This window comes from Haladaptatus sp. DYSN1 (assembly GCF_029489995.1).
In the GTDB taxonomy this organism is placed as follows: Archaea; Halobacteriota; Halobacteria; order Halobacteriales; family Halococcaceae; genus QDMS2.
This window is the reverse complement of the sequence record NZ_CP120472.1, coordinates 460,275-575,617: the sequence shown is the minus strand read 5'-3', so window position 1 is coordinate 575,617 and position 115,343 is coordinate 460,275. Positions and strand designations below refer to the sequence as shown.

Genomic DNA, 115,343 nt, shown 5'->3' with positions numbered 1-115,343 from the left:
CTCGCGCTGGCCGACGAAGCGGCGTCGCTCATCGAGAGAGCACCGGATTTCGAACTGCTCTGTGACCCGACGCTCAACGCCGTCGTCTTTCGCTACCAACCCGATGCGGGCATGTCGGACGACATGGTGAGTCGGCTGAACGCTGCCGTGCGGGAGCGTTTGCTCGCGGACGGTCGAGCCATCGCCGCCCGCACTGAAGTCGATGGCGTCACCAGCCTGAAGTTCACGCTGTTGAACCCGACGGCCACGACGGCGGATGTGGCCGGAATGCTCGACGCCATCCGCGAGTGTGGACAGCGCGTCGCCGCAGAACAGGGGGCGCTCGCATGAGCCTCGAATCCCCACCCCGTCAGGGGTCTGCTATCGACCCCGAGACGCGAGCAGACGAGGCGACAGTTCACGCTTTTCTCAACTGCTACCTGCGGGAAACCGGCGGCTACGACGTGCTCACCCGTCCCGTTGCCGGCGTCGAACCCGGGAAAGCTGGACTCGTCAGAAAACGGCTGTCAGCACAGGGTATCGACCTGCTCGCGCCACTCGCCCACCGCTCGCCTACCGAGCGTCACCTGTTCGAGACGCCGGTTCACTACCGATTTACTGACGGGGCGGTCCATCCTGCCGATGCGACGACGCTCGCCGCGCTCGTGGTAAAGGACCTCGCGCTTTCGCGGGACGGCGAGGCGGTCCCCGACGAACTGCTCGAACGCGTCCTCAGGAGCAAGCGGAACGTGGCGTTGTTCGTCGAAGCACGGGCTGACGACGAAGCACGGCACACGGGCGAGCACGTCTCGTTTCGCGACGCAGAGCAGTCGCTCGTGTTCGGACACCATCGCCACCCGACGCCGAAGAGTCGGCAGGGAATCACCGCGAGAAATCGTGAGTCGTACGCGCCGGAACTTCGGGGGTCGCTCAGACTCCACTACTTCCGGGCGGACCCCGCGCTCGTCTGGTCGGATTCCGCACTCGACACGGCTGCAGAGACGTGGGTAAAAGACGCGCTTCGTGACGATTCATCGGTTTCCGAATCATTCCTCGAAGCACACGTCGAGCATGACGACGTGCTCCTGCCCGTCCATCCGTGGCAGGCGCGCTACCTCCTCGACCAGCCACACGTCCAGCGACATCTCGGAGACGGACTCTCCCACCTCGGCCCCGTGGGTCGGGAGTTCTACCCCACGACGTCGGTCCGGACGCTCTACAGTCCCGACGCGCCGTTCATGGTGAAATCCTCGTTGAACGTGAAGATAACCAACTCTGTTCGAGCGAACAAGCGGCCGGAACTCGAACGCGGCGTTGCGGTCACAGAACTCCTCGACACCGCGTTTGGCGACGAACTCGCGCGGGAATTCCCGAAGTTCGATATCGTCCGCGACCCCGCGTTCCTCGCTCTCGACGTTCGAGATGGTCGGGAAACGGGTCTCGAAACCGTCCTCCGGGAGAACCCCTTCCGCGGCGAATTTGCAGCGCAGTCCACTCCGGTTGTGGCGCTCTGTCAGGACGCCATCAGTGGCCACTCGCGGCTCGGACGCCTCGTCGCAGCAATCGCAGAGCGTGAGGGCCGGCCACGAGCGGCCGTGTGTGAAGACTGGTTTCAGCGATACCTCGAAGTCGCCATTCGTCCCGTGTTGTGGCTCTACCTCGTGCAGGGCGTCGGCGTCGAAGCCCACCAGCAAAACTCGGTGCTCACGCTCGACGACGCGGGCTATCCGAGCGAATTTCGCTACCGAGACAACCAGGGATTCTACTTCCCCGAATCGAAGTACCCTGAAGTTGCGTCGTACCTGCCGGGCGTCGGCGAGCGCGCAGACACCATCTGCGCGGATGCCATCGCGGACGAGCGACTCCGCTACTACGTCATCTTGAACAACACCTTCGACGTGGTGAACGCCTTCGGCTGTACTGGATTTATCGACGAACAGCCGCTGTTGGCGCTTTTGCGTGAGGAACTCGAACGCGCCCGAGAACGCTACGACCGGGCCAGTTCCGCGTTTCTTGACCCGCTGTTCGACTCGCCGACCGTCCCCTGCAAGGCGAACTTGCTGACCACCTTCCGCGGGTGGGACGAACTGGAGAACGACCTCGAGAATCAGTCCGTCTACACCGACGTGAAAAACCCGCTCGTCACCGACCTCGACCCATGATTCGACAATCCAAACTCGACGATTCACCGTACGACTTCCAGACGTTCGACGCGGGCATCGACCGGACAATTTCGCTCCGCCCGGTGACGCTCGCCCGAGACTTGCATCGTCTGCACGCCTGGCTCGGACGCGACCACGTCAAACCCTACTGGCAACTCGACCTGCCGCTCGCGGCGTTTCGAGACCGCCTCGCGGAGAAACTCGACGACACCCACCTCACCCCCTTCATCGGGTGTCTCGACCACGTTCCGATGAGTTACTGGGAGTGCTACTGGGCGGCCGACGACGACGTTGCGAACCACTACGACGCAGCCCCCACAGACCAGGGCGTCCACCTGCTCATCGGCCCCGAAGAATACCTCGGGAAGGGCTATTCGCTTTCGCTGCTGCGAGCAGTCGTCGCCATGCAGTTTCGCCACGCAGAGACCGACCGCGTCGTCGCCGAACCGGACGTTCGAAACGACCGCGTCATCCACGTCTTCGAGGAGTGCGGCTTCGAACCGCGTGAGGAGTTCCACTTCGCGGAGGCCGAAAAGGAGGCGCTCCTCATGGTCTGTGAGCGCGAGCGGTTCGAATCGACCGTACTCGCCGAGGCCCCCGTCTCGTTCGCGGAAGGTGATCGGGCGTGACAGACCAGCAGGTTCACGACGTGGTCGGGGTCGGCCTTGGCCCGTTCAACCTCGGTCTCGCCGCCCTGCTCGACGGGGCTTCCGCCGACGTGGACGCGGTGTTCCTGGAACGCGAACCCGAGTTCAACTGGCACGAGGGGATGCTCCTCGAAGGGACGACCCTCGAAGTGCCCTTCCTCGCCGACCTCGTGACGCTCGCAGACCCCACGAATCCACACAGCTACCTCAACTACCTGCGGGAGACGGGTCGAATTTACGAGTTTTACTTCTACGAGACGTTCCAGACGCCTCGTCGAGAGTACAACGACTACCTCCGGTGGGTCGTCGACTCGCTCGCTTCCTGTCGGTTCGACCGCGAAGTGACCACCGTCGAGTGGGACGAGAAATGCGAGTGCTTCGAAGTTGTGGCATGCCACCCGGCCACTGGCGAGCGGTTCGTCTATCGAAGCAGGCATCTCGCACTCGGTATCGGGAGCGGTCCGCAGATTCCGGACCACCTGCAGGGGCACCCCGAGACGGACGTGTTCCACACGGCGCGGTATCGCCACAACCGCGAGCGCGTGCTCCAGGCGGACTCCGTCACCGTCGTCGGGTCGGGACAGAGCGCAGCCGAGGTGTTTCAAGACCTCCTCGAACGGCAGGTGGCGAACGACTACCGACTCGATTGGCTCACCCGTTCGGCCGGTTTCTTCCCGATGGAGTACTCGAAACTCGGCCTCCAGCACTTCTCGCCCGAGTACGAACAGTACGTCTACGACCTGCCACAGGCGACCAAAGACGAACTCATTCCGAATCAGGACCTGCTCTACAAGGGCATCGACCCGGGAACGAGCGCCGAAATCTACGACCTGCTCTATCGGCGCTCCATCGGCGGCGACCGGCCCGACGTCGGCCTCTTCGCGATGACGGCGGTCTGCGACATCGAACCCGTGGGCGACGCCTACGCGCTCGACTGTCGCCAGTGGCAGGCCGACGAGACGTTCGTCCACGAAAGCGACGTGGTCGTCCTCGGGACAGGGTACGAACGGCAGGTTCCCGACTTCCTCGCCCCGCTCGCCGACGCCATCGCGTGGGACGAACAGGGGCGCTACGAGGTGACCCCAGACCACCGCCTCGACATCGACGTTCCCGGCGAGGTGTTCCTCCAGAACGCAAGCGTTCACACCCACGGCGTCGGCGTGCCGGACCTCGGTCTCGGCTGCTATCACAACACGAAGTTCGTCAACCGACTCGTTGGCGAGCAGGTGTATCCCGAGGATACGAACACTGTCTTCCAGGATTTCTCGCTCGAACAGTTTTGCGAACACGCACCGGGCGCGTCCCGTACCGGCGGACGTGAACCAATTCCAACACACACCCAGAACGACGACTCATGAATCCACACGACACGACGCGACAGAACGCACTGACCCCAGACATCTGGCAGACGGTCGAACGCCGACTGCTTGCGAAGATGCTCGCAGAATTCACCTACGAGGAGATCATCGAACCCCGAAAGGTGGACGCGCGCGGCGACCGTGCAGTCTATCGCTTCAGCTTCGGCGAGGCAGCGTATCGCTTCGAGGCGGCTCCACGCTTGATGGACAGTTTGCACGTCTACGAGGAGACAGTCGAGCGCCGTATTGACGACGAATGGACCGCCTTCACCGACCCACTCCGATTCTTGCGCGACCTTGGGTCGGCCAGTGACTTAGCGGGACTCACCGAAGGAAATCTCGTCCGCGAATACAAACGCACGCTGCTCGCCGACGCCCACATCGAGGCGCGAAAGCGTGATGAGACGGAGAAACACCTGCTCGAACTCGATTACGCACACCTCGAAGGCGAGATGGCGGGCCACCCGTGGATTACCTACAACAAGGGTCGCCTCGGGTGGGGTTACGACGCGTACCGGGCGTATGCTCCAGAGCGCAAACAGCCTGTAATCCTCTCGTGGCTCGCCGTTCGAAAAGACCGCGCGACGTTCGTCGGAACTGAAACCGTCGACCACGACTCTCTCGTTCAGAACGAACTCGGAAGCCATTACGACCTGTTCTGCGAACGCCTCGATTCCCGTGGTCTCGACCCGGATGACTTTTACTTCGTCCCCGTCCACGATTGGCAGTGGGACCACAGCATCGTCCCGCTGTTCGCAGACGACATCGCTGCGAACGATATCGTTCCACTCGGTGAGGGGCCGGATGAATACCTGCCCCAGCAGTCGGTTCGAACGTTCGTCAACGTAGACGACAGCGAGAAACACCACGTGAAGGTTCCGATGCGCATCCTCAACACGCTCGTCTGGCGGGGACTTCCGGGCGAGCGGACGGAACTCGCGCCGACGGTAACCGAGTACGTGAAAGACATCTACGAACGCGACGAGTTCTTACAGGAGCAGGGATTGATTCTTCCGGGTGAGATAGCCGGCATCAACTACGACCACGGGGACTTCACCGACATCAACGGGTCGCCCTACCAGTACCACGAACTGCTCGGGGCCGTCTGGCGCGAGTCGATTTACACGTTCCTCGACGACGGCGAGGAGGCTATCACGCTCTCTGCGCTGATGCACGTCGACGGCGACGGGGTGTCCTCCATCTCACGGTTGGTAGACCAGTCCGACCTCTCGCTCGACGAGTGGTTGGCGGAATTCATGGAGACGATTCTGTCACCGTTGCTTCACTTCCTCTACCGCTACGGGACGGTCTTCTCCCCGCACGGCCAGAACACGATTCTCGTCGTCGAGGACGGCGTCCCCACCCGACTTGCCGTCAAGGATTTCGTGGACGACGTGAACGTGAGCGACCAGCCACTGCCCGAACTCGACGCCCTGCCCGATGACCTCCACGAGATTCTCCGAAAAGAGCCGCCGGAGGGACTGTGCCAGTTCATCTTCTCGGGACTGTTCGTCTGCGTCTTCCGGTACGTCGCAGACGTTCTCGAAGAACACGAGGCCTATCCCGAGGAACGCTTCTGGGCACACGCCCGAAGCGCGATTCTCGACTATCAGGCTGCACACCCCGAACTCGAATCTCGTTTCGACCTGTTCGACCTCCTGCAACCGGAATACACGAAGCTCTGTCTCAATCGCAATCGCATCTTCGAGTACGGCTACGACGACGCGCCGGGACGGCCCCACGCCTCGGAACACGGAACGGTCAGCAACCCGCTCCAGGACGTCGCGGACGTGACGCTCAACGACCCCACACCCACCACGTCCACAGACGACTGAGGGCGGGTGGCCACCTTCCGTTCGTAAAACGAGGTCCGGTTCACATCCCAGTCGGTCGAACGCGCAGGGTCGGCTCCTGGGCCCGCAGCATGACCACGCCCACCCAGACGAACCAGACGATGAGGCCGAGGCCGAACACCGCGCCGAGGACTTCGAGTCCCGGAACGACCGTCAGTAGACCCGAGACGCCGATGAGTGCGCCGAGGTAGTTGAGCCCCCGGGAAAGTTCGCCCGCTCGGAGTGCGGCCAGACTGACCAACAGCACCCAGACGCCGCCGGCAATTTCGTTGCCTCCCCCGAGACCGTTCTCCACGGCTTGCAGGGCGAGCCACGTCGTTTCAGCCTGGGCCGCGTTCTGCCCGGCGAGTTCGACGACAGCGCCGATGCCGACGTTCGCGACCATCCCGCTCGCAATGACCAGCCCGGCCCAGATGAGTCCGAAGGCGGTCGCAACCTGAGAAAGCGCGGGTGCACCGTCTCTCAGCCGAGCGTACAGCGCGAGCGCCAGGACGACCAGTGCAATTCCGAACACGATGTAGATAGTCAGGTTCCAGACGTACATCGTGAGTTGGTTCGCGACCAGAAACTCGACGGACGCGCTCGGGTCGGTCAGTGACCCGTAGTTCGATGCGGCGATGAGCGTGAAGAAGAGGGCAAACCCCACCACGAACGTTGCCGCGTCGACTAACGCGGCGATGCCGCCCGCGCGCTGCAAACTGTATCGAATCGGTTCCCCTTCTGTCGCCGGTGAGATTTCGCTGACTTCTGTTGCCACGTTCCTCCCCTCCAGGTGTCCTCTGGCGACGGGAGATAGCTTAACTCAGTCGAAGCGGGGGATTTTGGCCCGCAAACCCGGCTCTGCGGTGTGGTCCGACGTTCGAACAGCGTTCCGGGTGTCACAATTCCGAACCACTCACTCGGCGAAGCTCGAAGCGGAGTGAAATTCCCCAGAGCTGACCGAATCTTGGCACCGATTCCTCACCGTGCCCGATAAAACTATTTACCCACACGAGCAACTCGAATCAGATGAAGCACCTCACGGACATCTCGGTCGAGGACCTGCAAAACGCGCTGGACGCCGTCGAGGGGAAGAAACCAACTCAACGCCTCCTCGCCGCGATTGCGTACAAAAACGGCATCACACAGACCGAACTCGCCGAGTGGTATGGCGTCGAGCGACGCACCATCTACAGCTGGCTCACCCGTCTCGAAAACCAGCCCCTCGAACAGGCCGTCTACGACGAACACCGACCCGGACGCCCGCGAAAACTCTCCGCAGACGAACAGGCAGCGTTCGAAGCGGCGCTTCACGAGTCGCCCGTGGACGTCGGGTACGAGGAGACGTCCTGGACGCCCGCTCTCGTCCGTGAGTTCCTGCTAGATACCTTCGAGGTGGAGTACTCTCGTCCAAGTTGTCGGCGCTTGATGAAAGAGGCTGGATTGGAGTATCGACCTCGAACGCAGGCGGGTGGTTCGAAGGGGAGTGAGGGCGCAGGTGGCTGGGTTGCTCCTGAGTGATTCGGCCTCGTTCGACTTTGTCAGAAATTGAGTGCTTTTTTATGAACGGTGATGCCGACGGTTCGCCATTAGCAGGTGTCTCCACCATGGCACCCCCATCAGTTGTGGGACAGAATCGGTGAGGAAATCGAGGACGAGCCGCAAGCGAAGGGCTACGACACTAGCAGGCGTACTGATACGCATGAATCTCGCGTTCAGTCGGAGGGGCTAATGGCGACGTCGCGGGCCTCCCGCCACCCGCTCGCAAACGTCTACGATTCGGCGTATGCAGGGGTGCCAAACTGGGATATCGGACGCCCACAGCGGGCGTTCGTCTTGCTCGAAGACGCCGGCCTCGTGCGTGGTCCGGTGCTCGATGTGGGGTGTGGGACAGGCGAGTTGGCGCTCTACCTCGCTCGGCAGGGCCACGACGTGCTGGGCATCGACCTCTCAGAGCTTGCGGTGAAACAGGCCCGGGAGAAGGCTCGCTGGCGTCGAATTGCCGCCCGTTTTCTCGTCTGGGATGCGCTGGATTTGCCCCGGTTGGGTGCGAGTGGGTACTCCTTCCTAACGGTGGTGGATTCGGCGATGTTCCACCAGCTCGGGGATGCAGAGCGCGACCGGTTTATCACCGGTCTCGACAGCGTCGTCAAACCGGGTGGACTCTACTGCGTGCTGGGCGATGCGAGAGACGACCCAGAATCAACCTACGGTATTACACCGGAAGAAATGCGCTCGCGATTTAGCGCAATCGACGATTGGGAGGTCGTGTTCTCCTACGAGACGGTCCTCGAACGCCGGTGGAGCAAGAATCCCGCCTACTTCGTCGGGGTCAGACGCCGGTGAGCGTTCGGTTGGATGTCCCGACCCGTCTGTTCATTCACGTGAACCGTTCACTGATGCTGTTCTTAGAGCCGTTTTCGTCACCTATCGACGTATCTATCAGTAGTATTAATCGCCAATATCTCTCTGATATTCTTGTTTGAAGAGAAAATTCTATCAATACCTGGCTGTGTTGGGTTGAAACGCAAGTAACCATGCCACAGATGGAAACGACGACCTTCGAAACCGACCTGAGCCTCTTCAAGTACGACAACTTGGAGCAACTCCCCCCGGACTACCGAACCCTCGACGAGGAAGCGCGCACTGCCCGTATCGAGCGGGCCAAAGCCGAACTCGGTGACGACCTCGTTATCCTCGGCCACAACTATCAGCAACGAGAAATCGTCGAGCACGCAGACTTCATCGGTGATTCCTACCAGTTGAGCAAGCAAGCCGCCGCGGCGGACGCGCCCTATGTCGTGTTTTGCGGGGTCACATTCATGGCTGAGTCCGCAGACATTCTCACTGGCGACGACCAGACGGTACTCCTCCCGAGTATGGAGGCATCCTGCCCCATGGCGGGGATGGCAGAAGCCTTGCAGGTAGATGCTGCGTGGGCCCAGATTACGGCCGCAACCGACGCCGATATCGTCCCGATTACGTACATGAATTCCTACGCGGACCTGAAGGCGTTCTGTGCCGAGCAGGGCGGTCTCGTCTGTACGTCGTCGAACGCACACCGAGCGTTCGAATGGGCGCTCGAACGCGGCGATAAGGTGCTGTTCCTCCCGGACAAGCACCTCGGCGAGAATACCGCCCACCGGCTCGGGATGGCAGCGGATACCGTCGAGTGGGACCCCTGGGACCCTGCCTCGAAGGATGCGAGCAAGGCTGTCGATCACGACATCATCCTGTGGAACGGCTACTGCCAGGTACACGACCGCTTTCGTGTCGAGCACATCGAACAGATCCATGAAACGCATCCCGACGCACGCGTCATCGTTCACCCGGAGTGTCGGCGAGCGGTCGTCGAAGCCGCAGACAAGGCTGGGAGTACGGCGGACATCTGTCGAACGATCGAGGGGGCCGCCCCGGGCGACACCTGGGCTATCGGCACTGAAATCCATCTCACGAACCACCTCCAGCGGTGGCACCCTGAAGTGAACGTCCTCCCGCTCTGTGGAGACGCGTGCATGGACTGTAACGCCATGCGGCAGATAGACCCGAACTACCTCTGCTGGGTGCTCGAGGAACTCGTCGCCGGCCGCGAGCGAAACGTCATCGAGGTAGCTGCCGCGGAGAAGGAACTCGCGAAACTCGCGCTCGACCGGATGCTGGAGGTCAATTGATGGCACCACACACGACCGACGTGCTCGTCGTCGGCTCGGGCATCGCGGGACTGTCGGCGGCCCTCGGTGCTGCCCGTCGCGGGGCCTCGGTAACCATCGCGACGAAAGCCACCGAGCCTGCGGACGCATCGACCTGGTGGGCACAAGGGGGCATCGCCGTCGCCCGGGACGACCCCGGAGGTTTCGCGGCGGACATCCAGCAAGCAGCGGGCGGCACAGCCGACAGCGATGCGATTTCGGTCCTCGTCGAGAACGCAAACGACGCGGTTCGCGACGTGTTCCTCGAGACGCTCGGGATCGAATTCGACACCGACGGCAGCAGATTCGACTTCACGCGAGAGGCGGCTCACTCGGACGACCGCATCCTCCACGTCGATGCATCGACCGGAAAGCACCTCCACGTCCCCCTCTTGAATCACCTCACCGACCACGACGCGGTGAATATCGACACCGACACTGCGGCGCTCGAACTGTGCTGGGACGAGGGACGTGTTTTCGGTGCGCTACTCGAATCCGGTGGCGAGGTAACCCCCACCTTCGCCGGCGCAACGATTCTCGCCACGGGAGGCATCGGGGCACTCTACTCGCAAACGACGAACCCGGCTGGTGCGACCGGCGACAGCATCGCCATGGCGGCGCTCGCGGGCGCTGCCGTCACCGACATGGAGTACGTCCAGTTTCACCCCACAGTGTACTGCGGAGCAAATCCGTTCCTTTTGAGTGAAGCCCTCCGAGGTGAGGGCGCACTGCTCAGAAACGGCGACGGTGAACGATTCATGCCCGCTGTCCACGAGGACGCAGAACTCGCTCCCAGAGATGTCGTCGCGCGGGCGGTGGACCGCGAACGCGAACGAACTGGCGACGTCTGGCTCGACGTTTCCCCGCTCGACTTCGGAGAGACGTTTCCGAATCTCGCCGCTCGGTGTCGGCAGCGAGCGGTGGACTGGACAGATGGGATTCCGGTCGCCCCGGCCGAACACTTTCTCTGTGGAGGGATTTCCGTGGACGACCGCGGTAGAACCACGCTCGACAATCTGTACGCGGTGGGCGAGTGCAGTCGAACGGGCGTCCACGGCGCGAACCGACTCGCGAGTACGAGCCTTCTCGAAGGACTCGTGTGGGGGTTACGGGCGGGTGAGGACGCCGCAGGGGGGTCGCCACAGGTCATCGAGACTCCGTCACGACCTGACCGCGACCCCGCGTTGCCGACGGCGTTCGTCCAGGCCAAGTTCGACAGATTGCGCCGGGTGATGGACGAATTGCTCGGGTTGGAACGCACGCACGCCGACCTCGATTGGGCCGTGGCGGTGCTTCGGCGATTGAAAGGTGAAGTGGACGCTTACACGCGAACCCGCACCTCCCGGTCGCTGTACGAACTGCGGAACGCGGCGATAACAGCACTGCTCATCGCTCGGGCAGCCAGCGAGAACCGCGAGTCTGTGGGAACACACTTTGTGGTCTCGGAGGAGCCGGAATGTGAGGTGCCTGCCAGCCGATGATTCAGACGAGCACGGTCGAACGGTGGCTCACAGAGGACCTCGGCCACCACGACGTAACCAACCAGATTCCCGGCGAAACGACCGGTCGGCTCGTCGCCAAAGAAGCTGGCGTCGTCGCTGGTATCGAAGCTGCGACCGCCGTCTTCGAGTATCTCGGCGTCGGCGTCGAACCCACGGCTGCGGTCGGCGACCGCATCGAGGCCGGTGACGTTGTGTTGCAGGTCTCCGGCCAGACTCGTGACGTGCTCCGAGGCGAACGGGTCGCCGTGAATCTCGTCGGTCATGCCGCCGGTATCGCGACGCTGACGCGGGATGCGGTGGATGCCGCTCGCGAGGTGAGCGACCACGTCCGAATCGCGGCGACTCGAAAGACGACGCCCGGACTCAGAGGCGTAGAGAAGCGTGCCGTGGTCGCTGGCGGGGGCGATACCCACCGCCTCGACCTCTCGCACATGGTGATGGTAAAGGACAATCACGTCGCGGAGTTGGGCTTGCGCGAGGCGATTGCGCACTTCCGCGAGCGAGTGTCCTTCGCCACTAAACTCGAAGTCGAGGTCGAACGACCTGCGGATGCGCGGGTTGCGGCGGAGGCGGGAGCCGACATCGTCCTGCTCGACAACATGGCACCCGCGCAAATCGAACCCGTAGTCACCACGCTCCCCGACGACGTGCTCGTCGAGGCGAGCGGGGGAATCACCGTCGATGAAGTCTCACGATACGCACAGACGGGACTCGACATCATCTCCATGGGACAACTCACGCACTCAGCGCCGTGTCTCGACCTCTCGTTTCGGACGGGAGCGGAAAACGGCTGAGGGTTACAGCTCTGCGAACTTCCGTTCGAGGAAGGTGACCAGGAGGTACGCGGCGAGTTGCTCTGTGTTCTCGGTCGGGTCGTATTTCGGCGCGACTTCCATCAGGTCGATGCCGCCAACCGCGTCCGTGCTGCCGAGAATTTCCATCACGCGAATCGCCTGCTGGGTCGTGAGCCCGCCGGGGACGGGCGTTCCCGTGCCGGGTGCGACGCTCGGGTCGACGCCGTCGATGTCGAACGTGACGTACACCGTGTCGGTGTCTTCGGCGGCGGCCGCGACGGCTTCTTCGACCACGGACGTGATGCCCTCTCGTTCGACGTCGCGCATCGTGTAGAGGTTCAAGCCCTCCGTTTCAACGAACTCAAAGAACTCCGGTGCTTCGTAACCCCGAATCGCGATTTGACTGATGTGCTCGTAGTCGCTGTATTCTGAATTCGCGATGTGGTGGGTGCTCGACCCGTGAAAGTCCTCGCCGAAGACGGCACTCTCCTCGTTGGTGTCAGTGTGGGCGTCGATTTGGACGAGACCGACGCTGTCTGCGTTGGTTCCCTCGGCGAAGCCACAAAACGCTGGGTACGTACAGTAGTGGTCACCGCCGAGGAGGACGGGAAACGCCTGGTCTGCAATCGTCGCGACGTGGGCGCGGATGCTCTCTGCAGTCGTGTCCACGTCCATCGGGAAGATGGGTGCGTCGCCACAATCGACGACGGAGAACTCGCTGAAGTCCACTTGCTTGCCGGTCTGCATGTTGGTCAACCCACCCTTGTAGCCCGAGAGATACGCCCACCAGTTGCTCGCCCGACGAATTGCGTCCGGGCCGTAACGCGTTCCCGGTCGGTTGCTCACCGCGCTGTCGTAGGGGGCACCGATGACACCGACGTCGGCCTCGCCGAGTTCGTCCACGGGTCGGTGGGGGCTTTCAGGAAGGTGTTGATTCCGGCGTAGGCGAGTTCGACCGACGACCCGGGGTGGGTTTCGCGAAACTGGTCAGCGCGAGTTCGGGGTTCCCCACTCATCGCTGGTCACGCTCGCCTGTTTCCCGACGGTTGCTGTACTGGACTGCCGATTCCTCACTCAATGGCTGTGACGGTACCTGCATGAATTTACCACACGACGGTGGCAATTGATTGCCACCATGTGTACTGTTCTCTCCCCCGTTGGTAAAACTGTTACGCGCATCGCCGTGTGCTCCGGTGCGTTTTCGACTGCTGACGAAGTGATATAAATAGCCGCCACGGTAGGTACAACGTGAAGGGTCACTCGTGATGGATATAGACCGGCGAACGTACGATTTGATGCGACTCATCCGCGAGAACGAACCGATTGGCAGCATTCGATTGGTCGATTTGATGAATCGCCACGGCTATTCGATAAAGAGCCGCACGATTCGACTCATCCTCTCCGAACTCGACGAGAAAGCGTTCACCGAGAAGGTTCCGGGGAAAGGGCGCAAGCTGACTGCCGCTGGCCGGGCGGAACTCGGTCGGGGGAACATCGCGGGCCGATTCGGTCACATTCGAGAGAAAATCGTGACGCTGACGAGTCAGGTAACTTACGACCCCGTCGAAGACGCGGGTGAAGTCGTCGCCGGGTCGGCTGTGGTCCCCCACGACTCGGTGGACGAAGCACTCTCGGTCCTCGATGACCTCGCCGATTCGTCGCTCGGGCCGGTGGTGACGGCCACCGACGCGGTGGACGAGGGAGTACGATTTCAGTTTCCGTCGAGCATCACGCTCGACGGCGTGTTGCTCTCGCGTGGCATCAACACCACGTTGAAAACGGCGGGCCTCGTCGAATATCGCTCGACCCCCGGGGAACCGACGACGCCGGGAGAAGTCGTCCGGTACATCGATGTCATCAACGGCGAGGGCTCGACGATGGACGTGGTGACCCTCCTCATCGAAGCCGGACGGACCGACGTGCTGGGCGCACTGGTGCGTGATACGGGCATTCTCATCGTGGACAACCGGGAATTTCCCATCACGCGGTTCGAAGAAGCGCGCGACCTCGCGATTACCACCACGACGCTGCTCGGCGGGGCGCTCGACGTCCGTCGCCCGCGTGAGCAGGGGCCGATTCCCTTTGAAAATCCTGGCTGGGAGTTCGCCTCGCTCACCTACGGGGCCATCGGCGAGCTGGCGATTGCGCTCCTCCACGAGTTGGAGCTGGTCAGCCAGTGGGAAACGCTCGACGGGCTCGTCCCCAGACGAGAGTTCGAGCCACTGCAAACGGCAGGGGTTTCTCTGACGGAGCGATAATGGCTGCCCGAAAAAATCGGAGTTTGGATTGATTAATCAGACGACGGATTCAAGTTCGACATCCAGCGACTGAGCTTTTCTTCTGCTGGCGGTCCAGTTACGAGGCTCACGCCGACGTAGACGATCGCACTTGCGACGAGGCCGTAGATAATCGGGAGATTCGACCCGAAGCCGTACATCCAGAGCGCAGAGACCACGACGACGCTGCTCACGCAAATCGAGGAGAGCGCGCCCTGCCAGGTCGCCCGCGACCAGAGGAACGCGCCGAATATCGGCATGAAGATTGCGCCCGTGAGGAGGTCGTAGGCGAGAATGAGCGCCTGGACGACGTTTCCGATTTGAATCGCGGCGAAGACCATGACCGCGCCGAGCCCGATGATGAACAGCCGGGAGACGCGCGTGTAGGTCTCGTCACTGGCGTCTGGATTGATGAAGCGTTTGTAAATGTCGTTGGTGAAGAGCGTGCTCGAAGCGAGCAGCGTGGAGTCTGCGGTAGACATCATCGCGGAGACGAATCCAGCAAGGATAAGTCCAGAGATGCCCGCTGGCGTAATCTCGAGAATGAGTCGCGGTAAGGCGAGTTCCGGGTCGCCGAGGTTCGGGAGCAACACGACCGCGAGCAGTCCAAGGAACGCCGTCGCGACACCGTACACGATGGCGTACGTGCCGGCGATGAGCGTTCCTTTGCGTGCGGTTTCGGCCGAGTCGGCGGTGAACACCCGCTGCCAGATGTCCTGGCCAATCATGATGCCAAGGACGTAGAGCAGGAAGTAGCTGACAATCGTATCGAGGCCGATTGCAGTCGGGTCGAAGTACGAGGCGTCGAGTGCTGCAGTCAGTTCGCCGACGCCGCCGACCGAGGAAAGCCCCATCGGAATCGCGAGCAGGAAGATACCGACCGTCATGATACACCACTGGACGAAGTCGGTTATCGTCACAGTCAGCATGCCGCCCATGGCGGTGTAGAGGATGATGATGATGCCAGCGGCGATAATCATCGTCTGCTGGTCGAATCCGAAGAGGACGCTGAACACCTTTCCGACGGCGATGGTTTGCGTGATGGCGATTGTGAGTGAATACACCCCCGCGATGACCGCGCCAATCGTTCCGGAATACCGGTCGTAGCGGCGTTCGAGAACCTCGCCGAGCGAGTAGGCTCTGAGATTCGCAAGGTTGGTCGAAATCAAAAGCCCGAGGGCGATGGTGCCAAAGCCGAGCATGACGACCAGCCACGCACCAGAGATGCCGTGTTGGTAGCCCAACCCGCCGCCGCCGATGGTGGACGCGCCGCCGAGAATGACCGCCGACATCACGGGTACGTACATCCAAATTGGGATGTTTCGACCCGCGACGAGGTAATCGTCCAACGTATTCGATTTCCGATAGCCCCAGTATCCGAGTGCGACCATCCCGAGCAGGTAGAGCACAACGACCCCGGCGTCTATGGCGACGATTGACATGGTCATGTATTGCCACAACCTCCTATATAAACTTGTATATACCATGAAAAATTACGCATCCCACCGAGGGTTCCAAAACCGACCGGCTGGCCCCTCGAACCGTGGTGGGAAAAATCGCTTCTCGGTTAGTCGTTGAGTTCCTGCTGGCGGAGGTGCCGACGCGCTTCGCTTTTCGACGGCAGTCCACCGGCCATCGCGAGCAAGCCTGCGCCGAGGACACACCACGCGAGGATGATGGCCCATTCGTATCCCACGAGCGCGGATGGCGACCCGGGGAGGTAGAGGCCGATGAAGAACACGGTCAATACGAGGGCGAGTGCGCCAACGGCGTAGCCGCCCGGTAGCTCGAAGGGACGGTCCATCTCGGGTTCACGGTAGCGCAGAACGAGGAAGGAGATGACGACGAGGAACCACGCCGTGACCAGTCCGAGTCCGCCTGCGTTCACGATCCAGATGAGCATCTGCTCGCCGAAAAACGGCGCGAGTGCGGCGAGGCCACCCACGAGGACGATTGCGGTCGAAGGGGTGTTGTGCTGGGGGTGGAGCGTCGCGAGCGAATCGGGGAGCATCTTCGAGTCGGCGAGCGCGTAAATCGCGCGGCTCGCACCGAGGACGAACCCGTTCCAACTGGTGAGGATGCCTGCGAGGCCAGCCAGCGCCATGATGCGCCCGATGGTCTGACTATTGAACGCGATTTCCATCGCCTTCGCGGCGGGGAGTGCACTCTCTACGAGCACGGCCCCCGTGGTGACCTGCCCGGCCGCCCAGATGACGGCGATGTAGAACGACGCTGCGCAGATGACTGATGCGCCGATGAGGCCGCCGAGCAGTTTCGGTGACACGTCCGCCTCACCGGCGGCCTGTGGGATGACGTCGAAACCGACGAACATGAACGGCGTCATGATGGCGACGGTGAACACGCCTGCGATGCCCGCCCCAGCGAACGGGTCACCGGATGGGGAACTTCCGTTGAACAATGCGCCGGCGAGCAGGGTGGCTCCGGCGAGCGTGATTACAAGTGCGAGAATTGCCTGGAACTGTGCGGCTGGCCGCACTCCGCGGTAGTTCAAGAACGTGATGACGATGGAGCCGATGACGCCCGTGGCAACCCACGAGGCGTAGACCGGTTGGCCGGCGACCGTCCAGAGCTCGAAGACGTTGAATCCGGGAACGATGTAGGCAAGCGCACTCGGCAGCGCGACGGCCTCGAAGGCGACGACGCTGACGTAGCCGAAGATTATCGCCCAGGTACACGCGAACGACCCGATTGGCCCGAGCGCCCGGAGGCTGTAACTGTGTTCACCGCCGACGAACGGCATCGCCGAGGCGAGTTCCCCGTAGATGAGCGAGACGACGCTCACCATGAACCCGCCGAGGACGAACGCGGCGATTGCTCCGGAGACACCGCTCTGGTCGATGAAGTAGCCCGTCTGCACGATCCAGCCCCAGCCGATCATCGCGCCGAACGCGAGCACGAAGATGTCGCGTCTGGAGAGGACACGAGAGAGTTCTCCTGACATGGTACTATGTAACGAACACAGAAACTGATTTCTCACCTTTATATTTTACTATCTCATAACTGTCCGATTGGATGAAATTAAGTGACCAAGAGTGATGGTTGGCTGAAAACCAATCAGCACCGTAGTTTTTTGTATTCCAAACGACTCAATGAGCGGTCGTCGATTCACGGCTCTGTTTGCGTTTGGTCGAGGTCGTAGGCTCCCGGGTGGTCTGGGTCCTTCCACCCCTGTTTGCCGCTCCACGATTCGACGTTGAGGCGGTAGACGGCCGTCCGGTCGATAGATTCGTCGGACATTGGTTGATAATCTTCACCGGGGGTAAGCTGTGGTGCGTACTTCGCCATGACCTTCTCGAGAACTGCCTGTTTTTCGTCGGCCGCCGAAAGAAGCGAGATACAGCCGTAGGCGACCACGCTGGAATATTCGACCGTAAAGTTCACCGGTTCGTCTGCGGGGATGTATCGCCCGTGCTCACTCGTCGTAAACGATGCCCGAGGTCGGTCGCCCTCGGCCACGAGGTCGTGTGCCCGACCGGCCCGTGCACCGTGGAGAAAGATTGCATGGGCTTCGTCGTCGTAGACGAAGAGCTGGGTGACGAGGTGGGGGGTGTCGTCGTCTACGAGTCCGAGGACACCCGTCTCCTGGCCCGTGAGAAACTCTCGAATCCACGATTCGTCTTCGACCGCTTTGCCCTGATACCGAATCGAGTCGGCGACGTTCTCGGGGGGGTTTTCGTTCATAATCACACAGAAGAGGGGAGACATATAGCGTTGTGTGCTAATTCAGTTACAGGAGACAGTCGCGTCCGTCACGTGTTGCCAGCGTTCCGGGTTTGAAGGCTAAAGTCGGTATTTGACCTTACACTAGACTATTATATTGACACATAATATCCCTGATGTATGCGAAGGATTGTCCTCCCCCTGACCGTCGCATTGTTGCTCGTGGCGGCCGGGTGCAGTGGTGCAGGATTCGATGGCGGGAACGGCGCGAATGCCGGTGGCAATGCGGGTAGCATCGGACTCGCTGCGGGCGGGGCGAACGACGCCACCGCCTTCCGAAACAACGTGAACGAAGGCTACGTCCCACAACCCACGGACATGACCGTGGAGGGGTTGTTCCACGATTACTACTTCGACACGGGGCAGGCCGAAGCGTGCGGAGAACTGTTCTGTCCCTCCTACTCGCGAGCGATGAGCGAAGACCCGTTCTCGAAGCAAACCGAGCGCTACCTCACCGTCGGATTGAATTCGGGACTCTCGAAGGCTGACTTCGAGCGCAAGAAACTGAATCTCGTCGTGGTCCTCGACACGTCGGGGTCGATGGAGTCACCGTTCTCGAAGTATTACTACGACGGCGGTGAGAAGCAGACTGTCGAAGACGAGCAGGCGAAAATGGCGGTCGCCCGTGAATCGGTCGTCGCGCTCACGGAGCATCTCGAAGCGGACGACCGCTTCGGACTGGTCACGTACGACGATTCTGCCCAGGTGATTCACCCGCTTGACCGGGTGGACGAGACGGACATGGACCACCTCAGGGACCGCATCCGGGGCCTGAACGCAGGCGGTGGCACGAACTTCGACGACGGTCTCCAAACGGCCACCTCGATGCTCGAACCCCACCGCGACGCGAACCAGAGCGAATACGAAACGCGCATCATCTTCGTCACCGACGCGATGCCGAACCTCGGCGACACCTCGGGCGAACGGCTTTCGGGGCGATTACAGGACAACGCGAACCACAACATCTACTCCACGTTCGTCGGTGTGGGTGTGGACTTCAACACGCGATTCGTCGAGACGATTAACGAGGTTCCGGGAGCCAACTACTACACCGTCAATTCGCCCGACCAGTTCCGCGACCGGATGGACGAGGGATTCGACTACATGGTGACGCCGCTCGTGTTCAACCTCTCCGTCTCGCTCGACTCGGACGCCTACGAAATCGCACAGGTGTACGGGTCGCCAACAGCCGAAGAAGCCACCGGCGAGGTCATGTCCGTCCAGACGCTGTTCCCCTCGCGACGCGAGGCAAACCGAACGGAGGGCGGCATCATCCTCGTGAAGCTCAGAGAGACTGGAGCAGGAGACAGCATTCGACTCAAGGCCAGTTTCGAGACGCGAACCGGAGAGCGACACGAATCGACCCGAGCCGTCGAATTTGGCAACCACGAGGCCCCGTATTACGACAACTCGGGGGTACGCAAGGCGGTCGTCCTCTCACGATACGCCAACCTGATGCGTAACTGGGCGGCCTACGAGCGAGTGCAGGCAGCCAATGGCGAAGCCGACCCGCCCGCGGACGGTATCGAATACCGAGAGGAACTCGGAGAGTGGGAGCAACAGTCCGTCCCCCTCGCCGTATCCCCGCCGTACGACCAGCGAATCGCAGCGTTCGAGCAATACTTCCAAAAGGAGATGACCGCACTCTCTGATTCGGATATGCAACAGGACGCAGCGATATTGGCGACGCTCCAGACGAACGCCTCTGCTGGGACTGCCACGAAGTCACCGACGGCGAACGCGACGGGTTAAGAACGGTGCCGTCTCAGGCGCAAGAGAAGCCGCCGTCGACGACGAGCGCCTCACCGGTTATCCAACTGGCCTCGTCGCTCGCGAGAAACAGCATGGCATTGGCCACGTCTTCTGGTTGCCCGAGTCGCCGGAGGGGATAGGCGTCGGCCATCCGTGAGGCGATTTCGTCCCACTCATCGTCTGCGTGGTCGGCTTTCGGCATGGGCGTCTCGGTGACGCCCGGACAAACCGCGTTCACGCGCACGCCGTCGGGTCCGACCTCTGCGGCGATAGCGCGAGTAACGTTCACCACCGCTCCCTTTGTCAGCGAGTAGCCCGCGTACTTCGGCGACCCGATGACACCCGCGAGCGACGCGGTGTTGACGATAGCCCCTGAACCCTGTCGTTTGAAGTGTGGGAGTGCCGCCGCACAGCCGTTCCAGACACCTTTGACGTTCACGTCGATGAGCCGGTCGAGTTCACCGTGGGCAAGGTCCTCCATCGGCGTCGCGTGGTGCATGATGCCCGCGTTGTTGAGCAGAATGTCGAGGCCGAATTCGGCTGCCGTCGCGTCGATTGCGTCCTCGAATGCAGTCGAATCACGCACGTCGAGTTCGTGAGCCACCGCCTCTCCGTCGAGTTCATGTACGAGTTCTTCGACACCTGACTCGTCCACGTCGGCGGCGATGACCGTCGCTCCTTCGGCGGCGAATCGCTCGGCGGCCGCTCGGCCGAGTCCCGACGCCGCGCCCGTGATGAATGCTGTTTTGTTAGCAAGACGCATGGGCTATCGACGGAGTCCGGACGGTTAAAACGAGTGCCCGCGGCGGTTATGGCGCGATGTTGCGGTTCACGCGGAACACGTTGTCCGGGTCGTATGACCGCTTGACCTCCACGAGGCGGTCGTAGTTCTCGCCGTACGTGGCCTGTAGGCGCTCTGGACCATCTTCTGCCGTCTGGAAATTGACGTACGAGGTGTCGGTCGAAAAGGGCTGTAACCGCGCCCAGGCGTCGCGAACCCACTGTTTGTACGCTTCCTCGTTCGGCTCGCCCGGCTCCCACATCCCAGATGCCCCGAAGACGAACTGCACATCGCGGTTCCCGATGGCCCCGTCGTCTGCGGGCCGTTCGTTGATTGCCCCACCCAGGTGGGCGGCGACGAGCTGTCCGCCCGGAATCGGACACTCCGCGGCCAGTTCGTCCATCGTCGCGTGTAACTCGGGCGTCAGGTCGGTGGCGAATCCGGTCTTCCAGTAGTAGTGCCACCCAGTCGGTTCCGTCTCGTCGAGCGAGGATTGCAATACCGTGTACGGCATCGGTTGAAGTAAATCGACGACCGGGTCGGGAAGTGCGCGAAGCGGAGCGAGCGCCTCCTCTGCGTCGTCGAGGTTGCCACTGTAGCAGACTGTCATCGCGCAGATGCGCTTCCCATGGGCTTCCTCGGGGACGAACGGCGCTGGCGGCGCTCGCATCAGAATCTGGAAGGCCGTCAATTCACGAGGTGCGGTTTCGGTGAGTTCCCGGTAGGCTGCGAGCACCGCGTCGGCGTGCACTGCAGGCCACGCGATGAGCCCGCCGTACACTAGGGGGCCAACGTCGTGGAGTCTGTAGGTGAAGGAAGTGACGACGCCGAAGTTGTGTCCGGCCCCGCGGAGCGCCCAGAAGAGGTCTGGATTTTCCTCGCGGCTGGCACGGCGGACCTGCCCGTCCGCGGTGACGATTTCGACCGACAGCAGGTTGTCGACCGCCCATCCAAAGCGGCGAGTAAGGTAGCCAAACCCACCTCCGAGGGTCAATCCAGCGATGCCGGTATCTGAGATGAACCCGAGCGGCGTGGCGAGGCCGTGGAGCTGCGTCTCCCTGTCTACGTCACCGAGTTCACACCCGGCCTGGGCCGTCACGGTTCGCGCGTCCGGGTCGACGATGACGCCGGTGAGGTTCGACATATCTATGGTCAGTCCTCCATCGGTGAGCGCCGTACCGCCGATGTTGTGACCCCCGCCTTTCACCGAGAGCAGGAGGTCGTTTTCGCGGGCGAAGTTCACCGCCTCGACGACGTCCGCCGTGCCCGTCGGCTGGACGACCAGGGCCGGTGTTTTTTCGACCATTCCGTTCCAGATACGGGTCGCCTCATCAAATCCCTCGTCGCCGGGCTCAAGCAGTGGGCCTCGGAGCGCCGCACGGAACGTTTCGACGCGGTCCGCGGAAAGTGTCGTCGTCGGTCCGTCTCGTGTTGTAACGTCCAACTGTGTCATGCTCGTTCACGACTAGATACGATAGATTCGAACATCTATCTGCCTCGTGAAACCTTTCACGCCGTGAAACTGAACCGTACCTGGTCGGTTTCGCGGTTAGAACGGTGCTTCCTCGAGCGGGCCTTCGAACTGCGCAGGTGAGACCGGTTTCGCCTCGTTGCGAACCTGTTCGTAGACGGAAATCGCCCACTTGCGGGCCGCTGGCGCGTCGGTGTCGATGATGGCCACGAGCGCCCCGGTGTCGAGATCGTGACAGCAGATGCCCACCCGGTCGTCGACGATTCCGAGACCACAGCGGTCACCGTCGGGAAGGTTATCGTGGACGAAAACGGCGCAGTTCTCACTCGTCGCGACTGCACGCACCCGGTCCGGGTTCCAGGCGTAGGTACCTTCGAGGGAGGTTGGCGAGAAGACGTATTCCAGTTCCATCCCGCCGAGAACGGCGTCGCACACCGCTTCGTTGTTGATGGACTTCTGGACGATGGTGTCGAATCCCCACATTCGCTCTGTATTCTCGATGAGATGAGTGAGGCGAGCGACGGGTTCGTACGGGTAGCCTGGTCCGGGCCGTGAGACGACGGCGTCGGCGAACAGCTCCACTGAAAATCCCGGCATCTCGCGAGGTAACCACTGCCAGACGTCGCGGAGTTTGTGTTCCGTCTCCATTGCGTCGCGGAGCGTGAGAAATTGCTCTGCGACGAACGCACCGAGCGAGGTTAGTTCGTAGGTCCGACCGGCCCGGTGAATCCAGTTGCGCTCCTCGAAATCGGCGATGATGCGACCCATCGTCGGCGAAGAAGCGCCGGTCACCTGTCGCAGGTCGCCTCGGTCGTGTGGTTCCGTCGTCAGCGCTTCGAGGACGCCGACCCGGTGGGCCGACCGGGCGAGAAACTCGATTTCTTCGACAGCCGAGTCCATACGCTAGATTCGAGAGCGCAGTAGATAGCCGTTCGTAGCGTTCTGGCGTGAATCGATTCGTGCGGCTGTCTCAATGGCGGATAGGAAAGCGAAAACGAGGGGTTACAACGGAAAAATGGTGTTACCGCGCCGTTTATAGCTGGTCTTTCCAGGGCCAGTCGCGCTCCTCGCCCCACGGCCAGGTTTGCGTGGCTTTCATTCCAGCGTCGAACCGTTGGGATTCTGCTGCATCTTTTATCGCTCCGGCGTCGACGTTGGGGACTTCGACGTCGGACTGGGCGAGGCGGGCGACGCCCGCGGCGCAGAGAATCGAGAGGTCGCGCAGGTCGCGGACGTCAAGTTTGTCGAGCGTGTCCCCGTGAGTATGACCCCACCCTCGGCTATTGTCCTTGCCCGTCGAACGCCCTTGCGCCCCGGCGACGCCGCGCTGGACGAACGGCCAGTGGTCCGAGTGCGGACGGAGACCCGTTTCGATTTTGATGGGCATCTCGTACTCATCTGAGACGGCTTCGTACGCCTCACCGATTTCGTCGAAGCCGTGAGTGTGGATTTCGAGGTTTCGCGAGTAGCCCGCGCCGTCCACGTTCACGATGCACTTTACGTTCTCCAGGTCGTGGGTGTGACTCCAGTAGTACGACCCGTAGAGGCCCGTCTCCTCTGCGCCGAAGACGACGAGGCGGACGCGCGTTTCTAAGTCGTCTGCCACCTGTGCGAGGATGCGCCCGACTTCGACGACCATCGCCGTTCCGAATCCGTTGTCGTTCGCCGCGGTTCCCACGTCGTGGCCGTCCACGTGCGCGGTGAACAGCACTTCTTCCTCGGTGTCGGGACCGACCACGGCCTCGATGTTTCGGGAGGTGGAACTCCCGTTTTCACACTCGACGGTGAGGTTGACCTCGACCGTGCCGTCTTCGCAGTAGCGCTTGAGTCGTGCGCCAACTTCCTTGCTCGCCCCGATGGCTGGGATGGGGCCGGGCCCGTTCGTGACGCCCACGTCACCCGTCGGTGGCAGTGCCCCCTCGATGTGGTTGTAGAAGACGAACCCGGACGCACCGTTTTCTGCGGCGTAGTGGTACTTCTCCGAGCGGTGGACCCAGCGGCCGTAATCCTCGGGAGTGACGCTTGACGCCATCACGATACAGCCGTCGAGGTCGACGTCTTCGAAGTCTTCGGGAAGCCCGTAGCCCATGTCCACGAGTTCGCCAGAGGCCGCTCCCTCAGGGGTGCCCGGAAGTTCGACGATTTCGTGAGACCGGCGGAAAGTGGAGGTTCGGTCGCCGTGTTCCACCGCGAGCGAGGCTTCGCCGCGCCACCACCCCGGAATTGGGAACTCATCGAAGGAGACGTCATCGAGTTCGACGTCCTCGAACGCGTCGTAAACGAGGTCTGCGGCGATTCGTTCGCCTTCTTGGCCCGGCATTCGATTGTTCAGGTCTTCGAGAGCGGAGAGCAGGTCCCAGCCGACGGTGCTGCGATACGTCGCGCCAACGACGGCGTCTGGTATTCGCGTCATTCATGTGCTCTGTGAGATACGGTGACAATAGTCTTGCGGTCCTGAAAAAACGTCTAAATTTTTATGTTAGATGGACATTATTTTCCACGTCCTTCTGATGCAAAGAGGTATATAGAGGGCATAATTGATATCATATCGTATGTCATCTGATAACGGGCCTCTGAATCGGAGGAGCTTTTTAAAAGCGGCCACCGCAGGTGGTGTGGCTGGGCTGACCACGCTCGCCGGCTGTACCGGCGGCGGTGACGGCGACGGCGAAGGTGACGGCGATGGGAACAACAACGCCGGACCCGGTGCTGGACTCCAAACGTACACGTACGTCAACAATTCCCAGAGCTACAACCCACCACGCCACGACGCCATCAACCTCATCGCGCGCCAGTTCAACGACCTCGGTCTTGATGTGAAGGTCGACGTGCTCGAATGGGGGACGCTCTACAACCGCGTGTCCGTGGAGTACAATTACAGCTTCTCGACGTGGCACACGTTCTTCACGGTCGACCCGGTGCTCGAACTCAGCAACACGATGCACTCCTCGAAGACGGGTTCGGGAGACGGCAACTACGCCGGCTACGAGAATCCCGACCTCGACGAACTGCTCGACAGTTACATGGCCGACCCCGACAAGAACTCGCGCGTTGAAACGATCCACGAGGTCCAGAAAACGCTGATGGATGACGTTCCGCAGATGCCGATTACGCACATGCCGGCCGCAGCCGTCTACAACAAACAGCAGACAGGCAACTGGCAGCCGGAGCTCTCCCAGGGCTTTAACTCCTACTGGACGATGGTCAACCTCGAGATGAAGGGTGGAGAAACCACCCTCAAGGGCTACTGGCCGGAGACCCTCTCGACGATGAACGTTCTCGGACACAACGACGAGAACAAACACACCTACCAGTTCGAGGTCATGTACGACACGCTCGTCCGCCTCGACAACACGGGGAACATCAACCACGACGTGAGTCTCGCGACCGAATCCAACCGGGTCGACGAGACCACCATCGAGTACACGATTCGGACCGACCACTCGTGGCACGACGGCGAGGACCTCACCGCAGAGGACGTCGCGTTCACCTACAACTACCTCGCTGAGAAGGAGATTCCGGTTTACTCCGTGCAGGCCGAGTACATTGAGGGCGCGGAAGTCGTGGACGACTCGACGGTTCGCATCAACATGGCGAAGCCACTCGGTCCGTTCAACACCCTCGTCGGCACGCAGATTCCCATCATCCCACAGCACAAGTGGGAGAGTCGAAACGAGCCGAGCCAGGCGAACGTCGAGCAACCGGTCGGCAGTGGGCCCCTTCAGTTCGATTACTGGAACAAGGGCAGCGAGTTCGGCCTGAAGAAGTTCGAATCGCACTTCGCGCCCGTCGCCTTCGAGAAGCGCTTCTGGCGGATTATCCCCGAAGCCTCGACGGTGTGGGAACTCCTCAAGAGCGGCGAACTCAACTACGAACCGTTCGGCCGTATCGACCGTTCGCTGAACGAGAATCAGGACCACGAAGCCATCGGCACGAAGTTCGAACCGGCCACCTCCTACTGGCACTTCACGCCGAACGAGCGCCAGACTGGTCTCGACGACCCCGTCCTGCGCCGGGCGCTGGTCAACGCCATCCCGCGGACGGCCATCGTCGACCAGATTCTGTTCGGCTTCCCGGACAAGGGCTCGAACGTCGTCTCGACGGCATTCGGCGAACTCCACACCGACGACGTGCCACAGTACGAGGAAGCGACAGAGAAGGCACGCAGTCGCCTCGAATCGGAGGGGTACAGCTGGAACGACAAGGATATGCTCGTCGGGCCGGACGCCTGAACGGGCCTGCCTGAATCGCATTTTCACCACATCATTCGAAAAGAGACAATACAATTATGGGAAAAGCCAGTTTCATACTCAGGCGGTCGTTGCAGCTCCTGGTTACGTTCTGGGCAGTAGGGACCGTGCTGTTCTTCCTGTTCAGGTTGATGCCGGGGAATCCAACCTCGTTCGTCATCTCCCCGCAGATGACCCCCGAGGCCCGCCAGAAAGTCATCGAAAGCTACGGCCTCGACGAGCCAATGCACGTCCAGTACGTGAAGTTCTTGGAGAACGTCGCGACGCTGGATTTCGGCCAGTCGTTTCACTCGAACGCCCCCGTTCAGGACGTCATCATGACGTACCTGCCGAACACGCTCGTGTTGATGTTGACGGCGTTCGTCATCGCCTACACCTTCGGTATCATCCTCGGCGTGCTCGCCGGCTGGTATCGTGGGTCGGTGTTCGAGCGCAGTACGGTCATCACCGCGCTGCTCGCCCGCAGCGTGCCGAGTTTCTGGGTGGGCCTCATCGTCCTCTGGATCTTTGGCACCTACCTGAACCTGATTCCGATGGAGGGGATGACCACTGCAGGAACCACCTACGACGGGTTCTTCGACATGATAACCTCCGTCGATTTCCTCACCCACCTCGCCGCACCGGCGCTCGTCCTCGCCTACTACTTCATGGGCTACCCGCTGCTCATCATGCGGTCGTCGATGCTCGAAGTGCTCTCTGAGGACTTCATCGACGTCTGTCGCGCGAAAGGGCTGAGAGAACGGACGATTATGTTCAAACACGCCGCCCGCAACGCGCTCCTGCCAATCGTCACGGCAGCGGCCATCGCCCTCGGCTACGCCGTCGGCGGCAGCGTGCTCATCGAGACAGTGTTCGCGTGGCCTGGTATCGGTCGGGAGATGGTACGAGCGGTGCTTCGCCGCGACTTCCCCGTCGCACAGGGGACGTTCATGGTGCTCGCCGCGACCATCATCATCCTGAACTTCGTCGCCGACCTCGCCTACGGCTACCTCGACCCACGGGTGACCTACGACTAACATGTCCCAGGACAATTCGACCCGGTCGATCTTCGACGACCTGGGCACGGGAAGCGATGCGGACGAAATCAACAAGTGGGAACGGACCGCACGCCTCTGGAAGGAGACTCTGCGAGAACACTGGTCGCTGCTGACCAAGGACCTCTCGGTGCGCCTCGCCATGCTGATGGTGGCGTTTTTCATCCTCGTGGCCGTCTTCGCGCCAGTCATCGCGCCGAACCCCCCACTCGAACGTCAGTACCAGAGTTCGGACGAGATTCTCATCCAGAAATGGGCAGAACCCTCGTTTTTAGGCGGTGAGGGCGGTTACATCCTCGGGACGACGGCAGAAGGCTTCGACATCTTCAGCCAACTCATCTACGGAACGCGCTCTGCGCTGCTCGTCGGCGTCATCGCCGCCGTGTTCACCGCGGGCATCGGGACGCTCGTCGGCCTCGTCGCCGGCTACTACGGCGGGACCGTAGACGACGCGCTGATGCGCCTCGTGGACTTCCTCTACGGGATGCCCCTGTTGCCGACGGTCATCATCCTCGTCGCGCTGCTCGGGCCGAGCCTCTGGAACATCATCCTCGCGGTGATTATCCTCCAGTGGCGGGCCACCGCCCGCGTCATCCGGTCGCAGGCACTCTCACTGCGCGAACGCCCGTTCGTCAAGGCGGCGAAGGTGGCCGGCGCGAGCGACTGGCACATCATCAGCAGGCATCTCGCGCCGAACGTGCTCCCGATGTCGTTCCTCTACGGGTCGTTCGCCATCGCGTGGGCGATTCTCACGGAAGCGGGCGTCTCGTTCATCGGCCTCGGCGACCCCAACTCGGTGTCGTGGGGGACGATGCTCCAGGCTTCGCGGGCCTACTCGGCACTCTCGTTCGGTGCCTGGTGGTGGTTCGTCCCGCCCGGAATCTGTATCGGACTGCTCGTAATTAGCGGCTTCCTGATTGGCCGTGGCTACGAAGAAATCACGAATCCCAAACTACAATGAGTCTACTCGAAGTCGACGGACTAGAAGTCTACTACGAAACCGAAGACGGCCCGGCCAAGGCCGTAGACGATGTCTCCTTTAGCTTAGAAGAAGGTGAGAACCTCGGCATCGTCGGCGAGTCGGGCTGTGGCAAGACGACGCTCGCGAAGGCCATCATCGGCATTCTCCCCGATGCTGGCTACGTCAACGATGGGAGCATCAATTTCAAGGGCGACGACCTGACCCAGCTGAACAGCGCTCAACGACGCCGCCTCAAGTGGGAAGAGATCTCCATGATTGCCCAGTCGGCGATGAACTCGCTGAACCCGGTGTACACCATCCGTGAGCAAATCGTCGAAGCCATCGAGACCCACCGCCCGGGAACGGGTCGCGTCGAATCGACGAACATCGTCACCGAGATGTTCGAACTCGTCGGGCTCGACCCCGACCGCGCCGACGACTACCCCCACCAGTTCTCCGGGGGGATGCGCCAGCGAGCCATGATTGCGATGGCGCTTGCGCTCGAACCGTCGCTCATCCTCGCAGACGAACCGACGACGGCGCTCGACGTCATCATGCAGGACCAGATTCTAAAACGCATCAGCGGGATTCAAGACGAGGTCAACTCCTCGATGCTGGTCATCACCCACGACGTGAGCGTGGTCGCAGAAACCTGCGATCGCGTCCTCGTGATGTACGCGGGCAAAGTCGCAGAAGAAGGGCCGGTCGAGGAGATATTCAACCAGCCGTATCACCCGTACACCATCGGCCTGAAACGGGCATTCCCGAACATCCGCAAGACCGACCAAGACCTGCTTTCCATCAAGGGCTATCCACCCGAACTCGTCGGCCCGCCCGAGGGCTGTCGGTTCGCAGAGCGGTGTCCCATGGCGACCGAGAAGTGTCGCCACGAGGAACCGGAGGCCCACTACATGAACGGCCTGCGGTCGTACTGCCACTACGCAGAAGACATCGACCAGGAACTCAGACCGGTCGCCGACGACGCGGCGACGTGGAATCAGACCGCCGCGGCCCAGAAAACCGGGGGTGACTGAAATGGCAAGTGCAAACGACGACACGCTGTTGCACGTCGAAAATCTGGAGAAACACTTCAAGGTGGACAGCGGCTGGATTGCGAGCATTCTCCAATCGGTGTCGGGGAGCGACCCCGATTACGTCCACGCCGTCGACGGCGTGACCTTCGACCTGAAACGCGGTGAGACGCTCGGCCTCGCGGGCGAATCTGGCTGCGGGAAGACGACGACTGGCATGTCCCTCGTCAAACTCCACGAACCGTCCGGCGGCGACATCACCTACAACGGGCAGGCGCTCTCGGAGGCGTCGGACGCCGAGTTGAAGGAGTTCCGCCAGAACGCCCAGATGATCTTCCAGGACCCTTTCGAGAGCCTGAACCCGCGGATGACGGTGTACGACACCGTGGCCGAACCGCTGCGAATTCACAACATCGGCAACGAGACGGCCCGCGTGGCGCGGGCGCTCGAATTCGCCGAGTTGCTCCCACCGGATCAGTACTTCGACCAGTACCCCCACGAACTGTCCGGGGGTCAGCGTCAGCGTGTCGCCATCGCCCGGGCGCTCGTCCTCGACCCGGACTTCATCGTGGCCGACGAACCCGTCTCCATGCTCGACGTGAGCCTTCGGGCGGGTGTCCTCTCGCTGCTCGAACGCATGACCGACGAGTACGGGCTTTCTGTGGTGTACATCAGTCACGATCTCTCGCTGTTGCGCCACATGTGCGACCGACTCGCCATCATGTACATGGGGAAAATTGTCGAAAAAGGGCCGACCGACCAGATTATCGAGAACCCACAACACCCCTACACGCAGGCGCTCATCAACGCCGTCCCGGTTCCCGAACCGAACGTGGGCCGCGAACGCGTCGAACTCCAAGGGGAGGTCGGCGACGTCATCGACATCCCCTCCGGGTGTCGGTTCAAGTCCCGCTGTCCAGACTACATCGGCGGCGTCTGTGACAAGGTGAACCCACCGCTCGAACAGAAAGAAGGTAAAGCGTGTGAAGTCGCCTGCCACCTCTACGAGAGTGCAGACGGCTTCGACCCGTACGCACACGTCGAGGGTGACGGCACACAGGGCGAAGCACCGTCGCAGTCGTCCGACTGAGACCTTCCCACTGCTTTTCATTTCATTCGAGACACAAAGTGTATACCCGGTGGCACGCTCGCTGTAGGCATGCCAGGCGCACGCGTCGCGAGCGGCGAGCGAGTCACGCTCCGGACAGCCGAAGCCGAAGACATTCCGTTTCTCCAGCGCGGAGCCGCCAACCCGGAAATTCGGTATCCGCTTGGCAACCCGGTGAAAAATCAGGGTCAATACGAGATTTCGGCGAGCCGAACCGGACCGGATACGTTCATCGTCTGTCTCGAGGTCGAAGAGGCAGAGGCGGAGGCCGAAACCATCACGCGAATCGGTCAGGTGAGCGTCATGGACGCCCACTACAAACGCCCGGAACTCGGCTACTGGCTCGTCCCGGAGGTTCACGGCGAGGGCTACGGAAAAGAGGCTGTTTCACTCGTCATCGACTATGCCTTCCGGTCGTACGATACGCCCGCGATTGGAGCAGAGGCGTTCGACTACAACGACGCCTCACGTGGACTGCTCGAATCGCTCGGCTTCACGGAAGAGGGGTGCAGACGCAAGTTCATGTTCGTCGATGGGGAACACCGCGACATGGTCCAATACGGCCTGCTCCGCGAGGAGTGGGAACTGGAAGAATAGGTTTCTGATTGGTTTCAACTGTAGGTTACGACGTTACGCAACGCGCTCGGAAGCCGTGCCGATTGCCACTCGCGTTCTCTTTCGTGGGCATCCACGTCCGCTGACTCGACGGCGGCGACCGCTTTGAGTGCGTAGTTCGGCGCGCCGATAGCGTGGCCGTCTACGTGTCCGGTGGCGACGGCGTGACCGGCGGCGCGTGCGGCCTCCCGTGCGGCGGTCCCTTCTGTCTCGCGAGCGGCGGCGTGCGCGGCCCGGCCGAGTTGGATGACCTCACCGACCGTCACTTCTCCATCAGCCCAGGCCCTCGCCGCCTCGATGGCGACCCGTGGTCGGGCGTCGTCTGGGCGTTCCGTCTCGAAATATGGGAGGACGCGTTCAGCGCAGTCGGCCGCCCAGCGAGCAAGCAGCCTGTGGGTGTTCTGGTCGACCGTGTTGTAGCCCTCCCAACCGGGAGCCATCCGCCAGCGACGAGCAGTGCCCATGGTACAGGTTCGAATTATGTGGGCAAATCTCGTGCGTCCGCAGTTCGCCGTCCAACGCGGGTACTTTTACAACACATACCCGCGGAGGACGCATATGGAGACCCACTGCCTCGAACCGTACCTCGCCGAGGCACTCGACGCAGAGATTACCGATAGCCGCGTGCTGAGCGAGAAGCTCAACCGAATTCTCGCGATTTCGACGGCGGATGCAGCCCCCAAGTACATTCTCCACCAGCCGCTCAAGTTGCGCGAGACCTGCCTGTTCAACGAACTTGACCGCGAGTATCGTCTCCTCGAAGCGCTCCAGGCTACTTCGATTCCCACACAGAAACCCGTGCTGTATGGTGACGGCGATTCGATACTCGGGGGCCCGTTTTTCGTCACGACGTACCTCGATGGCGAACCGATTCCCCTTGGCGAGGGCCTCCCGGAACAATTCAGGAACGAAACGGCACGCCGGGAAGTGGCTGACAGCCTCCTAGAGACACTCGCCGATATCCACACGCTCGACACAACACCCTTCGAGGATGTGTGTATTCGACAGCCACCCTGCGAGCAGGTGGCCTGCGCGTTCGAACGCCTCGACGCCTCCGAGCAGGTAATGAGCTGGGAACTGCCCCGGCTCAGAGGAGTGGGCGAGTGGCTCCTCGAAAACGCCCCGACGGATTCGAAGACGACGCTGGTCCACGGCGATTACCGGCCGGGGAACGTACTGTTCGCGGGAAGCAGCCAACCGAAACTCACCGGCGTCCTCGACTGGGAGACGGCGATTCTCGGTGACCCCTTGACAGAGGTGGGCTATCTGCTGCTTCGGTGGCGAGACGAGAGTGACCCGACACCCGACCTCGGCGAACTCGAAACCCGCTATCCGGATGCTGCACTGGAATCGCTGCGAGCCGCGAACGAGCGAGGACTGTGTCCGTTCTCGACACAGCCGGGCAGTCCTACTCGGGGCGAACTCGTCGCCCGCTACGAGGACCTCACGGGATGGTCCTACGACCATGACCCGTTCTATCGAGCGCACGCCGCGTTCATGCTCGCGACGGTCTGGGTAGACCTCCACCGCCACGGGGTCGAGGCGGGAGACGCGCCAGACCTAGACCCGTGGGTCGAGTACATGACACAGACGGCGGAACTTATTCTTGAACGCAGGCGCTAAAACCCCGTTCCTTTAGGGCGGGGATACAGCGTCCCCAGAACGCTTTGCGTTCTGGTGTGCGAACGAGACGCGTCGCGTCTCGTCAACGCCGTTTACCGCGGGGAGGATGTCACAGAGGGAGAAGAGTCACCGTGAGTCGGTCCTCGATTAGGTTTCTGCCGGTTCTACGAATCGCGCAGTTCCCCGCCTGACCATCGTGGGGAACCGCTTCGAGAGAGCCAAGCCGAGTTTCGTCTTCCAGTCTGCAGTGATGACCGGGTCGGTCGATTCAATTTTCGCAGCCAGTTTCCGCCCCACGTACGCGGGGTCGCTCAGGAACGATTCGGGATAGCCGAGCGTGGCCCCAGACCGCGTGTTCGCGAGGGGCGGGTGCATCACGGTACACGACACGTTCGTGCGTTGTAGTTCGAGCCGGAGCGAGCGGACGAACGCCTCGATTGCACCCTTCGTGGCGGCGTACCCCGTCAGGCTGGGGTGGCCGACGAGTCCCGCACCCGAACTCACGTTGTGGATAATGCCACTATTTCGTGCTTGCATGTGGGGCAGGACGGCGTGAATCGTCCGCAGGTAACCAAAGTAGTTGACCTCGAACTCGCGGCGGGTGTCTGCGAGCGTTTGCTCGTCGAACGGTGCGAAGTTGAAAACCGCAGCGTTGTTGACGAGGATGTCTATCCCGCCCCACTCGTCGATGATTCTCTCTACGGCGTGTGTCACGTCGTCGTCCACCGTCACATCACACTCTTCGAACCGGGCGTGGGAGGGATGTGACTCGACGAGTGACTGGAACTGCGCTCCTTCAACGTCGAGACAGGCGACCAGATACCCCGCCTCGAGGAGCGCAGCCGCCAGGTGAAAGCCGATTCCCTCGTTCGCCCCGGTGATGACCACGACCTGTTGTCCCCCTGAAATTGCCATACCACTCCATACGACGGCGTAATTTATCTCCCTTGACAATTTTTTGGCCCTGCGACGAGTCCTCTCCTGCGTCTGTCAGGCAGAAAATCCCGCTTTCGCCTTCGGAAATCGGAGTCAGTGGCGTCAAACTTCCGTGCGGGAATGTTCGGTCATGACGAGAGGTCTCTCCAGCCTCATCGAGTATGTGATGACCCTCTTCTCATGGCTGCGCTGTGGACGCTATCGGTTCCCGCGTTACCACCGCGCCGGCGTTCCGTGAGCGGAATTCCCCCACTGCGAGACGGTCGGTACCCACGGAATGTCCAGCCGCGCTACACACGCATCCACAGTTTATCAAATATTGGAGGGTTTCTCGATAGGGATGACAGGGAGACACACCACCACAAATGTTAATTGAGCGAAGAAAGTTCGCCGGATGGAATCGAGAAACCCGGTGACTTGGGCCGTGTACGCCCCGTGTGCTACGACCGCGTTCGAAACCGTGTTGGTTATTTATCGGTGGCCCTGAAACCGTGTGTGACAACCCCAGAATCCCCTTCCGAGAAGGGCGAAAAGTTGACAAGTCGCGGCTTTCGGATTACTGTCGATGAAGGCCGAGAGTCGTTCTTTGCGATCTGCATCGAAGAGGCAGATAGTGACACGGCGTGGATAATGTCGGACACTGTCGTCACACCGGAAGAGATGCGATAATCGTCGGCTTCATTCGGGTCCTCGTTTCATCCTCCAGTCGGTCGTCGAATCCGACACGTTCACGCGATTATAACCGCCCCCGAAGCGTACGTAGCAGCGGGTGAAACCCATGGCTGCAGAAAGAATGACTCGGGCAGAAAATCCACACGTAGCATCGGACCGATTTTATGAGGCGTTAGAACGCATGGCGAACGGCGACGCAGGATTGATGGAAGTATGTTGGTCGCACAGCGACGACGTGACGACGATGCATCCCATCGGCGGGCGCGAAGAAGGATGGGACGCAGTGCGCGATTCGTGGGCTGGCGTGGCCGAATTAGCATCGAACGGGTCGGTCACCCGAACAGACCAACTCGTTCGCACGAGCGGTGAGCTGGCCTGCGAACTCGTAACCGAAACCGTCTCGATGGACCTCGGTGGGCATGCGCTGCATGCCGAGTTCCGCGCGACGAACGTCTATCGACTCGAAGACGGTGACTGGAAGATAATCCACCACCACGCGGATGCGAACCAGGAATTCCAGGATATCCTTGCACAACTGACAACTGCAGAGTGACCCCGTGATACAATTTTTCGGCGACTTACAGCGATTCCAGCCGGGCGTGCAACCGTATGCCGGGCGCAGTCACGGCCCACGGCAATCGTGATTTGTGTTTGTTTGCAACGCCAGTAGTCGTCTCACGGACGCGACCGATTGCAGAAATTGCGTCGAGCGTTCCGGGTTCGAAATCGAGCGCTACACCTGACACGCGTCCGACGCGCTCGCCGCCGTCGAGTCGATACCCCTCAGCGACGGGGAGTTGTGCCCGGCCACGGTCCGGTCGGTCGGTCGTTTTCCGGTCGATATCTTTTGCGTAGAGCACACTCGGAGGCATGACGCCGGTGCGCTGGACGCGTTCTAAATCGTCTCGCAGGTACGGGTCACCGAACCGGTCAATGACCACGGTTGCGCCGTGGTTGAGCTCGTCGGTCGTCGCCGTCCCGGGTGCGACTTCGAGATGCCGCGCATGGATGCGCGGGGGCTGGTCGAACCCGAGGCTTGGGACGGCGCTGCCGGCGGGGAACGTGTCTTCTTCGGCGGCGCTGGTCGTGTTGTGGAGGAGTCTCGTCACCCGACCGTCTTCTACGAGCTGAACCGGCGTCGTCGGTCGTCCCTCGAAATCATACGCGAGGGCGGCCCACGACCCGGCGTGAATCGTATCTTCGATGGCCAATTCGTTTGAGCCGATTCGGTCGCCCACAGCGTAGGGGCTGAGGCCCATGTACCCCATGTCGGCTTCGAGGTAGCGCGAGACGAAGTGAAACAACTGTCCGGCGGCCCGGGGACTCAGAACGGTGGTTGTCTCACCCGTAGGCGACGGGGCGACCGACGCTGATTCGAGTTCAATCGCGTCCTCGACCAACTCGTCGAAAAATGCGGGCAGCTCGTCAAGGAACCCCGCACCTCGAGTCGAACCCGCGTGGCGTTTCACTTTCTGTCCGTCTGCGAGTGTGAGAATGGCCGTCACGGCTCCCCGGTCGAGCGTCGTCTGGACGGTGCTGCCAGTCGTCGTGGCGAGCGTCGTCTCGATGTGCGCGTCGGTGTAATTGACCCACGCGTTCGACAGGTCGAGGTTTTCACCTGCTGTCAGACCTGCTTGCAAAATGTCGACTTTCGCTGACTGCTCTACGGCGTCGATACGACCGCTGGCCCACCCGCCGTGGACCCCCTGATGGCGAGTGAACTGGTCGAAGCGGCCGGCATCTCGCTGAGCGAGCACTTCGCCACTTCTGATGGCGCGGTCTGCCACGTCCGAGAGACTTTCTTCGTCGAGGGACGTCGTGTAACGGTAGTCTGCCGCCCCCTCTGCAAACACGCGACAGCAGATACCAGTTTTCGTAAACGGCGTGGCGTTGCGCAGCCCGTCCTCAGTCACGACGATGTCCGTCTTCGCCTGCGCTATGGCCCCGACTTCTGCGTAGGCGACCGTCTCGTCCCCTTCGAAACGGTCGAGTAAGAACTCCAGCGCGTCCACGAGTGCCTCCCGGTCTGCATCCATACACTGTGCTACAGAATCACCCGCCATGAACCTCTCGGGACGCAGTCGCGGGGTGCGTTACCGCTGGGACCGTTGGTTCTGTGTTTCAGCCTCCGCCTCGTAGGTTTTCGAGACGATTTCGTCCTGTACCTTCCGCCGATACTCCCAGATGCCGGCGGCGATGACGAGGATGCCGAGGGCTGCACCCTGCAGATATGCTCCCGACAGCGCGAAATAGGCGAACGCGGCCACAGCAAAGAGAATAGAGAGGCCGAGGCCGAGCGTCGCAAGTCCGTGGCGACGGGGGTCGAATGTTCGCATGGTTCACCAGTTGGGAGGGATTTATTACAAGCGTTGTGACGTGCAGATTCGACTGGGGATGGTCATTCCTTCGATAATGCGTTGCGAAGCGAGAAAATGAGGAATCAAACGAACAGTTGGATGTCTGAGTCGGCCATGTCCTGAATAGCCGTTGCGGCACCGACACCGGTCGTGACGCCGTCGAAAAAGTCGTCCTCGTCGTAGCCCATCAGGTCGATCGTCATCTGACAGGCCTGGAACTCGACGCCCATCTCGAGGGAGGTTTCTAACAGTTCCTCGATAGTGGCGGTGTTGTTCTTCTCGATTTGCTTCTCCATCATCTTGGTCGTCATGCGGTCCATGCCGGGAAGCGCGGCGAGCATGTTCGGCATCGGTGTGTTCGGGTTACCGACCGAACTCATCTTGAGGTTCTTCGAGTGCTTCTCGTGGAGGATGTCGAGCCCCCAGAAGGTGTGGAACACCTGCACCTCCCAGCCGAACGCGGCAGCCGTGCTCGCGAGGATGAGCGGTGGATAGGCCATATCGAGGGTGCCCTTCGTCGCGATGATGGACAGTTTCTTGGGGCCTTCCGCTTTGGCTTCGAGTTCGCTCAGCCGTTCTTCGAGCGCTTCGAGTTGGGATTCGAGTTCTTCACGATTCATCGAGTCGGTATCGACCGCCTTTTCGGGGCCGCTCGTGTCGGTACTCATAGGTTACTCCGTCTTGCGGACATAGTGTTTGTAGACGTCGCCTGCCTCCTCCTGACCGAGCAGTTCGGCGTTCGATTGCGTCTCTGCCCAGCCACCGAGGTCACTCATGCTGCCTGGGTCGGTGGCGAGTACTTCGAGGACGTCGCCCGCTGCGAGACCGTCCATGGCCTGTTTCGTCTTGACGACCGGCATTGGGCAGTTCTGTCCTTTCACGTCGAGGGTTTCGGTGACGGTGTAGTCAGTCATGGTATTGACTTCATAGCCCAATATTGACCTCTCGAACATATATCTAACGGTAGTATTGCTCATTCTAAGCACAATCTAACCGGTTGTGGTGAGATAATCAGGCCTCAATAGCCCACCAACACGCAATCGAGAGTGTTAGTATTGTGTTATAATTGCAAAACCATGCAAAGGTTTATGGGCTGTCATCGGATATGACCAACTACTGATGGCGCAAAGCAACCTTCCTGACGGAGCGGAAGCAATTGAGTCGATTTCCCCGGAAGCGCTGAAAGACCGCATCGACAGTGGTGAGCCGGTATTCCTCCTCGATGCACGCGGAGAAGGGGACTTCGAAGAGTGGCACATCGACGGCGAGACCGTCGATATCGTGAACTACCCGTACTTCCAGCTCCTCGATGGCATCCCCGAGGACCTCCTTGCGCAACTCCCGGAGGACCGGCAGATAACGGTTCTCTGTGCGAAAGGCGGGTCCAGCGAGCTGGTCGCAGCGCACATCCAGGACGAGGGCTACGACGTGAACCACCTCGAAGGTGGCATGAAGGGCTGGGCCCGGATCTACGAATACACCGAACTCGACGTAGCGGTTGATGCGACAATCGCCCAATACCGTCGTCCATCGAGCGGGTGTCTCGCCTATCTCGTCGTCTCCGACGGCGAAGCCGCCGTCATCGACCCACTCCGTGCATTCGCCCACGAATACGAGCAGGACGCCCACGCGATGGGCGCAGACCTGACCTACGCACTCGACACGCACATCCACGCAGACCACATCTCCGGTATCCGGACGGTCGCAGCCGAGACTGACGCGACGCCCGTCCTTCCCAAACCAGCCGCCGACCGCGGAGTCGAATACGACGTGCCGTACGAGACGGTCGCAGACGGCGACACACTCACCGTCGGCGACGTCGAAATCGAGGTCATCCACACGCCGGGCCATACGACGGGGATGACCGCCTACACGGTCGGCAACGTACTGTTCACTGGCGACGGCCTGTTCACCGAGAGCGTCGCCCGTCCCGACCTCGAAGACCCAGAAGCCGCAAAGCGTGCGGCGGCGACTCTCCATCAGAGTCTCACGGAGAAGGTCCTCACCCTTCCTGACGACACCATCATCGCGCCGGCGCACTTCAGCGACGCCGCCACGCCACAAGACGACGGGGGGTATACCGCAGAACTCGGTGACCTGCAGGAATCGATGGCTGTCCTCTCGATGGACGAAGTCGAGTTCGTCGAGTTCATCGTCGCGGATATGCCACCCCGGCCGTCGAACTACGAGGAAATTATCGCAGCCAATCTCGGCCGCGAATCGCCCGACGACGAGAAAGCGTTCACGCTCGAACTCGGGCCGAACAACTGTGCCGCGAGTGACAACGCGCTGACTAACTAATATGAGCACACTCACCCCGCTGGTTGCACTCGCAGACCTCTTCCCGAGAGGAATCGCGCCGTACCTGATTGGCGGGCTCCTCGTCGGACTCGGAGCGGCGACGATCTACCTCGCGACGGGCATCATCGCCGGTGCGAGTACGTTTCTCGAATCGTCGCTCTCCTACATCTCCGACGTCGGGCGATTCAACCGTCACACGTACGTCCAGTCGCGCAACTGGCGCGTCGTCTTCACCGTCGGCATCATCAGTGGCGCGGCCATCTACACCCTCACGTCGGGCGCGGGAGCCTGGACAACTGACGTCCAGTGGTGGCGACTGCTCGGCGGCGGCTTTCTGGTCGGCGTCGGGACTCGCCTCGGCAAAGGCTGTACCTCTGGCCACGGCGTCTGCGGCGTTGGGTCGCTCTCGAACACGTCGTTCGTGAACGTCGCGACGTTCCTCGCCGTCGCCATCGGAACTGCCCAACTGGTGCAGGCACTCGGGGTGATGCCATGAGCAACTCCGGTCGGAGTTCGTGGTTCCTCCCCGTCATCTACGTCGGCGGCGTCATCTTCGGCGCTGGACTCGCGATAAGTGGGATGGCAAAGCCAGAAATCGTCCTCGACTTCCTCCAGTTCGAGGACTTCGGCCTCCTGTTCGTGATGGGCGGGGCAGCCGTCGTCTCCGGGATTGCCTTCGCAGTTGCCACCCGGTATCTCGACACCGCACCCCTGACCGGCCGGAAATACACGCGCCGCCTCAAGGAGATGGACCGAAACGTCGTCCTCGGCGGCGTCGTCTTCGGCGGTGGCTGGGGCATCTCGGGAATCTGTCCCGGGGCGGCCTACGCCAGCGTCGGCATCGGTAACTTCCCCATCCTCTGGGCCATCGTCGGGATGTTCCTCGGCGCGTACGCCCAGGGCTACTGGCGAACCGCCCGCGATGAAAACACAGCCAGTTCCAGTTGAGATGATGCGAAAACGCACTAGCACAGGCTTACAAAACCAGTATTGCGCGAAAATCACTATGTTGCACACAGACGAAATCCATGATTGACCTGTTCGCCCTCGGTTCGATTGCACTCCCGATACACGCCGCGAAGACGGTCGGCATCGTTCTCGCCGAGGCTGGCGCACTGTACGTCGGATACGGCGCGCTGGCCACGGTCGTCGGCCCGAAAATGCGAGCAACGTTGGAAGGTGAGCAGTGATGGAGCCATTCGGATTGAGCCTCGCGATGGTCGGCATCTTCGTCGGCTTTGGCCTCCTCATCGGGATCCTGTTCGGCTTCTTCGGCATGGGCGGGTCGTTCCTCGTCACGCCGGCCCTTCTGGTGCTGGGCTACCCGGCGAAAGTGGCGGTCGGCAGTGGACTCGCGTTCGTCTTCGGAACGAGCATCATCGGCGCGCTTCGCCACCGCCGTCACGGGCAGGTCGATTACAAACTTGCGACCATCATGACCGTCGCGATGACCATTGGCATCAAACTGGGTGAACACGTCATCACGTTCCTCGAATCGACGGGCGTCATCGACGTGGTCATCAGCGTCGCGTACGTCAGCCTGCTCGCGACGGTTGGTCTGTTCACGCTCCATGACGCACGCACTGAGGACAAGAAATCGACTGGCAGGGACATCTCTGAGAAAGTCCAGTCCATCGAGATTCCGCCGATGGTGACGTTGAAGGGTGACATCCGCATCTCGGCGGTCATCATCTTCACCCTTGGACTCGCAATCGGCGTCCTCTCCGGCCTGCTCGGCGTCGGCGGCGGGTTCCTCCTCATGCCCGCGATGATGTACGGCTTCGGAGTCCCCGCGGCCATCGCCGTCGGCACGGACATCCTCCAGATTACCATTTCCGGGGCGTTCGGTGCCTTCGTTTACGCGCAGGCTGGGGCCGTGAATCTCCCCGTCGTCGGGTCGTTGCTCGCCGGAAGTGCGCTCGGCGCTCGCATCGGTGCGGGGGCGACGAAACTTGTGGACGAAGACGGTATCAAGGGTTACTTCGCCGCGATGCTCCTCGCGGGCAGCGTGGCCGTCGCCGCGAAAAATCTCGCAGCCCCCCTCGGGATGGGCTGGTTGCAGACACTCAGCATCGCGCTCATCTTCGGGGCGGCGATTCTCGTAAGTGGGGCCGTCGTCCTGAGTGCAATCTGCCAGCTCAGAAGTGAAGGTGCCGGTGTCTGGTGTACGCTAACCTCGTCTGGAGACGGCTCAACCGGCCACTAACACTCGCTTGACAGTGAGTACTCGGTTCAAGCAGTATTGTACACAACGTGCAAAAGCTTTTCTGTCGCGAACACCAACGTCAGACAACGATGGGAGATTCGCTGAGTCAACTGCTCCGAGAACAGATGGAGTGCGAGGGCCTCCTCGAATGCATCCACGGCCTCAAGGAGATCGATACGACCGTGTTCAAACTGTTGAGTACCACTCCAGAACCGATGACGGTCGACGAAGTCGCAAGTTGTATCGACCGCGAACGCTCGACCGCCTACCGGTCGGTCCAGCGCCTCATCGAGGCCGGTCTCGTCGAGAAAGAACAGGTGAACTACGAACACGGCGGCTATTATCACGTCTACAGCGCCGCCGACCCGGATGCGATAACCAAGGACCTCCAGCGAATGCTCAACGACTGGTACGCAAAGATGGGCACGCTCATCGGCGAGTTCAACCGTAAGTACGCCGACGAGAGCGATACGTCCACTCGGACGCCGCAGGCCGAAACCTGAGTATTCGTTTGCGGCCGGATGATTTCCCATCTCGCCTTCTCCCTGTCGAGGACCGACCGTCGTTCCAGTTCGATAGCCGACGAAGTTAAGTAAGTACAGCAAGTAGTCTTGTGTACAATGAGCAATACCGACTTCGACCCGTCGACCGTCGCCCAGCGAGTTCAGGCCCAGGACGACGACCTCTTCGTGCTCGACGTGCGTAGGGAAGACGCCTACGAGGAGTGGCAGATTCCCGGGAGTACGAACCTCCCAATCTACGACGAACTGCTCAAACACGACTTCTCGACGCTCGAAGAACACCTCGATGACCTCCCGCGAGACCGCGAGATCGCGACGGTCTGCGTGGCAGGTATCACCTCTGCACGGGCCGCCGCGTTCCTCCGTGACCAGGGCTTCGAGGCGAAATCCATCGACAACGGCATGAACGGGTGGGGGCGCGTCCACCAGTCGTTCGAAGTCGAAGGGGCATCCGGCGTCGTACAGGTCGTCCGACCCGGAACGGGATGCGTCTCCTACTTCCTCCACGACGACGGCGAGGCAATCGTCGTCGACCCGACCCAGTACGTAGACCGATATCTGGGGATGGCCGACGAGCGCGACCTCGAAATCGTCGGCGTGGCAGACACCCACGCCCACGCAGACCACGTCTCCGGTGCGCGGCGACTCGCCGGGGAACTCGACGTTCCATACTACCTCCACGGTGACGATGCTGGCGAACTCGACAACGTCACCGAACTCGAAGACGGTGAGACGCTCACTGTCGGCGACCGTGACGTAGACGTGCTTCACACGCCAGGGCACACCCACGGCAGCGTTTCCTTCCAGTTCGACGACGCGCTCATCTCGGGGGACACGCTGTTCCTCCGGAGCGTCGGTCGCCCGGACCTGGAGGACAACTCGAAAGACGCCATCCGCGAGGCGTCGAGCCTGTTATTCGACAGCCTGACCAGGTTGCTCGACCACTCGGCCGAGACTGTCGTGCTGCCAGGGCACTTTAGCGACGAATCGATTCGCCCGCTGGCGACGCAACTCGGTGACCTCCGCGAAGAGTCCTCGAACGAACTCCTGAGCTACGTTGCGAACCAGAACGAAGAGCAGTTCGTCGAAACCATCGTCGAGAGTCTCTCCGACGAGCCGGCAAACTACAACGAAATCAAGCAGATAAACTGGGGCAAGAAACAGCCCGGCGAAGACGTCGAATCGCTCGAGCTCGGCCCGAACAACTGCGCGGCGAACTGAAGCGCCCGCTCACTCGATTTTCACGCCCGCTCGCAGCTTCGAACGGTCCCCCGTGCCTTCGGTCATCGCACTCGCCAGCGCACCCCGGACCACCACGTCGTCACCAAGCGTGGTCAACTTGATTTCGGGAACGTTCACCATCACCATGTCCGCGATGCGGTCGCGGACGGGGTCGAGGGTCACCTCGGGATTGTTGAGCGGGACCGCACCGCCGACGTAGACCACCAGCGGGGCATACGACTGGACGAGATTCGCGATACCCATTGCGTTCCACGCTGCGACCTGTTCGATGACGTGCGTCGCGAATGCGTCGTCACCGACTTCTGCGAACACGGTCGCCGCATCGAGGTCGGGGTCGTCGATGGGGAGGGCAGTGTTCATCGACATTTCTTCGAACAGGTGTTTCGCGTAGAGTGGGATGTTGTTTCCAGAACAGTAGGCTTCCCAGTGACCGTCCATGCCACAACCACAGTGCATCTCTCCCGCAGGGTCGAGTGTGGAATGTCCTACTTCGCCTGCGTTCCCGTCCCACCCGGAGAGGATGTGGCCGTCCACGCACACCCCGGCCCCGATGCCAGAGGAGATGGTCAGATACACCATGTCGTCGGGATTCTGCGCTGCGTGGAATCGCTCCCCGATGACCCCCGCGCTCGTGTCGTTGTGGAGGTAGACCCGGTCAGTCTCAGTGAGTGATTCGATGGGACTGGTGAGGGGAATGTGGTCGATCGTGTCGGGGAGGTTCGCGGGGTCTTCGATGACTCCCTCCGCGAGGTCGAGGGGGCCGATAGACCCGACACCGACCGCCCAGATGTTCGTGGGGGCGATGGCCGCCGCGTCACAGGCGGCTTTGAGCGACCCGAGAATGGCGTCGGTGACGGCGATACCCGTCGGTCCCGGCGGCGTGGGCCGTTCGTCCGAACCGGTGATGGTCCCCGTCTCGTCTGCCACCACGGTTCGAATGTTCGTCGCCCCGAGGTCAACGCCCGCGTACATACCTCAAAGCAGCACACGGAGGCTACTTAAATTGCCACATATTTACTCGAATTCGGGTACTTCTTCTGGAGTTGGGAGAGGTTTGCGCTCAGGTTCCGAGAATCGGCGCTTTGAGGGCGGCCACCTCGTCCATGATGCTCGCGACGTTCTCATCGCTGACGCCGTTTTCCCGGAGCGCCCGTTCGAGGTACTGCCCGACCGTCTCGAAGTCGGGTTCGCTGATGTCGAGGTGAGCATGCGCCTCACGCATGTCCGCACCGGTGTATTCGACGGGGCCGCCTGCGACGGCGCTGATGAACTGTACCTGGTGGGCACGGAGTTCGGCCATGTCGTAGTCCTCAAAGTACCCCACGAGGTTGTCGTCCGCGAGGACGCGGTCGTAGAAATCGTCCACAACCTGTGAAACAGCCTGTTCGCCGCCAATCTCCGCATACAGTGACTGAGCCATCGGATAGTGAGACGTTACCCGACGGAGAGGGTACACCTTCTCGCTAGCCTCATTGGGTTTTTATCATCCCATGCGAGAGGTTCCCTGCCATTCACTCGCCGAGCAACTGGTCCAGCAGTTTCTCCTGAGCGACAGCAAGATGCTCACTAAAGGTGGCCACGGAGATGTCGAGCGCCCGTGCCACAGAAGTCGCATCCGATTCCCGAGGCCGGGCGAAGTAGCCCAGTTCGTGAGCCGTCTCGAGCACCTCGTACTGGCGGTCCGTGAATGCGGCCCGGTTTACGACCAGTAAGGCCTGGTCGTCGTCAACCGACTGCGTGAGCCGATGGAGGTGGACCGACGAGCTACACGCCCGGAGGTCACAGACGATTGCCCGAACCGTCTCCACGTCGGGGGCGAAAAACGAGAACGTGAGCGAGCCCTTGGTCGCACGAATATCTCTGATTGGGCAGCCGTGGGTCGGAATTTTTCCGCAGGGGCAGTCAGCCGTTTCGCGCTCGTAGCGATAGACGGCACGGTCACCGTCCGCGAAGACCGGAGCAAGTGATTCAGCGGCGGGTTGCCGTGACGTATCCTCGTCGATGGTGACTTCACCGACGACACCCGCACCGTCCCCGTGATGACTGGTGTTCGTGACCACCGATTGCACCTCGAAGTCTTCGCTCACGCCCGCTACGGGACAGTCTTCGAGACCCCTCACCGTCACCTGTGCGTGAATTCCAGCGGTCATCACCTACAGGACACGTGGCGAAGTATAAAATGCGACCGAACCGAGGCACTCACAGCGTAATCGTCTTCGTCGTCGTGAAGGCCTCGATGGTGTACCCGAGTCCCTCGCGGCCGATACCGGAGTCTTTGACCCCGCCGAAGGGGATGTCGCCGAGTCCGTGGGAGGGCGCACCGTTGATACGAATGCCTCCCGCTTCGAGAGCGTCTGCGACGCGCAATGCGCGGTCGTAATCCTTCGTGAACACGGCGGCGTCGAGGCCGAGGTCGCCGCCGTTCGCAATGTCGAGCGCCTCCGCTTCTTCCTCGAAACGCGTGACCACAGCGACGGGACCGAACTGCTCCTCGTGGAGAATGCGGGCGTCGTGGGGAACCTCGGCGAGCAGCGTGGGTTCGAATTCTCGGCCGTCACGAGTCCCACCACGAACGAGTGTTGCTCCCCGGTCGAGTGCGTCCGCGACGAGTTCCTCGACCCAGTCGGCCTGCTCCTGGGAGATGAGCGGACCGACGGTCGTCTCCGCGTCGAAGAGGTCACCGATTTGCCACTCGTCCATTTGGGCTTCGATGGCGGAGACCACCTCGTCGTGGACGGCGTCGTGGGCGAGCACCCGCGAAATGGCCGAACAGCGTTGACCCGCGTACTTGAACGAACCTTTCGCACAGGCCGCGGCGACCGATTCGATGTCCGCATCATCGAAGACGACGGCCGGTGCGTTCCCGCCGAGTTCCATGTGCAGAGTCGCCATCCCCGACTCGCCTGCGACGTGCTTTCCCGCGCCGGACGACCCGGTCATCGCGATGGCGTCGATACGGTCGTCTCCCGCGAGTTTGTCGCCGACGACCGACCCTCGTCCGGGGACGAAGTTGAAGCCACCAGCCGGAAGGTCTACGTCAGCGATGATTTCGGCGAGAATCGCCCCGGAGATGGGCGTCTTCGACGCCGGCTTCAGGATGACGGCGTTGCCCGCGGCGAGCGCGGGAGCGACCTGTAACGCCGTCGTCGCGAGGGGATAGTTGTACGGCGTGATGCAGAGTACCGCGCCCACGGGGCGCGGTTCGACGATGGCCCGCCATCCCTCGTGACCAGTCGTCGTTCCTTCGAGGAACTCGCCTTGCTGATTCCGGGCCTCCTCCGCGGCGCGACGGAACCGTTCTGCGGCGGCGTCGACTTCGCCGCGGGCGCTCGAAATCGGCTTGCCTGCCTCCCGGACGATGACCGCCGCGAGTTCTTCCTTCCGCGCTTCGATGCCGGCTGCAATCTGTTCGACCCACTGGGCGCGTTCGACGATGGTCGTCTCGCGCATCGTTCGCTTCGCGTGCTCGGCGGCCGTGAGCGCCGCTTCGGCGTGGTCTGCATCAGCTGCCGCGACCTGTGCGAAGATGCCGCCGTCAGCGAGGTCCGTCACCTCGATGACGTCGGGCGGGGTTTGCCATTTCCCGCCGATGAACAGTTCGCCACCAGGGTGCGTTTGCGTCGTAGCCATATGCTACCATACACCCCCTATCACAAAAAGTTTACTCGGATTTGAAAAAACAAATTATCGCACGTATCGCCGCCTCTGCGGTCGGTTTCCGAATACTCGCATGATTCATCGTTATAGATTTGGACAGGATGCACTCGTGATAGTGACGGGGAGTATACAGGCGAGGAACAACCGAGTACAAGGAAAAGGGTCAACCGAGGACGATCATGTAGGCGGCGATGAAAACACCATACAAAATCGCAAGCCCGACGACGATTTTCATGTGGTATAGCCAGAGGTCGTCGTCCTCCTCGGCGAGGGCGTCTTCGTAGGCCGTCTGGTCTGTATCAGACCACTCGTCCTGGTGTGCTTCGCCGACGTGGAGCGCGAGCGTCAGGTCGGTGTCGAACGGGCGCTCGCAGTAGGGACAGTACACGGCAGGCGGGTCGGTTTCGAAGACGACGGTGTCGGGCGTGACGGTTGTCATATGAATGGTGGTGGACGAAACGGTTGCGTGACGATCCACATGCTCGTCATCGTGTAGAAAATCATCACGACGATGAAGGGGTACTGACTCCGAATCGGTTTGAGCTTGCCGGGGAACAGGTCGAAGGCGAGCGAGTGCGCAATCCACACGGCGAACAGGTGACCGAGCAGGACGAACAGCAGTTGCAGCGTCGAGAACCACCCCGGAATCACGAGCACCTGGAGGTCGAGTGGCGGCGAGAAGGGGTTCGCGGCCACCGTAATGAGGGCTGGTGACAGCGTGAGGAAGAACGCGAGGAAGTGCGCGAGATGATACCCGGCAGCGATTGGCAACAACGCGGGGGCGAACCAACCCTCGATGAACTGCGGCGTGACGTAGGTTCGCGCCGACTCCCGAGCGCGGCGAGCGGCGAGGCGGTAGGCGACGAGGAAGAGCGCGAATCCGGCGACGATGGCCACGAAGTAGAGCGCTCGCGGTGGGACGCCGCTGACCACGAGCGGTTCGATGGCCGACCGCCACAGTGGCGTCGCGATAAAGCCGTCGTAGGTGGTCACCCACAGCAACGCGACGATGAACGCCGTTTCGTCGGGTCGTTCTGCGACCCGGCGAGTCGCCAGTGCAGTACTCGGTAGTTTGAACGCGAGGCCTGTCTCTGTCCGTTGTATCGGGGCGATGCGTCCGTAACACCGGAACACCTGTGAAATTGGGTCTACACGCCCAAACCAGGTTTCGACACCGAACAGAATCGCTCCGACGACGGTGATGACCGAGTAGCCGAGGATGACGGTGGCGAGCAAGCGCGGATTCTCCGAGACGGGACTCACGACTTCGAGCCAGACGAGCGCGAGCAGACCGACGACGCTGGGCCAGACGCCAAATCGGTCGGGGTAGGCGAGCCGCGGTTTCGCGGGAACCAACGCGGCAACGGCCCGCCACGGGTTGAGCGCCGGCCAGGTGTTACCGACGAGGTACACGCTCATCGTGAACCCCGCCCACCACCCGGCCCAGACGAACAGCGTCGCGAAGTTTCGCGTGGGCGATTGTGACCCGGTGAACCCGGTCACGAGCACGACGAGCAACACGCCCACGCCGAGGCCGCCCGCGATCGGTCGAATCGCTCGCTGAATTGCCCCAGTCGATGGGACGAAAACCCGCCAGTCGTTGACCGCCCGAATCGCCCCGTGGTCGGTCATCAGACTCGTAAACATGAACGACGCCCCGACGATGACGCCGCCCGTGACGATGGTCAGCCACGTCGGCACGGCAGCGTTCGTCACGAGCGTGCCGAATCCGCCCGCGTGGGCCGCGGTGGGCCGGGCGAGTACGGCGATACCGAGGCCTGTAAGAAGGGCAAATCGGACGGAGGCTCTCGCGTTCATCGAAGGCGTCGTGCGAGTGTTTGTCAGCCACCGTCTTAATCGCGGTGCTTTTTCGAGGTTCGACGCGCTGAAAAAAGGCCGTCCGGAACTGCTCAGACCGAGAGACTGGCGTCAGGGACGACGCCCTCGTCGGTCCATCCGCGTAGGTCGTAGTACGCAGAGAGCGCTTCATCGAGGCCCTCAATTTCGAACGGGAGCGTATCGTCTGCGCGGTCGAAACCACGCTGGTTGTTGAAGTGGCGTTCCAGTTCGACCACTCTCGCACCGACGGCGAGGAGGTCCTCGTAAGCTGCGCCGAACAGGAGTTCGTAGCGTTCTGGCGTCATGAAGTCCCGCGAGAACTTACAGACGATACCGCTGTCGTTGAGCGCCATCTGGTTTTCCTTCTCGACGAGTACGGGCGGTTTCCCGTCGAGACCCTCTGGGTTCATCGCCTTGTCCTTGCCGACGAGAGGGTACTCGTAGGAGTAGAACACGGCGTACATGTGGTCTGCACCGCGATTTGCGGTGGCGTACGAGAGGCCCTGGCCGTTCAGGGTGCGTCCGTCGTGGGCGGGGAATTCGAGGCCTTTGACGGTCCAGTTTTTCACGCCGAGTTCGCCCGCGGCGCGGTCTACGCCCTCGGCGAGCAGGTCGCCCTCGCCCTCACGATACGCAATCTTCTCGACCATCTCGTGGACGAGGTCCGCGTTGCCGAACTCGTCTTCGGCCTTGAGGTAGGCAGACACCACGTCGCCACAGGAGATGGTGTCCATTCCGAGTTCGTCACAGAGTTTGTTCGACTTCATCACGTCCACGATGTCGTCGACCATCGGATTGCCGCCGAAGGCCATCACCGTCTCGTACTCGGGGCCTTCAGTTTCGACGCCCGATTCTTCGTCCTTCGTCGGAAGCTTGCACGCGAACGCGCACGCAGAACAGGTTCCTTTCTTGTACTTCTTCTCCGCGACCCGGTCGCCGTTTATCTTGTCCGCGTGCTCGAACGAGGTTTCCTCGAAGTAGCGGGTGGGGAACGCTCCCAGTTCGTTCGCGAGGTCGGTGACGGCCGTCGTCCCCTGTTGTTTCATGATGTGGTCGCTGGTTGCCGCCTCGCGATGAATCTCCATCTGCGAGGCTGGAATCTCGATTTCGTGGGCCGAATCGCCCTCGAAACTGATGGCCTTCACGTTCTTCGCGCCGAGCACCGCACCGAGGCCGCCACGGCCAAAGGCTCGCTCGCCGCTCGTCATGATCGAAGCGAACCGGACGCGATTTTCGCCTGCCGGGCCAATGACGGCGAGCGTGTCCGTGTCGAGGCCGTGTTCGTCGCCCATGTAGTCGTTTACCTCCGGGACTGTCGCGCCCTCGAGTTCGGGCACTTCTTCGAAGGTGACCCCGTCGTCGGTGACGTGGACGGCGAGCAGTTCGTCGCTCTCGCCGACGATTTCGACCGCGGAGTGTCCCGTGTCGGCGAAGTTACGCGACATGAATCCACCGGCGTTCGAAGAAAGGAGGCCGTCCGTGAGCGGGGAGACTGCCGTGGCGTTCATGCGGCCGGTGAAACTCATGTTCGAGTGTTGCATCGGTCCGGTGGTGAAATAGAGCCGATTTTCCGCCGCGAACGGCGCGACGTCGAACGGGATGCGCTCGTGGGCGAGGCGGGTCGCGACGCCTCTGCCGCCGACGAACGCTTCCAAGATATCGTCTATCGACTCAGTCGTCGTCTCCCGTGCACCGACGTCGACGCTAAGGAGGGGCCCTTCCGTGTGAAGCATTGGCGAATTGTTCGTGGCCCCGCGTCCAAAGTGATTACGATTACTGTTGACACAGCCAACAAAATTTGATTGACACGAGCAGTTGCAGAGTCGATTTTTGTGTACACTCTTTATGAAAAGTGTTCACAAAATATTTATGCGTGTTATTCATGGTCACGACTATGGTTGCAGGGCCACCGATTCACGAACTCCACTACGACGACCCAGCGCAGGTAGACGACGTTCCCGGACCACGCTCACGGGAACTGCTCGAAAAGCAGCGGGCTATCGACAGTAGCGCCGTCGCCTACCCCGAAGACATTCCCGTCGCCTTCGAGGAGGGGAAGGGTGCCACCGTCCGCGACGTTGACGGCAACACCTACATCGACATGTTCGCGGGCATCGGCGTGTTCAACGTCGGCCACGCGAACCCATACGTGCTCGACGCAGTCCACGAGCAAGCGGACAAACTCGTCCACACGGTCGATTTCCCGACCGAGGCACGCCTCGAACTCATCGAGAAACTCGACGAGATAGCGCCAGGCCGCCTCCAGGGGAACAACCGCGTCGTGTTCGGCGGGCCGACCGGCAGTGACGCCGTCGAAGCCGCCATCAAACTCTCGAAGTACAACACCGGCGGAGACGGGCTTGTCGCTTTCCGCGGTGCGTACCACGGCGCGACGAGCGGTGCGATGAGCCTCACCGGAAACAAGGACTTCAAAGGTCACTACACGCCGCTGCTCGGCGACGTAACCCACGCACCCTACCCGAGTCCGCTCGAGATGGGGAAGTCCCCCGAGGCGGCGGTCGACCACGCCTTAGAAGAGGTCCAGGCCATCTTCGAGGACCCCTACGGCGGCCTCGCCAATCCGGCTGGCATCTTCGTCGAGCCGATTCAGGGCGAAGGCGGCGTCATCGCTCCACCCGAGGGATTCCTCAAAGGCCTTCGTGACATCGCCACGGACAACGACGTCCCCCTCGTCTTCGACGAGATTCAGAGCGGCCTCGGTCGCTCGGGCCAGTGGTGGGCCAGCGAGTGGTACGACGTCACCCCCGACGTGATGACCTCGGCGAAGGCACTCGGCGGCACGGGCTTCCCGCTCTCGGCCACGATGTACCACGAGGACCTCGACACCTGGGGCTCCGGCGACCACGCCGGAACCTACCGCGGTCACGTCGTCGCCATGCGCGCCGGGACGCGAGCAATCGAATACATCCAGGAACACGACCTGCTCGCCCACGCCCGTGACCTTGGCGACTACATCACGAAGCGCCTGGAAGAAGTGGCAGAGGGGACCCCGCAGCTCGCAGAAGTACGCGGCAAGGGCCTGTTCATCGGCGCGGAGTTCCGTCACGAAGACGGCACCCCGGCCGACGAGGTGGCAGACGCAATCCAGGACTACTGCTTCGAAAACGGCGTCCTCGTCTGGAAGGCGGGCCGCCACGGCAACGTCCTGCGCCTGCTCCCGCCGCTCGTGCTCACGAAGGACCTCGCCGAACTCGCACTCGACGTCATCACCGACGGCATTCGCGAAGCGACCGCGGAGAAAGCCACGCTCTAAGCCATGCCTGCAGAACGCATCATCACCGACGACGCCCCACGGAATGACAATCCCTACTCACAGGGCGTTCGCGCGGGCGACACGCTCTACGTCTCCGGGTACGGGCCGGTAGACCCGGAAACCGGCGAGGACGTAGCTGGCGACATCGACGCCCAGACCGACCAGGTTCTGGACAATATCGAGGCTGTCGTGAACGAGGCCGGCGGTGCGGGCCTCAACGACGTAGTGAAAATCACGGTGTACCTCACGGATTTAGACGATTACGAGCGGGTGAATGAGGCCTACGGCGCACGGTTCGACGGTGACCCGCCAGCCCGCGTCTGCGTCGAGGTCTCGCGACTGCCGGGCGACGTGCGCGTCGAACTCGACGCCATCGCCTACCTCGGCTGACGAGTCAGTCGTTTAGCTCTTCGACCCGCTTGTTTCGCTGTTCGGTCGCCTCGTTTACGCGGGCGATGAACTCCGTCATCTGTTCTTTCATCTCTGTGCGCATCTCAGTCGCAGAGAAATCCGCAGAGTCGGCGAGCAGGCGAACGAACGCCCGAATCTCGTCGTCGGTGAGGTCGTTGAACGCACCGGCTTCCAGTTTGTCGATGACGTCGTCTACGTCGATTTGGCCGACCGGGTCGACGTTGAAATCGACAGACACCATGCGATAATCGGACCCAGCGAGTTCCTGTTCTGCCTTGCCGACGCCTTTCGCGAGCATATCCTTAAACGGGGTGTAGTAGCCCATCGTGCCGAGGTGCAAGAACGCGAGCATATCGGTGATGCCCTCGGTGTAGGCCGCCCGGTCCGCGTCGTCGGGGTTGAACACCGTCTCCCGGTCTCGGTCTTCCAGACACTCGAAGAGAATCGTGAAGTCGAGAATCGCGTTGCGTAGGCGTCTCCGGATGCGATTTCGCTTCTGTTTTTTCGAATGTTCCGTGTAGTCGGTTTTTCGCCCGAGCAGATACTCTCGGTCGCTCGGAGTGAGGATGCCCCGGCCGCGCTCCGCCGAGTACGCGAGACTGTCACGGGCGTTCGCATCGTCGGGACCGTGTTCCATACACAGCTTTTGTTTACAATCTGGATTAAATATTACGACGAGTGCGATACTTCACCGCAATGTGAAACCAAGGCAGACAGTTTCCTCAAATCACTCGCCTTCAACGTATACGAATTCTGTATTCACAGGTCAGCTTCGCGGTGCAAACAGCGAGGATCGAGCCAGTGCGTACCGATTGAGCGACATGCTCGATACAATTCGAAAATCTGTCATGTGGATGTGTAGAATGTTCGATTCCACGCCGTCGAATATACGAATATTGTATTCGTCGTTTTCAGTAACCGTAACACTTATTGGTGATATTGTCAATGGACGTGACGTACGGCAACGAGTGGCACGAGGAAACGCCGCACGGCATGCGAGGACAGTCAGATGCCTCAGACAAACCCCACCCCACACGACAGACGTCGCGTTGCACCACCCGCAAACCACCTACCGCATCGGACACGAACCACCCCAAGCCGGACAGCATCGAATCGCGTCGGTCAACCCACAGCAGGGGGTGACAGCAGATGAGTTCGAGCAATGACGGTGTCGTCGCAGAATTCGTAGACGAAATCGAACCCATCGTGTTCGCCTTCGGTGCGGGCATCACGCTGCTATTCGTCGCCATGTTCGTGGCGCGCCCCGATTCCGCGTTCAGCACCGTCGATGGGATTCGCAAGTGGATTCTTGCCCAGTTCAACTGGTTCTTCCTGATCGTGATGCTCATCTTCGTCGCGTTTCTCGCCTTCGTCATCTTCGGCCCCTGGGGGAAGCTCCGACTCGGCGACGAAACACCCGAGTACAGTTACTTCTCGTATTTCACGATGATGTACTCGGCCGGGCTCGCCGCAGGCATCGTGTTCTGGGGGCCCGCCGAGGCGCTGTTCCACTATTCTACGGTCCCGCCGTTGTACGACGTGCCGGCCCAGTCTGCAGCAGCGATGCCCATCGCGATTCAGTACACGCTGTTCCACTGGGCGCTCATCCAGTGGTCGTGTTTCACCGTCATGGGCCTCGCCATCGGCTACTACGTCTACAACTACGGGGCACCACTCCGGGTGTCTGCGGTGCTCACGCCCATCATCGGCGCTGAGAACGTAGACGGTTTCTGGGGGAAAATCGTGGACATCCTCGCGGTGTTCGCGACCATCGGCGGCGTCGCCACCTCCCTCGGATTCATCGGCAGTCAGTTCATCACCGGGTTGCAGTTCCAGTGGGGAATCAACCTCGGCGACCTCGGGACCATTCTCATCATCACCGGGATGACGGTCATCTTCACCATCTCGCTGGTCCTCGGCGTCGACCGCGGGATTCGCCGCCTCTCGAATTTCAACATGGTGATGTTCCTGGTGTTGATGGTCGCGACGCTCGTCTTCGGACCGACCTTCGGCATCCTGAAACTCAGCACCCAGGCGGTCGGTGGCTACCTGGGCGATTTCTTCCAGATGGGGCTCTACACCCAGTACAGCGGCGGCGGTGACTGGGTAAACCTCTGGACGGCCTTCTACTGGCTCTGGCCGCTTGCGTGGTCGCCGTTCGCCGGGCTGTTCATCGCCCGCATCTCGAAGGGCCGGAGCGTCCGCGAGGTTGCGTTCGCCGGCATCGGCGCGACCTCGCTCGCGACGATTCCGTGGTTCGCCATCATCGGCGGCTCTGCACTCATCATGCAGAACAGTGGCGCGGCCGACATCCTCGGCCCCGTCAGTGAGTTCAGCGAGGCCGTCTCAGGGTACGTCCTGTTCGGGTCGCTCCCTATCGTCGGCCCCGTGCTCCTGTTTGGCTTCCTCATTCTCGTGACGACGTTCTTCGTCACGTCCGCAGACTCCTCTACGCTCGCCGTCTCGATGATGACGACGGGCGGCAAGGAGGAACCCTCGGCCATCAACCGCGTCTTCTGGGCGGTGTTGCAGGGTGCGGTGGCCTCAATCTTGATGGTGAGCGGCGGCGTGAAGGCACTCCAGTCTGCGGCTATCATCACCGGTGCGCCGTTCGCACTCGTCTGTCTGGTCGCCACGTTCGGATTATTCAAGACGTTCAGCGACGAGACGGGGAGCCTCCTGCTCCAGGACCGGACCACGCTCATCGGGTCCACCTCGAAGGAACAATCCACTCGGGGCCGCGCCGTGGCAGAGGACGACGACTAAGCCGAATCGCGTCTCGTTTTCCACCCCGTTTCGCGCGTCGGTAACAAGTTTTAATTGACACCATTAACGTTATTTGTGTATGGACAGAGCTACCGCGGAACCCGACGCGGACACGCTTCCGGGCCCGAACGCGAAGAAGTGGATTTCGTTTCACTCGGACCACGCCGCACCCAGCGAGTACTCCCACGAGTTCGTCTGGGACATCGTCGCCGAGGCGGACGGCCCATTCGTGACCGACGTGGACGGAAACGTCCTCCTCGATTTCACCTGTCACATCGGAGCTGCACCGCTCGGCTACAACAACGAGAAAGTGCTTTCGAAACTCCGGGAGTTCGACCTCGTCGAACCGATGAAAATCGCCGGACAGGACATGTACTTTGGCGTCGGTCCAGACCCGGAGACGGCCGAGTTCCCCGTCGCGAGTCACCTGATGGAGAAACTCGTCTCGGTGTCGAGTCAGTACGACATGGACACCGTTTTCCTCTCGAATTCGGGGGCCGAGTCCGTCGAGAACGCCATGAAGATTGCCCACGATGCGAAGCCGAATTCGAAGTACGCCGTCTCCTTCGAGGGGAGTTTCCACGGCCGGACGGTCGGAACGCTTTCGCTCACGAAGTCGAAGGAAGTCTACACGCGCCACTACCCAGAGATAGCCGGCGTCAAGACCGTCCCCTTCTGTGACTGTGCGAGTCCCGAAGCGTGTTCCTGCGGATTTACTGCGGGCGACGGGTCGTACCTCCGGGGTATGCTCTCGCCGGAAGGCGGCCACGTCAACCCCGAAGAAGTCGCCTTCGCCATTCTCGAACCCATTCAGGGCGTCGGTGGCTATCGCTTCCCCAACGAGGCGTTCATGCAAGAAGTGGGCGACGTGTGTGACACCCACGACATCCCACTCGTGGTCGACGAAATCCAGTCCGGCGTTGGCCGCACCGGCGAGATGTGGGCGGCAGACCACTACCCAATCGAACCGGACATCATCTCCGCGGCGAAGGGGCTTCGCGTCGGCGCGACCATCTCTCGCACGGACATCTTCCCAGAGGAAAAGAACCGATTGGGGTCCACGTTCGGCGGCGGCGACCTCCTCGCGTCGATGCAAGGAGCACTGACGCTCGACGCTATCGAGGAACACGACTTGCTCGACAACGCCGTCGCACGCGGGACGCAAGCACAGGAATTCATTCGGGACGCGGCTCCCGAGTACGTCGAAGACGTGCGCGGCAAGGGGCTCATGCTCGCAGTCGAGTTCGACTCGCCCGCCCGCCGCGATGCCGTCGTCGAAGCCGCCCTCGAATGCGGCCTGTTGACCCTCGGCTGTGGCAAGAAGACCATCCGCCTGCTCCCACCGCTCGACGTGACCGAGCGCGAAATCGAACTGGGAATCGGCATCTTCTGTGACGCAATCGACGCGGTTTCGAACGCCGTGCCGGCGTAGACGGCCAGTTCAGCGCTACTTCTGTTCTACATTCGACGACTGAACTCGGACGTTCGTCCCCTCGTTGAGCGCGTCTAACACGCCGGCGAGGTGTACTGGGGAACTCCCCGCGATGCCCACCTCGACGGGCGTTCGATTCGGTGGGTCGGCGGCAGTTCGCTCGACTCGTTCTAATTCGACCAGTTCAGCACCTTCGTCGGCTATCGTTTCTGTGAGCGGCCCGAGACTGGTCGGCCACCCGTCGACCAGGAGTCGAGCAGTGGCGTATCTGCCCCTCGCTTCGAGGCCGACGCGCGTCAGTGCTGCGTGGTCGGTGAGATTGACGTTCCCGCCGGAGACCACAGCGACGACCTGTTCGCCCGCGACGTCCACCGCACCGGAGAGGAGCGCGGCGACGGGTGCTGCACCCGCGGGTTCGACCACTGTCTTCGCCCGTTCTGCGAGCAGTGTCGTCGCCGCTGCGAGGTCGGTGTCGCTCACCGAGACCACGTCGTCGACTCGCTCGCGGATGACGGCGAACGTTCGGTCGAGGAGCCGGGCGTCGGCGATGCCCTCGGCCACCGTGTCGATGTCGTCGAGGCGATGGATCTCGTCCGCTTCGAGCGACGGTTTTGCGTGGGCCGCCCCCGCTGGTTGGACGCCGATAACCCGGACTGAGGGGTCGTACGCCTCAAGTGCAGTGGCGATGCCGGAGATGAGCCCGCCGCCGCCGATAGAGACGAGGACGGTGTCCACGTTGGGACACTGTTCGGCCAGTTCGAAGCCGACCGTTCCCTGGCCGGCGATGATGGCTTCGTCGTCGAACGGGTGGACGAACTCGGCCCCTCGTTCGTCAGTGAGGTCAAGTGCTCGCTCGTAGGAATCTTCGTAGATGTCGCCCTCGACGATGACCTCCGCGCCGTAGCCACGGGTTGCCTCGATTTTTACGGCGGGGGTGATTTCGGGGACGACGATGGTCGAATCCACGTCGAGCAGCTGCCCCGCGAGTGCGACTCCTTGAGCGTGATTTCCCGCGCTCGCGGCAACGACGCCGTTGTCCGCGGTTTCCGTGTCCAATTGCGAGAGTTTGTTGTACGCGCCTCGAATCTTGAACGAGCCGGTTCGCTGCATATTTTCGAGTTTGAGGTGGACGCCTGCCGCGTCGCACTCGGTGGCGAGGGTCGTAGAAGAATCGAGGGGCGTTCGGTGGACGACCGATTCGAGGCGGTCACGGGCGGTACGGATGTCGGCTGCGGTCACGACTGCGGACGCGTCTTTCACCGAATCACGTGAGTCGGAATTCACGTGCCACCCTCCGCGACTCGGAGAATCGACTCAACCAGCACGTCCACGCCGTGTTCGAGACTTCGCTCGTCTACGTCGAACGTTGGCGTGTGGTGACTCGTGGGGTGGTCGGTTCCGACGATAAGGTACGTTGCGAGGCCTCCCTCCTCTTGGACACGGTCCATCAGGAACGTCGCGTCTTCGCTCGCGCCGAAGTCGGCCGAGTCGAGGACGGTATCGATGCCGCTCGTCTCACGGCCAACGCCGGCAACGACGCCCGCGAGTTCGGGGTCGCTGTCGGCGCGCGGACTCTTGCTCACGACCTCGACGTCGGCCCGGCAGTCGTGCATCTCGGCCGCGGTTTCGAACGTGCTCTCCATGCGCGAAAAGGCGTACTCCATCAGGTCGGTCGTCTCCCCCCGAGCTTCGGCGACTGCCGTGACTTCCTCTGCGATGACGTTGCTCGCGGTGCCGCCTTCGACCCGTCCAACGTTGACCCTCGTCATTCCGTCTGAGTGGCGAGGAATCGCGTAGGTGTTCTCGATGGCCGTGCCGAGCGCCTGAATCGCGTTCGCTCCCTCGTTCGGAGCCTTCCCCGCGTGCGCGGAGGTTCCTTCGATGGTCACGTCTACGTGGCACATCGCGAGTGGGCGCTCGATACCAGCGACCAGTTCGCCCGTCGGGTGGTCGAGGCCGATGTGGACGGCGAAGAAGTAGTCGATACCGGCCGCGTACTCGCTTTCTGCCATCGGGTAGCCACCGCCGGATACCTCCTCTGCGGGCTGGAAGAAGACGACGAGCGTGCCCGCAAAATCACTCGTTTTGATGGCCTCGATGGTCGCCAGTCCCCACGTCATGTGGGAGTCGTGGCCGCAGGCGTGCATCGTGTTCTCCGTCTCCGAACCAAAACCCTCGCTCTGTGGTCGATGGTCTTTCTCGGCCGATTCCTCGATGTAGAGACCGTCGATGTCCACGCGGAGACCGACAGTCGGCCCCTCGCCGCGTTCGAGGACGGCGACGACACCGGTATTGCCGCCTTCGAGTTTCGAGAGCACGTCGGGGTCGGCCCCACGTTCACGCGCCCGTTCGAACCACTCCGTGAGCGTGTCATCGTCCGGAACCGCCATCCGGTCGTTCGGGTCGTAGGCGTCTGGACCGATTGCGAGGTCCGTGACACCGATGTCCCGCAGTTCGGAGACGAGCGTGGCCGTAGTGGCAAACTCACACCAGGCTGGTTCAGGGTAGCGATGAAAGGCGCGTCGGCGCTCGGTTAGCCGACCGTCGGTACGGGTTCCCATGTCCGGGCCTAACACGGGCGACCCACTTAACAGTACACAATTATCGTTGACAGCGAACACACAAAAGGCATAAGAGGAGGGTTCACAATCGTACTGGTACGCACACGACCGTTTCCATGACCACACAGCCAGATATCGTCGTTCTCCGCGAAGGAACGGAAGGACTCTCGATGGAATCGTACGCCGAGAAATTGCGCGAGCGACTGCCGAACCAGACTGTTGCGCTCGCTCGCACGCCGAAAGAGGAGCGAGAACTCGTCGCCGACGCTCGCATCGTGACGGGCATCACGATTGACGAGGACCTCCTCTCGAACGCAAATCGGCTCTCGCTGTTCGCCTGCACGTTCGCCGGAACCGACCACGTTCCGATGGACGCGCTCGAGGACCACGGCGTCGCGGTCACGAACGCAGGCGGCATCCACGCCCCCGGCATCGCAGAGCAGGCGCTCGGCAACATGCTCGTGTTCACCCGCCGCCTCCACGAGGGGTGGCGACAGAAACAGCGCGCCGAGTGGCGCCACTTCCAGTCGGGCGAGCTCACCGGGAGTACAGTTACTGTTATCGGCCTCGGGTCCATCGGTCAGACGCTCGTGAAGCGACTCGACGGCTTCGACGTTACCACCATCGGCGTCCGCTACACCCCCGAAAAGGGCGGCCCCACTGACGAGGTCGTTGGCTTCGAAGAAGACGCTATCCACGACGCACTGGCGCGAAGTGACTACGTGGTCGTCGCCTGCCCGCTCAACGACCTGACGCAGGGACTCATCGGTGCAGACGAGTTTGCGACGATGCCACCCCACGCCGTCCTCGTGAACACCGCCCGCGGCCCAATCGTGGACACGGACGCGCTCGTCTCGGCACTGCGCTCGAACAAGATTCGTGGCGCGGCCCTCGACGTGACCGACCCCGAACCCCTGCCGGCTGACCACCCGCTCTGGACGCTCGAAAACTGTCTCATCACGCCACACACGGGCGGTCACACGCCGAAACACTGGGACCGACTCGCCGACATCGTCGCCGAAAACGTCGCGCGACTCGAAGCCGGCGAAGAGCTCGAAAATCAGGTACAAGCGCCGTAGAAGCGGGAATCTAAGCGACTACGTGCTGAACAGCTTTCGTGGGAAGTCCGCCAGTGGTTCTGCGCCGTTCGCAGTCACGCGGAACGTCTCGCTCAGTTCCACGCCGAAGTCGTCGAACCAGAGGCCGGGAATGGTGTGGAACGTCATGTTTTCTTCCAGAACCGTCTCGTCGCCCGGGCGCAGACTGGCCGTGTGCTCGCCCCAGTCCGGCGGGTAGCCAAGACCCATCGAGTAGCCAATGCGATCTTTCTTCTCGATGTCGTACTTCGCAATCGTGTCGCGCCAGGCTTTTTCGACCGACTCGCAGGTGACGCCGGGTTCGACGGCGTCGAGTGCGGCCTGAATTCCCTCGACGACGATTTCTGCGCGGTCTTGCATCTCTTCGGGTGGCTCTCCCACGTAGGTCGTCCGAGCGAGCGGCGAGTGATAGCGGTTGCGACACCCCGAGAGTTCGATGATGACCGGGTCGCCGTTCTCGAACCGGCGGTCGGTCCAGGTCAGGTGTGGCGTGCCGGTGTGGTCGCCGGAGGGCATGAGCGGGACGATAGACGGATAGTCACCGCCGTAGTCCTCGGTGCCCTCGATGAGCGCGTTGTAGATGGCTTTTGCCGGTTTGTACTCGGGAACGCCCTCGTCGATGGCGTCGAGACCTGCCTGCATCGCGTTTTCCGAGATGCGTGCGGCCTCGCGCATGTAATCGAGTTCCGCCTCGGATTTCTTTATGCGAACCCAGTTGACGAGGAGCGTCGTGTCTTCGAACTCTGCCTCGGGGATGTTATCCTTGAGACGCGTGTAGGACTTCGCCGTGAAGTAGTAGGCGTCCATTTCGAGCCCGATGCGGCCGTCGTCTACGCCCAGTTCTTCGAGAACTGCGGCGACGAAATCCATCGGGTGGAGGTCGACTGGCGACTGAACGTGGTCGTCGCTGTAGGGGAGGATGCTCTCCTCGCTGAGCTGGGTCGTCGCCCGTGCGCCGTTTGCGTCCATGTCGCGGCCCACCCAGACGGGTTCCTCGCGGTGTCGCGTGATGATGACCGCCTGATGGACGTAGAAGGACCAGCCGTCGTATCCCGTGAGGTAGTTCATGTTTGCGGGGTCGCTTACGACCAGCGCGTCGAGACCCTCCTCGGCCATCCGCGATTTCGTCCGTTCGATTCGTCGCTCGTACTCGCTGGGTTCGAAAACAGCCCGTGACATGTGAGTGTATCACACAAAGATTCGGCCAGCCACTGTAAAAGTTTTTTGTGTACGTTAGAAACAGATAGTGTATATTTCGAGTGGCGGAGCAACTGACTTGCAGACTGGACGACAAGTATCCGCATGGCCGAGCAAACTCTCGTGACGGCGGCGATAGGGCAGGCGCGCGCACCGCCAGACAAGGTGCGTCTCCAGATTTCGGCGAAAGCCGAAGACCCAGATGTGGGTGAAGCACGAAGAAAAGTCGCGAGACAGGCGACCCACTTGCGAGAAACACTCGTTGCGAAAGGCGTATCGAAAGACCGCATTCGAACGATTCGGTTCCACGTCGGAGAGCGACCACCGTATCAGCCACGCGAAGAAGCGACCGACGACCAGCCGTACTGGGCCGAAGAAGTCATCGAGGTCGCTGTCCACGACATAGACCGCCTCGACGACGTGCTCACGAGCGCAGTGGAGGGCGTGGGCGTGGAGGTGAACGACGTGACATTCACCTTCCGAACCGAAACGCAGCGAGAACTGGAACGAAAAGCACTCGAAGACGCGGTTCGGACTGCGCGGAAGAAGGCTCAAGCGGCAGCAGCAGCAGAGCAACTGGTCGTCGAACGCGTCCGGTCTATCGTCACAGACGATACATCGCGTCCACAGCCAGTTTCCATGGACCTCCGCACGGCGAGAGGCCAAGAATCTGGGAGCGTCGAGAGCGGCCCAATCGAGATTTACGCCCGCGTCGAAGTAGAGTACGAGATTGGACCGGCCTGAGACAGTAGCAAATCTGGCCAATCGACCCAAACTGTCCAAACAAGGAAAACCATCCAAACCTTCCAACCCATCCCAACAGGTGGGGAAATCGACTACTCCAAGAGGTCTACGTAGTCGTCGAGTGAGAGCGCAAACTCGTCGGACGACGGCAATTTCACCCACGAAAACTCGAACGCACATCCCTGCTCCTCGCCCTCGCCGGTAACGGTATGCGTCCAACTGTCGCGCGGTTCGTGGATCGTCGCGTGGAAGAAGTGACGAATGTACTTTCGTGGCGGCGAGAACCGGCGGGTCCACACGTCGGTCGCGAGGTGCCGGGTTCCATTGACGGCCCCGAGACCGGTTTCTTCAGCAATCTCGCGCAATACCGCACTCTGGGGTTCTTCGCCCGGTTCGATGGTTCCCTTCGGAATCTGGAATCCCTCGTGTCCCGGCCCCTTGAACACGAGCAGCTCACCATCACCCCGCGTGATGTAGGCACACACTTTCTGGACGTAAGCTGGACGTTGAACACTCATAGTGAATATTCATCCACAGTTTCCCGTAAAAAGGTTCCCTGAAAGGGTCACTGAAGGATATTAAGAATACAAATATCTATTTCCACGAGTGTCATCGCGCATCTCAATAGACATCCCGACCGGTAGGGAGACAACCCCTGTGAAAGGAGTTGCTATTACAACATTATTAAGAGGCAGTCACGAGAGTGTCCCATCATCGACGGCCCGCCGCCGGTCTCCCCCGCGCCGACCGGCCGTGGCGTCTTACATCCACTCATGGCTCAATCGAACGACGCCCCGACGAACGAATCGACTGAGACCGTCTATAAAGACTACATCCTCGACGTGCAAATTCTCGAACGCCAGGGAACCGGTGGCGACACCGAATATTGCTTCGACGCGCCGGGACACAAGGAGATGGTGTTCGCCAAACCGGACCTCGCGACGCTGTACGCCGACATTTACTTCGACGTAAACGGCTTCGAGGAGGCAGGAACTGGCGAACGCGGCGTGCCACCAGAGATTATTCAAGCGGGTCGTGACACCCTCGCTGCGTACTTCCTCACCCAACCGTACGCAGACGTGAACTGGGTCGCGTCGTTTTACGGGAAGAAGCCCACCAAAATCGAGCGGTACGTCGCCGCCGTCAGAAACCGTGCCGAGGAGATTCGCGAAGGGGCCGCGAACCTCGGCATGGAGTAAGCACGAATCTCTCCCGTCACTCGTCAGTGGAAGCGATACTGACCGGCACAGCCGACGACTCGATATATAGTGCTCCGAGAACCCCCATCGATACTATATATCTACATCGATTAAATATAAATTTACATGGGGGCCATGTGAATTGTCTCACTTGCATGGTCGAATTTACTCGACGAAAGCTTATGGCGACATCCGTGGCCGCCGCACTCGGTGCGAGCGTCTCGGGTCTCGCAACCGCTGAGCCCTCCGACGACAAAAATACCCCCCAGGCACCGTTCGTAAAGGGAGAACTCAAACGGTTCTCCTCTACGGCATTCGGTGCGGAAGTGACCGGGCCATTCGTGTTTTCCGACGGGACCCCGCTGTACAGCCTCCAACACCCGAGTCCAGACAATCCAGCCCCGTACGATACGGCTGGGATTGGCTATTTCAAGGACTTCCAGTTCGAAATGGACGGGAACAACGACGATTTCTCCGAAGTCTCGACCCCGCAGACGAACGAAGAACAGGGTCGCGTCCGCTCCGGAAACGGCGACTATACCTTCCTCGCGCAGGGTGGCGACGAAATCAACGGTGGTGCCGAACTCCTCGGGGTGACCCAGACGCCGGACGGGACGAACATCACCCAGGAGAATTTCGCGGGCACGCAGTACGGTGACCCAGCGACGAATCCCGACTGTAACGAGTTCGTCGCAACGAACGACGCGGGCACCGAGGGCTACCTCTTTACGAACTGGGAAAACAGCCCAGGTAACGTCTCTCGCATTCCGCTCAGTCAGGCAGAAGACGGCTCCTGGGAAGCCGACCTGGACAACGCACTCAATGTCGCGAACACGGACGCGTTCCGCTCGATTGGCGGGACGCGCATCAACTGTTACGGCGACCTCTCGCCGTGGGACACGATGATTTCCGCAGAGGAGAACTACGCCCACCCACGCGTCAGCCTCACCGCGACGGTTGGCGACATCGTCGAGCAGGGGACGGGTAAGGGCCTCGTCGGGGCGAACCACTTCTGGAACCGCCCGAATCCGGGAAGTATCCAGGAGGCCGTAGACGGCTACTACGGCGACGAGTCGTGGTTCGTGCAGGGTTACTGGGCGCTCTCGGGCGTCGAGTTCCTCGCCTACTATCTCGGCGCAGAAGCGCCAAGCGGTGCGGACGAAGAAGGCAACCCGACCGAACCAATCGGCGACGTCTACCCGAATCCGTATCGCTACGGCTACTTCGTAGACTTCCGCGAACCAGCGGCGGAGACGCCACAGCCGGTCAAGTACTACGTCATGGGACGGGCCGCCTGGGAAGCGCCCGACATTCAGACCGACGAGCGGACGGTGTACGGCTGTTCGGACGGCGACAGCAAGGGTATCTACAAGTTCGTCGCAGACGAAGCGATTTCGAGCTACGACGACCCGATGGACATCTCCGGGACGCTCTACGCACCGAAGGTGACCAACGAAGAAGCTGCGAAGAAGAATCCACCGGCGGACGTGAACCTCGAAATCGAGTGGCTGGAACTCGGCTCTGCAACCAACGCCGAGGTAGAGGAGTGGATTGCCGCCTACGACGACGTCACGCAGGTCGAGTATCTCGAAACCCACGCCGAGACGGACTGGCAATCGGACCTCGACGCGGCGCTCGAAGAGGCAGACCGCGAAGTCGTCGAAAACGGTAACCAGAACTATATCACGGACGAGGAGATTATCGAATGGGCCGACCAGTACGAGTCCGAAGGGCCCGCCGGCGTCGACGACGACCTCCGCATGGTTCCGTTCCTCGAAACCCGTGCCGCCGCGAAGGAAATCGGTGCGACCATCGAGTTCAACAAGGCAGAAGGCGTCGACAGCGTCGAAGGTGCAGGCCCCGGCGACTACGTCTACTTCGCCATCTCCGAACTCAATGACGACCTCTCGAACGACGTGGGCGACGTCCAGTTAGAGCGCGTGGACGGCGGCGTCGTCTACCGCGCCAAACTCGAAGACGACTACAACGTCTCCACGCTCGAACCGGTCATCGTCGGCCCCGACGGGAGCGACCCGGCTGCCATCGCCGACGACGCGCTCATCAACGTGGACAACGTCTACGTCATGGACGACGGCCGCGTCCTCTGCTGTGAGGACGCAGATCAGTTCGGTCGCTCGTACAGCAACGACTGCATGTACGTGTACGACCCGGACGACGGCCCAGGCAAGGGCAACGACGGGAATCCCGGCGAGGGCAATGGAGAGGACAACCCCGGCAACGGTCCGAAAGATGACCGTGGCTGTGGGAACGAAGACGACGAATAAACCGCGGTAATCACGGTCACGGAGCGGCTCAGCGCCACCTATTTTTCGACCATTCACGTCCTCTCAGCGTTCAGAAGGGTCGGTACCTTCGGAGTTGAGTTTGGAGAGTTTTGCCATCCAAAATATACCAGCCAGTTCGTATTTCAGATTTGATGCGGCACGGGCCATGCTTGGATGCCGAACGAGTTGGTTCATAACCGCCCAGACACGTTTGGCCCACAACTGGTTTTGACCGACACAGTCAGAAAATTGTTTGATTTTTATGATTGGCAATATTTTGAGTGATTGTGCATATCCACATCTACGGTAGCAAAAACGATCGTGGTCACGACAAAGGCGAGTCCGAGTGTTATCTTTATTCCGTTCGTTCTTAGGCAATTCTCCAAGTTATAATTTAGAAATTAAATTAATTAGTCTTTTTTCAAAATATTTGTTCGCAACCGATGACCGATTAGCAAGGAAACGATTGCATGAATGAGGTTGTCTGAAAATAAATAGTTTATATAACCAGTCTATAATTCAATAATTCAATTGTGGGCCACATCCCGCATCTGATGGGACCATGCGTGGGAGTTCCACCCAAGAGTTAATACCCGGACTCCGAGTTGTGTAGGCCATGAAGACGTGGGAAGAGCAGCGACCATCAGAAGATTTCGTTCAGCGATTGACGCCCGAGGGGACCGTAGTGGGAGACCCACCGATTCGAGATGCGGAACAGCTCCTCGCTTTCTACAGGACGATGGTCCTGACGCGAGCGTTCGAACAGCGTATGTTCAGCATGCAGCGGCGAGGAGAAATTAGTATCATCTCGCGGTCCTACGGCGAAGAGGCGGTCTCACTCGCAACGAGCGCCGCGCTCGAAGCGGGCGACTGGGTTTTCCCGACGTATCGACAGGCTCCGGCATTCGTGTACTGGGGGACGCCGCTCGAACGACTGATTACCGGACTGATGGGTATCGAACCCGAAACCGTCGACGAGCACCTTCCAATTCCGGAGGGTGAGGAACCCGAGGTGAACTTCACGCCGGGGTACATCCCGCTCGGGGCGAACGTGACCAACGCCGTCGGGTCGGCGATGGCGGACACCTTCTGTGACCGAGACGTCGTCACGATGTCCTACATCGGCGACGGTTCGACCAGTCAAGGGGATTTCCACGACGCGCTCAACTTCGCGGGCGTCTTCGACGCGCCCGCGGTCATCATCTGTCAGAACAACCAGTGGGCAATTTCGGTTCCTGCACACCGACAGACGGCCTCCGAGACGTTTGCACAGAAGGCAGACGCCTACGGGATTCCCCACGAACGAGTCGATGGCAACGACGTGTTCGCCGTCTACGAGAAGACGAAAGAAGCGGTCGACCGCGCGCGAAACGGTGGCGGACCGACATTCATCGAGTGTGTCACCTACCGGATGGTTGAACACAACACCGCAGACGAAGAGAGCGTGTACCGCGACGAGCGCGAAGCCGCATACTGGGCGGAGCGCGACCCACTCGACAGACTGGAGACGTACCTCAGAAACGAGGGGGTCCTCGACGACGAAACCATCGCAAACATCGAGGCAGAAGTGGAGACAGAAATCGACGCGGCGGTCGAGAATGCCCGCGAAGTCCCCGACTCCGACCCGATGCGGATGTTCGACAATCACCTCCACGGTGACTCCTGGAACGAGCGCAGACAGCGCGAAGAGTTACGTGCGGAGTTGAACGGCGAGAATCCGTTCCTCGACCGCGACGATGGAGGGTCGCGATGAGCACCGAACAGACGGCGGGTGAGTCCACAGAGGAGTTGAACATCGTCAGGGCGGTGACCCAGACGCTCCGCCAGGAGATGACTCGTGACGACTCCGTGCGGCTGCTCGGATACGACCTCGGTCCCATCGGCGGCGTGTATCGCGCGACGGAGGGACTTGTAGAAGAATTTGGCGAAGACCGCGTCATCGACACGCCGCTTTCGGAAAACGGCATTCTCGGGACCGCAGTCGGGATGGCGATGCGTGGCGAGCGCGTCGTCGCAGAAATTCAGTTCATGGGCTTTTTCTACCCCGCCTTCGGCCAGTTCATGTACACCCTGGCGAAGATGTACGAACGAACCGGCGGCGGTATCGAGGTTCCCGTGACCATCCGAATGCCCTACGGCGGCGGCATCAAATCCGCGGAGTATCACTCTGAATCGACCGAGACGTTTCTCGTCCACACGCCGGGCGTCAGGGTCGTCTGTCCAAGCACACCGACGGAGACGAAGGGACTGCTCGCGGCGAGCATTCGCCACCCCGACCCGGTCGTCTTCCTCGAACCGAAGAAGATCTATCGCGGGGAGCCAGAACCGGTCCCCACGGGCGAGTTCACCCGGCCGCTCGACGAAGCCCGTATCGTCCGGGAAGGCGAGGATGTGACTGTGCTCACCTACGGCGCGATGGTACGACACGCCGAAACCGCCGCAGACCGCGTCGATGCGGACGTCGAAATCGTCGATCTGCGAACGCTGTCGCCGCTCGACGTTGAGACGATTCTCGCGTCGGTCAAGAAAACTGGACGGTGTGCGATTCTCCACGAGGCGCGACGGACGCTCGGACTCGGCGCGGAACTCTCCGCACTCGTAAACGAACACGCCATCGAGTATCTTGAAGCCCCTATCAAGCGAGCGACGGGGTTCGACGTGCACTTCCCGAGCAATCAGATAGAGGATGCCTACGTGCCGGGACCGGACCGGGCGACGAACGTCATCGAGGCGGTCGCAAACTACGAGTTCTGAACGGAGAGGCTGGCTGAGGGCCGACCGCCCTCCTTCTTTTTGCCGCACTCACAGGTTATTTATGACCGAACCGAGGTTAGAGCGTATGGTGCAACCTGCGCTAATCCTACCGCCGGAGCCGGACGAACGCTGGCAGCTCGCAAAGCAGATGGACGTCACGAAGGTGGTCATCCACCCGCTCGAAATCGGCGACGACAAAACCCACTGGTCGCACGACGACTTGCGGGGGCTGAAAAACTGGCTCGAAGATGCGGACCTCGAATTCAGCGTCCTCGAAGGGTCGGTTCCGATTTCAGACCGCGTCCGTCTCGGACAGGAGGGCCGCGACGAGGACATCGCCGAGTTCAAGGAGTTCCTACGAGATTGCGGTGAACTCGACATCCCGGTTGTATGTTACGATTGGATGGCGGGCGTGCGCTGGGCGCGAACAGAGGCCCACATCGAATCCCGAGGTGGGTCGTACGTAACGGGCTACGACAACGCGAAGATGCAGACCGACGAACCGACCGACGTCACCCACGACCAACTCTGGGAGGCGCTCACGTACTTCCTCGAAGAAGTCGTCCCAGTCGCGGAAGAAGCGGGCGTGAAACTCGGTCTGCACCCCGACGACCCACCGCGCGAATCGCTCCGTGGCACGCCACGAATCATCAACAGCGTCGAGGCGTACGACCGCGTTCTCGACATCTATGACAGCGAGCACAACGGCATCACGTTCTGCCAGGGGAACTTCGCGGCGATGGGCGCAGATATTCCGGAGGCGATTCGACACTTCGGCGACCGTATCAACTTCGTTCATTTCCGCGACGTGGAGGGGGACGAAGACCGCTTCGTCGAAACCTGGCACGACGCAGGGCCGACGGACATGCTCGCGGCGATGCGGGCGTACCACGATATCGGCTTCGACGGGCCGATGCGGCCAGACCACGTCCCGACGATGGCTGGTGAGGACAACTCGAACCCCGGCTACCACACGCTTGGCCGACTTTTCGCCGTCGGCTACATGAAGGGGCTCATCGAGGCCGCTGAAGAATAGGCAGTCGCAACTGTCGAACGCAACAATTCCTAATCGTACCTTCGTTTCGAATCTACACACAGTAGACCGGGACGTACGTCCACTATCACTGAACAAAATTCGTTCCCAAATCCTCGCGGTTTCGAAAAGAAAACCGTTAGCAACGCCATTCCAGTTGTCATTTTGTGTGACATGCGAGTTAAATTAGGACAGTCGATTAACTGATAGAGTACACTATCGGGACACTTGCATTCAGTATCACTGAACATCAGTTCACGTTTGACGGTTCCGTTAGTCCGTTCTGCCCACGGACCCCTCACCGTTTGAGTATCCTGTTGACACGTCTCGCGTCCCCTGGTTATATCGGAGAATCGTGGAGATAGCGCCACAGTTCTTTACACCCATATTGATGTAAATCGGGTGGTGGGCAGTAGCTCCTAATTCCCACCAATTTCAGCTCAATGGCTGGAGGGAAACAGGTAGAATTCCACAGACAGAGCGGTTATGGACCGTCGCTCGGCACTCGAGACGGCCGTGTCCAGTGATAGCAAACGCGAGGTACTGGCCCACATGGCACATATATGGTCGACTACATGCTGTATGCCCACATTCATAGAAATATTATGCTTTAATGTAAACTAACTACGAGCCAATACGTAAAATACACTATTTTTCCCGTTCCGACTGTGTGAATCAGTTACTTGGTATTACGACCCACGAACGGTAACTTTCAATCTCTACTTGAGAGTGCATCGACGCTACGGGCACGAATCACAGGTGACTGCAAGCCATTTGTTTCCCGCCGATTGTACTCGGTCAGGTCGGGTCGTTGACCGCGTTTTCCGGCGGCTCCCCTTCGAGCACTCGGCGCACATCACGGGCGGCCGTTCGTCGCTTCTCGTCGCTCGCTTCGAGGGAATACCACGCGACGTGCGGGGTGAGCACGACGTTGTCGAGGGTGCGAAGCGGCGACTCGAACGACGGGGCTTCGCCGTCGAATCGGTCGGGCGGCTCTTCGGGAAACACGTCGAGTGCGGCCCCTCGGATCGTCCCGGATTCGAGCGCGGCCACCAGTGCTTCCTCGTCCACGAGTCCCCCTCTGGCAACGTTCACGAACAGCGCAGTGTCTTTCATGCGGTCGAACGCCGCCGCGTCGAAGAGCCCCCGCGTCTCGTCGACGAGGGGTGTGTGCGCGGAGACGATGTCAGCCACTTCGAGGACAGTTTCGAAAGATTCCTTCGCCACGTCCAGGTTGGCCATTTCGACCGCATCCACATATGGGTCGGTTGCCACCACCTCCATGCCGAACGCCTGCGCTTTCTCCGCGACGAGGCGCGCAATCTTTCCGAACCCGACGAGGCCGAGCGTTCGCCCGTGAAAGCGGTGTACCGTCGCCGACGTGGTCCGGCGGTCCCATCGACCCTCTCGCAGGGTTGTCGCGTAGTCAAGAAGATCGCGTTCGAGTGCCAGCACCAGCAACATCGCGTGCTCTGACACTTCGTGTTCGCAGTAACTCGGCACGTTCAGGACGTACATCCCGTTACGCGTCGCGGCTTCGACGGCAATCTCGTCCACGCCGATACCACAACGAGCGACGACGCGACAGCCAGTGAGGCCGTCGATGGCGGCTTCGGTGTAGGATGCGCTGAGCAAGCGGTCGAGAACGGCATCCACACCGGCGAGTTTCTCCGGGATGTCTGCAGAGCGCTGAATATCGACGGGGCGGAACGTCACGTCCATGCCGGCGAATACGGTTTCCTCGATGGACGTATCGAAGGTACTGCCGGCTGTCAGGCCGATGGTAAACGAGTCGGGCATCGTGTATGCTTTCACAACGAGGCTGTTTAACTATGCCCCGAACCGAAAGCCGCGGGCGTCGCCGAGAGAAAGGACTAACCCCCATCGGATTGCAGTGGGTGTCATGACCGACACGAACGATACGATGCGAGGCGGCGAATACGTCTACGACGCGCTCGTCGAGGCGGGTATCGACCTGCTGGTCGGACTGCCGGGGACCCAGACGCTTCCGCTCGACCGAACGGTGGTCGAACGCGACGAGATGGACTACGTGATGGCCCGCCACGAGACGGCGATTCCACACATCGCCTGGGGCTACTACGAGTCGAGCGGTCGGGTGGCGGCGACGCTCACCGTCCCGGGGCCGGGCGACACGAACGCGATGCACGGCCTGAAAAACGCGATGAACGACTGTGTCCCCATCCTCCACGTCTCCGCGGACGTGAACCCCGAAGACCGGGGCAAGAGTCCCATCCACGAGATCGAGGCTGACACCTTCGACAACGTCGTCAAAGAGAACATCAGCGTCGAACGTCCCCTCGACTTGCCCGCGAAGGTGGCCCGAGGCATCGAAATCGCCCTCGAACCGCCGACCGGCCCGGTTCGACTCGGCATTTCGAGTCGCGTCCTCGACGAGTCGTTCGCCGCGCCCGCCGCGACGGTCAGCCCAGAGCGCACAACCTTCGAGCTAGAAGGAGAGATAGACCACGCGGTGACCATGCTCGCAGACGCCGACCGACCGGTCATCTACGTCGGCGGCGGTGCTCGTCGCTCCCCAGGCGGCCGAGCAGTGGTCGCCGACCTCGCCGATGCGCTCTCCGCGCCCGTGGTCGCCTCGTACAAGGGTAAGGGCGTATTTCCGGAAGACGACCCGCGATTCCTCGGCGTCACGGGGTCGCACCTGCCTGCGGGGGCACGTCGCGTCCTCGACCGCGCCGACGTGGTGCTCGCCCTCGGCACGAACTTCGACGGCGTGACCACCGCCCACTGGTCGGTGTCGATGGGCGAACAGCTGATTCACGTCAATCTCGACCCCGACGCCATCGACGCCGCCTACGAGGCCGACGTACCACTCGTCGCGGACGTGGCAAAGGCGGGCGAGACCATCCTCGCCGGGCTCGGCGAAACCAACGGCTGGGACGGGGCGGCGGTCGCATCCGCGGTTAGAGACGAGTACATGGATTCCCTCGAAGAACGCGGCCTGCTCTCCGAGGAAGCCCCGCTAGCCACGCCGGCGGTGCTCACCTCGGTTCGGGACATCGTGGCCCGAGACGCAATCGTCACCACCGACGTCGGCGGGTTCCGCCTCTGGTCGAAGCAGGTGTTCGAGACGTACCATCCCGACCGGTACGTCACCGCCGGGTCGTGGGCGGGGATGGGTGTTGGACTTCCCGCCGCAATCGGCGCAAGCCTCGGAAATCCCGACAAGCCAGTCGTCTGTCTCACGGGCGACGGCGGCCTGATGATGTGCATCCACGAACTCCACACCGCGGCTGAGTACGACCTCGACGTGACCGTCATCGTCTCGAACAACGCGGATTACGGCATCATCAGCAAGTCCCCGAAAATCGAGCAGTACACCGACGGCCACCAGTTCACGTGGCGGTCGCCCGACTTCGCGACCGTCGCCGAAGGCTTCGGCTGTCGAGGCACTCGCGTCGAGACGCTCGCAGAACTCGAAGCAGCAGTCGACGAGGCCGTGGGTCGGAACGGTCCGGACCTCATCGACGTGGGCATTCGAACCGACGAACCCTCTGCGGTGGACGGTGCGGAGTACGACTCGACGGTCGAACTGCCCTGAAAAATAGGTGGGTTCTCTTTCGATTCGCCGCGCTCAGACCGTCGAGACGATGCGGTCGTAGTATTCGCGGGCCCGTTCTTCGTCCTCGGCGGAAAGTTCGACGAGCGGTTCGCGGACCGGGCCGCCGTACAGGCCAGCGAGTTCCATGCCGAATTTGACGGCTGGGACGTTGTTCGCGGCGGCGAGCGTGTTGTTCTCGCCGGGTTCCTCACGAAGGTCCTCGTAGCCGCGAAGCGCGTCACGAATGCGCTTTGCCTCGGTCCAGTCCTCCTCGCGAAGCGCCTCCATGAGCGCGAGCGTCTGCTCGGGGACGAAGTTCCCGATGCCGGTCGTGTACCCCTCTGCACCCTCGATTGCGAACGCCGGGGCGAACCGCTCTGCGATGCCGTTCGACCAGACGATGTCTCCCTCTACGTCTTCGACCGCCTGTGAGAACGCCTTGATGTCGTTATCTGCGTACTTGACGGCGACCACGTCCTCGTAGTCCGCGAGGTCGGCGATGAGGTCGTGGGTCAGTTCCGGCCCGCGCTTGTAGAGCACCACTGGGAGGTCTGACGCCTCGATGATTCGTTCGTAGTAGTTTCGCAGCCCCTCGTGGTGCTGGTAGGTGTGAATCGGGTGCATCACCATGAGCGCGTCAGCGCCTGCTTCTTCGTACGCCGAAACGAGTTGCAGGGCACTCTTGATACTCCCTCCGAGTCCGGCGACGACGGTGGCGTCTCCCGCCGCAGAAACGACCGTCTCCACGACGTTCGCGCGTTCGCTCATCGACAGCGAGTAGTACTCGCCGGTGTTCCCACAGGGGATGATGAGTTTTGCCCCGCGGTCGACGATCCACTCGATGTTGTTCGAGAGTTCACCGTGCAGCACGTCTCCACCGCCCTCGCTGAACGGAACGGGGTTGGTAAAGGCGACGCCTCTCAAGTCCGCTTTCACGCGTTCGTGACTCATTGGTATCGTTCAACACACGTACGACCACCGACAAAAATCTTTGTGCAACCCTCGGCGGGAGTTTTTTCCACCACCACTTCGTTCTTCAACTCAGCTATGAACGTCCTGCTCACCGGTGCGTACGGCCGCGTCGGCACGGCCATCATCGACCACCTCGCCGGAGACGACGAGTACGACTTCACCTACCTCGACAAAACAGACCACCCCGACCACGAGACGGTGGTCGCGGATATCGCCGATTACGAGGCCACCAAGCCTGCCTTCGAGGGTGCAGATGCCGTCGTCCATCTCGCCGGCTACCCCTACACCGACGGCGACTGGCGAGACATCTTAGAGAGCAATATCATCGGCCTCTACAACGCGCTCGAAGCGGCAGCTGAAGCCGAAGTCGAGACGTTCGTCTTCGCCTCCTCGAACCACGCCGTGGGCATGTACGAAATTGAGAACGCGCCCGACATTTACTTCCCCGAGTTCGACCTCACCGTAGACCACACCGACCCGGTGCGCCCGGACTCCTACTACGGAACGTCGAAATCGTTCGGCGAGGACCTTGGTCGGTATTACGTCGAGAACGAGGACTACCCAAAATCCTTCTACGGCCTTCGAATCTGTAGCGTTCGCCACGAGGAATACGACCATCCCTACGGCGACGCAGAGCGTGGCGTAGACGAGGACCGGTGGGAACGCGACAGTGACGAGTACGCACAAGCCGTCGCCCGGATGAAGGCGATGTGGCAGTCCCGCCGAGACCTCGCACATATGGTAGACCGCTGTCTCCAGACGGACGGCGTCGCGTTCGACATCTTCTACGGTGTGAGCACGAACGACCGCCGCTGGTTCGACATAGACCACGCCTGCGAGGTCATCGACTACGAACCACAGGACAACGGTGACAAGTGGGACGGGCCGCCAGCGCGCTGAGCGCGCGGGCCGCACGATTCACCGCCGGCGGTAGTTTTTACTTCTCCACCGAAGGTGTATCCGTATGGCTTCGAAAACAGTCGGATTCGTCGGACTCGGAATTATGGGGCTCCCGATGTCGAAGAACCTGCTCGATGCGGGGTACGACGTCGTCGGGAACAATCGCTCACAGGAACCCGTCGCCGAATTGGAGGACTACGGCGGCGAGGGCGCGGCAACCGCAAAGGAGGTCGCAGAACGAACAGACGTCGTCATCACCTGCCTCCCCGACCACCACGTCGTAGACGAAGTAATGCGAAAGGACGACGGGATTATGGCGGGCCTGAGCGAAGGCATGACGGTCATCGACATGTCCACGATTTCGCCGACGACCACCGAAGAACTCGCCGCCGACCTGAACGAGATGGGCGTGGCCATGCTCGACGCCCCAATCAGCGGCGGCGAAGAGGGGGCCATCGACGGGACGCTCTCCATCATGGTCGGTGGCGACGAGGATGTCCTCAAAGAACACCGCGACCTGTTCGAAGTGATGGGCGCGACAGTCACCCACACCGGCCCGAACGGCGCGGGACAAGTGACGAAGGCCTGCAACCAGATCGTCGTCGCCGGTACGATGCAGGCCGTGAGCGAAGCACTCCTGTTCGCCCAGAAGGGTGGAGCAGACCTCGAAGCCGTCGTCAACGCCATCAGTGGCGGCGCGGCGGGTTGCTGGGCGCTCGACAACCGCGCGCCGACGATGATTCGCGGAGATTTCGAACCCGGTTTCTTTGCCTCCTACCAGTACAAAGACCTCCGTATCGCAACGGGAGCAGGCGAGGCGTTCGGTGCGCCGATGCCACTCACGTCGCTCGTCCACGAGTCATACAAATCGCTCGTCGAGATGGGGCACGGCCGCGACGACAACTCCGGCGTTCTCCAGGTACTGGAGGCGCTCGGCGACGAGAAAGCCCGTATCGACGACTAACCGCGACCAAACCGCTCTCGCAATTTTTCCAGTAACCCGCCGCCAGCCTCACGTCGAATCGTCCGCCCGGGGAGTTTTTTGTACGGAACGCGCCCACCGTCGGCCTCGAACTCGGCCACCGCGGCGGTGAGATTTCCAAACGCCTCCGCCTCCACGCGCCCGATGCCGACGCAGTCGGTTTCGGGGTCCTCCGCCACCCAGAGCGGCTTTTCGAGGTCGTACAGCGGTGGCTCGTAACAGGTCACGGTCGCCCGCGCTCGAAGGTCTGGCCCAGTCATACGAATCGTTCGTCAGCCACCGACAAAAACGCTCGTCAGTCCTCGGCGACGGTGACGCCTGCCGGCGCCGATTCGGGGTGACTCTCCACGAGGAAGTTCCAGACGAGGAGCGTCGCGACGACGGCGAGTACGCTTGCCGCGGCGAACGCGAACTCGAAGGTGAACCACGTGGCGAGCGCCCCGACGAGCGGCGGGCCGGCCATCCCACCGAAGCCGCGGGCGGTGGAGTGAAGGCCCATCAATTCCGATTCGCGCTCGACCGGAGCCACGTCCCCGATGAAGGCGTAAGTTCCCGTCGTCTCCGCAGAGTAGGCGGCCGCGAGGATGAGAAACGACCCGCCCATCGCTGCTGCACGCATGGTCACCGACGACGGAAGGGTGGCCGCAGCCACGACCACAGTGTGGAGTCCCGCGCCGGCCATTCCGTAGACGACGAGTGGTTTTCGCCCCGTGGAGTCCGCGACGTGGCCGAACAGGTACATGAATCCCATCTGTGCCGCCGGATTGATGGCGAGTACCACGCCCATGACGAACTGCGAAACGCCGATTTCAGAGAGCAGGTACACTGGAAGCAGACTCGACGTGCCGAGGATGGTCATGTTTCGCAGGAGGACGGCGGCGTACAGCCACCGCAGGCCGTGTGAGCGCAGGTGGCGTCTGTCCTGTGCGGCGGGAAACAGACGGTGGCGTACTTCGGCGAGCAGTTCGTCTCCGGAAACGTTCGCCGACTGGGGCGGGCGCGGGTCGGTGATGAACAGCGCGGCGAGGATGGTGATGGCGCTCACCGCGGCGACGATGAGGTAGAGCGCCCACGGCGCGACGAGGCCGAGCAGGACGCCCGCGAAGAACTGCGCGAGCGTGAATCCGATTGCCGTCGTACTGTTGAAAAAACCAATCGACTGTCCCCGCGACGACGTGCCGCCGCGCTCGCTCACGATGGCGAGCATCACGGGGAGAAAGCCCGCCGCGAAGACGGCGAACAGGCCGCGGAAGGCGAGTGGCCCCCAGACGCCGTCGACGACGGCGAGCGGGAGAATGGCGAGCGTCGCGAGCGCCGTCGTGACGACGAGAACGGTTCGTCGGCGTCCCGTGATGTCGGCGATGGCACCCGCCACGGGGGCGAACGCCATCAGGCCGAACCAGTAGACGGTAAACACGAGGCTCACGGCGAACGGCGACCCGCCTGCGGCATCGACGTATACCGCCATCGCGGTTCCCATGAGCGTCGCCCGCCCCTTGTTCGCGCCGGCAGCGACGCCGATGAGCAGCCGCTGAACGCGGTCGGTGGTCGGCTGGTCGCTCACGCAAACGCACCCCGAACGGGAAACTCGGTCACTCGCCACGGCGGGATTTCTGGCGGCGTGTCGGGTGGCACAGATGACGGCTACATCGGCCCTCGGCAATAAATTACGGTTTCCGGCAGTGGCTCGACTCCACAGTCGGGGCCGCGACACAAGTTCCGGCAAATACGTGACACATGCACACACCTATATTTGGGGGCAGAGGCTAGGCGGGCGTGAACTGGCGGTACCAACACACGCTGCTCGCCGCGACGTTCCTCGCCTGTTTCAGTAACAACGCCGCCCGCCTCGTCATCAGTCCCGTCATTCCCGACATTATCGTGACCTTCGACATCTCGAAGAGCGCCGTCGGTCTCGCGCTCACGGGGATGTGGGCGGTGTACGCCCTGCTGCAGTTCCCGAGTGGCATCATCGCAGACCGTATCGGCGACTACAAAGTCATCCTCGCCGCGCTCGGACTGACGGGACTCGCGAGCGCATTGCTCGCCTTCTCACCGTCGTTCACCCTGTTCGCGGTGTTCGCCGTGTTCCTCGGCGCGGGCGCTGGCCTCTACTTCACCGTCGGCACCTCGATGCTGGCAAAGGAGTTTACCGAGACGGGGAAGGTGCTCGGGGTCCACTCTGCTGCCGGTCCAGCCGCCGGCCTCGTCGCACCCGCAGTGGCCGCTTACATCGGCGTCGCGTACGGCTGGCGACCCTCCATCCTCCTCGGCGCGGTGCTCTCTGTCCCAATCCTTGGCGTGTTCCTGTGGCGCGTTCGACCCGTCTCGACCACGCCAGACGCTGCACCACGCACGCGGACCGATGGTGGTACGACCAATCTCGACCAGTCGCTGTGGGTACTGGCCCGCGACTTACTGTCGCGCCCCGACGTGGTCTTCATGACGCTGCTCGGCGTCTGCGTGGCGTACACCTGGCAGTCGTTCGCGTCGTTTTTCCCGACGTTTCTGGTCGAGTATCGCGGCTTCAGTGTCCCGGACGCGAGCCTCGTCTTCGGAGCCATCTTTCTGCTCTCGGCGCTCGTCCAGCCGGTGACGGGGCGGCTTTCAGACCGCATCAGACGCGAGACTATACTCGCGGGCATCCTGACCACGACGGTGGCCGGATTTGGGACGCTCATCCTCACCGAAGGCGTCTGGCCGACCTTCGTCGGGGTCGGCCTGCTCGGCGTGGGCCTGAGTTGGGGCGGCGTGTACCAGTCGAGCCTGATGGACCTGTTCGCAGACGCCACGCGCGGGACCGCATTCGGCCTCGTTCGGACGGTCTACATGTTCATCGGGTCGCTCGGGAGCGTCGTGACCGGCGTACTCGCGGACACGGTGGGTTGGTCCGTCGCCTACGGCGTCGTGGCGCTGTTGCTCGCACTCGCCGTGGGAGGCCTCACCGCAAAACGAGTAATCACGAACAGGTAGATTCGAAGGTGGTCAGACCACGAGGTTGGTGAACTGTTCTTCACGTTCGAGCCGCGCGAGATTTTCGCGGACGAGTCCCGCAACGCCCTCGTAGTAGGCGCGGTCCGACCCGGCCCGGTGAGGGGTGAGAATGACGTCGTCTAGGTCCCACAACGGAGACGATTCTGGTAGCGGTTCTTCCTCGAACACGTCGAGTGCGCCGCCGGCGATGTCCCCCGTTTGCACCGCCTCTACAAACGCCTCCGTATCGACGACCGGGCCGCGGGCGACGTTGAGCAGGTAGCTCTCGTTGTCCATCGCTGCGAACGCTGCCGCGTCGAAGAGGTGGTGGGTTTCCTCGGTGAGCGGACAGGCAAGCGCGACGAAATCCGCCCCAGAAATCGCCTCGTGGAGGTCCGTCGTCGGAAAGACGCGCTCCACGTCGGGAACCGATTCGACCGTTCGTTTGACGCCGACGACGTGCATTCCAAGCGCGGCGGCCCGGGTGGCGATGCCCTGCCCGAGTGTGCCAAGCCCGACGACGCAGAGAGTACGACCCGTCGCGGTGAACGGTTCGTCCCACACCGGGTGCTCCCAGACGTGTTCCTGCTGGTTCGCGGCGTAGACGTGTAACCGGCGTGCCAACATGAGAATGTAGCCGACAGTCGTCTCGCCGACGCTCGCACCATGGATGCCCGTGCTGTTAGTGAGGGTGATGCCGTGCGCTTCGAGTTCGTCGAAGGGGAAGCGGTCGACGCCGGCCTGAATCGAGTGAATCCAGTCGAGGTCGGCGTCAAGAAACGCGTCGTCGTACGCGAGCGTCACCAGCGCGTCCACCGTCGAGAGGTCGTCGGCTTCGGTTACCAGCGTAACGTCGGGAGCAACGTCCGCGAGGTCGTCGATGAGCGCCTCCGGCGCGAACACTTTGGCGACCGATTCGTGGACGCCGATTCGTGCTACGTGCATATCGGTGGTACTTCGAGGGGCTACCTCAAGGCTCCGGTGGACCGAGCAATCCTTGTCGGTCGGTTCGCGCCCGGTACAGGCAGCCCTCGTAGCCGGTGACGTACAGCGACCGCAGGTCGTGGTCGCCGAAACAGCAGTTCGTCGGCCGATAATCCGGCGATTGGTGGGTTTCGAGAACCCGACCGGACGGCGTGAACACGTACAACAACGGTCCCGGCCCGCTCGCTTCGGCCCCGGCGGTGGCGACGATGTTGCCGTCGGCGTCGAAGCACATCCCGTCGATACCGCGGTGTGGATAGAAGTTGTGGAGCACCTCGTACTCGCCCACTGACCCGTCCGCGGCGATAGGATAGCGACGCAGTTCCCGAGCCGCACCCTCGCCGTGACGACTCTCTGCGACGTACAGGAACTCGCCGTTGGGTGAGACGAGCAGGCCGTTCGGGTTGGTCGTGTCCGTCGTCGCCCGCTTCAGTTCCGGGTTCGCTGCGCTGGGGTCGAGGTGGTAGACCGACCGGTGGTCGAGTTCGAGGTGGTGGTCCGTGAGCCACGGCACGTCGTAGAACGGGTCCGTGAACCAGAGGCGTCCGGACGGGTCGAAGGCGATGTCGTTCGGACTGTTGAGCCGCGCCCCCTCGTACTCGGCTACGAGGACGGTGGTTCCGTCGTCTTCGTACCGGACGAGCCTGCGGCCGCCCATCTCACACGCGTAGAGGCCGCCGTCCGGCCCGAGTTTCAGGCCGTTTGCGTGGTTCGTGCCGGTCCGAACTTCCGTACAGCGACCGCTCGTCACGTCGTAGCGCATGATTCGATGCTCCGGAATGTCGGTGAACAGGACGCCGCTGCCGTCCCAGACTGGCCCCTCGGTGAACGTGAAAGGCCCGGCGACGCGCTCGAATTCCCAGCTCATAGCTCACTCAACACGGGGCCACTGCTTACGTGTTTTCCCCGGAGTCATCTCGAAATTCCGAAAGGGTTCGTTGGAGGGTGGAGAGGCCCTCGTCGCGCTGTTTCGTCACGCCGGCTGCCGGTTCGTCGTACTCGAAAAAGCCGCCGCCGTCTTCGATACCGCCCCGGCCGCGTTCGAGGTGGTCGTCGAACAATCGACTCGGTTCGTCCGTGTCAGAGAGGTGCGGGAACAGGTCCCCGGCGACGGTCTGAAACAGGTCGAGTCCCGCGATGTCCATCGTCTCGAAGGGGCCGATGACCGCAGTTCGCCGGGCGTAGCCGTCGCGGATTGCCATATTGATGTCTTCTACGGAGGCAACCCCTTCCTCTGCGAGGTGCATGCACTCGCGGACGACGGCACTCTGGACGCGATTCCAGACGAATCCCGGCACGTCGCGTTCGACCACGACCGGTTTTCTGGCAACCGATTCGACGAATCCGGTCATCCGCGCCATCGCCTCGTCCGTCGTCTGTTCGCCGCGAATCACCTCGACGGGTTCCAGCAGGTAGGGCGGATACCACCAGTGGCAGCCGACGATTCGGCCGGCGTCGTCGGGCGCGTCAGCGGCGATGTCCGTGATGGGCAGCCCAGACGTATTCGAGGCGAGCAGCGTGTCGGCGTCGGTTTCAGCAGCGAGGTCCGCGAACAATTCCTGTTTCACTGCGACGTCCTCGGTGACGGTTTCGAGGACGAGGTCCACGTCGGCGACGCCTGCCGCGCGGTCGATGGTGTAGTCGATACGGTCTCGAATTGCCGAGGGGTCTCGGTCGACGAGGCCCTCGGCGGAGAGAAAGGCGGCGACCTCGGCAACGCGCTCTCGGGCCCGGTCGATGTTCGATTGGCGGTGGTCTACGAGCGTGACGTCCTTCCCGTGGCCGGCGAAGTGGGCCGCGAAGCCGTGCCCCATGTCTCCCGCCCCGACGATGGCGATGTGTGTCTCCGTCATGGCTCCTCAATGTGAGCGGGCGACCAAAAGTGTGCAGTATGTGAACGCTTAACCTTCCGGCCCGCAAGGTGCGGAACGTATGACCAACGCCGTGACAGCAGCCGGGCTCGAACCGCTCTCTGAGAGCCTGTATCGATACCGCGATTCGTGTAACGCTTACGCCGTCGTCGATGGGGACGCGGCCCTCATCATCGACCCGGGGTCCGGAGAAATCGGCGAAGTCCTCGCAGACGCGGGCGTCGAAACCGTCGAGTGGGCACTCCACACCCACCACCACCGCGACCAGTGCTGGGGGACCGACCAACTAGTCGAACGCGGCGCGAAGGTCGCCGTTCCGGAGCACGAACGCTTCCTGTTCGACGATGTCGAGACGTTCTGGTCGCGAAAGCGCTTCTACGACAACTACAACGACCGGAACACGTTTTTCACGCGGGGGTCGTCGCTCCCCGTCGATGAAACCCTCGACGATTACGAGACCTTCGCGTGGCGCGACTACGAGTTCACCGTGATTCCGGCGAAGGGACACACCGGCGGAAGTAGCACGCTCCTCGCGACAATCGACGGCCAGCGCGTCGCCTTCTGTGGCGACCTCATGCGAGCAGGAGGCCACCTCCACGACCTGCATTCTATGGAGTACGAGTACAGCGACATGAAGGGCGTCGTGTTCACGATACAATCGCTGAACGCCCTTGAATCAGCGGTTCCGAACCTCGTCTGTCCGGGCCATGGGGACGTGATACACGACCCCGAAGCGGACGTGGACAAACTCAGGCGACGGCTCATGCGCCTCGTCGACCTCGGCCCGCACGGCGATTCCGCGGTCGAGACGCTCGGCGTCGGGAGTCGGGCGTATCTGCCGGAGATGCGGATGGTGCAGGTATCAGACCACCTGCTCTGGGGCGGTCCGTGGACCTGTTCTAACTTCTACGTCCTCTTGAGCGAGTCGGGGAAGGCGTTGTTCGTCGATTACGGCCACTCTCTGCGCGAGCACATGATGATCGGCCGCGAGCGAGAAGACATGGAACGGATGCGGTTCGTCGAACACCACCTGGACGAACTCCGCGAGGAGTGGGGCGTCACCGACTTCGACGTGGTAATTCCCACCCACATCCACGACGACCACACTGTCGGCATCCCCCACCTCCAGCGTCACTACGACGTGGACTGCTGGTCGCTCGACGAGGTGGCGAAAGTCATCGAAGACCCCGCCGCGTGGTCCGCCATGCCCTGCGTCATCCCCGAACCAATCGACGTGGCCCGGACGTTCACCGACGGCGCGACGTTCACCTGGGAGGAGTACGAATTCACCATCCATCACGCGCCCGGACAGACCGAGTACCACGCCGTCGTCGCCACCGAGGTGGACGGGCGAACCGTCGCGTTTACCGGTGACAACTACTTCGAGGGCGAGACGGTGGTTCACCCCGACCGCAACGAGCAGAAACCCCACCAGACGACAGTGCTTCGCAACAGCTTCCAGTTCTGGATGCACGAGAAGTGCAAGGAGGTGATGCGCGAGGTCCAGCCAGACCGCATCTGTCCGGGCCACGGCGAGGTACTCGACGCCGACCCGCTCGACATCGAGGAGTACTGCGACTTCATCGACCGCAAGGAGTCGGTGTTTCGCGACCTCGTCCCCGAACCCGAGGCACAAGCTGTGGACCTGTTCTGGGCGAGGTTGCTTCCGTATCAGCAAGCCGCCGCACCCGGTGATTCTGTAGAGTACACCCTGCTCGTGCGGAACAACTTCGGCGAACCGACGACGGTCGGCGCACGCCTCCGCGATGCCGACGGCGAGGTGCTAAGCGAACGTCGGTCGATTGCCCTCGAACCTGACGACGAGGGCGAACTCGCGCTCTCCGGGCAGATTCCGGACGACGCAGATTCAGGCCGCAGGGTCCTCACAGCGGAACTGTTCGTCGAGGGCGAATCGAAAGGTCCGGTGGTCGAAGCGATAGTCCACGTCGAATAGCGCGTCGCCCGCTCGGGTGGGTCCTCCCCAGTTCACGCCTCGAACGAAGCAGGAATCGCCGCTTCCACACCGGTTCGACGGGCCACGTCCGCGAGAAGGTCGAGCGTCGCCTGTTCGAAAGGAATGCCCTCGTCGATGCGCTCGCGTCGCAGTTCGTGTTCCAGTTTCCCCGGAAGCACCGCCCGGTCGCCCTTCGCGATTGGGCCGGTCCCGACCGATTCGCTGTAGTTAGTGTTTTGAATCATGTCGCGGAGTGTCTCGATTCGCGCTCGGTTCGCCGCACGGGTCGCAAAGCGGTCGGGGTTCGCCAGCATGAACAGTGCCCCGTTGTTCACGTTCTCCCGCACGTCGTCGCCCGAGACGGTGTAGTCGCCGACGTACCCGGCGAACACCTCGGCTATCATCGCCAGGCCGAACCCCTTGTGCCCTGAGGTTAACCCGCCGAGTGGAAGGAGTGCGCCGACGCCGTCCTCGTACGCCTGGGAGTCGGTGACGAAGTTCCCCTCCTCGTCTGTGACCCAGCCCTCGGGGAGCGGTTTGCCCTCGACGGCCCGCTTCGTGACCTTGCCGTGGGCCACCTGGCTCGTTGCGATGTCGAGGACGATTGGGTAGGGAGTCGCACCGAAGGTTGGTGCGCCGAAGGCGAGGGGATTCGTCGAGTACTGGCGGTCCGCGCTCCCCGGCGGCGCGACGAGGTGGTCTGTCCCGCCGGTGTTCACGAACGCGGCGAACAGTAATCCCGCGTCGGCCGCGCGTTCGGCCCACTCGCCGATGCGTCCGAGGTGTGTGGCGTTGCGAATGCCGACGATAGCGACGTCGTACTCGCGGGCGATGTCGATACCCACGTCCACCGCGCGACGGCCGACGACCTGTCCGTACTGGAGGTTTCCCTCGACCTGCGCGGTCGTGTCCGAGGGGCGTTCGATTTCGACAGCTGCCTGCGGGTCGATGTCCCCCTCGGCAACCATCTCGCGATAGCGGGTTCCCATCCTGATGCTGCCGTGTGAGCCGTGGCCGCGAAGGTCCGCTTCGACGAGTGATTCCGCAACCTCTGTGGCCACTGTCTCAGGGGCTCCCTGTGCCAAAACGAGGGCGCGTACGAACGATTCGAGTTCTCCCGCGTCAATCTGTCGCATGGTTCGTCCGACTTTTCGAGCGTGGATAAATCCTCAGGTGGGCCGCCACAATCGCCGGTTTTCGGCGAGACACGGGCGAACGTATTTGTCCCCGCTTGGGAATTCTCTGGCATGGCTCGCATCCCCTACGTCACCGACGACGACCTGCCCGAAGCAGCGCGCGAACTCCTCGGTTCCTACCACTCGATGGAACGCGAATTCGTCCCCCACATCGCAGACCCCTCCCCCGAGTACCTCGCCTCCCGCCGCGACCGCCGACCGAACGTCTACGGCGCGCTCGGCAACAACCCGGGCGTACTCGCCGTGTTTCGCGAGATGGCGAGCGGGATTCGAGGGAGTTGCGGGCTAAGCGAGTACCGCCGCGAACTGGTCATCCTCACTGTCGCACGGAGCGTCCGCGCCGACTACGAGTGGCACCAGCACGTCCCCATCGCGCTCGCCGGCGACGTGACCGAAGCCGAGATTCGCGCCATCTCCGCGGGGCGGACGGACGCGTTCGCAGACCCTGAAGCTGCGCTCGTCGCTTACGCTGGCCGGGTCGCCGCCGGTGCTGTCACCGACGCAGACCACACCGCCCTCGCCGAACACTTCGACGCAGAACGCATCGTCGGGACGAATATGCTCGCCGGATTCTATCTCGGTCTCGCCCGAATGCTCGACGCGCTCGGCGTCGAACCCGAAGAATCGTTCGTCGGGTGGGAACTCGAAAATCTGTCGTAGCGAGACGCTCTCATTATTCATTCCGGGATACCTTTTTCACGACAGTCAGCCAGTCTCAGGTATGTCCGAGTCACTGTGCTACGAGTCTGCGACACGGCTTGCAGAGCGAATTCGAACCGGCGATCTCTCACCGGTCACAGTCGTCGAAGCCCACCTGAACCGCATCGCGGACCGTGACGACGCGGTGAACGCCTTCGTGACGGTAACCGAATCCCGGGCACTGGAAGCCGCCCGTGAGGCAGAACGTGCCGTCGAAGCGGGTGAATCCCTCGGCCCGCTCCACGGAGTTCCAGTGGCGATAAAGGATTTGCAGAACGTCGGCGGCGTCCGAACCACGTTCGGGTCCCGCCTGTTCGAGGACCACGTCGCGGACGCGGACGACCCATTCGTCTCCCGGCTTCGAGAGGCGGGCGCAATCGTCATCGGGAAGACCAACACTCCGGAATTCGGCCTCGGGTGTACGACAGACAACCTCGTCGCTGGACCCACTTCGACGCCGTTCGCCCCCGGCCTGAACTCGGGGGGTTCCTCGGGCGGGGCGGGAGCGGCGCTCGCAGACGGGATGGCCCCACTCGCTCAGGGGTCTGACACGGGCGGGTCGATTCGCACGCCAGCCGCCTTCTGTGGGGTCTACGGGCTGAAACCCTCGTTCGGCCGAGTTCCCCGAGTGAGTCGGCCCGATGCATTCGAGGCCCATACGCCGTTTTCCCACGTCGGCCCGATGGCGAGAACGGTCGAAGACGCCGCGCTCATGCTCTCGGTGATGGCCGGCCCGCACCCCGAAGACCCGTTCTCGCTGCCTGACGATGGCGTCGAATACGTCGGCGCGACCGACCGCACGATCGACGACCTGTCTATCGCCTACAGCCCCGACATGGGCATCTACCCTGTCTCGCCCGAGGTGCGCGACGTCGTCGCCGAGGCGGTTTCGGTGTTCACCGAAGCGGGCGCGAACGTAGCGCAGGCGGACCCGGATTTCGACTGCGAACAGGCAGACGTCCTCTCAGCGTTCTACACCTTTGCAAACATTCGCTGGTACTCGCTGTTCGACAACTTAGAACGGGAACACGGACTGGACCCTTATGGCGAAGACCGCGAGAAACTTCGACCAATCACGGTCGAAACCATCCTCGAAACCGACCCGGTGACGACCCGCGAGTACAAGCGGGCAGACGCGGTTCGAACGCGAATTTACGACGGTATTCAGGACCTCCTCGCGACGTACGACCTGCTCGTGACGCCGACGCTCGCGGTCCCGCCGTTCCCCCACGGCGAGCACCCGGCGGAAATCGACGGCGTGGAGACCGAACCACTTCGGGGCTGGGTGCTCACCCAGCCGTTCAACATGTCGGGCCATCCCGCCGCCTCGATTCCCGCCGGATTCACCGACGACGGCCTCCCGGTCGGCTTGCAAATCGTCGGTAGACGGTTTGCCGACGACGATGTCATCGCCGCGAGTGCCGCGTTCGAACGAGAACGGCCCTGGGAAAACGCCTACCCACCGCGCTGAGACCGGGGCGACCGAAACGCTTTGTCGCTGCCCGAACCACGTGAGCCATGGAAATCACGGACGTTCGGGTGGACACCCTGCAAGTCCCACTCGCGAACGAACTCGGTGACGCCCGCGCCTCGGTGAACGAGCGATTCTGGGTGGTCGTCGAACTGGAGACCGACACCGGCTACACTGGAACCGGGTGGCTGGGCACGTGGCGGGTGCCCGACCTGTTCGAACGCTACACACGCTCGTTCGCGGACTTGCTCGTGGGCCGAGACCCCTTCGCCACCGAATCGCTCCGGGAGGCGATGCGCGAGCGCACGCTCTACTACCCAGGTGAGATAGGCTTCTCCGCAAATCCACGGTCGGCCATCGACGTCGCCTGCTGGGACCTCAAAGCGCAAGCGGCAGGCCGCCCGCTCTACGCGCTGCTCGGGGGCGAGGAGCGTGAGATTCCGGCCTACTGTTCGCGCCTCGACGCGGGGTACGACGAGGAAGAATTGGTGGCCAACCACGCGGAGGCAGTCGAAGACGGTTTCGACGCGGTGAAGACGAAAGTCGGGGGCAGACCGCTCACAGAGGACGTGGCGCGAGTCAGGGCACTTCGCGAGGAACTCGGCCCCGACGTGGAGATTCTCGTGGACGCGAATCAGGCGTGGACGCCCGCCGAGGCGACACGAGCGATGGCCGAACTCGAGCGTTTCGACGTCGGGTGGGTGGAGGAACCCGTCTCCGAATTCGACGTGGCTGGCTACGAGTGCGTTTCCGCCCAGGCCACCGCGCCCATTGCCACAGGAGAGATGTTCTACCGCCTCGACCGGCTGCGGCAACTGCTCACGGCAGGGGCCGTCGATGTTGCCCAGCACGACTTGCTTCGCGGGGGTGGCATCACCGGCCAGTGGGACGCCGCCCGCCTCGCTCACGCCCACGGCGTTCCGTTCGCCCCGCACATCTACTACGAACTGTCCGCCCACCTCGTGAGCGCCGCGCCGACGGGCCGCATTGTCGAATACATCCCCGAATACGACGTTACGCCGGTTCTCGAAAACGCCCCCGAGGTCGCAGACGGCTGCGTTCACCTGTCGGACGACCCGGGCCACGGCTATCGAATCGACCCCAATGCGCGGGCGGAGTACCGCGTAACGTTCGATTGACGCGGGTCGCCCCGACCCAAACCACCATTACCCCGGGCGACGACGCACACTCATGCCACCGGCTATCACGCGCATCGAGACCGTCGAGTTCACCTATCCGATAGCAAACGCCACGACGAATCCGCGCGGCTTCGACCTGGCCTACGCGGAGGGCGCGACCCACGACCGGACGACCTACGCGCTGCGAATCGAGACGGACGCGGGAATCGCCGGCGAGTACGTCGGCGGCAATCCACCCGCCTTCGCGCAGGTGAACATGGTCGCAGACTACCTCGTCGGGAAGAATCCGCTCGCCCGCGAGAAACACTGGAGCGAACTCAAGCGAGCGTTGCGTAAGTACGACCGCATGGGAATCGGTCCGCTCGACATCGCGCTGTGGGATTTCGCGGGGAAGTACCACGACGCGCCGATCCACGAGTTACTGGGCACGTACCGCACCCGGCTTCCGGCCTACGCTTCGACGTACTTCGGGACGGAGGGCGGTGGTCTCGAATCGCCGACCGAGTACGCGGATTTCGCCGAAGCCTGCCTCGACCGCGGGTTCGGGGCGTTTAAGATTCACCCAGTCGGTGGAATCGACGACCGCGACTTCGACCAAGAAATCGAGACGGTTCGAACCGTCGGCGAGCGCGTCGGCGACGAGATGGACCTGATGCTCGACCCGGTTTGTGAATATGAGACGTTCGGTGACGCGCTGAAGGTGGGCAAAGCGTGCGACGAAGCAGGCTATTTCTGGTACGAAGACCCCTACCGCGACGGCAGCACCTCACAGCACGGCCACCGAAAGCTCAGAGAGGCGCTCGATACACCCCTGCTCATCACCGAGATGCTGCGCGGACTCGAATCGCACACCGATTTTGTGGCAAACGAGGCGACCGACTTCGTCCGCGCCGACCCCGAGTGGGACGGCGGAATCACCGGCGCGATGAAGATTGCGCGCGTCGCGGAAGGCTTCGGCCTCGACGTGGAGTACCACCTCTCCGGCCCGGCCCAGCGCCACTGCATGGCGGCGACCCGGAATTCGAACTTCTACGAACTCGGACTGGTCGGTCCCGAGGCGACGATACCACACGTAGAGGGCCCGTTCTACGCGGGTGGCTACACCGACAGCATGGACGCGGCGGACGACGGGACGTATACCGTTCCCGAGGGGCCTGGCCTCGGCGTCACCTACGACTGGGAATACATCCGGGAGAACGCGCTCGGCGGGCGCGTCTACGAGTGAAAAACAGGCGACCAGGTCAGCCTTCGATGCCGAATTCGTCCGCGCGTTTCGGCGGGGTGTCCTTGCTCAGGTCGTTTGCCTCGAGTTCAGCGTCGATGCGCACGAGTTGCGCGGCGAGGTCAGTCGCGCCGGTCCAGACGTCGCGTTTCAGGTCGGCCGGTTCCACGATGGGGTCCGATTCGAGGACGTCCCGTATCTCGCCGTAGATGCAGTCGATGCCGGTCGTCGTCCGCCCCTCGTGGGTGGCCACACGGAGCCTGATGACGCTTCGCCAGCCGTCCATGCCGCCGTTGACCGCGAGCGAGCGAGGAATGTCCGCGAGCGCATCGCCAAACGCTTCGATGGCCAACTGCTCTGCACCGGCAACCGAGCGGGCGTGGTCGCGGACCGCTTTCGACGCGCTCATCTCGACGGCCCCGCCGCCGGCCACGACGGTTCCGGACGACTGAGCGCGGCCAACGGCTGCGAGCGCGCTCTCGACAGACCGCTCGAAGGCTGCCACCGACCGCTCGTCGGGGGCACGACAGAACAGCGTGAACACCGGGTTCGCGTCGGCTTCGACGACTATCAGGTCGCGCCCCGCTCGCCGGGTGAGGCCGACGTTCGCGGTGCCGAGCGTTTCTTCGGTCAGTTCGCCGAGGGAGGGGACGATGGTCGCACCCGTTACCCGGGCGATTCGCGGGAGGTCTGCGTCGTCGACGCGCTGGACGGCGAGCACGCCCGCGTTCGCCAGATCGCGTTTTACGCTATCGTTGATGGCCATCCCGGTGACGATGAACCGGCAGCCAGCATCGACGGCGGCCGCCAACTGGTCACGGAAGGCCTCGCGCTCCTGGTCTGCGAACGCCGCCCGGTCCTCGAAGCCCTCAACAGAGAGCGAGAGACGAGTGTCGGTCCGGCTTCGCTCGCCGCCGTATCGCGGGATGTCTACCGTGTCAGTGAGCACCGCGACCCCGGTGTCGTGAAGCGAGCGGGGCATCCCCTCGGCGGCCGGGTCGCGGTCGAGGACGACGCCAGCGACGAGTTCGGTCTCGGCTTCCGCACCGCCGAGCCGCGAGCTGACCTTCACCATCGATGGGTCGAACTCGCCGCCCTGGGCGACGGCATCGACCACGCGGGCGAGGTAGTTGCCGAGCTGGTGGCGGGTGTTCGGGTTGCGCGTTCCGGTGAGTGCGGTTCTCGCGACCGCTTCGACGCCGACCGTCGAAAGCGGGCGGGCCTGTTGGTCGAGGTGGTCGCAGGCGACGGTGACCGCCTCACGGAACCCGCGTTCGATGACGGTCGGATGGAGCCCCATCTCGGAGAGCCGACTGGCTTCGTCCAGCAGCGCCCCGGTGAGCGCGACGAGCGTGCTCGCGCCGTCGCCCTCCGTTTTCCTGAAGTCGCTCGCCGCTGTTTTGAGCAGCGAGACGGCCGGATTGTCGATGTCGAGCCGGTCGAGGACGAGCGACCCCGAGGACGTGGTCGTCACGGTTCCCTCGGCCCCGATGACCAGTTTGTTCGCGCCGAAGGGCCCGAGTGTCGTGCGAACGATGTCGCAGACGGTTCGGGCGTCGGCGGTGAGACGGTCGCGCGCGTTGTCAGCCATGCTAGAGGGTGTCGGTCATGGACTCTTATGTTTGTTGTGTCTCAGTCCACCGAGGGCGGGCGTGTGCCATGGCTAGACTTATCACGACAGTCTGCAAACGGTTCGACCGAACATGGCAGATGCTGAACGCACGAACAGAGAGACGCAGGTTCGAAAAACCGACGGGAGGTAACAGATGGGCACGTACACAATCGTCTTCACGGACCACTCGTTCGAGGACCTCTCGGTCGAACGGTCGGTGCTCGGCGACGACGCGGACTTCCACGTTCTCTCAGAAGAAGCGGACGTGAACGCCCTCGCCGACCTCGACGAGGCGGATCGAGACCTGCTCGCTAACGCCGACGCCGTCGTCAACCTCGTCGCCGAGGTGGACGCCGAAATAATCGCCGAACTGTCGCAGTGTCAGGTCATCTCCCGGTACGGTATCGGCGTAGACAACATCGACCTGGCCGCCGCGACAGAGCGGGGAATCTACGTGACAAACGTCCCCTCCTACTGCGTCGAGGAGGTTTCGACGCACGCTCTCGCGCTCATTCTCGCGCTGGCCAGACGGCTAAAACCCTACGACGAATCGCTCGCCTCGGGAGGGTGGAAGGCCGAACGCGCCCCGCCGATCACCCACCGATTCTCCTCCCAGACGGTCGGCGTCGTCGGATACGGGCAACTCGGGCGGCGCGTTGGCGAGAAGGCAGCGGCGCTTGGCGCGACCGTTCTGGCCGCGGACCCGTACCTCGAACCCGGCGACCTCGCGGAGGACGACGCGTCACTGGTCGAATTCGACGAAGTGGTCGCGAAAGCTGACTTCCTTACCGTGCACACGCCGCTCACCCCCGAAACCCGTGGCCTCATCGACGCCGACGTTTTCTCCCGGATGAAGTCGTCCGCCCACGTCGTGAACGTCGCCCGCGGCGGCATCGTAGACGAGGACGCACTCGAAGCGGCACTCTCGACGGGGCAGATTGCCGGGGCCGGCCTCGACGTGTTCGAGACCGAACCTCCCGCGACAGGGAACCCGCTCCGAGGGCACCCACAGGTCATCGCCACCCCGCACCAGGCGTGGTACTCGGCTGAGGCAGACCGAGAGCGACGCGAAGTGGTCGCGAAAACGGTGCTGACCGCCCTTCGCGGGTCGCGACCCTCGAACGCGGTCAACGACCCCTGAATCGCCCGTTCGGACCGCCGACCGTACACTTATCACTCGCGCCCGCACACCAAGTAGCATGCGAATTTATGGCATGATTCCGCCGATGCTCACGCCAACGCTGGACCGCGACGGCGGCATCGACGTGGCGGCACTCAGTTCGTTCACCGAATTTCTCGTTGCCGGCGGTGTCCACGGACTGTTTCCGTGTGGCTCTATCGGCGAGTTCTCCAGCCTCACGCGCGACGAGCGCCGAACCGTGGTCAAAACGGTGGTCGAGGCATCGGGGGACACCCCCGTCATTGCCGGGTGCGGCGGGACGAGTCTCGCCGGCGTCATCGCGAACGTGGACGCCGCCGCGGACGCCGGGGCCGACGCCGCCGTCGTCGTCACTCCCTACTACCTCTCGACGACACAGGAGGGCCTTGCGGAGTTCTTTACGCTCGTCGCAGACCGCTCGCCGCTCCCCATCGTACTCTACAACATTCCGCAACTCACCGGGCAAGAAATCGCCGTGGAGACGGTAACCGAACTCGCGGCTCACGACTCAATTGTCGCAATCAAGGATTCGTCAGGGAACGCAACCTACCACTACGAACTCGTAGAGATGACACCCGACGAGTTCTCGGTCATTCAGGGAATCACGGCGCTCGCGCTCTCCTCGCTCGACGCCGGTGCAGACGGCGTCATCGGCGGCCCCGCGAACGTGTTTCCGGGGTTGCTCGCAGAACTGTACGACGCCTACGAACGCGGCGACCGCGACCGAGCAGTTACCCTCATGAACGACGTGGTGAATCCACTCGTAAGTACCTACGCGTCGCTTCCCACTCCTGTTGCGATAAAGTTCCTCGCCCGGTGGGGTGGTCACGAGGTCGGCCCGCCACTGGTTCCGCTGTCCGGACTCACCCGAAATCAGGAACAGCGACTGGTCGATGCGTACGAGACGGTCGAATCGCGCGTGAACCGGTAAATTAGTTCGCGCACGTGAGGCATCCTGGCCCGGAGAAAACCCTTTATCGTCGGTCGCTAACACGTAGCATGACTGCATGATTGACGAACCAGACTATCGTATCCCACCCGGCGGTGGCGTTCCGTGGCGCGACCTGAGCGTTGACGAAGCACACCGTCCGGCCGAACGCGACATCGAGATTACCAACATCGAGACGATGGCCCTCGCGGGCAACTTCACGTGGGGAATCGTCAAGGTAGAGACGAACACCGAACACTACGGCATCGGCGAGACGTTCCGTGCAGAGGCCGCCCTCGACATGGCCGAGCGACTCATCGTGGACCTCGAAGGCGAGAATCCCCTCGACATCGACCGACTGGTCGAACTGTTGAACCAGCGATACACCGGTTGTGGCCGCATCGGCCAGTCGGCGTTCACCGGAATCGAGACTGCCCTCTGGGACATCAAGGGGAAGATCCTCGGCGTTCCTGTCTACGAACTGCTCGGCGGAAAGTACCGCGACCGCATCAAAATCTACTGTGACACCCACGGTGGCGAATCCCTCGGCGAGGCGGCCCACCGCGACCCGAAAGACGTGTACACACCAGAATCTTACGCGCAGGCCGCTCGCGAGGTGGTCGACGACGGATTCGAGGCGCTCAAATTCGACCTCGACGTGCCAACGCGTCGTGACGTCGATACCGCCGCACGTCGCCTCGACAACGAGGCCATCGACCACAAAGTGTCGCTCGTCGAGGCCGTTCGCGACGAAATCGGCTCCGACATCGACCTCGGGATGGACCTCCACTGGAACTTCACGCTGGAGACCGCTCGCCGACTCGGGAGGAAACTCGAACGGTACGACCTGGCGTGGCTCGAAGACCCCGTTCCCCCGGGGCAAGTCGAGAACCACGCGCTGCTCACACAGGAACTCGACGTGCCGATTCTGACGGGGGAGAACGTCGTCACCGCGGATGGATTCGACGAACTCGCGCGGGCCGGCGCGATGAACATCGCCGCCCCCGACGTTTCGAAGTGTGGTGGCCTCTGGGAACTCCGAAAAATCGCCTTCGTCTGTGACCTCCACGGCATCCCGATGGCGACACACAACATCGCGAGTCCCGTCGGAACCGTCGCCGGGGCACATTTCAGTGCGGCAATCCCCAACTTCCTCGCGATGGAGTACCATGCCCGCGACGTGCCGTGGTGGAACGACCTCGTGGTCAGAACCGCCTCACCAAACGACCCGGTTCTCGAAGCCGGATATGTCGACCTCCCGGAGGGACCGGGACTCGGCATCGAGATCGATCCGTCCGTGGCGGAGACCTACCTCACCGACGGTTCGGAACTCATCGTCTGAGGTGCGCGGGCGCGCTGGAACCGGTCTCGAAAAGGCCCGTATTTCACCACGTCGTCCGGTCTACGCCCACGATTCGTTTATTCCGCAGGCAGTAAGCGGCAATTATCGCTATTTTGAAAAACACTTATTACATAGTCAGTAAAAGCCATATGCGTTATGTCACAGGGTGACACGGCTGCGGATGGGTCCGACAGGGATAGCTCCCGGCGGGACTTCCTCAAAGTAACCGGCGCTGCGGCAGCGACGGGCGCATTGGGAGGACTCGCGGGTTGTACAGGCGGAGGCGGCGGAGGCGATGGTAATGGTGATGGCGGTGGTTCTGCGAGCCTCACCATCAACTACCTCTGTGCCGAAGCCGCGGAGAACTCACTTACGAAACCACTGTTCAACAAATCGGTCAAACGATTCGGCGACCAGAACGACGTCCAAGTGAATTTGCAGGCGGCGTCCTACGGGGACATCAAGTCGAAGATTTCTTCGACCGTCTCCGCGGGTAACCCACCGACGCTGGCCGAGTTCGGGTCGGCTGGTCTCGAGTTCTTCTTGGACGATAAGGTTCCAGACCACGGACAATGGGTCGACGAATCGGATTCGTATCCCGACAACTGGAGTGCCGCGTCGAAGTCCGTCGCCGACTTCCGGGGTACGTACTGGTCGGGCGGTCCGCTTCGCCACTCGGTTTCGAACCTGGGCATTCGCCCGAAAGTGTTCAGCGAACACGGCGGGGTGTCTGACCCCTTCGAAGACCTGAAGACCTGGAGTGGGTTCTACGACGCGCTCAACCAGATTGCAGAGAGCGACGCAGACATCATTCCGTACGAGGAAACAGGGGTCTACAACGACTTAGAATCCTACTGGGGTCACGCCCGAACGGCGTACACCGGTGGAGACGACCCGTGGATTCGGGGCGACCCGGAGAACCCGGAGGTGCTCATCGGAAGCGACGGAGAAAACGGCAAGCGCACTGACGGCATGATAAAGAACGTCGTCAAGCTCGCAAACGAGTTCTCGAGCGAAAAGTCTGCACAGCGTGGCGACGAGGAGATTCCGTCGCTCATGCTCACAGACCGCGTGGCGTCGTTCACGTACATGACTCAGAACTTCACCCGCTGGCGGTCGGTGAAGGAGGACGCCAAAATCGGCTGGCACGACGGCGACGGCGACGTGATGTTGCTCCCGAACCCGAAACTCGACGCCGACTACGGCTCGAACGTCGGTATCAGCGAACTCGAAGGGCTCGAGGGCGAACACGGCGGCCACGTCTGGGCACTCGAGCAGGCCCACGGGGTCTTCGACGTCGGCGACCAGAAGAAGATGGACGCCGGCTGGGACCTGCAGGTGTTCCTGCGCTCCGACGAAGAGCACGTCTTCGAGTGGCTCGGTGAAGCCTACCCGGCGATTCCGGCGGACGCCCCGATGCAGGAGGCGCTGCTCAACGAGTACACGGACCTTCCACAGAACTTCACGCAAGTGCTCAAGAACCTGGACAACTACGGTACCCAGTACAACAGCACTGGCGCAGACTGGGACGTGAAGGGCACCGACCAGATTCGGTGGACGGACATCAACAAGACGATCAGCCAGTCCATCGCGGGGCAAGAGCCACTGGACGGGCTGCCGGACAAAATCCGCTCGAACGTGGATACGACGCTCTCAGAGCGCAACTGAACCGGTACACAGAACAATTTTCCATTTTTCACGACACAGAGCGATTGCGACCAGTCGCGACCGGATGCTGTTTGGCGTCGATTTCATTCGCGGATACTAATCCAGTGACACGACGGGGCCGTCAGGTGTGAACGTCTCTCGGAGATGCACCATTTTTTTATACTAGCTTCGTATATTCAACTGTATGCCTATTAGAGGTGGGTGTTAACGTGTCGCAAGAGCAACGCTCCGCCGACCACATTCGGCAGAAGTATGGACTGGAAGACCGGACCATCGTAGACCGAATGCGTGAGAACTACGCCGGGTACATCTTCATCATTCCGACGTTCGTGATGTTCACGCTGCTGTTCTACATCCCGATGTTCCGGGGGATCGTGTTGACGTTCACCGACGCGACCCTCGGTGGCACCAGTGCGAACTTCATCGGGCTCGAAAACTACACCTGGTTGTTGTCGAACGACCTGTTCGTGTTCGCGCTGGGATGGACCATCGTGTTCGTCATCGCGACGACGTCGCTGCAACTGGGTATCGGGCTCATCGTCGCACTGCTGTTGAACGAACTCAGACGTGGCGCGAAACAGACGATGAGCGCCGTGTTGATGTCACCGTACTTCTCCGCGCCGCTCGCGGGCGGTGTCATCTGGTTCTGGTTCCTTGACGGCGACTTCGGTCTCGTGCCACGCATCGTCGCCGACCTCGGAATGAGTCCGCCGGCGTTCCTCGCCTCCGGATTTTGGCCATACGTCTCGCTCATCGTCGCCCAGGCCTGGCACGACTTCGCGTACGCGGGTATCATTTACTCGGCGGCGCTCACGTCAATTCCGAGCGAGCAGTACGAGGCGGCCGCCCTCGACGGTGCGGGTCGCCTGCGTCGATTCCGTGACGTGACGCTACCCCACCTGTTGATTCCGACGGTCATCATCCTCGCGCTGCGGACGGCGTGGAACATCGCGGAGTTCGCCCAACCGTTCGAACTCACCGCCGGTGGGCCGGGCACGCGGACGATGTTGCTGTCGATTCTGACCTACGAGGTGGCGTTCGTGCAACTGAGCTTCGCTCGGGCGTACACCATCGGCGTCGTGATGATTCTGCTGTCAATGTCGGCGGCCATCATCTACGTCACCGCCATCAAAGAAGAGGAGGAGCTGTACGTCTAACCATGATTAACGAAACCAAACGAGCGAAGACGCTTCTGTGGGTCGCCATCGCCGTACTCGCCATCTGGGCATTGCTGCCGTACCTGTGGGTGCTGCGGACGTCGGTGCTTACGAACTTCGCCGCTGTCAGTCCAGAAACCCCATACCTGCCGTTTATGGGCGACAATACCCTCACGCTTGATGCCTTTACCCGCATCTGGAATCGGGCGGACTTCCCGCTGTTCTTCCGAAACAGCCTCATCGTCGCCGTCGCCGCGACGGTGCTCTCACTGTTCTTCTCGATTCCGGGTGCCTACGCTTTCGCGCGACTGGACTTCCCGGGCAGACAACTGCTGTTCTACACGGCAGTGTTCACCATCATGTTCCCGTGGATCGTGCTCACGATTCCGGTGTACGAGATGTTCTTCACCCTCGGCTGGGTGAACACGCTGTACGGCGTCATCATCGCCGTGGCGATTTTCATCCTGCCCCAGAACATCTGGCTGCTTCAGGGGTTCTTCAGGCAGGGAATCCCACCCAACATCGAGGAGGCGGCACTGCTCGACGGACACACAGAAATCGGTGCGTTCCTGCGCATCGTCCTGCCGCTTTCGGCACCCGCAATCGGTGCCGCGGCACTGTTCTCGTTCCTCTCCGGATGGAACAACTTCCTGTGGGTGTTCATCCTGACGAGCGACGAGGAGGTCCGGACGGCGACAGTCGCTATCCACTACATCCTCGGGAGCGACGTGCTCCGCGAATGGAACATGCTGATGGCCGCCGTCGTGGTGCTCGTCGCGCCACCGGTCATCTTCTACGGCATCGCAGAGCGCTACGTCGGAGAAGGGCTCGGTGGTGGTCCCGGTGGATAATTCGCCAAACGGGCGCACACCAGCCGCGACTGGACAGAACGCACGGCCACACGGTGAACGCGGGACCGGCGTGGGCCGAATCGAACACAGCTGTGAAACTCCCGTATAAGACACGACCATGGCAAGCTTGCAACTCGACAAACTGACGAAGGTGTTCGATGGGTCTTCCGGGCTCATCGTGGCAGTAGAAGAACTCGACCTCGACATCAAAGACGGCGAATTCATCGTCGTCGTCGGCCCGTCCGGGTGTGGCAAATCGACCACCCTCCGGATGGTCGCCGGCCTCGAAACCGTCTCAGACGGCGAGATTCGAATCAACGACGAGGTCATCAACGACAAAGCGCCGAAAAATCGCGACATCGCGATGGTGTTCCAGAGCTACGCGCTCTACCCGCACAAGACGGTCCACGAGAACATGGCCTACGGTCTGCGCCTCTCGACGGACCTCGCAGACGAGGAAATCGACAAGCGGGTCGAAGAGGCCGCGACGATGATGGGCATCGAAGACCTCCTCCAGAAAAAGCCCGGGTCACTCTCCGGCGGGCAACAACAGCGCGTCGCGACAGGACGGGCAATCGTCCGCGAACCCGAGGTGTTCCTGTTCGACGAACCGCTGTCGAACCTGGACGCGAAACTCCGCCAGCACATGCGGACGGAACTCGCCCGCCTGCACTCCGAACTGGGCATCACGACGATGTACGTGACCCACGACCAGGAGGAGGCGATGACGATGGCAGACCGCATCGTCGTCTTGAACGACGGCAAACTCCAGCAGATCGGCGCGCCAAAACAGGTCTACTACGAACCGACGAACGCGTTCGTCGCGGACTTCATCGGGTCGCCGAGCATGAACTTCTTCGACGCGGAATTGCAGGAAAACGGCGACGGTTCTGGCGTCCTCGTCCACGACAGTTTCACCTACGCCGTCTCGCCTGACGTCGTCCGTAACATAGACACGAACGGTGGGTCCACCGAGGTCATCCTCGGCGTCAGACCGGAGAACATCGAACCAGCGACCACCGCGCCGGAGGAAAAGACCATCACCGGGAAGGTGGACGTGGTCGAAGTCGTTGGGTCTGACAACTTCATCTACCTCGACCTTGGCGGCAAGGAAGTACGGGTGCGAACCGATTCGGACATCGAACCGGACGTTGGGTCCACGTTCACCTTCACTCTCGACGAAGACGACATCCACCTGTTCGATGCCCACTCGGAGGTCGCCCTCACCCACGGAACCAAAGAGGCAAAGGCAATCCCCGAGTCGGCCCTCGAAACCTCTTCCTGAGTCGCACAGACGACCGTTTTTCGCCCGATTCGCGCCGATTTTTCGAGTGTTCGAGGACCCGACCGCTATCTTTTTAGTGCTATTTGCTAACTCATAGCTGTGACATTCGAAATTGCACTCATTCCAGGCGACGGTATCGGCACGGAAGTGACGGACGCGACGGTTCCGGTGGTCGAAGACCTCGCGCAGCGACATGGCTTCGACGTCGAGACGACGCGGTTCGACTGGGGCAGCAGGCGGTATCTCGACGAGGGGGCGATGATGCCGGACGACGCCCTCGACACGCTCGCCGACTTCGACGCTATCTTCCTCGGGGCGGTCGGCCATCCGGATATCAAAGACCACGTCAGTCTCCGTGGCCTCATCCTCCCGATTCGAAAGGCGTTCGACCAGTACGTCTGCGAGCGACCGTCAGTGCTCATGGAGGGCATCGAAAGTCCCCTCGCGGGGTACGAGGGCGGTGATATCGACTTCGTCGTCTACCGGGAGAACACGGAGGGCGAGTACGCGGACGTCGGCGGGCGTGAACATCAGGGCCACGACCACGAAATCGCCATCCAGAGCGGCGTGTTCACCCGGGTTGGCGTCGAGCGCATCGTTCGGGCTGCCTTCGAGGCGGCCACCGAACGCCGGAACAAACTGACGAACGTGACCAAGTCCAACGCGCAAGCCTACGGGATGGTGCTCTGGGACGAGGTGGTAGAGGAAGTGGCAGAAGAGTATCCACAGGTCGAAGTAGAGCGCCTGCTCGTGGACGCGGCGAGCATGGACCTCATTCGGCGACCGGAGGAGTTCGACGTCATCGTCGCCTCGAACCTGTTCGGCGACATCCTCACCGACATCGGTGCCATCGTCTCGGGAAGCATGGGCCTCGCCCCCTCCGCGAACTACAACCCGGAAAACGAGTATCCGGGAATGTACGAACCCGTCCACGGGAGCGCCCCTGACATCATGGGCAAAGGCATCGCCAACCCGCTCGGAGCCATCCTCTCAGCCTCGATGATGCTCGACGACCTCGGTGAATCGGCCGCCGCGGCCGACCTCTGGGACGCGGTCGAAGCACAACTCGCAGACCCAGACGCGCCACGAACCGCGGATATCGGCGGCGACGCGGGAACGATGGACGTCGTCGAAGACCTTCGCCAGCGGCTCTAACCCGGCACAGTTTTTTGGAAAATGTGAGGGCGTGGGCGGTGGGTCAGTCGTAGACGCGTCCACCGAGGGCGTTCTCCTCGATGTACTCCCAGTCGTAGGTGACCCCGAGGCCCGGCCCGTCGGGGACCGAGACCATCCCGTCAGAATCGATGGTGTCGAGTTGGTCCGAGTAGCCATCGAGGTAGACCGGCGGCGAGGTGTTCGAACACTTCGGTCCGACGAGCGCCATCTCGTAGTAGTTGGAGTTACGCGTCGCAGCCATGCAGTGGCGCTGGGCCGGTCCCGGTGCGTGATACTCCACGTCCAGACCGAAGCCCTCTGCCACTCGGGCCACCTTCATCGCACCCGTAATGCCGGCGTCGTACTCTGGGTCGGCGCGGACGAAGTCCGTCGATTCGTTCGCGATGAAGTCGGTGTGCGATTCGAGCCCCCGGACGTGTTCGGTCTGGAGGATGGGCGTGTCGAGTTGTTGGCGAAGTTTCCGGTGTGCATGCTGGGAGATGCCTGCGTCGCGGAATGGATCTTCGTACCAGAAGAAACCCGCCTCGTCGCACGCCTTGCCCACCTTCAGCGCGTCACCGTAGGTTTCGAGTTGGCAGGCGGGGTCAAGCATCAGGTCCATCTCGTCGCCCACTCGCTCACCAACTTCATGGACGGTGTCGATGACGCCATCCGTGTCTCGCCAGTCGCCGTCCCAGACGTGAATCTTGTAGCCGGGATAGCCCATGTCGAGACACTCCTCGGCGAAGTCAGCGTAGGCAGACGGCGAGTCGAGACCGCCGTTTCGGTCCCCGCCGTAGGTAGACGCGTAGGTCGGCAGTTCGGTTCGATACGTGCCCAATAACTCGTGGATCGGCGCGTCGTGGTACTTCCCCGCGAAATCCCACAGCGCGATGTCGAGCGGACCGATTCCCATGCGGTCGTACTTCCGGAGGGCGCGTTTCATCTCGGACCAGTGTTTCTCGCGGGCGAGCGGGTTCTTCCCGATGAGGTAATCGGCGACCATGTGAATCTGCGCGAAGGCGGGCGAGTTGCCGCCGACGTACTCGCCAGTGATTCCCTCGTCGGTGTGGATTTGCAGACCGAACAGTTTGCGTTCGCTGGTCGCCCCTTCCTCGTAGGCGAGGCTGAAGCCGTTTGGCGCGTACCCCACGTCCGAAAGCGGGTAGCTAAACTCGGTAGACTCGATGCGCGTGATAGTCGGTGGCATCCCGCACGGACAGACGGGAAGCGCCGACAAATAGCTTCGCGACGCGGCGAGCGTGGCCCCTTAGGCGCGGTCGAGCCAGAAGTCGAACGAACGACCCGGCGCGAACACGTCGATGCCGACCGCCACCGCATCACCCGTGTTCTCGACGCGGTGGGGTTCACCCGACTCCAGCCAGACCGAGTCGTACGGGCCGAGTGTCACCTCGTCGTCCTCGGTGTAGACGGTCAACTCGCCTTCGGTGACGAGACAAACCTGCTCGTTTTCGTGGTCGTGCATGGGCGAGGAGTGGCCCGGTGGCTTCTCGAACCACTCGACAGAGAAGGCGGGCGACCCTGCCATCTCGACACGCCGCCAGCCGTCTTCGGGTTCGTACGACTCCGCTTGCTCGAAAGGAACGTCTTCCATAGCCGGTTGGTACACTCTCACACGGAGCAATGAATGTTGGCGTGGCGGCACGAACCGCGAGAATTAGAGGTTCGACCGCCCCTGACCGCCGTCGATGACGATGGACTGACCGTTGATGTAACCCGCCTTCGGCGAGGAGAGGAAGGCGACGGTGTTGCCGAGTTCCATTGGGTCGCCGATGCGTCCGAGGGGAACCACAGACCCGCGGGCTTTCAGCCCCTGTTCGTAGCTCTCGTAGTCGCCGCGTTCGACGCCCTGTTCTACGAGATCAGTGATGCGGGAGGTTTCGTGGGAGCCGGGCAAGACGGCGTTCACTCTAATGTCTGGGGCGAGTTCACGCGATAGCGTCTTCTCTAAGCCGATGACGCTCATGCGCACCGAATTCGAGAGCACGAGCGAATCGACGGCTTCTTTCACGCTCTGTGAGGTGATGTTCACGATAGTTCCCCCACCGTCCTCTAGGTGCGGCGTCGCCTCCCGAACGAGGCGCACCGCGCTCATCACGAGCAGGTCGTAGGTTCGATACCAGTTCTCGTCGGTCGTTTCGAGGAAGGGGCCGGACGGTGGGCCGCCCGAGGACGTGACGAGGTGGTCGAGGCCGCCGAACTCCTCGACGGTTCGCTCGACGAGTCGTTCGATGTCCTCGGGGTCGGTCAGGTCGCCCTGTACGCCGACGATCTCACCGCTGCCGACCGATTCGAGTTCCGAAACCGCCTCCGCGAGTCGCTCTTCGTCCCGGCCGTTCAGGACGACGTTCGCGCCCTCTCGGGCGAGCGCCGTTGCGGATGCGTTGCCAAGACCACTGCTCGACGCCGTCACGAGTGCGGCGTTCCCACTGATTTCGAGGTCCATGACAGGGAGTGACGGACGCGCCCGCTAAAATTCTTCGTACAGGGGCAACAACCCGGAGAACAGGCTGCGGCTACTCGATAGGGTCGAACGTGGGTTCCCCCCGTTCGAAAGAGAGTCTGGACTCTCCCGTGACGCTGACGTGGGTGACGTCTTCTCGAGCGAGGGCGGACGAGACGCGGAACGCGGAGAGGTGTCCCGTATCCCGAATCCACGCGATACGAACCGTCTCCGGGTCGTACGGGCCGATGGAGGAGACGGCGGCGGTCAGCGCGTGTCGGTCAGTCGGGAGCGCGACGGGCAAGCGGGCCTTCGAGAGCGATCCACTCGTGAGTGCGTTCGTGTAAATCTGGTCCAGGTTGAGTTCAGCAATGACGGCCTCGGTGGTGAGGTCGGCGAGGCCGATGCCCTGGCCGTTGCCGTGGGTCGCCTCGGTCAGGCCGCGGACGAGGATGCGTTTGATGTCCGGGAACTCCGGGTCGTCCGTGTTCAGGACCTCGTAGCGCCCGATGACGTTGGTGTCCATGCCCGCCCCCGAGATGTCCTTTCCAATCTGGTCGACGACCAGCACGTCCAATTCGTCGTACGGGAGCATCGGCATGTGCTCGTAGGCCCGTTCGAGCAGGTCACCCTCACGCTCGGGCAAGTCCCCTGCCGGCACGCCCGTGACTTCCGCCGTCTCGTCGTAGAAGTTCTCGACGATGGCGACTCCGCCGAGATGGGTGGTCGCCTCTCGGACTACCTCGAACGCGCCGCCGATAGCGGGTTCGTACCCCTTTACGAGCGCCTGCTCGTGGATGGCTTTCGCACCCACCTGCTTGCCGAGGCCGATGGTGGACATCTTACACAGGCCACTCTCGAACGTCCCGTCGAAGTTGGTGTGGGCCTTGATGCGATTGACGACCAGAACGGCGTCGGCTTCGAGAACCGTCTCTGCGAGGTAGACGTCCCCACCGATGGCCGACTCGCCGACGAGTTGGGTGTCCATCCGTGGGTCAATCGAACAACCAAGAGCGTCCTCCGTCAGGCCGAGCGTGGCGAGCGTCCTGCGCTGGCCCTCCGCGGTCGCGCCCCCGTGGCTGCCCATCGCGGGGACGACGACGGGGTCGAATCCTCGGTCAGCTAATTCGCCGACGACGGCCGTGGCAATTTCCACGATGTTGGTGATGCCGCGACTGCCGAGGCCGACAGCGACGGTGGCCCCCGCCGGAAGCGATTCGAGCGGGAGGTCGCCGACTGCCGCCCTCGCGGCGGCCGCAACGTCGTCGAGTTCCGGTGCAGGTGGGTCGTAGGACATGTCGAAGAAGGTGGGAAACGACACGTCTGGGAGTGCCGCCTCGACGGTGTCCGGGTCGGGGAAGTCCATTTGCGTGGGTATTCGGCCGGGGGGCCTAAAGCAGTTCCTCGAACCGGCAAGGTGCGCGTGGGCATCCGATATTATAAGGGGGTTGCCCGCACAGAGTGGGGCGTATGCAGCCACATTCGACGCGACGGGGTGGTTCGCGATGAGCGACTTGTCCCCAGACGTACTCGTACTGAGACGCGGCGCACACGGCATGTCATCTGCGGACCTGGCGGCAGAACTGCGCGACCGATTGCCCGACTACGACGTGGTTCGGGCGTCGACGCCCCAGGAAGAACGTGAAGCCATCGCGACGGCTCCCGTCGCCGTTGGCCACCGCCTCGACCCGTCACTGCTCGACCACGCAGAAAACCTGAAACTGTTCGCCTGTGCAGCCGCGGGCGTCGGTCACCTCCCCTTAGAGCGCCTCGAAGAGCTGGGCGTGACCGTCACGAACGCCTCGGGCGTCCACGGCCCGAACATTGCAGAACAGGTGCTCGGTAACATCCTCGTTTTCGCCCGCAACCTCCACGTCGGGTGGGAGCGCCAGCAACGACGCGAGTGGCGCCACTTTCAGGCAGCGAATCGGGAACTCTACAGAAGCACCGTAACCGTGGTCGGACTCGGCTCGATTGGCGAGGCAATCGCCGAGCGACTGGATGCGTTCGGTGTCCACACAATCGGCATCCGGTACACGCCCGAGAAGGGCGGCCCGACAGACGAGGTGCTCGGTTTCGAGGAAGCCGACCTCCACTCGGCGCTCGCCAGGAGCGATTACGTCGTCATCGCCTGCCCGCTCACCGAAACGACCCGCGGACTCATCGGTGCGGCGGAGCTCGAAACGATGGAACCCCACGCCGTCCTCGTCAACATCGGTCGCGGCCCAATCGTCGATACCGACGCGCTGTTGCAGACAGTGAAGGACAACGCCATCAGAGGGGCCGCACTCGACGTGACCGACCCCGAACCGCTGCCCGAAGACCACGAACTCTGGGGGATGCAGAACGTCCACATCACGCCGCACAATTCGGGACACACCGTCCAGTACTACCCGCGCGTGGCCGACATCGTCGCCGAAAACCTGGCGCTGGTCGAGGAGACGGGCAATTACGAGAACCTGAACAACCAGGTCAACTGACTGGCGACGGTGCGCGAACCGCCCTCGTGACGGGGACTCCATTCGTCTGCAACATTTATAACGACCCACTCGCAATCTGGCGTATGGCATACGGTCCCGATGCGATCATCGAACTCATCGACGAAGCCGGGTGGACGTACCCGGTGACGGTTCGTCGCCTCGAAAGCGAGTACTCGCTCGCGAACGTCCAGGTGGATGCGAAGGGCAACTCCATCATGCTGGCAGAACTGTTCTTGGACGCAGACGTGGACCGGTTCGAGAGCGAAGCAGACCTGCGACGGAAACTCGAACCCATCTTCAAAGCCGAGAGCAAATCGAGAGAAAAGAGCCTCGTCGGACGGTTGAAACAGACTTTCTTCGGTGGCAACTAGATGGTGAACAAGCTTCGCATCCTCTCGCTCGTGTCGGGATTGTTCCTCATCCTGTTGAGCGGGTGGGCTGCGACGCGCTACGCTGCGGGTCCCACCGCTTTCCTCCCCGGTGTACTCCTCGGCATCGTCATCCTCGTCCTCCCGACGGCGCTCGCCCACGGAAAACTCTGGCAGCGCCGGGGCCACCGCTACATCAGGAGTCGCCGGTCTACGACCAACGAGATTGGTTCGACGTACGTCTCTACGGCTTCCGACCCGGACCCCGAGGCGGCGCTCGCGGAAATCGTGGCGGCCATCCGCGACGGGGATGCGTACGAAGCCGTCAGGCGAGAACCGTTCTCCGAAGGCGACGGCCTGCTCGTCACCCATGCTGGGTTCCACAACTCGTTCGTCCGCGTCACGGAGGCGGGAAAACTCGTCGTGACCGGCGCGTCGAAGAAGACGGGCGAGCTCGCCGCCCACATCGGTGACCTGCGCGGACTCACCCTGCGAAACCAGTCGAACAACCCGTTCCTCCAGCCGATTCCGGTGCGCGGGTCCTCACGGGTGTTCTTGAGTCTCGGTCTCGTCGCCATGCTCGTCGTCGGCACGAGCGGCGTGTTCGGGGCGGCCTACCCGCTCGCGGCGTACAACACCGCAGAGAAGGGCGTATTCGTCTCCTACGACGCGCGTGAGGATTTCGACCCCGGGACGTCTGCCGCCGAAGTCCGGCTCGCGAAGGCCTCGTTCATGGTCGATGCAATCTCCGAGGAGGCGGTCGAAATTTCCTGGGAACGCAATAACTCACAGTACGTCCGACAGAACGGCGAACAGGCGCTTGCGATGAGCCAGGACGTGAGAATCATCCTGGGAGAAGTCGAATCTGGGTCGTCCACCCCCAAGCAACGAGCCGAAGCTGACGCCATCGAGGTGGAACTCCACGAGGCGGAACGACGGGTCGCCGAGGCCCTCACCGCCCGGCTCGCGAACGGGACGGTCCACGACCCAGAACGAGTGCGCGCGGTCCGCGACGACCTGCGCGTGGCGGCGAACACCACCGTCTGAATTGGTCTCACCCAAACTGTTTTTATCCCGTGCCGTATGGACACAGGTGGCATGGAAATCACGGAAATCGAGACGTTTGCCGTCTCTATCCCCTTAGAAGAGCCGGTGGCATTCGCCACACGCGTCGTCGAAGAGCGGGACCACGCAATCGTGTACGTCAGAACCGCAGACGGAATGGAAGGTCTCGGCTACTCCCTCGGCTACGGCGGGGCACAGCTCATCGCAGACGCTGCCTCGGACGTCCTCGGCCCGATGATAATGGGCGAAGACCCGCGAGATACGGAACGCCTCTGGCGGGAGATGTTCGATGGGACGGTCCAGATTGGCCGGAAAGGCGTGATGCTGCGGGCCATTTCGTGTATCGACATCGCCCTCTGGGATATCAAGGCGAAGGCGGCGGGGATGCCGCTGTACAAACTGCTCGGCGGGAGCAAGGAGAAGATTCCCGCGTACGCGAGCGGCGGGTACTACCGCGAGACGAAGGGACTGGACGGCCTCCGCGAGGAGATGGAAACCTACGTCGACCGCGGGCACGACGTGGTGAAGATGAAAGTAGGCCGCGAATCGCTGGCCGACGAGGTAGAGCGCGTGCGAACGGTTCGGGAGGCAATCGGCCCTCATCGAACGCTGCTCATGGACGCGAACGGCAAGTGGCAGAACAAACAGGAGGCGGTGCGCGCCTGCCGCGCCTTCGCCGAATTCGACCCGTACTTCATCGAGGAACCGGTGATGCCAGACAGCATCGACCTGATGAGCGAGGTGAACGACGCGCTCCCGTATCCGGTCGCCGCGGGTGAACTCGAGTTCAATCGCTACGGCTTCGAGCATCTGATGGACTCGGGAGCGGTCGAAATCGTCCAGCCTGACGTGAGCGTCGTCGGCGGCGTCACAGAGTGGCTTCGCGTCGCCCACGCCGCCGCTGCCCGTGACATTCCAGTGGCTCCCCACTACAACTGGGACCTCCACGTTCACCTGCTTGGGGCCATCGAAAACGGCCTGTGGGCCGAGTTCTTCTACCGCGACTCGGACGTGAAGGCGTTCGACGACGTGCTCGTCCACCCGATGGAGGCGAAAAACGGGATGCTCGAAATACCGGACCGCAACGGTCACGGCGTCGAACTCGACCACGAGGCGCTCGAACGGTTCCGTATCTGACGGCCACAAATGTAGCGACGCGAGGGTTTATGCGACCTCGCGTCACACGTCAACCAGACGCATGCGAGACTTTTCCAACCACGCGACCAACCGCGGAGCGGGACGCGACGTGAAGATTACGGACATCGAGACGTGCATCGTGAAAGGCAACTTCGAGTGGAACCTCGTGAAGGTACACACCGATGCCGGCGTGACCGGCATCGGCGAATCCTACCGCGGCGGTGGGGTCCCCGAGATAATGGAGTACATGAAGCGATTTCTCATCGGGGAGAACCCACTCGACGTCGAACGACTGTTCCGACGGATGGTCCAGGAAACCTCGGGACACAGCGGGACGACCGGCAAAGTCGTGACCGCCGCCACCGGCATCGAAATCGCCCTCTGGGACATCGCCGGAAAGGTCCTCGGCGTGCCAGTCTACCAGTTGCTGGGCGGGAAATACCGTGACGAGGTGCGCATCTACTGTGACTGTCACGCAGGCGAGGCGTTCGCCCTCGAACACGGCTACCACTCGCCCGCCTCAGACGACGCCTACTCGGTCGAAGCCTACGCTCAAGAGGCTGGTCGCGTCGTCGACATGGGCTTCTCTGCGCTCAAGTTCGACTTAGACCAGCCGTTCGACAACCACCCCGATCCGTACAACGGACGGGTGAGCAACGCCGCTATCGAGCGCAAACGAGAGACCGTCGAAGCCATCCGCGACGAAATCGGCTACGACATCGACCTCGCGTTCGACATCCACTGGGACTACTCGATGGACAGCGCAAAACGTATCTGCCAGAAGTTAGAGCCATACGACCTGATGTGGCTCGAAGACCCGGTTCCGCCGGAGAACATGGAAGCCCAGCGCGAGATTACGCGCTTCTCTCGGGTGCCGATTGCGACGGGTGAAAATCGCTTCCGCGTCCACGAGTTCAAGCATCTGCTCTACGACTTCGGCGTCGACATCATCACGCCCGATCCATCCACCTGTGGCGGCCTCGCGGAGTCGAAGGCAATCGCCAATCGCGCAGAGGAGAATTACATCGCGTTCTCGCCGCACAACGTCTGTAGTCCCATCGGGACGATGGCGTGCGTCCACCTCGGCGCGAGCGTGCCGAACTTCGACGTACTCGAATACCACGCTCTCGAAGTGGACTGGTGGGACGACCTGCTCGTCCGTGAGGAACCGCTCATTCAGGACGGCTACATCGAGGTGCCAGAGACGCCCGGCCTCGGCATCGAACTCGACGACGAGGTGGCACAGGAACACCTCCTCGACCCCGGCACGATGTACGCCTGATTCAGCCCTCGAATTGAATTCCGACGACCGACGACGCCGGCGCGTCCACGCCGACGCGTCCGTCTGCTTCTATGGTTACGTCGAGCAACTCCGATTCGAACGCCGCGGCGTTCGCCGCCGTCGTGTGCGCCGCTGGCGCGTGACCCTCGAAGAGAACCCTCGCCTCGACACCGGTCTGTTCTCCATTCCCGTCCATCGCAATCTGGACTGTACGCTCGTCAAGGTCGCGATTGCTGAGGGTGAGGAACACCCCGGACTCGTCGCGGGAGGCGGACGCACTTACCAGTGCCACCTCGGTTGTCTCGTCGCCGTCGACGACGGAGCGCGACGCGGTCTCCACGTCGGTTCGAAGCGCTTTCGAGCCCATATGAGGACGGTAGAGGTCGAACACTCGGTAGGTCGGCGTCGCCCACGCCGACTCCTCGTCGGTCTGAACCATACACTGGAGCACGTTTATCGTCTGTGCGATGTTCGCCATCGAGACCACATCCGCCCGATCGTTGAGCATGTCCAGAACGCCCGCCGCGGTGAGTGCGTCGCGGACCGTCTGTTCCTGTTCGAGACCGTTTGCTGGGGTCGCCTGCGGATGCCAGACTCCCCACTCGTCTACAATGATGCCGACCGACTCGTCGGGGACGAACGACGAGAGTACCGCCGCTGCGCGGTCGACGTCGTCAGCAACGGCCTTCGCTCTCGCGAAAAGTCGGAAGTACTGTTCGTCGGTGAAGTCGGTGTCTTCGCCCGCTTCGTAGTACCGGTGGACGGAGATGTGGTCGAGCAGTTCGTACCCACCGATGTCGGCGATCGCCCCGCTCTCGCCCAGCGTCTGCATGAACTGTCGGTTCCAGTCTGGGTCGTTGTCGCCGCAGGCGACGAGTTCGAGCGACCGTTCGCCGAGCACCCGTTCGAACGCCCGCAGGTAGTTCGCGAACCGACGGTACTCCTGAGCGTAGGTATCCGGGTCGTACCGACCACCACAACCCCAGTTCTCGTTACCGACGCCCCAGTACCTGACGTCGTGGGGTTCCTCGTGACCATTTTTGACTCGTTTTCGTGCATACTCGGTGTCGCCGTCGTGGTTGCAGTACTCTACCCAATCGACTGCCTCGCCAGGAGACCCCGAGCCGACGTTCGCGGCGAGGTAGGGTTCCGCCCCGACGGTGCGACAGACACGGAGGAATTCCTCGGTTCCGAAGGCATTCGACTCCTCCCAGCTGTCGTCGCGCCCCTGCGCCCACCAGAGACTTCGGCGACGCGGGCGCTCCTCCCGCGGACCGATGCCGTCCTCCCAGTGGTAGTCGTCTGCGAAACACCCGCCTGGCCAGCGCAATACTGGCGGGTCGAGAGAAGAGAGAAGCGAGAGCGTGTCGGCGCGAACGCCGTCAATCGTCTCTACGTTCTCATCGTCACCTACCCAGAGGCCGCCGTAGATGCAGCGACCGAGGTGCTCCGCGAAATGACCGTAAATCTCTGGGGCGATGCGGCCGATAGGCGTTGCTGTCCGCACGCGAATCGTATCTGTCATCGGTGTCTAACTCCGTCAGTGAGGTGTGTGGCCACACCGCATCGACGCGTGGGTGGTGACAATATTTTCCTCGTCTTTGCTATTCCGTGCGAAACCGTTCGACTGCGTCCTCGTTCACCGAGACGCCGAGCCCCGGCCCCTGCGGGACGGCGAGCGACCCGCCGGTCGGGTCGAGCGGCGCGTCGAGGAGTTCGTCGCGCAGCGGGTTCTGGCTCCGGTCGAACTCGAACAGCAACGGTTCTGGCACGTTTTCGTTGTGTGGATAGGACGGCAAACTCGCGGCGAACTGAAGGGCGGCGGCCACGCCGACGGCCCCGTTCCAGACGTGCGGGTACACGGCAACGTTCTCGGTGGTGGCCCACTTCGCCAGGAATCGCGACTCTGAAAAGCCGCCGGCACGCCCGAGGTCTGGCTGGATGATGTCCACACCGTGGTCGGCGATGAGGCGTTTGTAGTCGAACCGGCCGAAGTGCGATTCGCCCGTGGCGACGGGCACGTCCACCCGGTCGGTGAGTTTCCGGAGGCCCGTGTAGTCCTCGGGCGGCACCGGCTCCTCTATCCACGTGAGGTCGTAGGGTTCGAGGGCGTTCGCGGACTGAATGGCTTGTTTGAGCCGATAATTGCCGTTGTAATCGACCATCAGGTGGGCGTCGTCACCGAGGAGTTCTCTGGCCGTCGCCACCCGCTCGACGTCGTCTTCGACGCTGCGGCCGATTTTGAGTTTCGCAGCCGTGAACCCCTCTTCGACGGCGCGTTCGATTGGTTCCGCCGGGTCCTCGCCCCACTCGGTAATGTACATCGTCGAGGCGTAGGGTGTCACCGCCTCGGTCTGCTGGCCACCGAGCAATCGGTAGATGGGTTCGCCCGTCGCCTTGCCGATGAGGTCCCAGAGCGCGATGTCCACCGCGCTCACCGCGCTCTGGAGGATGGGGCCGCCACCCAGATTGTAGGCCTCCTGGTGGGTTCGCTCGGTAAGGGTTTCGACCTCGTATGGACTCGCGCCTTCGACCATCGGTGCGAGAACTTCTTCGACGGCCGTCGCGGTCGTCTGTGGCGGAGCCAGCGCCTCGCCGTAGCCCACTTCGCCGGTCGTCGTTTCGACGCGGACGAGCATCGCGCTTCGCGTGTCCATGACGCCGCGGGCGTGACCGAAGGCACGTCCGTCTTCGAGGGGATACGAAAGCGGTATTGCCGCTACTGAATCGACTTGCATAGTCTGAGTCGCGTGGCGCGTCGCATAAAACCTCGTTCCTCGGTAACAGGTTACGCGTCGAGGAATTCGGTCCAGGGGCCGTCGATGTGTGGGTACTCCTCGACCACGTCGAGGTTGACCGTGACGCCGAGGCCCGGGCCGTCGGGGAGCGAGAAGTGACCGCCCTCGATTCCGAGGTCCTCCTGAATGATGTCCTCGGCGAGGGGGAACGGGTACATCCCGGCCACGTCGTCGCCGAAGACGGGGTATTCGAGCGGTTCAGCCATGGGAATCGCGGCGGCGAGGTGGGCGTTCGCCACGAGGCCGAGGTGCGTCCCGAAGTTGTGCGGGAGAAAGGTCACGTCACGGTCTCGGCACGCTTCGACGACTTCCCAGCAACCGGTAAAGCCGCGGTGGTGGCGAACGTCTCCCTGCAGGAAGCCAACGGCATCGGTGTCTGCGAGGGCCAGCAACCCCTCGGGAGATTCCTCGCTCTCGCCACCCGCGAGGGGAACGTCAACTTGGGCGGCAAGCCTGCGGTAGGCGTCGTAGTCGGCGGGGGGAACGGGTTCTTCGAGCCAATACGGGTCGAATGCCTCCATCTCGCGGACGAGCGAGACTAGTTCGTCGAACGAGTAGGACGCATCGCCGAGTTTCCACCAGGTGTGGGCGTCCACCATGATTTCCACGTCGTCGCCGACTGCCTCCCGGATGAGTTCGATGGTTCGCAGGTCCTCGTCGTATCCGAGACCGGGGCGATACTTATACCCGCGAAAGCCGCGGTCTGCGATTGCGCGAGCCTGTTTTGCATAGCCCTCCGGTGGCATGTACATCCCGGCGCTCGCATACAAGGGAAGTTCCGTGCGGACGTCGCCGTCCGCGAGCAGGTCGTAAATCGGCGCACCTTGTCGCTTGCCGAGGATGTCGTGGTACGCGATGTCGACGGCGGAAATCGCCTGCGATTCGAGCATCTCGGGGAGGTCGAGGTCTTCGATTCGCGCTCGAACGTCGGCGGGGCCGGAGAGCGGGCCCTCGGTCAGCGCGGGGGCGACCATGTCTTCGAGGACGCCCGCGAAGTCGCTGTGGGAGGCTCCTTCGAAGTATTCACGCATCGCCGAACTCGTCGCGCCACCCGTCGCGACGCCGCGCTCTCCGTCTGCGGTTTCGACGACGACGAGGACCACGTCGCGCTTCAGCAGGCGGCGAACCCCACCGGCGTAGTGGCGGTCCTGGGGCGGGTCGATGGGCGAGGAGAGATTGTACGCACTAATCGTATCGAGTTGCATGCGAGAGAGTCACTGACACGTGAGTACAAAGAACTGCCGCTTTCGGTAACTATCCTGCTCAGAAGACGTATTCCGGACCTTCTTCGTACTCGAAACGGTCCATGAGGTCCTCCCGGAGCGTAAAGCCGAGGCCGGGTTCGTCGGGGGCGTAAACGCGCCCGTCGCGGATGTCGAACGACTCCTCGAAGAGGTCGGTCATGAGCGGCATGTGGGCCTGCCCGACTTCGAGGATGTGGCAGTTGGGAATCGCCATGGCGAGGTGGATGCTCGCGGCGACGAGGACGCCGCTCCCCCAGGCGTGGGGGGCGACCCGGAGACCGTGCGCGGAGGCGAGCGCCGCGATGCGCTTGATTTCCGTGATGCCACCCGCCCGCGAAACGTCCGGCTGGGCGATGTCCGTCGCGCCCTGTGCAAAGAGGCTCTGGAAGTCAAAGCGCGTCCACTCGCGCTCGCCAGTTGCAATGGGGATGGTCGTGGCCCGGCGCACTTCCGCGAGGCCGGCGTGGTCGTCGGGCGAAATCGGCTCTTCGAACCACGCGAGGTCATAGGGTTCGAGCCGGTCGGCGAGGCGAATAGCGGTCGAAACGTCGAGCGACCCGTGGGCGTCAATCATCAGCTCCACGTCGTCGCCGATGCCCCGCCGGGCGGCCTCGACCCGGCGGACGGTGTTCTCGATGGAGAAACCGTCCTTTCCGACCACGCGCATCTTCACGGCGTCGAACCCCTGGTCTGCGTAGCCGCGCATCTCGGCTTCCGCTTCGTCGCCGGGTGCCCAGCCACCGCTCGCGTAGCCTCGGATGGAGTCACGCACCCCGCCGAGCAAGCGGTAGATGGGCTGGTCGAGTGCCTTTCCCTTCAGGTCCCAGAGGGCGATGTCGAGCCCCGAAATCGCTTCGAGCGTGAGTCCCCGGCGGTCCTCACGTGGTTGAGAGTACCCGCGTTCGAGCGACGGTTTCCATCGCGACCCGTTGTACAGCTTTTCCCACAGGCGTTCTGTGTAAAGCGGGTCTTCGCCCTTCAGCAGCGGCGCGAGTTCGTGTTCGACGATGGACTGAATCGTCGGCGGATTGCCGAGTGACGCACCGACGCCCCGGTGGCCGTCGTCCGTCTCCACGAAAACGAGCGTCGTGTCGGTTTTGATCTTCGTCCCGAGGTCGGTTCGGTGACGTTTTTCCTCCGGAATCCGGTTCGACAGCGGAACCGCTCGTACGTCAGTGATTCGCATGGCTGAGACGACGGTGAGCAATGATATAAGGTTCCGGTCGCCCACCCCCCAACCTACCGCAAAGGCTTATGCGCTGGCCCGTGACGCGATGACATGGCACTGACCGTACAGCCAGCGGACGTACTGGACGCCTACGAGGCCGACGACGGAATCGAACTGCGGCCACTCGTGAGCAGCGACGACCTGATGGTCGTCCGCGTGGACATCGCGCCGGGGGCGACCCTCAGAATCCACGACCACCCCCACGAGCAGGCAGGCTACGTCGCGGAGGGCGCGTTCACGTTCACCGGCGACGAGACCCGCGAAGTTGAGAAGGGCGACGGTTACTACGTCCCGCCGGGGCACAAACACGGCGTCGAAGGCGGCGAGGAACCCGCTGTCGCCATCGACGTGTTCACCCCCGCCCGTGACTCCTACCGAGAGTTGTTCGACCATCTCTGATTATTGGTCGGTGAGCGCGTCCACGCAGACCACGCCGAGTTTCGTTCCGTCCGGGGACGTGACCGCCGCGAATAATTCGCGAATATCTGCGTCGGCGCTCGAAGCGTTATCGAGGGACCGCACACGTACCGTGTAGGCACCCCATCGCAGAATGTCGTCGTCCCCCTCCTGGACCGTCTGATTGCGTTCCTGACCGGCCCGCGAGACAGATTGCCAGCGGTCGATATCGACGCGGTAGGTTCGGTTCGCGGGCGTCTCGTAGGCGACGACGTGGGTCACGACCGGTGCTTCGCCGCTCGTGTAGTCGTTCGGGTCGTACGATGTGAGATTCATCTCGAAATCGCTCGTCCACCCCTCCAGTCCCGTCGCCGACGCGCCGGTCACGACCCGCGGACGCAGTGTCTTCGGATGGGCCGTGGTCGGCGGCGGCGGACAGGCCGACGGAATGTCGGAGGCAATCGCGGCGGCCGCCGGTTCGACTGGGGTTGCCGAGATGGACGTTCCCGTTGCCGTCGAGTCTGGCTGGTTGCCACCCATTACAGGCACGTTCGAGAGGATTCCCGCCTGGGTCACGAGGGCCGCAACGGCCACGACGACGGCGAACGCGGCGAGTCGGGAACGAGCACGGCGGCCCGTAAGTGAGGTGCGAACACGCCCGAGGGCTGCCCCCGTCGTTTCGACCCGCTCC

General features: G+C 62.2%; 104 protein-coding genes and 2 pseudogenes (2 of these 106 cut by a window edge). 61 read left to right on the top strand and 45 right to left on the bottom strand.

From position 1 onward, the window contains the following. The 5 genes in view from P0648_RS20270 to P0648_RS20250 are tightly spaced (each overlapping or abutting the next) and all read left to right on the top strand, a layout consistent with a single transcriptional unit that may run on beyond the window. A protein-coding gene (locus P0648_RS20270) for an aspartate aminotransferase family protein (protein WP_277506209.1) crosses the window boundary here: on the top strand, window positions 1–330 show its end. It extends 1,158 nt beyond the left edge of the window; only the last 330 of its 1,488 coding nucleotides appear in the window; its start codon lies off the left edge, out of view; the stop codon is at window positions 328–330. Beyond that, window positions 327–2,141, top strand: a complete 1,815-nt coding sequence (locus P0648_RS20265) for an IucA/IucC family siderophore biosynthesis protein (protein ID WP_277506207.1) — start codon at window positions 327–329, stop codon at window positions 2,139–2,141. The genes P0648_RS20270 and P0648_RS20265 overlap by 4 nt, the downstream gene beginning before the upstream one ends. Then, window positions 2,138–2,770: a GNAT family N-acetyltransferase gene (locus P0648_RS20260; protein ID WP_277506205.1), complete on the top strand. Its 633-nt coding sequence runs from the start codon at window positions 2,138–2,140 to the stop codon at window positions 2,768–2,770. The genes P0648_RS20265 and P0648_RS20260 overlap by 4 nt, the downstream gene beginning before the upstream one ends. Next, on the top strand, window positions 2,767–4,146 hold the full coding sequence (locus P0648_RS20255) for a lysine N(6)-hydroxylase/L-ornithine N(5)-oxygenase family protein (RefSeq protein WP_276275172.1): 1,380 nt from the start codon (window positions 2,767–2,769) through the stop codon (window positions 4,144–4,146). Before P0648_RS20260 ends, P0648_RS20255 begins: the two co-directional genes overlap by 4 nt. Beyond that, window positions 4,143–5,981 (top strand): IucA/IucC family siderophore biosynthesis protein, encoded by a 1,839-nt coding sequence (locus P0648_RS20250; protein WP_277506203.1) that lies wholly within the window; start codon window positions 4,143–4,145, stop codon window positions 5,979–5,981. Before P0648_RS20255 ends, P0648_RS20250 begins: the two co-directional genes overlap by 4 nt. 40 nt (window positions 5,982–6,021) lie before the next feature. On the opposite strand, the gene P0648_RS20245 is transcribed toward P0648_RS20250, so the two are convergent. Then, window positions 6,022–6,756, bottom strand: coding sequence for a DUF4386 family protein (locus P0648_RS20245; RefSeq protein WP_277506201.1), 735 nt, complete (start codon window positions 6,754–6,756; stop codon window positions 6,022–6,024). A 251-nt stretch (window positions 6,757–7,007) separates the two neighbouring features. Here P0648_RS20245 and P0648_RS20240 point away from each other — a divergent pair. From P0648_RS20240 to nadC, 5 genes and pseudogenes are all read left to right on the top strand, one after another. Then, window positions 7,008–7,439 (top strand): annotated as a pseudogene (locus P0648_RS20240) (helix-turn-helix domain-containing protein); the annotation flags it as partial. 270 nt (window positions 7,440–7,709) lie between these two features. Beyond that, entirely contained in the window at window positions 7,710–8,324 is a 615-nt protein-coding gene (locus P0648_RS20235; RefSeq protein WP_276275173.1) for a class I SAM-dependent methyltransferase, read from the top strand. A gap of 191 nt (window positions 8,325–8,515) precedes the next feature. Further along, on the top strand, window positions 8,516–9,649 hold the full coding sequence (nadA, locus tag P0648_RS20230) for a quinolinate synthase NadA (RefSeq protein WP_276249003.1): 1,134 nt from the start codon (window positions 8,516–8,518) through the stop codon (window positions 9,647–9,649). Further along, window positions 9,649–11,148 carry an L-aspartate oxidase gene (locus P0648_RS20225; protein WP_277506196.1) on the top strand — a complete coding sequence of 500 codons (1,500 nt, stop codon included), beginning with the start codon at window positions 9,649–9,651 and terminating at the stop codon, window positions 11,146–11,148. Before nadA ends, P0648_RS20225 begins: the two co-directional genes overlap by 1 nt. Next, window positions 11,145–11,963 carry a carboxylating nicotinate-nucleotide diphosphorylase gene (gene nadC / locus P0648_RS20220; RefSeq protein ID WP_277506195.1) on the top strand — a complete coding sequence of 273 codons (819 nt, stop codon included), beginning with the start codon at window positions 11,145–11,147 and terminating at the stop codon, window positions 11,961–11,963. The genes P0648_RS20225 and nadC overlap by 4 nt, the downstream gene beginning before the upstream one ends. A gap of 3 nt (window positions 11,964–11,966) precedes the next feature. On the opposite strand, the pseudogene speB reads toward nadC, so the two are convergent. Beyond that, a pseudogene (gene speB, locus P0648_RS20215) lies at window positions 11,967–12,979 on the bottom strand (agmatinase). Between the two features lie 249 nt (window positions 12,980–13,228). Here speB and P0648_RS20210 point away from each other — a divergent pair. Next, window positions 13,229–14,221, top strand: a complete 993-nt coding sequence (locus P0648_RS20210) for an NrpR regulatory domain-containing protein (RefSeq protein WP_276248999.1) — start codon at window positions 13,229–13,231, stop codon at window positions 14,219–14,221. 32 nt (window positions 14,222–14,253) lie between these two features. Here P0648_RS20210 and P0648_RS20205 read toward each other — a convergent pair whose 3' ends face one another. The 3 genes from P0648_RS20205 to P0648_RS20195 all read right to left on the bottom strand — a co-directional run bounded on the left by P0648_RS20205 (window position 14,254) and on the right by P0648_RS20195 (window position 17,941). After that, window positions 14,254–15,681, bottom strand: a complete 1,428-nt coding sequence (locus tag P0648_RS20205) for a sodium:solute symporter (RefSeq protein ID WP_276248998.1) — start codon at window positions 15,679–15,681, stop codon at window positions 14,254–14,256. Window positions 15,682–15,806: 125 nt separating this feature from the next. Then, window positions 15,807–17,201: an APC family permease gene (locus tag P0648_RS20200; RefSeq protein WP_276248997.1), complete on the bottom strand. Its 1,395-nt coding sequence runs from the start codon at window positions 17,199–17,201 to the stop codon at window positions 15,807–15,809. A gap of 164 nt (window positions 17,202–17,365) precedes the next feature. Further along, window positions 17,366–17,941, bottom strand: coding sequence for a pyridoxamine 5'-phosphate oxidase family protein (locus tag P0648_RS20195; protein ID WP_277506193.1), 576 nt, complete (start codon window positions 17,939–17,941; stop codon window positions 17,366–17,368). 159 nt (window positions 17,942–18,100) lie between these two features. Between P0648_RS20195 and P0648_RS20190 the strand changes: the two genes are divergently transcribed. Next, window positions 18,101–19,732, top strand: a complete 1,632-nt coding sequence (locus P0648_RS20190) for a VWA domain-containing protein (RefSeq protein WP_277506191.1) — start codon at window positions 18,101–18,103, stop codon at window positions 19,730–19,732. Between the two features lie 13 nt (window positions 19,733–19,745). On the opposite strand, the gene P0648_RS20185 is transcribed toward P0648_RS20190, so the two are convergent. The 4 genes from P0648_RS20185 to P0648_RS20170 form a co-directional block, all read right to left on the bottom strand. Further along, window positions 19,746–20,495: an SDR family NAD(P)-dependent oxidoreductase gene (locus P0648_RS20185; RefSeq protein ID WP_276275180.1), complete on the bottom strand. Its 750-nt coding sequence runs from the start codon at window positions 20,493–20,495 to the stop codon at window positions 19,746–19,748. A gap of 46 nt (window positions 20,496–20,541) precedes the next feature. After that, window positions 20,542–21,966, bottom strand: a complete 1,425-nt coding sequence (locus tag P0648_RS20180; RefSeq protein ID WP_276248989.1) for an FAD-binding oxidoreductase — start codon at window positions 21,964–21,966, stop codon at window positions 20,542–20,544. A gap of 96 nt (window positions 21,967–22,062) precedes the next feature. Continuing rightward, a complete protein-coding gene (locus tag P0648_RS20175; protein WP_276275181.1) occupies window positions 22,063–22,884 on the bottom strand; it encodes a winged helix-turn-helix domain-containing protein in 822 nt (273 codons plus the stop codon). 133 nt (window positions 22,885–23,017) lie between these two features. Continuing rightward, complete coding sequence (locus tag P0648_RS20170) at window positions 23,018–24,397, bottom strand: M28 family metallopeptidase (RefSeq protein ID WP_276248987.1); 1,380 nt, start codon at window positions 24,395–24,397, stop codon at window positions 23,018–23,020. A gap of 139 nt (window positions 24,398–24,536) precedes the next feature. Between P0648_RS20170 and P0648_RS20165 the strand changes: the two genes are divergently transcribed. From P0648_RS20165 to P0648_RS20140, 6 genes are all read left to right on the top strand, one after another. Next, window positions 24,537–26,216 (top strand): ABC transporter substrate-binding protein, encoded by a 1,680-nt coding sequence (locus P0648_RS20165; protein ID WP_276275183.1) that lies wholly within the window; start codon window positions 24,537–24,539, stop codon window positions 26,214–26,216. 56 nt (window positions 26,217–26,272) lie between these two features. Further along, a complete protein-coding gene (locus tag P0648_RS20160) occupies window positions 26,273–27,250 on the top strand; it encodes an ABC transporter permease (protein ID WP_276248985.1) in 978 nt (325 codons plus the stop codon). 1 nt (window position 27,251) lies between these two features. After that, complete coding sequence (locus P0648_RS20155) at window positions 27,252–28,229, top strand: ABC transporter permease (RefSeq protein ID WP_276248984.1); 978 nt, start codon at window positions 27,252–27,254, stop codon at window positions 28,227–28,229. Continuing rightward, complete coding sequence (locus P0648_RS20150) at window positions 28,226–29,263, top strand: ABC transporter ATP-binding protein (RefSeq protein WP_276248983.1); 1,038 nt, start codon at window positions 28,226–28,228, stop codon at window positions 29,261–29,263. Before P0648_RS20155 ends, P0648_RS20150 begins: the two co-directional genes overlap by 4 nt. A gap of 1 nt (window position 29,264) precedes the next feature. Further along, entirely contained in the window at window positions 29,265–30,350 is a 1,086-nt protein-coding gene (locus P0648_RS20145; protein WP_277506186.1) for an ABC transporter ATP-binding protein, read from the top strand. A 69-nt stretch (window positions 30,351–30,419) separates the two neighbouring features. After that, window positions 30,420–30,965: a GNAT family N-acetyltransferase gene (locus P0648_RS20140; RefSeq protein WP_277506185.1), complete on the top strand. Its 546-nt coding sequence runs from the start codon at window positions 30,420–30,422 to the stop codon at window positions 30,963–30,965. Window positions 30,966–30,979: 14 nt separating this feature from the next. Here P0648_RS20140 and P0648_RS20135 read toward each other — a convergent pair whose 3' ends face one another. Beyond that, window positions 30,980–31,447, bottom strand: coding sequence for a putative immunity protein (locus P0648_RS20135; protein ID WP_277506183.1), 468 nt, complete (start codon window positions 31,445–31,447; stop codon window positions 30,980–30,982). Between the two features lie 94 nt (window positions 31,448–31,541). On the opposite strand from P0648_RS20135, the gene P0648_RS20130 reads away from it, so the two are divergent. Then, the gene (locus P0648_RS20130; protein WP_277506182.1) at window positions 31,542–32,606 is read left to right on the top strand and encodes a phosphotransferase family protein; all 1,065 of its coding nucleotides are present in this window, start codon (window positions 31,542–31,544) and stop codon (window positions 32,604–32,606) included. A 147-nt stretch (window positions 32,607–32,753) separates the two neighbouring features. Here the strand turns inward: P0648_RS20130 and P0648_RS20125 are convergent, their stop codons facing one another. After that, window positions 32,754–33,521 (bottom strand): SDR family oxidoreductase, encoded by a 768-nt coding sequence (locus P0648_RS20125; protein ID WP_277506181.1) that lies wholly within the window; start codon window positions 33,519–33,521, stop codon window positions 32,754–32,756. 799 nt (window positions 33,522–34,320) lie between these two features. Here P0648_RS20125 and P0648_RS20120 point away from each other — a divergent pair. Further along, the gene (locus P0648_RS20120; protein ID WP_276248979.1) at window positions 34,321–34,767 is read left to right on the top strand and encodes a nuclear transport factor 2 family protein; all 447 of its coding nucleotides are present in this window, start codon (window positions 34,321–34,323) and stop codon (window positions 34,765–34,767) included. A 25-nt stretch (window positions 34,768–34,792) separates the two neighbouring features. On the opposite strand, the gene P0648_RS20115 is transcribed toward P0648_RS20120, so the two are convergent. The 4 genes from P0648_RS20115 to P0648_RS20100 form a co-directional block, all read right to left on the bottom strand. Next, a complete protein-coding gene (locus tag P0648_RS20115) occupies window positions 34,793–36,250 on the bottom strand; it encodes a metallopeptidase TldD-related protein (protein WP_277506180.1) in 1,458 nt (485 codons plus the stop codon). 57 nt (window positions 36,251–36,307) lie between these two features. After that, a complete protein-coding gene (locus P0648_RS20110; RefSeq protein ID WP_276275185.1) occupies window positions 36,308–36,550 on the bottom strand; it encodes a hypothetical protein in 243 nt (80 codons plus the stop codon). Window positions 36,551–36,654: 104 nt separating this feature from the next. Further along, complete coding sequence (locus P0648_RS20105; protein WP_276248976.1) at window positions 36,655–37,239, bottom strand: DsrE/DsrF/DrsH-like family protein; 585 nt, start codon at window positions 37,237–37,239, stop codon at window positions 36,655–36,657. 3 nt (window positions 37,240–37,242) lie between these two features. After that, window positions 37,243–37,485, bottom strand: coding sequence for a sulfurtransferase TusA family protein (locus P0648_RS20100; RefSeq protein WP_276275186.1), 243 nt, complete (start codon window positions 37,483–37,485; stop codon window positions 37,243–37,245). Between the two features lie 205 nt (window positions 37,486–37,690). Here P0648_RS20100 and P0648_RS20095 point away from each other — a divergent pair, with 205 nt between their 5' ends. The 7 genes from P0648_RS20095 (at window position 37,691) to P0648_RS20065 (ending at window position 42,820) form a co-directional block, all read left to right on the top strand. After that, window positions 37,691–38,872, top strand: a complete 1,182-nt coding sequence (locus P0648_RS20095) for an MBL fold metallo-hydrolase (RefSeq protein WP_276248974.1) — start codon at window positions 37,691–37,693, stop codon at window positions 38,870–38,872. A gap of 1 nt (window position 38,873) precedes the next feature. After that, window positions 38,874–39,368 (top strand): YeeE/YedE family protein, encoded by a 495-nt coding sequence (locus P0648_RS20090; RefSeq protein WP_276248973.1) that lies wholly within the window; start codon window positions 38,874–38,876, stop codon window positions 39,366–39,368. Continuing rightward, on the top strand, window positions 39,365–39,820 hold the full coding sequence (locus tag P0648_RS20085) for a DUF6691 family protein (protein WP_276248972.1): 456 nt from the start codon (window positions 39,365–39,367) through the stop codon (window positions 39,818–39,820). The genes P0648_RS20090 and P0648_RS20085 overlap by 4 nt, the downstream gene beginning before the upstream one ends. Window positions 39,821–39,900: 80 nt before the next feature. Further along, window positions 39,901–40,062 carry a hypothetical protein gene (locus tag P0648_RS20080; protein WP_276248971.1) on the top strand — a complete coding sequence of 54 codons (162 nt, stop codon included), beginning with the start codon at window positions 39,901–39,903 and terminating at the stop codon, window positions 40,060–40,062. Further along, on the top strand, window positions 40,062–41,078 hold the full coding sequence (locus tag P0648_RS20075) for a sulfite exporter TauE/SafE family protein (RefSeq protein WP_276248970.1): 1,017 nt from the start codon (window positions 40,062–40,064) through the stop codon (window positions 41,076–41,078). The genes P0648_RS20080 and P0648_RS20075 overlap by 1 nt, the downstream gene beginning before the upstream one ends. Before the next feature lie 89 nt (window positions 41,079–41,167). After that, window positions 41,168–41,581, top strand: a complete 414-nt coding sequence (locus tag P0648_RS20070) for a helix-turn-helix domain-containing protein (RefSeq protein WP_276248969.1) — start codon at window positions 41,168–41,170, stop codon at window positions 41,579–41,581. Window positions 41,582–41,698: 117 nt separating this feature from the next. Then, window positions 41,699–42,820 (top strand): MBL fold metallo-hydrolase, encoded by a 1,122-nt coding sequence (locus tag P0648_RS20065; RefSeq protein WP_276275187.1) that lies wholly within the window; start codon window positions 41,699–41,701, stop codon window positions 42,818–42,820. A 9-nt stretch (window positions 42,821–42,829) separates the two neighbouring features. Here the strand turns inward: P0648_RS20065 and P0648_RS20060 are convergent, their stop codons facing one another. The 7 genes from P0648_RS20060 to P0648_RS20030 all read right to left on the bottom strand — a co-directional run bounded on the left by P0648_RS20060 (window position 42,830) and on the right by P0648_RS20030 (window position 50,070). After that, window positions 42,830–43,813, bottom strand: a complete 984-nt coding sequence (locus tag P0648_RS20060) for an ROK family protein (RefSeq protein WP_276248967.1) — start codon at window positions 43,811–43,813, stop codon at window positions 42,830–42,832. An 88-nt stretch (window positions 43,814–43,901) separates the two neighbouring features. Further along, window positions 43,902–44,261, bottom strand: coding sequence for a group 1 truncated hemoglobin (locus P0648_RS20055; protein ID WP_276248966.1), 360 nt, complete (start codon window positions 44,259–44,261; stop codon window positions 43,902–43,904). Window positions 44,262–44,352: 91 nt separating this feature from the next. Beyond that, the gene (locus P0648_RS20050) at window positions 44,353–44,991 is read right to left on the bottom strand and encodes a helix-turn-helix domain-containing protein (RefSeq protein ID WP_276248965.1); all 639 of its coding nucleotides are present in this window, start codon (window positions 44,989–44,991) and stop codon (window positions 44,353–44,355) included. Window positions 44,992–45,040: 49 nt separating this feature from the next. Further along, on the bottom strand, window positions 45,041–46,471 hold the full coding sequence (locus tag P0648_RS20045; protein WP_276248964.1) for an aldehyde dehydrogenase: 1,431 nt from the start codon (window positions 46,469–46,471) through the stop codon (window positions 45,041–45,043). A gap of 190 nt (window positions 46,472–46,661) precedes the next feature. Further along, window positions 46,662–46,937 (bottom strand): hypothetical protein, encoded by a 276-nt coding sequence (locus tag P0648_RS20040; protein ID WP_276248963.1) that lies wholly within the window; start codon window positions 46,935–46,937, stop codon window positions 46,662–46,664. Further along, on the bottom strand, window positions 46,934–48,316 hold the full coding sequence (locus P0648_RS20035) for a hypothetical protein (protein ID WP_276275189.1): 1,383 nt from the start codon (window positions 48,314–48,316) through the stop codon (window positions 46,934–46,936). The genes P0648_RS20040 and P0648_RS20035 overlap by 4 nt, the downstream gene beginning before the upstream one ends. 92 nt (window positions 48,317–48,408) lie before the next feature. Then, entirely contained in the window at window positions 48,409–50,070 is a 1,662-nt protein-coding gene (locus P0648_RS20030; RefSeq protein ID WP_276248961.1) for an aldehyde ferredoxin oxidoreductase family protein, read from the bottom strand. 161 nt (window positions 50,071–50,231) lie between these two features. Between P0648_RS20030 and P0648_RS20025 the strand changes: the two genes are divergently transcribed. Together P0648_RS20025 and P0648_RS20020 are read left to right on the top strand one after the other, a co-directional pair. Then, on the top strand, window positions 50,232–51,611 hold the full coding sequence (locus P0648_RS20025; protein WP_276248960.1) for an aspartate aminotransferase family protein: 1,380 nt from the start codon (window positions 50,232–50,234) through the stop codon (window positions 51,609–51,611). 3 nt (window positions 51,612–51,614) lie between these two features. Beyond that, a complete protein-coding gene (locus P0648_RS20020; RefSeq protein WP_276248959.1) occupies window positions 51,615–52,001 on the top strand; it encodes a Rid family detoxifying hydrolase in 387 nt (128 codons plus the stop codon). Between the two features lie 4 nt (window positions 52,002–52,005). Here P0648_RS20020 and P0648_RS20015 read toward each other — a convergent pair whose 3' ends face one another. Beyond that, window positions 52,006–52,659: a hypothetical protein gene (locus P0648_RS20015; protein ID WP_276248958.1), complete on the bottom strand. Its 654-nt coding sequence runs from the start codon at window positions 52,657–52,659 to the stop codon at window positions 52,006–52,008. 512 nt (window positions 52,660–53,171) lie between these two features. Between P0648_RS20015 and P0648_RS20010 the strand changes: the two genes are divergently transcribed. Next, a complete protein-coding gene (locus tag P0648_RS20010) occupies window positions 53,172–54,788 on the top strand; it encodes a BCCT family transporter (protein ID WP_276248957.1) in 1,617 nt (538 codons plus the stop codon). A 79-nt stretch (window positions 54,789–54,867) separates the two neighbouring features. Next, window positions 54,868–56,220 (top strand): aminotransferase class III-fold pyridoxal phosphate-dependent enzyme, encoded by a 1,353-nt coding sequence (locus P0648_RS20005; RefSeq protein ID WP_276248956.1) that lies wholly within the window; start codon window positions 54,868–54,870, stop codon window positions 56,218–56,220. A 15-nt stretch (window positions 56,221–56,235) separates the two neighbouring features. Here P0648_RS20005 and ilvA read toward each other — a convergent pair whose 3' ends face one another. Both ilvA and P0648_RS19995 read right to left on the bottom strand, forming a co-directional pair. Beyond that, complete coding sequence (gene ilvA, locus P0648_RS20000; RefSeq protein WP_277506173.1) at window positions 56,236–57,504, bottom strand: threonine ammonia-lyase; 1,269 nt, start codon at window positions 57,502–57,504, stop codon at window positions 56,236–56,238. Then, the gene (locus P0648_RS19995; RefSeq protein ID WP_277506172.1) at window positions 57,501–58,781 is read right to left on the bottom strand and encodes an amidohydrolase; all 1,281 of its coding nucleotides are present in this window, start codon (window positions 58,779–58,781) and stop codon (window positions 57,501–57,503) included. The genes ilvA and P0648_RS19995 overlap by 4 nt, the downstream gene beginning before the upstream one ends. A gap of 116 nt (window positions 58,782–58,897) precedes the next feature. Here P0648_RS19995 and P0648_RS19990 point away from each other — a divergent pair, with 116 nt between their 5' ends. Beyond that, entirely contained in the window at window positions 58,898–59,860 is a 963-nt protein-coding gene (locus tag P0648_RS19990) for a D-2-hydroxyacid dehydrogenase (RefSeq protein WP_276248953.1), read from the top strand. An 18-nt stretch (window positions 59,861–59,878) separates the two neighbouring features. On the opposite strand, the gene P0648_RS19985 is transcribed toward P0648_RS19990, so the two are convergent. After that, window positions 59,879–61,057 carry a M24 family metallopeptidase gene (locus tag P0648_RS19985; RefSeq protein WP_276248952.1) on the bottom strand — a complete coding sequence of 393 codons (1,179 nt, stop codon included), beginning with the start codon at window positions 61,055–61,057 and terminating at the stop codon, window positions 59,879–59,881. Between the two features lie 123 nt (window positions 61,058–61,180). Here P0648_RS19985 and P0648_RS19980 point away from each other — a divergent pair, with 123 nt between their 5' ends. Continuing rightward, on the top strand, window positions 61,181–61,819 hold the full coding sequence (locus P0648_RS19980) for an SIMPL domain-containing protein (RefSeq protein WP_276248951.1): 639 nt from the start codon (window positions 61,181–61,183) through the stop codon (window positions 61,817–61,819). A gap of 92 nt (window positions 61,820–61,911) precedes the next feature. On the opposite strand, the gene P0648_RS19975 is transcribed toward P0648_RS19980, so the two are convergent. Then, window positions 61,912–62,337 (bottom strand): NUDIX domain-containing protein, encoded by a 426-nt coding sequence (locus P0648_RS19975; protein WP_276248950.1) that lies wholly within the window; start codon window positions 62,335–62,337, stop codon window positions 61,912–61,914. A 255-nt stretch (window positions 62,338–62,592) separates the two neighbouring features. On the opposite strand from P0648_RS19975, the gene P0648_RS19970 reads away from it, so the two are divergent. The 5 genes from P0648_RS19970 (at window position 62,593) to P0648_RS19950 (ending at window position 69,093) form a co-directional block, all read left to right on the top strand. Continuing rightward, window positions 62,593–63,018: a hypothetical protein gene (locus P0648_RS19970; RefSeq protein ID WP_276248949.1), complete on the top strand. Its 426-nt coding sequence runs from the start codon at window positions 62,593–62,595 to the stop codon at window positions 63,016–63,018. A gap of 155 nt (window positions 63,019–63,173) precedes the next feature. After that, window positions 63,174–65,303: an alkaline phosphatase PhoX gene (locus tag P0648_RS19965; protein ID WP_276248948.1), complete on the top strand. Its 2,130-nt coding sequence runs from the start codon at window positions 63,174–63,176 to the stop codon at window positions 65,301–65,303. Window positions 65,304–65,919: 616 nt separating this feature from the next. After that, window positions 65,920–67,056, top strand: coding sequence for a thiamine pyrophosphate-dependent dehydrogenase E1 component subunit alpha (locus P0648_RS19960; RefSeq protein ID WP_276248947.1), 1,137 nt, complete (start codon window positions 65,920–65,922; stop codon window positions 67,054–67,056). Next, entirely contained in the window at window positions 67,053–68,057 is a 1,005-nt protein-coding gene (locus P0648_RS19955) for an alpha-ketoacid dehydrogenase subunit beta (protein WP_276248946.1), read from the top strand. The genes P0648_RS19960 and P0648_RS19955 overlap by 4 nt, the downstream gene beginning before the upstream one ends. 85 nt (window positions 68,058–68,142) lie before the next feature. Continuing rightward, window positions 68,143–69,093: a mannonate dehydratase gene (locus P0648_RS19950; RefSeq protein ID WP_276275194.1), complete on the top strand. Its 951-nt coding sequence runs from the start codon at window positions 68,143–68,145 to the stop codon at window positions 69,091–69,093. 795 nt (window positions 69,094–69,888) lie between these two features. Here the strand turns inward: P0648_RS19950 and P0648_RS19945 are convergent. Beyond that, a complete protein-coding gene (locus tag P0648_RS19945; RefSeq protein ID WP_276248944.1) occupies window positions 69,889–70,890 on the bottom strand; it encodes a C-terminal binding protein in 1,002 nt (333 codons plus the stop codon). A 103-nt stretch (window positions 70,891–70,993) separates the two neighbouring features. Between P0648_RS19945 and P0648_RS19940 the strand changes: the two genes are divergently transcribed. Beyond that, window positions 70,994–72,670, top strand: a complete 1,677-nt coding sequence (locus P0648_RS19940) for a thiamine pyrophosphate-binding protein (protein WP_276248943.1) — start codon at window positions 70,994–70,996, stop codon at window positions 72,668–72,670. Between the two features lie 33 nt (window positions 72,671–72,703). On the opposite strand, the gene P0648_RS19935 is transcribed toward P0648_RS19940, so the two are convergent. After that, window positions 72,704–73,621 (bottom strand): dihydrodipicolinate synthase family protein, encoded by a 918-nt coding sequence (locus P0648_RS19935; protein WP_276275196.1) that lies wholly within the window; start codon window positions 73,619–73,621, stop codon window positions 72,704–72,706. A gap of 96 nt (window positions 73,622–73,717) precedes the next feature. Here P0648_RS19935 and P0648_RS19930 point away from each other — a divergent pair, with 96 nt between their 5' ends. After that, window positions 73,718–74,542 carry an NAD(P)-dependent oxidoreductase gene (locus P0648_RS19930; RefSeq protein WP_276248941.1) on the top strand — a complete coding sequence of 275 codons (825 nt, stop codon included), beginning with the start codon at window positions 73,718–73,720 and terminating at the stop codon, window positions 74,540–74,542. Window positions 74,543–74,606: 64 nt separating this feature from the next. Then, complete coding sequence (locus P0648_RS19925) at window positions 74,607–75,506, top strand: NAD(P)-dependent oxidoreductase (RefSeq protein WP_277506169.1); 900 nt, start codon at window positions 74,607–74,609, stop codon at window positions 75,504–75,506. On the opposite strand, the gene P0648_RS19920 is transcribed toward P0648_RS19925, so the two are convergent. After that, window positions 75,503–75,784: a hypothetical protein gene (locus P0648_RS19920; RefSeq protein WP_276248939.1), complete on the bottom strand. Its 282-nt coding sequence runs from the start codon at window positions 75,782–75,784 to the stop codon at window positions 75,503–75,505. The two genes, P0648_RS19925 and P0648_RS19920, sit on opposite strands and share 4 nt — an antisense overlap. A gap of 35 nt (window positions 75,785–75,819) precedes the next feature. Next, window positions 75,820–77,088 carry an MFS transporter gene (locus P0648_RS19915; RefSeq protein WP_276275197.1) on the bottom strand — a complete coding sequence of 423 codons (1,269 nt, stop codon included), beginning with the start codon at window positions 77,086–77,088 and terminating at the stop codon, window positions 75,820–75,822. 212 nt (window positions 77,089–77,300) lie between these two features. Here P0648_RS19915 and P0648_RS19910 point away from each other — a divergent pair, with 212 nt between their 5' ends. Next, window positions 77,301–78,497, top strand: coding sequence for an MFS transporter (locus P0648_RS19910; protein ID WP_276248937.1), 1,197 nt, complete (start codon window positions 77,301–77,303; stop codon window positions 78,495–78,497). Window positions 78,498–78,509: 12 nt separating this feature from the next. Here the strand turns inward: P0648_RS19910 and ddh are convergent, their stop codons facing one another. The 3 genes from ddh to P0648_RS19895 are packed head-to-tail and all read right to left on the bottom strand — an operon-like array spanning window position 78,510 to window position 81,334. Further along, on the bottom strand, window positions 78,510–79,442 hold the full coding sequence (gene ddh / locus P0648_RS19905; protein ID WP_276248936.1) for a D-2-hydroxyacid dehydrogenase: 933 nt from the start codon (window positions 79,440–79,442) through the stop codon (window positions 78,510–78,512). 25 nt (window positions 79,443–79,467) lie between these two features. After that, complete coding sequence (locus tag P0648_RS19900) at window positions 79,468–80,349, bottom strand: SMP-30/gluconolactonase/LRE family protein (RefSeq protein WP_276248935.1); 882 nt, start codon at window positions 80,347–80,349, stop codon at window positions 79,468–79,470. A gap of 25 nt (window positions 80,350–80,374) precedes the next feature. After that, the gene (locus P0648_RS19895) at window positions 80,375–81,334 is read right to left on the bottom strand and encodes a 3-hydroxyacyl-CoA dehydrogenase family protein (RefSeq protein ID WP_277506167.1); all 960 of its coding nucleotides are present in this window, start codon (window positions 81,332–81,334) and stop codon (window positions 80,375–80,377) included. A gap of 79 nt (window positions 81,335–81,413) precedes the next feature. On the opposite strand from P0648_RS19895, the gene P0648_RS19890 reads away from it, so the two are divergent. Further along, window positions 81,414–83,306, top strand: a complete 1,893-nt coding sequence (locus tag P0648_RS19890; RefSeq protein ID WP_277506166.1) for an MBL fold metallo-hydrolase — start codon at window positions 81,414–81,416, stop codon at window positions 83,304–83,306. Between the two features lie 32 nt (window positions 83,307–83,338). Here P0648_RS19890 and P0648_RS19885 read toward each other — a convergent pair whose 3' ends face one another. Next, window positions 83,339–84,442 (bottom strand): Ldh family oxidoreductase, encoded by a 1,104-nt coding sequence (locus P0648_RS19885; RefSeq protein WP_276248932.1) that lies wholly within the window; start codon window positions 84,440–84,442, stop codon window positions 83,339–83,341. A gap of 111 nt (window positions 84,443–84,553) precedes the next feature. On the opposite strand from P0648_RS19885, the gene P0648_RS19880 reads away from it, so the two are divergent. From P0648_RS19880 to P0648_RS19865, 4 genes are all read left to right on the top strand, one after another. Continuing rightward, the gene (locus P0648_RS19880; protein ID WP_276248931.1) at window positions 84,554–85,162 is read left to right on the top strand and encodes a carboxymuconolactone decarboxylase family protein; all 609 of its coding nucleotides are present in this window, start codon (window positions 84,554–84,556) and stop codon (window positions 85,160–85,162) included. A 61-nt stretch (window positions 85,163–85,223) separates the two neighbouring features. Further along, complete coding sequence (locus P0648_RS19875; RefSeq protein WP_277506164.1) at window positions 85,224–86,672, top strand: amidase; 1,449 nt, start codon at window positions 85,224–85,226, stop codon at window positions 86,670–86,672. A 47-nt stretch (window positions 86,673–86,719) separates the two neighbouring features. Beyond that, window positions 86,720–87,811, top strand: coding sequence for a mandelate racemase/muconate lactonizing enzyme family protein (locus P0648_RS19870; RefSeq protein WP_277506163.1), 1,092 nt, complete (start codon window positions 86,720–86,722; stop codon window positions 87,809–87,811). Window positions 87,812–87,863: 52 nt separating this feature from the next. After that, a complete protein-coding gene (locus P0648_RS19865; RefSeq protein ID WP_277506162.1) occupies window positions 87,864–89,036 on the top strand; it encodes an enolase C-terminal domain-like protein in 1,173 nt (390 codons plus the stop codon). A gap of 16 nt (window positions 89,037–89,052) precedes the next feature. Here the strand turns inward: P0648_RS19865 and P0648_RS19860 are convergent, their stop codons facing one another. Next, window positions 89,053–90,624: a TCP-1/cpn60 chaperonin family protein gene (locus tag P0648_RS19860; protein WP_277506160.1), complete on the bottom strand. Its 1,572-nt coding sequence runs from the start codon at window positions 90,622–90,624 to the stop codon at window positions 89,053–89,055. A 175-nt stretch (window positions 90,625–90,799) separates the two neighbouring features. On the opposite strand from P0648_RS19860, the gene P0648_RS19855 reads away from it, so the two are divergent. From P0648_RS19855 to P0648_RS19820, 8 genes are all read left to right on the top strand, one after another. Next, a complete protein-coding gene (locus P0648_RS19855; RefSeq protein ID WP_276248926.1) occupies window positions 90,800–91,786 on the top strand; it encodes a C-terminal binding protein in 987 nt (328 codons plus the stop codon). Window positions 91,787–91,844: 58 nt separating this feature from the next. Further along, the gene (locus P0648_RS19850) at window positions 91,845–92,735 is read left to right on the top strand and encodes a dihydrodipicolinate synthase family protein (protein WP_276248925.1); all 891 of its coding nucleotides are present in this window, start codon (window positions 91,845–91,847) and stop codon (window positions 92,733–92,735) included. A 76-nt stretch (window positions 92,736–92,811) separates the two neighbouring features. Continuing rightward, window positions 92,812–94,074: a mandelate racemase/muconate lactonizing enzyme family protein gene (locus P0648_RS19845; RefSeq protein WP_277506158.1), complete on the top strand. Its 1,263-nt coding sequence runs from the start codon at window positions 92,812–92,814 to the stop codon at window positions 94,072–94,074. Between the two features lie 156 nt (window positions 94,075–94,230). Next, a complete protein-coding gene (locus tag P0648_RS19840) occupies window positions 94,231–95,742 on the top strand; it encodes an ABC transporter substrate-binding protein (RefSeq protein ID WP_276248923.1) in 1,512 nt (503 codons plus the stop codon). Window positions 95,743–95,951: 209 nt separating this feature from the next. Then, window positions 95,952–96,899: a carbohydrate ABC transporter permease gene (locus P0648_RS19835; RefSeq protein ID WP_276248922.1), complete on the top strand. Its 948-nt coding sequence runs from the start codon at window positions 95,952–95,954 to the stop codon at window positions 96,897–96,899. A 2-nt stretch (window positions 96,900–96,901) separates the two neighbouring features. Beyond that, window positions 96,902–97,750 (top strand): carbohydrate ABC transporter permease, encoded by an 849-nt coding sequence (locus P0648_RS19830; RefSeq protein WP_276248921.1) that lies wholly within the window; start codon window positions 96,902–96,904, stop codon window positions 97,748–97,750. Between the two features lie 118 nt (window positions 97,751–97,868). Further along, complete coding sequence (locus tag P0648_RS19825; RefSeq protein ID WP_276248920.1) at window positions 97,869–99,035, top strand: ABC transporter ATP-binding protein; 1,167 nt, start codon at window positions 97,869–97,871, stop codon at window positions 99,033–99,035. Window positions 99,036–99,134: 99 nt separating this feature from the next. Next, on the top strand, window positions 99,135–100,190 hold the full coding sequence (locus tag P0648_RS19820; protein WP_277506157.1) for a tartrate dehydrogenase: 1,056 nt from the start codon (window positions 99,135–99,137) through the stop codon (window positions 100,188–100,190). 43 nt (window positions 100,191–100,233) lie between these two features. Here the strand turns inward: P0648_RS19820 and P0648_RS19815 are convergent, their stop codons facing one another. The 4 genes from P0648_RS19815 to P0648_RS19800 all read right to left on the bottom strand — a co-directional run bounded on the left by P0648_RS19815 (window position 100,234) and on the right by P0648_RS19800 (window position 104,020). Beyond that, entirely contained in the window at window positions 100,234–101,400 is a 1,167-nt protein-coding gene (locus P0648_RS19815) for an enolase C-terminal domain-like protein (protein ID WP_276248918.1), read from the bottom strand. A gap of 60 nt (window positions 101,401–101,460) precedes the next feature. Next, window positions 101,461–101,805, bottom strand: coding sequence for a cupin domain-containing protein (locus P0648_RS19810; protein WP_277506156.1), 345 nt, complete (start codon window positions 101,803–101,805; stop codon window positions 101,461–101,463). A gap of 63 nt (window positions 101,806–101,868) precedes the next feature. Beyond that, window positions 101,869–102,657, bottom strand: coding sequence for an SDR family oxidoreductase (locus P0648_RS19805; protein WP_276248916.1), 789 nt, complete (start codon window positions 102,655–102,657; stop codon window positions 101,869–101,871). Between the two features lie 70 nt (window positions 102,658–102,727). Then, complete coding sequence (locus P0648_RS19800) at window positions 102,728–104,020, bottom strand: lactate racemase domain-containing protein (protein ID WP_277506155.1); 1,293 nt, start codon at window positions 104,018–104,020, stop codon at window positions 102,728–102,730. Window positions 104,021–104,159: 139 nt separating this feature from the next. Between P0648_RS19800 and P0648_RS19795 the strand changes: the two genes are divergently transcribed. The 5 genes from P0648_RS19795 (at window position 104,160) to P0648_RS19775 (ending at window position 108,986) form a co-directional block, all read left to right on the top strand. Further along, window positions 104,160–105,134 carry a D-2-hydroxyacid dehydrogenase gene (locus P0648_RS19795; protein ID WP_276248914.1) on the top strand — a complete coding sequence of 325 codons (975 nt, stop codon included), beginning with the start codon at window positions 104,160–104,162 and terminating at the stop codon, window positions 105,132–105,134. Window positions 105,135–105,217: 83 nt separating this feature from the next. Next, on the top strand, window positions 105,218–105,505 hold the full coding sequence (locus P0648_RS19790) for a hypothetical protein (protein ID WP_276248913.1): 288 nt from the start codon (window positions 105,218–105,220) through the stop codon (window positions 105,503–105,505). Then, the gene (locus P0648_RS19785; protein WP_276248912.1) at window positions 105,506–106,549 is read left to right on the top strand and encodes a hypothetical protein; all 1,044 of its coding nucleotides are present in this window, start codon (window positions 105,506–105,508) and stop codon (window positions 106,547–106,549) included. A gap of 51 nt (window positions 106,550–106,600) precedes the next feature. Next, the gene (locus P0648_RS19780; protein WP_277506153.1) at window positions 106,601–107,704 is read left to right on the top strand and encodes a mandelate racemase/muconate lactonizing enzyme family protein; all 1,104 of its coding nucleotides are present in this window, start codon (window positions 106,601–106,603) and stop codon (window positions 107,702–107,704) included. Between the two features lie 61 nt (window positions 107,705–107,765). After that, the gene (locus P0648_RS19775) at window positions 107,766–108,986 is read left to right on the top strand and encodes a mandelate racemase/muconate lactonizing enzyme family protein (RefSeq protein WP_276248910.1); all 1,221 of its coding nucleotides are present in this window, start codon (window positions 107,766–107,768) and stop codon (window positions 108,984–108,986) included. Between the two features lies 1 nt (window position 108,987). On the opposite strand, the gene P0648_RS19770 is transcribed toward P0648_RS19775, so the two are convergent. From P0648_RS19770 to P0648_RS19755, 4 genes are all read right to left on the bottom strand, one after another. Next, window positions 108,988–110,511: an alpha-N-arabinofuranosidase gene (locus tag P0648_RS19770; RefSeq protein WP_277506152.1), complete on the bottom strand. Its 1,524-nt coding sequence runs from the start codon at window positions 110,509–110,511 to the stop codon at window positions 108,988–108,990. A 79-nt stretch (window positions 110,512–110,590) separates the two neighbouring features. Next, on the bottom strand, window positions 110,591–111,724 hold the full coding sequence (locus P0648_RS19765; RefSeq protein ID WP_276275200.1) for a mandelate racemase/muconate lactonizing enzyme family protein: 1,134 nt from the start codon (window positions 111,722–111,724) through the stop codon (window positions 110,591–110,593). Window positions 111,725–111,774: 50 nt separating this feature from the next. Continuing rightward, complete coding sequence (locus P0648_RS19760) at window positions 111,775–112,989, bottom strand: mandelate racemase/muconate lactonizing enzyme family protein (protein WP_276275201.1); 1,215 nt, start codon at window positions 112,987–112,989, stop codon at window positions 111,775–111,777. Window positions 112,990–113,047: 58 nt separating this feature from the next. After that, window positions 113,048–114,214: a mandelate racemase/muconate lactonizing enzyme family protein gene (locus tag P0648_RS19755; protein WP_277506149.1), complete on the bottom strand. Its 1,167-nt coding sequence runs from the start codon at window positions 114,212–114,214 to the stop codon at window positions 113,048–113,050. A 93-nt stretch (window positions 114,215–114,307) separates the two neighbouring features. On the opposite strand from P0648_RS19755, the gene P0648_RS19750 reads away from it, so the two are divergent. Continuing rightward, a complete protein-coding gene (locus P0648_RS19750) occupies window positions 114,308–114,655 on the top strand; it encodes a cupin domain-containing protein (RefSeq protein ID WP_276275203.1) in 348 nt (115 codons plus the stop codon). On the opposite strand, the gene P0648_RS19745 is transcribed toward P0648_RS19750, so the two are convergent. Beyond that, window positions 114,656–115,343: the 3' portion of a hypothetical protein gene (locus P0648_RS19745; RefSeq protein WP_276275204.1), read on the bottom strand. 398 nt of this gene lie beyond the right edge of the window; 688 of the gene's 1,086 nt are visible here — the last part of the coding sequence; the start codon falls outside the window, past its right edge; the stop codon is at window positions 114,656–114,658. It abuts the gene before it with no gap.

Bases quoted from the DNA above. Each gene is read 5' to 3' on its own strand.
- P0648_RS20020 (WP_276248959.1), top strand. From the start codon at position 51,615: ATGCCTGCAGAACGCATCATCACCGACGACGCCCCACGGAATGACAAT.
- P0648_RS20105 (WP_276248976.1), bottom strand. From the start codon at position 37,239: ATGAGTACCGACACGAGCGGCCCCGAAAAGGCGGTCGATACCGACTCG.
- P0648_RS20205 (WP_276248998.1), bottom strand. From the start codon at position 15,681: ATGTCAATCGTCGCCATAGACGCCGGGGTCGTTGTGCTCTACCTGCTC.
- P0648_RS20070 (WP_276248969.1), top strand. From the start codon at position 41,168: ATGGGAGATTCGCTGAGTCAACTGCTCCGAGAACAGATGGAGTGCGAG.
- P0648_RS20025 (WP_276248960.1), top strand. From the start codon at position 50,232: ATGGTTGCAGGGCCACCGATTCACGAACTCCACTACGACGACCCAGCG.
- P0648_RS20035 (WP_276275189.1), bottom strand. From the start codon at position 48,316: ATGAACGCGAGAGCCTCCGTCCGATTTGCCCTTCTTACAGGCCTCGGT.
- P0648_RS20075 (WP_276248970.1), top strand. From the start codon at position 40,062: ATGGAGCCATTCGGATTGAGCCTCGCGATGGTCGGCATCTTCGTCGGC.
- P0648_RS19985 (WP_276248952.1), bottom strand. From the start codon at position 61,057: ATGTCACGGGCTGTTTTCGAACCCAGCGAGTACGAGCGACGAATCGAA.
- P0648_RS20150 (WP_276248983.1), top strand. From the start codon at position 28,226: ATGAGTCTACTCGAAGTCGACGGACTAGAAGTCTACTACGAAACCGAA.
- P0648_RS20005 (WP_276248956.1), top strand. From the start codon at position 54,868: ATGGACAGAGCTACCGCGGAACCCGACGCGGACACGCTTCCGGGCCCG.
- P0648_RS20115 (WP_277506180.1), bottom strand. From the start codon at position 36,250: ATGGATGCAGACCGGGAGGCACTCGTGGACGCGCTGGAGTTCTTACTC.
- P0648_RS19900 (WP_276248935.1), bottom strand. From the start codon at position 80,349: ATGAGCTGGGAATTCGAGCGCGTCGCCGGGCCTTTCACGTTCACCGAG.
- P0648_RS20155 (WP_276248984.1), top strand. From the start codon at position 27,252: ATGTCCCAGGACAATTCGACCCGGTCGATCTTCGACGACCTGGGCACG.
- P0648_RS20135 (WP_277506183.1), bottom strand. From the start codon at position 31,447: ATGGGCACTGCTCGTCGCTGGCGGATGGCTCCCGGTTGGGAGGGCTAC.
- P0648_RS19770 (WP_277506152.1), bottom strand. From the start codon at position 110,511: ATGACAGATACGATTCGCGTGCGGACAGCAACGCCTATCGGCCGCATC.
- P0648_RS20125 (WP_277506181.1), bottom strand. From the start codon at position 33,521: ATGGCAATTTCAGGGGGACAACAGGTCGTGGTCATCACCGGGGCGAAC.
- P0648_RS19865 (WP_277506162.1), top strand. From the start codon at position 87,864: ATGCCACCGGCTATCACGCGCATCGAGACCGTCGAGTTCACCTATCCG.
- P0648_RS20015 (WP_276248958.1), bottom strand. From the start codon at position 52,659: ATGGAACACGGTCCCGACGATGCGAACGCCCGTGACAGTCTCGCGTAC.
- P0648_RS20060 (WP_276248967.1), bottom strand. From the start codon at position 43,813: ATGTACGCGGGCGTTGACCTCGGGGCGACGAACATTCGAACCGTGGTG.
- P0648_RS19880 (WP_276248931.1), top strand. From the start codon at position 84,554: ATGGCTCGCATCCCCTACGTCACCGACGACGACCTGCCCGAAGCAGCG.
- P0648_RS20085 (WP_276248972.1), top strand. From the start codon at position 39,365: ATGAGCAACTCCGGTCGGAGTTCGTGGTTCCTCCCCGTCATCTACGTC.
- P0648_RS20180 (WP_276248989.1), bottom strand. From the start codon at position 21,966: ATGACACAGTTGGACGTTACAACACGAGACGGACCGACGACGACACTT.
- P0648_RS19925 (WP_277506169.1), top strand. From the start codon at position 74,607: ATGGCTTCGAAAACAGTCGGATTCGTCGGACTCGGAATTATGGGGCTC.
- P0648_RS19810 (WP_277506156.1), bottom strand. From the start codon at position 101,805: ATGGAAGACGTTCCTTTCGAGCAAGCGGAGTCGTACGAACCCGAAGAC.
- P0648_RS19840 (WP_276248923.1), top strand. From the start codon at position 94,231: ATGTCACAGGGTGACACGGCTGCGGATGGGTCCGACAGGGATAGCTCC.
- P0648_RS20165 (WP_276275183.1), top strand. From the start codon at position 24,537: ATGTCATCTGATAACGGGCCTCTGAATCGGAGGAGCTTTTTAAAAGCG.
- P0648_RS20200 (WP_276248997.1), bottom strand. From the start codon at position 17,201: ATGTCAGGAGAACTCTCTCGTGTCCTCTCCAGACGCGACATCTTCGTG.
- P0648_RS20160 (WP_276248985.1), top strand. From the start codon at position 26,273: ATGGGAAAAGCCAGTTTCATACTCAGGCGGTCGTTGCAGCTCCTGGTT.
- P0648_RS19830 (WP_276248921.1), top strand. From the start codon at position 96,902: ATGATTAACGAAACCAAACGAGCGAAGACGCTTCTGTGGGTCGCCATC.
- P0648_RS20225 (WP_277506196.1), top strand. From the start codon at position 9,649: ATGGCACCACACACGACCGACGTGCTCGTCGTCGGCTCGGGCATCGCG.
- P0648_RS20120 (WP_276248979.1), top strand. From the start codon at position 34,321: ATGGCTGCAGAAAGAATGACTCGGGCAGAAAATCCACACGTAGCATCG.
- P0648_RS20100 (WP_276275186.1), bottom strand. From the start codon at position 37,485: ATGACTGACTACACCGTCACCGAAACCCTCGACGTGAAAGGACAGAAC.
- P0648_RS19780 (WP_277506153.1), top strand. From the start codon at position 106,601: ATGGAAATCACGGAAATCGAGACGTTTGCCGTCTCTATCCCCTTAGAA.
- ddh (WP_276248936.1), bottom strand. From the start codon at position 79,442: ATGCACGTAGCACGAATCGGCGTCCACGAATCGGTCGCCAAAGTGTTC.
- P0648_RS20045 (WP_276248964.1), bottom strand. From the start codon at position 46,471: ATGGCTACGACGCAAACGCACCCTGGTGGCGAACTGTTCATCGGCGGG.
- P0648_RS19920 (WP_276248939.1), bottom strand. From the start codon at position 75,784: ATGACTGGGCCAGACCTTCGAGCGCGGGCGACCGTGACCTGTTACGAG.
- P0648_RS19855 (WP_276248926.1), top strand. From the start codon at position 90,800: ATGGGCACGTACACAATCGTCTTCACGGACCACTCGTTCGAGGACCTC.
- nadA (WP_276249003.1), top strand. From the start codon at position 8,516: ATGCCACAGATGGAAACGACGACCTTCGAAACCGACCTGAGCCTCTTC.
- P0648_RS20250 (WP_277506203.1), top strand. From the start codon at position 4,143: ATGAATCCACACGACACGACGCGACAGAACGCACTGACCCCAGACATC.
- P0648_RS20030 (WP_276248961.1), bottom strand. From the start codon at position 50,070: ATGCTTCACACGGAAGGGCCCCTCCTTAGCGTCGACGTCGGTGCACGG.
- P0648_RS19890 (WP_277506166.1), top strand. From the start codon at position 81,414: ATGACCAACGCCGTGACAGCAGCCGGGCTCGAACCGCTCTCTGAGAGC.
- P0648_RS19975 (WP_276248950.1), bottom strand. From the start codon at position 62,337: ATGAGTGTTCAACGTCCAGCTTACGTCCAGAAAGTGTGTGCCTACATC.
- P0648_RS19965 (WP_276248948.1), top strand. From the start codon at position 63,174: ATGGTCGAATTTACTCGACGAAAGCTTATGGCGACATCCGTGGCCGCC.
- P0648_RS19800 (WP_277506155.1), bottom strand. From the start codon at position 104,020: ATGGACTTCCCCGACCCGGACACCGTCGAGGCGGCACTCCCAGACGTG.
- P0648_RS20055 (WP_276248966.1), bottom strand. From the start codon at position 44,261: ATGGCTCAGTCACTGTATGCGGAGATTGGCGGCGAACAGGCTGTTTCA.
- P0648_RS20195 (WP_277506193.1), bottom strand. From the start codon at position 17,941: ATGAACGAAAACCCCCCCGAGAACGTCGCCGACTCGATTCGGTATCAG.
- P0648_RS19990 (WP_276248953.1), top strand. From the start codon at position 58,898: ATGACCACACAGCCAGATATCGTCGTTCTCCGCGAAGGAACGGAAGGA.
- P0648_RS20190 (WP_277506191.1), top strand. From the start codon at position 18,101: ATGCGAAGGATTGTCCTCCCCCTGACCGTCGCATTGTTGCTCGTGGCG.
- P0648_RS19795 (WP_276248914.1), top strand. From the start codon at position 104,160: ATGAGCGACTTGTCCCCAGACGTACTCGTACTGAGACGCGGCGCACAC.
- P0648_RS19950 (WP_276275194.1), top strand. From the start codon at position 68,143: ATGGTGCAACCTGCGCTAATCCTACCGCCGGAGCCGGACGAACGCTGG.
- P0648_RS19805 (WP_276248916.1), bottom strand. From the start codon at position 102,657: ATGGACCTCGAAATCAGTGGGAACGCCGCACTCGTGACGGCGTCGAGC.
- P0648_RS19980 (WP_276248951.1), top strand. From the start codon at position 61,181: ATGGCCGAGCAAACTCTCGTGACGGCGGCGATAGGGCAGGCGCGCGCA.
- P0648_RS19755 (WP_277506149.1), bottom strand. From the start codon at position 114,214: ATGCGAATCACTGACGTACGAGCGGTTCCGCTGTCGAACCGGATTCCG.
- P0648_RS20010 (WP_276248957.1), top strand. From the start codon at position 53,172: ATGAGTTCGAGCAATGACGGTGTCGTCGCAGAATTCGTAGACGAAATC.
- P0648_RS19765 (WP_276275200.1), bottom strand. From the start codon at position 111,724: ATGCAAGTCGATTCAGTAGCGGCAATACCGCTTTCGTATCCCCTCGAA.
- P0648_RS19750 (WP_276275203.1), top strand. From the start codon at position 114,308: ATGGCACTGACCGTACAGCCAGCGGACGTACTGGACGCCTACGAGGCC.
- P0648_RS19870 (WP_277506163.1), top strand. From the start codon at position 86,720: ATGGAAATCACGGACGTTCGGGTGGACACCCTGCAAGTCCCACTCGCG.
- P0648_RS19860 (WP_277506160.1), bottom strand. From the start codon at position 90,624: ATGGCTGACAACGCGCGCGACCGTCTCACCGCCGACGCCCGAACCGTC.
- P0648_RS19775 (WP_276248910.1), top strand. From the start codon at position 107,766: ATGCGAGACTTTTCCAACCACGCGACCAACCGCGGAGCGGGACGCGAC.
- P0648_RS20145 (WP_277506186.1), top strand. From the start codon at position 29,265: ATGGCAAGTGCAAACGACGACACGCTGTTGCACGTCGAAAATCTGGAG.
- P0648_RS20210 (WP_276248999.1), top strand. From the start codon at position 13,229: ATGGATATAGACCGGCGAACGTACGATTTGATGCGACTCATCCGCGAG.
- P0648_RS19955 (WP_276248946.1), top strand. From the start codon at position 67,053: ATGAGCACCGAACAGACGGCGGGTGAGTCCACAGAGGAGTTGAACATC.
- P0648_RS20095 (WP_276248974.1), top strand. From the start codon at position 37,691: ATGGCGCAAAGCAACCTTCCTGACGGAGCGGAAGCAATTGAGTCGATT.
- P0648_RS19995 (WP_277506172.1), bottom strand. From the start codon at position 58,781: ATGGGAACCCGTACCGACGGTCGGCTAACCGAGCGCCGACGCGCCTTT.
- P0648_RS19930 (WP_276248941.1), top strand. From the start codon at position 73,718: ATGAACGTCCTGCTCACCGGTGCGTACGGCCGCGTCGGCACGGCCATC.
- P0648_RS20265 (WP_277506207.1), top strand. From the start codon at position 327: ATGAGCCTCGAATCCCCACCCCGTCAGGGGTCTGCTATCGACCCCGAG.
- P0648_RS19970 (WP_276248949.1), top strand. From the start codon at position 62,593: ATGGCTCAATCGAACGACGCCCCGACGAACGAATCGACTGAGACCGTC.
- P0648_RS20040 (WP_276248963.1), bottom strand. From the start codon at position 46,937: ATGACAACCGTCACGCCCGACACCGTCGTCTTCGAAACCGACCCGCCT.
- P0648_RS19760 (WP_276275201.1), bottom strand. From the start codon at position 112,989: ATGCAACTCGATACGATTAGTGCGTACAATCTCTCCTCGCCCATCGAC.
- P0648_RS20080 (WP_276248971.1), top strand. From the start codon at position 39,901: ATGATTGACCTGTTCGCCCTCGGTTCGATTGCACTCCCGATACACGCC.
- P0648_RS20130 (WP_277506182.1), top strand. From the start codon at position 31,542: ATGGAGACCCACTGCCTCGAACCGTACCTCGCCGAGGCACTCGACGCA.
- P0648_RS19850 (WP_276248925.1), top strand. From the start codon at position 91,845: ATGCGAATTTATGGCATGATTCCGCCGATGCTCACGCCAACGCTGGAC.
- P0648_RS20050 (WP_276248965.1), bottom strand. From the start codon at position 44,991: ATGACCGCTGGAATTCACGCACAGGTGACGGTGAGGGGTCTCGAAGAC.
- P0648_RS19875 (WP_277506164.1), top strand. From the start codon at position 85,224: ATGTCCGAGTCACTGTGCTACGAGTCTGCGACACGGCTTGCAGAGCGA.
- P0648_RS20185 (WP_276275180.1), bottom strand. From the start codon at position 20,495: ATGCGTCTTGCTAACAAAACAGCATTCATCACGGGCGCGGCGTCGGGA.
- P0648_RS19895 (WP_277506167.1), bottom strand. From the start codon at position 81,334: ATGACGGAGACACACATCGCCATCGTCGGGGCGGGAGACATGGGGCAC.
- P0648_RS19845 (WP_277506158.1), top strand. From the start codon at position 92,812: ATGATTGACGAACCAGACTATCGTATCCCACCCGGCGGTGGCGTTCCG.
- P0648_RS19885 (WP_276248932.1), bottom strand. From the start codon at position 84,442: ATGCGACAGATTGACGCGGGAGAACTCGAATCGTTCGTACGCGCCCTC.
- P0648_RS19790 (WP_276248913.1), top strand. From the start codon at position 105,218: ATGGCATACGGTCCCGATGCGATCATCGAACTCATCGACGAAGCCGGG.
- P0648_RS19960 (WP_276248947.1), top strand. From the start codon at position 65,920: ATGAAGACGTGGGAAGAGCAGCGACCATCAGAAGATTTCGTTCAGCGA.
- P0648_RS19785 (WP_276248912.1), top strand. From the start codon at position 105,506: ATGGTGAACAAGCTTCGCATCCTCTCGCTCGTGTCGGGATTGTTCCTC.
- P0648_RS19940 (WP_276248943.1), top strand. From the start codon at position 70,994: ATGACCGACACGAACGATACGATGCGAGGCGGCGAATACGTCTACGAC.
- nadC (WP_277506195.1), top strand. From the start codon at position 11,145: ATGATTCAGACGAGCACGGTCGAACGGTGGCTCACAGAGGACCTCGGC.
- P0648_RS19945 (WP_276248944.1), bottom strand. From the start codon at position 70,890: ATGCCCGACTCGTTTACCATCGGCCTGACAGCCGGCAGTACCTTCGAT.
- P0648_RS20170 (WP_276248987.1), bottom strand. From the start codon at position 24,397: ATGACGCGAATACCAGACGCCGTCGTTGGCGCGACGTATCGCAGCACC.
- P0648_RS20065 (WP_276275187.1), top strand. From the start codon at position 41,699: ATGAGCAATACCGACTTCGACCCGTCGACCGTCGCCCAGCGAGTTCAG.
- P0648_RS19825 (WP_276248920.1), top strand. From the start codon at position 97,869: ATGGCAAGCTTGCAACTCGACAAACTGACGAAGGTGTTCGATGGGTCT.
- P0648_RS20090 (WP_276248973.1), top strand. From the start codon at position 38,874: ATGAGCACACTCACCCCGCTGGTTGCACTCGCAGACCTCTTCCCGAGA.
- P0648_RS20110 (WP_276275185.1), bottom strand. From the start codon at position 36,550: ATGCGAACATTCGACCCCCGTCGCCACGGACTTGCGACGCTCGGCCTC.
- P0648_RS20260 (WP_277506205.1), top strand. From the start codon at position 2,138: ATGATTCGACAATCCAAACTCGACGATTCACCGTACGACTTCCAGACG.
- P0648_RS20235 (WP_276275173.1), top strand. From the start codon at position 7,710: ATGGCGACGTCGCGGGCCTCCCGCCACCCGCTCGCAAACGTCTACGAT.
- P0648_RS19815 (WP_276248918.1), bottom strand. From the start codon at position 101,400: ATGCCACCGACTATCACGCGCATCGAGTCTACCGAGTTTAGCTACCCG.
- P0648_RS19935 (WP_276275196.1), bottom strand. From the start codon at position 73,621: ATGAGTCACGAACGCGTGAAAGCGGACTTGAGAGGCGTCGCCTTTACC.
- P0648_RS20175 (WP_276275181.1), bottom strand. From the start codon at position 22,884: ATGGACTCGGCTGTCGAAGAAATCGAGTTTCTCGCCCGGTCGGCCCAC.
- P0648_RS20140 (WP_277506185.1), top strand. From the start codon at position 30,420: ATGCCAGGCGCACGCGTCGCGAGCGGCGAGCGAGTCACGCTCCGGACA.